General features: G+C 47.3%; 63 protein-coding genes (2 of these 63 running past the window's edge). 52 read left to right on the plus strand and 11 right to left on the minus strand.

All coding sequences use genetic code 11. The features are described from left to right. The 6 genes from ACLHR0_RS20495 to ACLHR0_RS20520 all read left to right on the plus strand — a co-directional run. Positions 1-749, plus strand: the 3' end of a protein-coding gene (locus ACLHR0_RS20495; protein WP_436489085.1) for an ice-binding family protein. 3724 nt of this gene lie to the left of the window's left edge; only the last 749 of its 4473 coding nucleotides appear in the window; the start codon falls outside the window, past its left edge; it ends in the stop codon at positions 747-749. A 771-nt stretch (positions 750-1520) separates the two neighbouring features. After that, positions 1521-2096: a hypothetical protein gene (locus ACLHR0_RS20500; RefSeq protein WP_436489087.1), complete on the plus strand. Its 576-nt coding sequence runs from the start codon at positions 1521-1523 to the stop codon at positions 2094-2096. A gap of 3 nt (positions 2097-2099) precedes the next feature. Next, positions 2100-2747 carry a hypothetical protein gene (locus ACLHR0_RS20505; protein WP_436489089.1) on the plus strand — a complete coding sequence of 216 codons (648 nt, stop codon included), beginning with the start codon at positions 2100-2102 and terminating at the stop codon, positions 2745-2747. After that, complete coding sequence (locus ACLHR0_RS20510) at positions 2726-3520, plus strand: sensor histidine kinase (protein ID WP_436489091.1); 795 nt, start codon at positions 2726-2728, stop codon at positions 3518-3520. Before ACLHR0_RS20505 ends, ACLHR0_RS20510 begins: the two co-directional genes overlap by 22 nt. 11 nt (positions 3521-3531) lie before the next feature. Further along, the gene (locus tag ACLHR0_RS20515) at positions 3532-4203 is read left to right on the plus strand and encodes a response regulator (RefSeq protein ID WP_436489093.1); all 672 of its coding nucleotides are present in this window, start codon (positions 3532-3534) and stop codon (positions 4201-4203) included. 282 nt (positions 4204-4485) lie between these two features. Continuing rightward, the gene (locus tag ACLHR0_RS20520; protein WP_436489095.1) at positions 4486-6618 is read left to right on the plus strand and encodes a hypothetical protein; all 2133 of its coding nucleotides are present in this window, start codon (positions 4486-4488) and stop codon (positions 6616-6618) included. A gap of 5 nt (positions 6619-6623) precedes the next feature. Here ACLHR0_RS20520 and ACLHR0_RS20525 read toward each other — a convergent pair whose 3' ends face one another. From ACLHR0_RS20525 to ACLHR0_RS20540, 4 genes are read right to left on the minus strand one after another with little or no spacing between them, the layout of a single operon-like run. Further along, a complete protein-coding gene (locus ACLHR0_RS20525; protein ID WP_436489097.1) occupies positions 6624-7673 on the minus strand; it encodes an FAD-binding oxidoreductase in 1050 nt (349 codons plus the stop codon). A 21-nt stretch (positions 7674-7694) separates the two neighbouring features. Next, a complete protein-coding gene (locus tag ACLHR0_RS20530; protein ID WP_436489099.1) occupies positions 7695-9125 on the minus strand; it encodes a hypothetical protein in 1431 nt (476 codons plus the stop codon). A 14-nt stretch (positions 9126-9139) separates the two neighbouring features. Beyond that, complete coding sequence (locus ACLHR0_RS20535; protein WP_436489100.1) at positions 9140-9979, minus strand: alpha/beta hydrolase; 840 nt, start codon at positions 9977-9979, stop codon at positions 9140-9142. Positions 9980-9989: 10 nt separating this feature from the next. Continuing rightward, positions 9990-11108: an alcohol dehydrogenase catalytic domain-containing protein gene (locus tag ACLHR0_RS20540; RefSeq protein WP_436489102.1), complete on the minus strand. Its 1119-nt coding sequence runs from the start codon at positions 11106-11108 to the stop codon at positions 9990-9992. A gap of 193 nt (positions 11109-11301) precedes the next feature. Between ACLHR0_RS20540 and ACLHR0_RS20545 the strand changes: the two genes are divergently transcribed. Then, entirely contained in the window at positions 11302-12174 is an 873-nt protein-coding gene (locus ACLHR0_RS20545; RefSeq protein ID WP_436489103.1) for an AraC family transcriptional regulator, read from the plus strand. Between the two features lie 15 nt (positions 12175-12189). Here ACLHR0_RS20545 and ACLHR0_RS20550 read toward each other — a convergent pair whose 3' ends face one another. Beyond that, positions 12190-14661 (minus strand): hypothetical protein, encoded by a 2472-nt coding sequence (locus tag ACLHR0_RS20550; protein WP_436489105.1) that lies wholly within the window; start codon positions 14659-14661, stop codon positions 12190-12192. A 245-nt stretch (positions 14662-14906) separates the two neighbouring features. On the opposite strand from ACLHR0_RS20550, the gene ACLHR0_RS20555 reads away from it, so the two are divergent. Beyond that, the gene (locus ACLHR0_RS20555) at positions 14907-15047 is read left to right on the plus strand and encodes a hypothetical protein (RefSeq protein WP_429050165.1); all 141 of its coding nucleotides are present in this window, start codon (positions 14907-14909) and stop codon (positions 15045-15047) included. Positions 15048-15101: 54 nt separating this feature from the next. Here the strand turns inward: ACLHR0_RS20555 and ACLHR0_RS20560 are convergent, their stop codons facing one another. Both ACLHR0_RS20560 and ACLHR0_RS20565 read right to left on the minus strand, forming a co-directional pair. Then, positions 15102-16649: a glycoside hydrolase family 43 protein gene (locus ACLHR0_RS20560; RefSeq protein WP_436489108.1), complete on the minus strand. Its 1548-nt coding sequence runs from the start codon at positions 16647-16649 to the stop codon at positions 15102-15104. A gap of 221 nt (positions 16650-16870) precedes the next feature. Continuing rightward, on the minus strand, positions 16871-17329 hold the full coding sequence (locus ACLHR0_RS20565) for a hypothetical protein (RefSeq protein ID WP_436489110.1): 459 nt from the start codon (positions 17327-17329) through the stop codon (positions 16871-16873). A gap of 223 nt (positions 17330-17552) precedes the next feature. Here ACLHR0_RS20565 and ACLHR0_RS20570 point away from each other — a divergent pair, with 223 nt between their 5' ends. The 8 genes from ACLHR0_RS20570 to ACLHR0_RS20605 all read left to right on the plus strand — a co-directional run bounded on the left by ACLHR0_RS20570 (position 17553) and on the right by ACLHR0_RS20605 (position 30893). After that, positions 17553-18326 (plus strand): SDR family NAD(P)-dependent oxidoreductase, encoded by a 774-nt coding sequence (locus ACLHR0_RS20570; RefSeq protein WP_436489111.1) that lies wholly within the window; start codon positions 17553-17555, stop codon positions 18324-18326. A 71-nt stretch (positions 18327-18397) separates the two neighbouring features. Further along, on the plus strand, positions 18398-19315 hold the full coding sequence (locus tag ACLHR0_RS20575; RefSeq protein ID WP_436489113.1) for an AraC family transcriptional regulator: 918 nt from the start codon (positions 18398-18400) through the stop codon (positions 19313-19315). Positions 19316-19462: 147 nt separating this feature from the next. Continuing rightward, a complete protein-coding gene (locus ACLHR0_RS20580) occupies positions 19463-20053 on the plus strand; it encodes an RNA polymerase sigma-70 factor (RefSeq protein ID WP_370907745.1) in 591 nt (196 codons plus the stop codon). Positions 20054-20149: 96 nt separating this feature from the next. Beyond that, the gene (locus ACLHR0_RS20585; RefSeq protein WP_436489116.1) at positions 20150-21139 is read left to right on the plus strand and encodes a FecR family protein; all 990 of its coding nucleotides are present in this window, start codon (positions 20150-20152) and stop codon (positions 21137-21139) included. A 173-nt stretch (positions 21140-21312) separates the two neighbouring features. Further along, entirely contained in the window at positions 21313-24711 is a 3399-nt protein-coding gene (locus ACLHR0_RS20590; RefSeq protein WP_429063416.1) for a SusC/RagA family TonB-linked outer membrane protein, read from the plus strand. Between the two features lie 12 nt (positions 24712-24723). Next, entirely contained in the window at positions 24724-26547 is a 1824-nt protein-coding gene (locus ACLHR0_RS20595; protein WP_436489118.1) for a RagB/SusD family nutrient uptake outer membrane protein, read from the plus strand. 162 nt (positions 26548-26709) lie between these two features. Beyond that, positions 26710-27648 carry an alpha/beta fold hydrolase gene (locus tag ACLHR0_RS20600; protein ID WP_436489120.1) on the plus strand — a complete coding sequence of 313 codons (939 nt, stop codon included), beginning with the start codon at positions 26710-26712 and terminating at the stop codon, positions 27646-27648. 197 nt (positions 27649-27845) lie between these two features. Next, on the plus strand, positions 27846-30893 hold the full coding sequence (locus ACLHR0_RS20605) for a sensor histidine kinase (RefSeq protein ID WP_436489122.1): 3048 nt from the start codon (positions 27846-27848) through the stop codon (positions 30891-30893). Here the strand turns inward: ACLHR0_RS20605 and ACLHR0_RS20610 are convergent. Continuing rightward, positions 30883-31524, minus strand: coding sequence for a response regulator (locus tag ACLHR0_RS20610; RefSeq protein ID WP_436489124.1), 642 nt, complete (start codon positions 31522-31524; stop codon positions 30883-30885). The genes ACLHR0_RS20605 and ACLHR0_RS20610 overlap by 11 nt on opposite strands. Before the next feature lie 863 nt (positions 31525-32387). Between ACLHR0_RS20610 and ACLHR0_RS20615 the strand changes: the two genes are divergently transcribed. From ACLHR0_RS20615 to ACLHR0_RS20705, 19 genes are all read left to right on the plus strand, one after another. After that, on the plus strand, positions 32388-58523 hold the full coding sequence (locus tag ACLHR0_RS20615; RefSeq protein ID WP_436489126.1) for a Calx-beta domain-containing protein: 26136 nt from the start codon (positions 32388-32390) through the stop codon (positions 58521-58523). A 37-nt stretch (positions 58524-58560) separates the two neighbouring features. Further along, positions 58561-59562, plus strand: coding sequence for a PorP/SprF family type IX secretion system membrane protein (locus ACLHR0_RS20620; protein ID WP_370907737.1), 1002 nt, complete (start codon positions 58561-58563; stop codon positions 59560-59562). An 18-nt stretch (positions 59563-59580) separates the two neighbouring features. Then, a complete protein-coding gene (locus tag ACLHR0_RS20625) occupies positions 59581-61386 on the plus strand; it encodes an OmpA family protein (protein ID WP_436489128.1) in 1806 nt (601 codons plus the stop codon). A 535-nt stretch (positions 61387-61921) separates the two neighbouring features. Next, the gene (locus tag ACLHR0_RS20630) at positions 61922-63373 is read left to right on the plus strand and encodes a hypothetical protein (RefSeq protein WP_436489129.1); all 1452 of its coding nucleotides are present in this window, start codon (positions 61922-61924) and stop codon (positions 63371-63373) included. Positions 63374-63507: 134 nt separating this feature from the next. Then, positions 63508-67920, plus strand: coding sequence for a DUF6443 domain-containing protein (locus ACLHR0_RS20635; protein WP_436489131.1), 4413 nt, complete (start codon positions 63508-63510; stop codon positions 67918-67920). Between the two features lie 3 nt (positions 67921-67923). Further along, positions 67924-68628, plus strand: coding sequence for a hypothetical protein (locus ACLHR0_RS20640; protein WP_436489133.1), 705 nt, complete (start codon positions 67924-67926; stop codon positions 68626-68628). Between the two features lie 145 nt (positions 68629-68773). Continuing rightward, positions 68774-72745 (plus strand): DUF5977 domain-containing protein, encoded by a 3972-nt coding sequence (locus ACLHR0_RS20645; protein ID WP_436489135.1) that lies wholly within the window; start codon positions 68774-68776, stop codon positions 72743-72745. A 117-nt stretch (positions 72746-72862) separates the two neighbouring features. Next, complete coding sequence (locus ACLHR0_RS20650; protein ID WP_436489137.1) at positions 72863-73834, plus strand: peptidoglycan DD-metalloendopeptidase family protein; 972 nt, start codon at positions 72863-72865, stop codon at positions 73832-73834. Positions 73835-73852: 18 nt separating this feature from the next. Continuing rightward, a complete protein-coding gene (locus ACLHR0_RS20655; protein WP_436489138.1) occupies positions 73853-74356 on the plus strand; it encodes a DinB family protein in 504 nt (167 codons plus the stop codon). A gap of 126 nt (positions 74357-74482) precedes the next feature. Further along, positions 74483-74974: a hypothetical protein gene (locus ACLHR0_RS20660; protein ID WP_436489140.1), complete on the plus strand. Its 492-nt coding sequence runs from the start codon at positions 74483-74485 to the stop codon at positions 74972-74974. A gap of 466 nt (positions 74975-75440) precedes the next feature. Beyond that, positions 75441-75959 (plus strand): hypothetical protein, encoded by a 519-nt coding sequence (locus ACLHR0_RS20665; protein ID WP_436489142.1) that lies wholly within the window; start codon positions 75441-75443, stop codon positions 75957-75959. Positions 75960-76126: 167 nt separating this feature from the next. Beyond that, positions 76127-76675, plus strand: coding sequence for an RNA polymerase sigma factor (locus tag ACLHR0_RS20670; protein WP_370907727.1), 549 nt, complete (start codon positions 76127-76129; stop codon positions 76673-76675). Between the two features lie 87 nt (positions 76676-76762). After that, positions 76763-77755, plus strand: coding sequence for a FecR family protein (locus ACLHR0_RS20675; protein ID WP_436489144.1), 993 nt, complete (start codon positions 76763-76765; stop codon positions 77753-77755). 27 nt (positions 77756-77782) lie between these two features. Then, positions 77783-81076: a carboxypeptidase regulatory-like domain-containing protein gene (locus ACLHR0_RS20680; RefSeq protein ID WP_436489146.1), complete on the plus strand. Its 3294-nt coding sequence runs from the start codon at positions 77783-77785 to the stop codon at positions 81074-81076. A 188-nt stretch (positions 81077-81264) separates the two neighbouring features. Beyond that, entirely contained in the window at positions 81265-82698 is a 1434-nt protein-coding gene (locus ACLHR0_RS20685) for a hypothetical protein (RefSeq protein ID WP_436489148.1), read from the plus strand. Positions 82699-82789: 91 nt separating this feature from the next. Continuing rightward, on the plus strand, positions 82790-84193 hold the full coding sequence (locus ACLHR0_RS20690) for a hypothetical protein (protein WP_436489150.1): 1404 nt from the start codon (positions 82790-82792) through the stop codon (positions 84191-84193). Positions 84194-84254: 61 nt separating this feature from the next. Continuing rightward, positions 84255-84998 (plus strand): hypothetical protein, encoded by a 744-nt coding sequence (locus tag ACLHR0_RS20695; RefSeq protein ID WP_436489152.1) that lies wholly within the window; start codon positions 84255-84257, stop codon positions 84996-84998. Next, on the plus strand, positions 84995-85990 hold the full coding sequence (locus ACLHR0_RS20700; protein ID WP_436489154.1) for a S41 family peptidase: 996 nt from the start codon (positions 84995-84997) through the stop codon (positions 85988-85990). The genes ACLHR0_RS20695 and ACLHR0_RS20700 overlap by 4 nt, the downstream gene beginning before the upstream one ends. An 84-nt stretch (positions 85991-86074) precedes the next feature. After that, the gene (locus tag ACLHR0_RS20705) at positions 86075-86848 is read left to right on the plus strand and encodes a hypothetical protein (RefSeq protein ID WP_429050117.1); all 774 of its coding nucleotides are present in this window, start codon (positions 86075-86077) and stop codon (positions 86846-86848) included. Here ACLHR0_RS20705 and ACLHR0_RS20710 read toward each other — a convergent pair. Together ACLHR0_RS20710 and ACLHR0_RS20715 are read right to left on the minus strand one after the other, a co-directional pair. After that, positions 86845-87645, minus strand: coding sequence for a helix-turn-helix domain-containing protein (locus ACLHR0_RS20710; RefSeq protein WP_436489156.1), 801 nt, complete (start codon positions 87643-87645; stop codon positions 86845-86847). The two genes, ACLHR0_RS20705 and ACLHR0_RS20710, sit on opposite strands and share 4 nt — an antisense overlap. A gap of 12 nt (positions 87646-87657) precedes the next feature. Beyond that, positions 87658-88500, minus strand: coding sequence for an SDR family NAD(P)-dependent oxidoreductase (locus tag ACLHR0_RS20715; protein WP_436489158.1), 843 nt, complete (start codon positions 88498-88500; stop codon positions 87658-87660). Between the two features lie 324 nt (positions 88501-88824). Between ACLHR0_RS20715 and ACLHR0_RS20720 the strand changes: the two genes are divergently transcribed. The 11 genes from ACLHR0_RS20720 to ACLHR0_RS20770 all read left to right on the plus strand — a co-directional run bounded on the left by ACLHR0_RS20720 (position 88825) and on the right by ACLHR0_RS20770 (position 104678). Further along, entirely contained in the window at positions 88825-89376 is a 552-nt protein-coding gene (locus ACLHR0_RS20720) for an RNA polymerase sigma-70 factor (RefSeq protein WP_370907717.1), read from the plus strand. Between the two features lie 48 nt (positions 89377-89424). After that, positions 89425-90534 (plus strand): FecR family protein, encoded by a 1110-nt coding sequence (locus ACLHR0_RS20725; RefSeq protein WP_429063430.1) that lies wholly within the window; start codon positions 89425-89427, stop codon positions 90532-90534. A 75-nt stretch (positions 90535-90609) separates the two neighbouring features. Then, complete coding sequence (locus tag ACLHR0_RS20730; protein ID WP_436489160.1) at positions 90610-94254, plus strand: SusC/RagA family TonB-linked outer membrane protein; 3645 nt, start codon at positions 90610-90612, stop codon at positions 94252-94254. 24 nt (positions 94255-94278) lie between these two features. After that, positions 94279-95769, plus strand: a complete 1491-nt coding sequence (locus ACLHR0_RS20735) for a RagB/SusD family nutrient uptake outer membrane protein (RefSeq protein WP_436489162.1) — start codon at positions 94279-94281, stop codon at positions 95767-95769. A 26-nt stretch (positions 95770-95795) separates the two neighbouring features. Further along, positions 95796-96608, plus strand: coding sequence for a hypothetical protein (locus tag ACLHR0_RS20740; RefSeq protein WP_436489164.1), 813 nt, complete (start codon positions 95796-95798; stop codon positions 96606-96608). Positions 96609-96651: 43 nt separating this feature from the next. Next, complete coding sequence (locus ACLHR0_RS20745) at positions 96652-98784, plus strand: carboxy terminal-processing peptidase (protein WP_436489166.1); 2133 nt, start codon at positions 96652-96654, stop codon at positions 98782-98784. Positions 98785-98852: 68 nt separating this feature from the next. After that, positions 98853-100010, plus strand: a complete 1158-nt coding sequence (locus ACLHR0_RS20750) for a redoxin family protein (RefSeq protein WP_436489168.1) — start codon at positions 98853-98855, stop codon at positions 100008-100010. Positions 100011-100111: 101 nt separating this feature from the next. Then, positions 100112-101089: a thioredoxin-like domain-containing protein gene (locus ACLHR0_RS20755; protein WP_436489170.1), complete on the plus strand. Its 978-nt coding sequence runs from the start codon at positions 100112-100114 to the stop codon at positions 101087-101089. Positions 101090-101096: 7 nt separating this feature from the next. After that, the gene (locus ACLHR0_RS20760; protein ID WP_436489172.1) at positions 101097-101561 is read left to right on the plus strand and encodes an LEA type 2 family protein; all 465 of its coding nucleotides are present in this window, start codon (positions 101097-101099) and stop codon (positions 101559-101561) included. Positions 101562-101706: 145 nt separating this feature from the next. Next, positions 101707-103578 (plus strand): glycosyl hydrolase family 28-related protein, encoded by a 1872-nt coding sequence (locus tag ACLHR0_RS20765; protein ID WP_436489174.1) that lies wholly within the window; start codon positions 101707-101709, stop codon positions 103576-103578. A 128-nt stretch (positions 103579-103706) separates the two neighbouring features. After that, positions 103707-104678 (plus strand): sugar phosphate isomerase/epimerase family protein, encoded by a 972-nt coding sequence (locus ACLHR0_RS20770; protein WP_436489176.1) that lies wholly within the window; start codon positions 103707-103709, stop codon positions 104676-104678. 7 nt (positions 104679-104685) lie between these two features. On the opposite strand, the gene ACLHR0_RS20775 is transcribed toward ACLHR0_RS20770, so the two are convergent. After that, positions 104686-105699, minus strand: a complete 1014-nt coding sequence (locus ACLHR0_RS20775) for a LacI family DNA-binding transcriptional regulator (RefSeq protein ID WP_436489178.1) — start codon at positions 105697-105699, stop codon at positions 104686-104688. Positions 105700-105874: 175 nt separating this feature from the next. Between ACLHR0_RS20775 and ACLHR0_RS20780 the strand changes: the two genes are divergently transcribed. The 6 genes in view from ACLHR0_RS20780 to ACLHR0_RS20805 are tightly spaced (at most 33 nt apart) and all read left to right on the plus strand, a layout consistent with a single transcriptional unit that may run on beyond the window. After that, positions 105875-106003: a hypothetical protein gene (locus tag ACLHR0_RS20780; protein WP_436489179.1), complete on the plus strand. Its 129-nt coding sequence runs from the start codon at positions 105875-105877 to the stop codon at positions 106001-106003. Positions 106004-106036: 33 nt separating this feature from the next. Then, complete coding sequence (locus ACLHR0_RS20785; RefSeq protein ID WP_436489181.1) at positions 106037-109204, plus strand: SusC/RagA family TonB-linked outer membrane protein; 3168 nt, start codon at positions 106037-106039, stop codon at positions 109202-109204. Between the two features lie 21 nt (positions 109205-109225). Next, positions 109226-110833, plus strand: a complete 1608-nt coding sequence (locus tag ACLHR0_RS20790; protein WP_436489183.1) for a RagB/SusD family nutrient uptake outer membrane protein — start codon at positions 109226-109228, stop codon at positions 110831-110833. A 23-nt stretch (positions 110834-110856) separates the two neighbouring features. Continuing rightward, entirely contained in the window at positions 110857-111747 is an 891-nt protein-coding gene (locus ACLHR0_RS20795) for a DUF5017 domain-containing protein (RefSeq protein WP_436489184.1), read from the plus strand. Between the two features lie 31 nt (positions 111748-111778). Further along, positions 111779-113497, plus strand: coding sequence for a sodium:solute symporter family protein (locus ACLHR0_RS20800; RefSeq protein ID WP_429065521.1), 1719 nt, complete (start codon positions 111779-111781; stop codon positions 113495-113497). A 12-nt stretch (positions 113498-113509) separates the two neighbouring features. Continuing rightward, positions 113510-115343, plus strand: the 5' portion of a protein-coding gene (locus ACLHR0_RS20805; protein ID WP_436489186.1) for a glycerophosphoryl diester phosphodiesterase. The gene runs 770 nt beyond the window's last position; 1834 of the gene's 2604 nt are visible here — the first part of the coding sequence; it begins with the start codon at positions 113510-113512; its stop codon lies off the right edge, out of view.

Consider the following 115343-nt stretch of genomic DNA (forward strand, 5'->3'; position numbering starts at 1 on the left):
ATAATGCGCGTGTCAATAACCTGGCGCCGGATTTCCACCGCGTGCCTGTGTTAACCGTGCCTTTAATCCGACTAACAGCCGGATACGCGGATGAAAGGACTGTTGTAGATCCGGTAGTTGTTTATTTTGATGCTGCTGCCCCGCGATTCTACGACAAAGAAATGGATGCGCTCAAACTCATGAATACAGATGCGCTGGTGCCAAATCTGTATATACGTTCTTCGGCTGCACCCGGAATCTCCATTTATGCGTGGCCCGGATTGAAAGACAGTACGGAGGTAATACCACTCGGACTTAAAACAGCACAACCGGGATGGATCACTTTTAATGCAGTGGATATAGAACGATTCCCTGCCGGCAGGCATATTTACCTTTACGACATGAAAACAGGCGTACGGCAGGATCTGCAACGCCAACCACAATACCGGCTGTACCTGGATGCCGGCGAATATGAATCAAGATTTTTTTTGGGATTCCAGGGAAAGCCTCCGGTTGATCCGGTATCTGCCGGTGGTACATTTTATGCATACAGTCTGGGTCGGATGTTATACGCAGTGATCGTTGAAATGTCCGTTGAAAAATATGAGGCGACCGTTACAAATTTAGCGGGGAAGATAGTCGTGCGCAGGCAGCTTTTCGGCAACGGACATCATGAGCTGGGATCGCAATTCAGCAACGGGATCTACATCGTAACCTTTTACACACGGCAACAAAAAGTGTTTACCCAGAAAGTATTTATTGGCAATTAATGTTTAGGCATATGATGCAATCGAACGACTGATTTGTACAAATTGCTGCGGAAAACTTATGATATTCTTGTGAACAAAAATTCTTATGAGTGGTAACGCGCTAAGTTTATAATGCCATTAGTTCTACATGTAATGTAAGTTCGATACTTTTGGCAACAAAAAATATGGCTTATACCATCGTTCCGAATCTTGCTGCTTTTGCACTCTAATTTAAGAGGTAACAGCGTAACTAGTCTGTTTTTCAGTCTATTAAAGTAGCGCCAACCCTAATAAAGTTAAGAATTAAAAAAGTCAACATGTTATATCGTTTTAAGTAGAGTAAAAAGTAAATACTCTCACGTAATTAAAACCTTGAAGAAGCTTCTTCTACAAGGTTCTTTGTTTATAGTGGTAAAGTTGTGAAAGATAAGTAAGGATAGAAAAGTGAGCGTTACGGTTAGCAATATAAATACTAAATTGTGCTAACCGTCACAGATCCCAAATGTTGTGCCGCGTCGCGTTTGACCAATGTTAAGCGATGTCAGGACAAGTGAAGTTGAAACAATTTTTGTTAAATTAGAACAAGTGATGTCTGACCAGACTTTTTAAAATTGCGCCTGACTAACAAGAAATCGGTATTTTTGAAAACAGACATTATTATCCGTTTTGATAAAAGATGCAGGTATTTATACCTGTTTTTGAGGTTCCCCGGGTATCAGCTACATTTTTTGTAATTACATTACAGCATCTTTGTCGTGCATTATCAACCAAATCCTATAAAACACACTTAAAATGAAGCAACACTTCTTTCCTATTATCCTGGTGCTGGGCCTCTCCACCGCAGGATGTAAAAATCAGCCATCCGCGGGTACAGCTAAACCAGGAACCGCCACCCGAAATGATTGCAACCAGATCACAGACAGTGTAGGCCGTGTACTGGTGAACCTCGTAACAGCCCGTCAGAGCATTCAATCATACGACAGCCTTTGCCGCATCCACTGGAAAGGCACTGCACCTGTAGAATCCTATACCATCCGTGCGGTAGACCTCCTGGCTGCCATGGGGCTGCCCCCGGAACTCGCCGATTCGTCTATATGCCGGTTCAAACACATCCGGGTATATCTTGGGTTTCAGGAAAAGGTAGGGTTCAAGTTGTACCTCGTACCGGTAGATAATGCCTGCCTGAAAGGGAAGGACCCCAGCAAATGGAACGCCGGGGTGGATGTTATACTCGACAAAGGTGCAAATCCCATTCTCGCAAATATTGATTCAACAGGAACAGCTGCTTACGACCAGTACGTACTGGACCTCAACGCCCCTTGTCCGAATACCTGCCCACAGCCAGGACCCCTTAAAGTATACCGCTGATATATGAACTTTTCAGAAACGATAATACTGTTATCACATGTACCCGTTTTACTCACTGTAGTATATGCTGCCGTGCACTACAGCAAATTGCCCCGTGAACTGAAAGTGTTCTCCTGGTTTATTTTTCTGTCGGGCGTGATACAATTCACTTCCCTGGCTTTCTGGTTCGTTAGCAAAAACAACATGCCGCTGCTGCACATATACGTAGCGGCAGGATTCCTTTGCCTGGCATGGTTCTATAATACCTTGCTCAATGGATTCATAGATGCAAGAATAATATGGTCCATCGCCATATTATTCTTGCTCTTTACAACCATTAACTCCTTGTTCATTCAGCCTGTTCATACTTTCAACTCTATCGCATTAACGGTAGAGGGCATTCTCATTGTGATCCTGGCATTGTTCACTTACCGGTTCTTTCTGAGTGATATTGTAAAAGAAACAAGCGGCCGGAATATCAGTAGTCTTAACTGGATCAATTCAGGATTGTTTATCTATTATTCTTCCAGCATACTGATATTTTATTTTGGCGCTGTTATCACTGCTTTCAGCAGGAACCTGAATTTGTACACCTGGATATTTCACTCATTCTTTTCCATTGTCATGTACACCTGTTTTTTTATCGGCCTATGGAAACGATCAAAGACCTGAGTTTTTTAAATGCATTGCTGCCACTGGCGGTTATTGTGTTCATCATCGGTATTGGGGTAGTGTTCCTGAACCTGCATTTTCAAAAGAATTTGTCTGTGCAGAAACTCAGGCAGGAGGCATTGAAGAGTAGCTACCAACAGGACCTGCTTCGCTCGAATATTCATGCGCAGGAAGAAGAGCGCAAACGTATTGCACAAGACCTGCACGATGAGCTAGGAGCGGTGATGTCTATTATGCGCATGCATCTCATGGTGCTCGAACAGCAAAGTGCTGATGACACAAAGCAATTACAGGCGCCCTTGCAGTATGTTCGTCAATTGTCGGAGACGGCGCTGGCAAGTGTGAGAAGTATCAGCCACCGCCTGATGCCGCCACAACTGGAGTCTTTCGGGTTGAAGGCCGCACTGGAGTCGGTAACGGAACAGATCAACCGGGCCGGTGAAATAAAGATCGAACTGGGTTGTGAAGCCCCCATGGACGACCTGCCCTGGCTGGTGAACCTCGGCCTGTTCCGCATCATCATGGAAATGATTAATAATACGCTCAAACACGCTGGTGCCAGATCGATAAGAATAGATCTTTTCCGGCACGGCCAGGAACTGGTTTGTTATTATACAGATGATGGGAGAGGACTGTCAGATGGTAATGCCAGCAAGGGCCTGGGTCTAAAGAGTATTGAAGGCCGGGTGAATTCGCTCGGTGGAAAACTGGAAATGGGCAACCAGGAATCAGGCGGATACTACGCCATTGTCCGATTAACATTACCTGCATAATACGTTACCATATGAAAAAAGAGATCAACATAGGATTAGTGGAAGACCAGGTGCTTTTCAGAGAGGGGATGAAAGCGATTATTAATACCTGGCAGGATATGAAGGTGATATTTGAATCTGCTGATGGTTACTCCGTGCCGGATAAATTACGTAAGGCGGCTGTTCTCCCGGATGTGATGTTGGTAGATCTTTCCCTGCCACCGGATGGCGACAAAGAATACAGCGGTCAGCACGTTACCCGGGAGCTCGCGGTTACCTATCCTGAAATGAAGATTCTTATCCTGTCGGTCCACGATGATGAGAATTTCATTAACCAGTTAATTCAATGCGGTGCACATGGTTACCTGGTGAAAGACAGTGCGCCACAGGAAGTACAGGAAGCCATCATTGCGGTGTACACTAAAGGATCTTACATCAATGAGCGCGCGTTAAAGGCCTTGCAGCTCAGAACGGTGAGAACTGTCAGGAGCAAGCCGCAGAACCTCTCCATCACCAAAAGAGAGGAAGAGATTTTGCAGTTGGTATGCAGACAATATACCGCAGAGGAGATTGCGCAGGAACTTTTTATCAGCGTAAAAACGGTGAACGGCCATCGGAATAACCTGCTGCAGAAAACAGGTTCACGGAATGTTACCGGTTTGGTGTTGTATGCCATCCGGAATAATATCGTGTCGTTGAAATAGTATTGTTATTTACGCTCGTGAGTCACCGCATCATCATATTCACCACAATCAGATCCTCAACTGCAAAAATAACAGCATATCTTGTCAAAATCCTGCTTGTTACACCATTATTAATTTTTAATCTTTACTGATTGTTCCGGAGAGAATAAAGTAACGATGATGAATAAAAAGATATTTTTTGTTTTGCTGGTAACGTTATATAGCTGTAGCCTGTACGCGCAGTGGGATTTTCGAACCAACTATTTTAAGATTCATATTGATAAGCGGGGCTTTATCACCAGTATGAAGAATATCACATTGAGGCCGTACCGGGAATTCAGCCCGGCAGATAAACCATCGCCGCTGATGCAGCTGTACGATGGCAAGCAATATTATGAACCGGTAAAGGCATACTACCAGCCATCGGATAAATTGATTTCACTAACTTATTCCAATGGGTCAATAGCGCAGGTGCGCCTCACGCAGCATGCGAAGTACCTGAAACTCACCTTGCTATCCTTATCTTCCAAAAACAATATTGAAGGCATTCAATGGGGGGCATATCATACAAATATCAACAACCTTTTAGGAGAGATCATTGGTGTTGCAAGAGATACCACGGCAGCCGTAAACTACGCGATAGGCATGCTGGCGCTGAATGACAACACCCTGGGAGGTACCATAGCAACTGTGGGAGACGCCGCGCCGTTTCAATATATCATTCATACACCGGATGCAAAGCGATTCCCATTGCCGGATACCCTGCATGAAGGTCAGGTATTTAGTTTGGGCGGAAATGGCATCAGCGATGTGGCGTTTTATGCGCACAAGGAGCCGTGGTACCGGATTATGTATGGTGATGCAGCAGAGGTAGATGAACAGGGACGTATTTCTGTTTCTTATCAATCCAGGGATCGCTCCCGCAAACGGGAAATTTTGTTTTCACTGATCCCGCATATGGCCGCAAATAAGCCCAATCACATTGAGGTGCAGCCATTAGCCGGTGTTGATTATATTGGTTCTTCCGTAGCCTTATGGGGCAGCCCGGATAGTACGGCACTCCTGGACGTGCTCCAGGGAATTGTTATATCGGAGAAATTACCTCATCCTGTCATTAATGGTAAGTGGATAAAAGACCCAGCCTCTTTTGTGCCGGACGCTCTTACCGACGGTGGTTTATACGACAGCATCATATCTTATACCGCCCGCCTGGGATTTAAGGCGATTAGTTTATACGACCAGGGATTTTTGAGACCAGACAGGGGAGCTAACGGATATATGGATGGTAGCAGATTTGAAAGGAAGCCGATAAAAATGACGGCCGGTAACAAATCGCACAAGGAATTTGCAGCATTGGCTGCCCGGCAGGGTATCCTGATCGGCAGAACACCTATCACCAATTCACTGGCCCCTGGCACCATGGATGCCAGTCCTTTTCCGAGCGACAGCCTGTGCTATCAGCAAAAGCGTTTGCTTATCCGCAAGCTTAGTCCTGGGGATACGGTTATCCTTGTAAATGATCCAAAATACATGGATGAAATTGCCAGTTGGGAGGGACATTGCGAAGACTTGAATATGATAAAGATCGGCAAAGAGCTGATACATTACCTGGGTGTATCGGATCAGCCGCCATACCGGTTGCTGAACGTGAAGCGTGGCTACTGGAATACAGTTCCGTTAAGCCATGAGGAAGGGGATATTGTTTACAAACTGCAGGTGACCGTTAATTACGGATATGACGGGGTGATCCCAAACATGCAACTGCAGGATGAGATAGCAAAGTATTATGGAGAGGTGTGTAAGATCAATGGTTTGGCTTACTATGATTTCGACGGACAGGAATTCCTGTTCAATAACGGGCATGGTTATTACTCCGCCAAAAGATTCTTCCGCAAAATGTTTGAACATGCCCGCACAGTTGGCGTGCCATATATCCGTTTTACCGGCGCCACGTTGTCGGAAGGCTCCTGGCATTACCAGAGCATCTGGAATGTTGGCGGAGGAAAAAACCTGTATGATGTTGATACCAGGGAGTGGGGGAGCACTACCAGCCAGGGAAAAGATCTGCGTGACGTAACATACGCCAATTTCTTCCCGGTGGGCATGGGCGGGAACTTTCCTATTACGGCCAAATCAACGGTGGAGCAGTACGAGCATATACAAGCCATTTCTGTGGGGCTGGGTACTACATATAGTATGCGGCTGAACCAGAAAGATGTGGAAAGTTGTCCGCAGAAAGATGCCATATTTCAGGTCATCCGGACCTGGGAGGATGCACGCGCTGCCAATGCATTTCCCCGCCAGGTAAAGATACTGCTGGCCGATCCGGCTAAAAGCTGGAAGCTGGAAGTTGGGAACGACAAAAATACCTGGAGATTGTATGAAGTTACCGGGGGAACCAAATCACAACCAATACAATTGAGAGCCAGGTTATAAAAAAATCAGGCATCCAGCACAAGGTGACTGGAAGGCACACAACTGCAGGGCAAACAGTTATCTTTGCCCGGTTGAACCATGGTAGGATGGATATATTTAATTTCGCCTCGCTGCAATTTTGTAAGGCAGGTTCCGCAATCTCCAAAGAGACAACCCGAGGAGATATCAATATCATTGGCCTCCGCAAATTCCAGGATAGACCGGTAGCGCTGATCCCAAAGTAGTTTTTTCCCTGATTTAATAAATTCTATCATCAATTCACTGGATTCCTGGTTGTTTTGTTCAGGAACTACGGTAATTGTGCCAAAGGACTCGGTATGAATATTTGACGCAGATACACCTGCCTTCTCCAGGGCTCCCGTGATGGATTGCATCATAGCTTCGGGGCCGCAGATATAATAGTCCATATGAATATCGGACAACAATGCAAACATTTTCTCTACTGTAATAAATCCTGTATAGTCGTAATGCAGCCCTTCAATACAGCCAGGGAGTACGTGGTTGTAAAAGGTATAGATGTTGAAATTAGCGGATGTTTTTTTCAGCTGAGATAGCTCTTCCAAAAAGCTGTGCTCATCTTGTTGATTAACGCCATAGAAAAAATAAACCTCTCTTTGGGGATTGACTTTGGCAATAGTTTTCAACATGCTGAGCAACGGCGTGATGCCAATACCTCCCGCAATGAGAACAAGCGGGAGCATCTCTTCTGCATTAATATAAAATTCCCCCGCCGGCCCTTTCGCTTCCAGGTAATCACCTTCCTTTACAATATCGAATATGTAGGAAGAGCATAAGCCCGCTCTTACAACACCCTGATCCAGGATGCGTTCTTTTTTAACAGAGATACGGTAATACCCGTTGTTATAGTGGTCGGAAAAACTATAGTACCGGAAAGCAGGTATCTCTTGCCCCGGAATATGGAATTTGAACATTAAATGCTGTCCCGGCCGGAAGACCGGAAGATCCGGCGAATTTACCGGCTTCATATACAGGGATACAACGTCCCTACTTTCAAACACTTTTTTAATAACTTCAAATTGCTTGTACGATGTCATACATATTGCCTTTAAATAATCTTAATCTGCGGCGACCTCCTGTCTGTCCGCACGTATGTCGCGATAATTCATATCATAGGCAAGCACTGTTGAATCTGGCTCGATGCCCCAATGCTGGCATGCCTTCTTATAAATATCCGGCCACCAGTTTTCATGTGCTGTTAAACCTGCTTCGAGAAATTTATCATAAGCATCCATTAATGCTTTGCTCCATGCTTTGTTGCCATATTCCATTGCCTCATTCTGTCCACCTAATTCCGGAACAATCCAATCCCTGCCTATTTTGGCATGTAACACTTCATCAGCCCAGTCATAATCCTGGATTAATTCGGTCAACCGGTTGGCGGTGGCTATCGCTACATCCCATTCATATTTTTTACCTGTTTTGGCCGGCATCAATCCCTGTTCAATAAAGTACAAAATGGAATGACGCTCCTTACTGGTCATTTTTGTATTCAACAGGTAAGACCAGGTGATATTAAAAGGAATAGTTTTCCAGTCGATATCCAGTGAAGTAAATCCGACTTCTCCCATCATGGCATGCCGGGCTTCATCCCATATCTGCCGGATCATATCTTTATAATAGTTCCAGGGCTTGTCCTTCGTTTCATATACGATACTGGACATCATTTCGGGAACATCTATTTCCCTCATTCGCTTGAAGTAAAGCATGATCGTTTTGGGAAGCGGTGGAAATTGCGGATCCAGTAAAAACGACTCGGCGTTTACCCGCATATTGTATACATCCTTAAAGCGTTCATCCCTCCTGGGTACAAGGGAGATTTCAGCGGGCTGTAATGAATACATCTTTTTGACCGGCTTTTCAATACAAGTCTGGGTGCCGTCAAGATCACCTATGGTTGCCAGACAGTCGGTTAATAAATTAATCCATTCACCGTATGCTTCCCTGGCGTTTTCATCGATAAGTGCACTCACCGCTTTTTGACCATATGCGTCAATATCTTTTATGTCTGCCAGCGCCTGGCGGCAGATCCTGAAAGTGGGATGATCAAAGAGCCGGTTGTTCTCCGCAATATGACGTTCCAGTCCGCGAACCAGCGAAGGGATGATAACACCATAAATTCCCCATACCAAAGCCTCCGTGGTGGGTGCATATTGGACTTCATCCAATAGGATATCCAGTGTTTCGTGAGGTGTTGTGTCCATGCCATATGGAGGTTGCCGCATCTCGCGTACCCTGTTGAAAAATGGTTCAACATGTTCTGCGAGGTAATGGGCATGTAATGAAAAAGCCATTTTCAATTCATAGATAGGCATAGCCGCTATGCGGCTGGTAAATATAAGACTGAGCCTCCTGGCCGTCCAATGATAGCGTTTCAGCCTGGCTACACTTTCGGTCACCGTTAGCCCTTTGGTAATGGCATCTTTCATTTCATGCAGTCCTACCAGTTCAGGCAGGCCCTTATAACCAATATAATTTTCTGCAAGCATGATGTTATCTGGTTTTATGGTTTAATTGAATTGTTATTATTCTTTGGCGCATACCTCAATTGTTGAGCGAAAAATTTAAGGGAGTTCCCAATATGCGCTGTCCAGTACGGCCACTCATGTCCACCCGGAAATTCATCATATACATGGGCAATGCCGGCTGCCTTGAGTTGCTGGTGCAATTGCCGGTTATATTCAATCAGCGGGTCACCGAGGCCACAATCAAACCGCATGGCCGGCAAATGGCACCGGTGTTGTTCTATTGTTTGAAAAACATGCTCATCGGCCGCGGATAATTGCCGGTAGTTCGATAGTTCTTCTTCTGCAAACAATGACATCTGTTCCAGGGATGTGATGGAAGAATGGCCGGACATACCCCGGAAAAGGCTGCCATTTTTAGCGCCAATACGTAAAGCACCAAAACCACCCATTGAAAGCCCGGTTATAAATAACGGGGATGCTTCGGTCACACCTGCAATCTTTTCAGACAGTGCAGCCACCACGTCCTCCGCAATCCATTTTTCAAAATCATACCCGTTATGCGGAAGATAAGCAGATCCGTCACCCCAAAGCCCATCGGAGGGCATGGCCAGTATCATGGGAGGGATTTCTCCGGAACGTATCATTTCCATTACCTGGAGATGCACCCCGGCACTATGCGTCCAGGCCCAGGCGCTGCCATAAACGCCATGCAGCAGTATTACAACCGGGAGTACCTCTGAAGCGCTGATACCCGGTGGCACAAATATGCAGATGTCACCACGTCCCCTCAAATGTTGTGATTTAACAGTCATGAACCGCAGGTTGGCTGATTCATATCGTGGGTCTGAAATTTCTATGGTTCTGAACTTTGACATGGTCATATCTTTAGCCGAGTATAATAACTCCTTTCGCATTTTTTCCCTGCAGCATATCCTGGAAAGCAGCTTCCAGGTTTTCTAAATCATATGTTTTCGTAATCATTTCTTCGAGTAGTAACTGACCACAGTCGTATAAGCCGATGAGCTTAGGGAAATCAATTTCCGGGCGGCATTTTCCGTAAAGTGGATTGATGTAGGTTTTATCCCATTCAAACAGGGTCATGTCGACGGTAATTGCCTGCTCAATACCACTGACCTGAACCGCGGTGCCTCCGTTGCGAATCATTGCCAATGGGGCAGCCCCTAACTCAGGGACAGCGGTACATTCAAATGCATAGTCTGCCCCCCGTCCATTCGTTAATGCTTTTACGGCTATGGAGGCCCGTAGCAGTCCTAAGTCCTCTTTACTCGCCGTAATCGTATGGGTGGCGCCAAAATTCACAGCCATGCTCAGTCTCTTTTCATTGATATCAATAGCAATAATTTTTGCTGCACCGGCTATTCTTGCCCCCTGAATCACACTCAGGCCAACACCACCTGTTCCCAATACCACCACTGACGTGCCTGGTTTTACTTTGGCCGCATTCACCACAGACCCGTAGCCGGTCATAACCCCACAGCCGATAATACTGGCCGCCTGGAAAGACATATCCCTGGAATAGTTTTTTACAATCGCGGAAGATTTCACCAGCGTGTATTCGGAAAAGGTGCCGAGGTTAAATGACCGCTCAATAGGGACTCCTTTCCAGGTTGTGCCGGCAGCATGTGCATGGCCGCCGGAATATACTTTGCCGCCGGCGGTTACGGGTGAATTGTTTTCACAGATATTCTGATTGCCCTCCAGGCACTGAAAACAATGACCGCAGGGAGTAGCCCAATTGAGCACCACAGCGTCTCCTGCCGCAATACCAGTAACCGCTGCACCGCATTTAACCACAATGCCCGCTCCTTCGTGGCCAATGACCATGGGCTTACCCCATTTCAGGGAATCATAGTCTGTATGACATATACCGGCGGCTTTTATTCTGACTACTACCTCATCAGCTTCCGGTTCATGAATTTCAATTTCATCAATCATTAAAGTGCCGTCCCCGTTTGTAAGTGCAGCTTTACATTTAATTGACATATTTGACTATTTATTAGTTTGATTACAATAAAAGAGGAGGCTACCCCAAAGCCCCAGGAACGTGAAAAGCATTTTAAAATGGTTTTAACAAAAATATCCTATCGTCCCCTTGATTTAAGTGCTGATTTTGATCAATTATTACCTTATTTTGTCATTGGCTACAGATATTTTTTTGTAAACCAAAGCACACGAAATGAAAGCACAGTTTGAGGCTATTGCCCAGCAGGAAACCACCTCCCTGAATTTCCATATCCAGGAAAAAAAGGAGTTTGATTACCCCTTTCATTATCATCCTGAATATGAATTGACCTATATACTTTCCAGTCGCGGGATGCGATACGTTGGCAACCATTTTGGCTATTTCCGGGAAGATGATTTTGTGCTTTTAGGGCCTCATCTGCCGCATTGCTGGAGGAATTCGGAAGATCAGCAGGATATGGCTTCTGCTATTGTGATACAATGGAACGAAGATTTATTGGGTAATGGATGGCTGGATAATAAAGAATTCAGATGGATTAAGAAATTGCACCAGCTGGCAAATAAAGGCATCAGGTTTCACGAAAATATTGCACAAGGCATAAAAGCAAGACTACTGAATATCGCGGCGATGCCGCCGTTTGAAAAACTGATATCGGTGCTGCAAATTCTCAATGATTTGGCCCAAACAGATCAATATGACCTTTTATGTGAGGATGGGTTTTCCTATAACCTGAATTATACAGAAAACGAGCGGATCAATACCGTTTATCAGTATGTAAGGTTGAATTATAGTAAGAAAATTACCCTGAAAGCTATTGCAGCAGAGGTAAATATGACCGAACAATATTTTTCCAGGTTTTTTAGTAAGGTGATGAAAAAAACCTTCTTCGCGTTTTTGAATGAATACCGGATTAATGTTGCCTGTAAATTGCTTATTGAAACAGATATGAATGCCAACCAGGTGGGGTATGCTGCAGGATATGAAAGTTTTCCTTTCTTTTACCGTCAGTTTAAGAAGTTTAAATCCTGCTCCCCACAAAAATACAGGGCCGAATTTCAGAAAACACCTCATCCATATATCCCGTAATAAATAATTGTTTTATCAGTGCCGTTTTTGAATCAGTTCAGGCTGGCCATTGGAACGGATTTCCAACTTCACATCTGCCCCGTTTTCACCTGAATATTTCCCGTCGAAAGTAATTTCATTCGCGCCACTGGATAAAACCGGCAGCGGTTTATTCAGATCTACGGTTTGCAGCAATTGCCATTGCCGGTTGTATACCTGTATTATTTTGCCATCACATTTCAGGAATTGGTTTCTCTTCAGGCTTACCGGCAATACCAATGCATCCTGGTGATTAATGCCTATTGATATCTGATCGAAAGTCACATCCGGATCAGACTCCTTGCTGGCAGCGAGTGTAATAATAAAAGACACCGGTTGGGAAGCCGCCGGGTTATTAAACGTGAATGTGGAAAAAACCGGTTCTCCGGGTTGTTTCATTTGTTGTGTATGTTTAAAATAGGCGTTATATACAGGAGTCAGCTTATATTGACTGCTTCCTGTCATCTCCAGGTGAAATTCGTGCTTTAAACTTCGCATCTGCTCTTTCTGCGCTTCGCTGAAAATATGCTCCATACGGGCTTGTTCCCAGGTGTTTATCAATCCCAGCAACTCGTCTTTCTTTCCGTGTTTCCGCAATGTTTCGAGGCTGGTAGCCAGTCCAAATCCTGCATTATACCCGGCGCCAAGGGCCAGCATCCATTCTATATCTTCCGGGGTGGTTTCTGGGCGCAGACTGAACCAGCCCAGCATGGAGGGCATCAGGTTGCGGCGGAAAAATTGCTGGTTCTTGAGGCGCAATTGCAACTGGCTTTCTCTGAAGCCGGCGTACCAGGGCTCACCCCAGTTCATCCTGGTGTAAATATGCCAGAAGTAGTGGCCGGGCATACTGGCATCATTGATCACTTTTCCTTTCAATTCGGGTGTCAGGTTATCGTACCAGGTTTTTGTAAACAACTGCTTCGCATACTGACCCATGCCGGAAGACCAGCAGCCTTCAAGTCCATCGAAAGATATCTGCATCAGGCCCGTTTCATTAAATAACCGTGCAAGGGTTTTCGCCATTTCTTCCTGCAGTGCATAATCGGTGAGAAATACTTTGTACGGATGATCCATCAGTTTACCAACAGTATCATTTGCGGAATGGGCCGCAGCATTGGTGCCAAAGGAGCCGCGCTGACAATCAAGCAGTTTCCAGGGAGCAGAGGTGGATACCGTTCCATAACGGATAATTTCATTGCCTATAACTACTGACTTTAGCGTATTGTTTTGAAACTGGTTGAAGTAAACCGGGTCACTGATCCCGATTTCTTTTGCATTGGCATCAATAGCTGCACTGAGCTGTGAATAACCTACTTTTGCCAACCGCGGGTCGGGTACCGGGGTTACATAAGGATCGTTGGTAGTAATGAAATTGGATAATGTATGGATACCTAGCCGCACTCCCTTCGCTTTTGCGGTTTCAACACACTGCTTCATAGTGGTCCAGTTCTCCGGAAATTCTTTCGCATGCAGCTTAAAATGCCCCCAGTTATCAAAAGGATCGCCATGATAGAGATAGCGAAGGCCCGCCTGTTTGGTAACCGCTATTGCTTCCTGCAGGTTATCGATGCCGAAATCCATGATCAGGTATGATTCAGAAGCGTGCAAAGCCTGTTTCCCCCATTCGCCATCCAGCAGCGGATGCGGTAATCCTTCTTTGAGTTCAATCTGCGAAATAGTGGGTAGCACATCAGCATTCGCAACTCCGAAAAGCGCGATCTTGCTGCCTGCAACACCGCCATCTTTGAACGCAGGGGCGAGGTAAGCGCTATGCCCCCAGTTTTCAATAACCCGGTCCTTGTCCCGGTTGCGGCAATACGCCTGCAATACAGCTCCATAATCAGTAGGACGGGCAACGTCTCCTCTGAATGACTGTTTGTTCATGTCATCTTCCTTTACATCCACCTTGTTGTGGCCTTCAAACACGTCATAGGATGGTTCAATATCGCTTTCTTCGTTCGGGTATCCTCCAAGTGTTTTTACATTCAACGCCTGGATGCCGATAGCAAACTCCTTGTTCCGTACTACGCCTACTACTTCGCCTACTGTATCTGCGATGGTAACGGGGTATGGTCCCCATAATATCAGCTCAATATTTTCAGAAGAAGTTAGTTGTGTCAGTTCAAAACTGATGTAACGATCGTTGCGCTGCACTTTTACTTTTGCTTCGACACCCGCCTGCGGATAAGATAATAACAGTTCTGATTTTTTTGCGTTCCAGGCACAACTCCCCGGGGCAAGAATATGGCCTTCTTTCTTTATGCTCATGAGCGCAGTCGCCTTATCTGCAAATATGAATTCCTTTTGCAGCGCAAGGCTCTTCATACTAGTCACCTTCCCGGAATTGTCCAGCTGGATACTCCACTGCTTCGTTTTGAAATTTACCTGTGCGGTAGCCGGCAAAACGACTAATCCTGCCAGAACAGCCAGGATTGGAACCAGGTGCTTGATGAGACTTCTCTTTTTCATTTCAATATTTTAGATGAGTGTAGGGAGCGCGTTTTTCATACCGGCCGCAAATTGTTCATTCTGCTTCTTGTATACTAATGTATTTTTATCATTTTTTGCCGTTTTATTTACTGGTGTTGGATTTTTTAAGGAAGATGAGATGTTTGAGGTATCCGGGATCTTACGGAAAACCGTAAGTATCCCGATTTATAGTCTGTTATATTAGCAAGATCTAAATAAAACTTCCAAATTTAAAAACGCTCACTATGGGAAAAATTGAAGCGATTAAACCAGGGCCAAAACCCAAGAAAGACAATGACGAATTAGATAAAAGAAGGAGAGTTACACCTGAAAAAAAGCCCGACTATCCTCCTTTAAAACCTCACAAGCACAAGCCCAGGGATTAATCACAGGGATTATAAGCGTGATACCATTGTATCGCGCTTATAATTTAATCCAGGTTACCGCCGGAACCAATTGATATCTACATGGCCGTCAGCCGCAAGTGTTGATGGATTGGTATTGAAATTAAATAATGCAAACCGGTTGGCCGTCCAATCGAGTCCCAGGCCCATTTTTAATTCGCTTCCAATAGGAAGAAAATCCTTACCATTAGTACTGTAGAAAAAAGTAGCAACAAAGCCTTTTTCTCTTGTAACGGATTTAAACCAAATTTTAGGCTGCTTCAAATTAATAACTGCTATAGTACTATCATTCATTGCCATAATAATTTCTTTTCTGCCTGCAGCTTGCCGGACGGCCACATAAGCATAGGGAACCTGGAATATACCCAAACCGGCGACGTCATTATCTTTCATTCCACTGATATCCATTTCTATTGTTCCTTCGGAATACGGACCTTCTACCCGCTGAGTCAAAGTGTTGATGGCATGAAACAGGGTGGAGGCTTTGCCCGCTTTTAAGCGGAGATACCCCGGTCGCTCAGTCAATGACCATTTACTATTATCAGGATTATGGTTCCATTGCCATTGCAATGCCAATGAAGTAGCGTCGAATTCATCAGAGCTGGCAGGAACAGTAATCGGGGAGGAGATTCCTGTAACTGGTTTGGGGAATATATCTACCCCTATCCCTTTGTTACCAAATATGGGCCAGCCATCTTCCCAGGTAACCGGTTCCAGGTTTGGCACACGCCCGATAGGACCACGATCCTGCATAATAATAGCCCACCAGGAGCCGTCTTTCAATTGTACCATACCACCCTGATGTAAGCCATTGCCGGGATAAGTATGATCATCCTGCATGATTACTTTCGCTTCATAAGGGCCATATATGCTGTCTGAGCGCAAACAAACCTCCCGTCCCCGCGTGCCACCAGTAGAACCAAGTATATAATATTTGTTATTGACTTTGTATAGATGCGATCCTTCAAGATATGGAAAAGCAGGATTGTCGTAGATCTTCCGCTGCGGAACTTTCACGGACTTCGCGTCACTATTTAGCGCTGTAATATAAAGTGCCTGCTGTCCATGCACAACATATACTTTGCCGTTATCATCAAAAAAAAGCCCCGGATCATACAGGTACTCATTGAATATTGTTCTTGTCCACGGGCCGTTTATATTTTTGGCAGTACAGATGGAAAAATGTCCTTCCTTCGTTTCCATCTTAGGTGTGCAGAATCCCACATAAAAGGTGCTGTCGTGATAGCGGATGGTAGCAGCCCAGGAGCCGCTCAGATACATATCACCTCCCTTCATGTCATAGCGGGGATCTTCCTCATACCTTGAAACGGCATAGCCTCCCATCTCCCAGTTTACTAAGTCCCGGGAAACCGCAATAGGGCAACCGGGTACATAATGCATACTGGTGGAAATGAAGTAGAATTTATCGTCCACCCGGATAATGTCAGGGTCGGGCCAGTCGCCCCACATGAGCGGATTAGTGAAATATCCATTGCCCAGATCCGGTGTCCAGCTTTTTGTAATTTGTGAGGAGGCGGTAGTGAAATACCATAGCAATGTAAATAATACTAAGATTTTTTTCATCGATCACTGTATTTGTTTTTCCGGTAATGTTATTCCCCGGTATTGCGTTCATGTTCACGGCGAAATTATATTAAAACAATCGATGTTCACGTGGAATTTATGACAGAGGCAGCCCCTGCAAAAATACCATTGGTAATGGTCAAATTAAGCGTTGTGTAAGAGAGCGGGTAATGCCGGGATTTCTTAACAGGTATAAGAATCAGCCATATTGCGCGGGCACTTTATCTATGTTTACTCATATTCATGACCCTTTCAATTCGTGGCCGGTTATATCGTTGAAGCAAAATAGGGTATAGATTGAATAATATATTCAGTACTAACAACCACAGCGACTTGAGGATTCCGAATTTAAATGCAACGAAAATATTAATCCCCAAAACTATCATCAAAATAATGATATGCCCTAATTCAGATTGTTTTGTCCGGTAATGCAGATGCATTAAAGCTTTGGTATTCTTTTCCACCGGGCTGGATTTTTTGTTTAGTTTTTCCCAGCCAATCCAAACCAATAATTTCCTGAAAACATTTATTCCAAGAGACTGATATATTTTCCCTCCCTGTTCCCATGGCTTTTCGGTATAGTAAGGGGAAGTAAGCGGGGCTTTCAATGTTTCCGTAAAGAAAAGCACGCAGCCCATCAACAGGAAATTAAGCGCCCAGGCAAATGCAAAACCTTGCATCCCAACGTAATAAATGAGGGCATAAGTACAGGTAATGGTGAGAATTACAATGAAAATTAAAATCAGGACTTTCCGCATTGATTACTATCGTTAAGATGATAAGTTGTTTCACAACGCACGAATATACGGAACTCTTTCATTTTGGTTATGGATATCCTTGATTCGGTTATCATTGAAAGATGATGATTCCTGAGTTTTGCATTGTTTATTAATCATCAATATTATGGAAAATCAAATCAGATCGTCAGCAAACAATCAACTTGTAGCACTTGTAACAGGCGCCAACCAGGGCGTTGGATTTCAGATCGCTAAAGCACTTGCTGCCAACGGCTATACCGTATATGTTGGCTCACGTAATCAAAGCAACGGAGAAAAAGCGGCGGCCGAAATTGGTGGCAATGCGTATGCTATTCAACTTGATGTTACCCTGAAGGCAACAATCGATGCAGCAGCAGAACGTATTGAAAAGGAACAGGGCCGCCTGGACCTGCTGGTTAACAATGCGGGCATATCTCATGCGGGAAAGCCGGGCAGGACGCTGGAGGAGATAATGGAAGATGGCCGTGCTACCACCGCTTCACTGGAAGAAATCCGCACCGTATGGGAAACCAATGTATTTGGCGTTATTGCTGTTAGTCAGGCCATGCTGCCTTTGCTCCGGAAGTCAGCGGCCGCACGCATCGTCAATGTATCCAGCGTATTGGGCTCTCTTACCTGGATCGCGGATCCCACTTGCTGGGCAAGGGATCATTTTAACGTTGTTTACGCTGCCTCCAAAACGGCTCTCAATGCGGTTACGCTGGCCTTTGCCATCGAACTGGAAAAGGAAAACATTAAAGTCAATGCAACAAGCCCCGGCTTTACAGCCACTGCATTGAATAACTTCCAGGGCACAGATTCCGTTGAAGTTGGCTCACGTGAACCGATACGCGTGGCACTTGACACCGATGGTCCAACCGCCAGCTTTACCGGTCCGGATGGCCCTTCGCCGTGGTAATTGCAGCACAGTAAAATTAATTAATGACCGGTGGCCGAAATAGTCACCGGTTAAAGTTATTATCTTTAATTATGAAAAATGAACAGCCCAAACTCCCTAAGCTGGACTCCATAGCGGAACTTCACCGCCAGCTGGGGCTTCCCGGTCCACGGCATCCTATCATCAGCTTATTGGATGCCACAAACGGTGAAATCGATATGAGCCGGCTTCCAGGCGGTTATATCTCGGGTTTCTATAAGATCTCCTTTATCACCGAACTGAAAGGAAAGTTCCGGTACGGTCAGGGCTATTATGATTTCGACGAAGGTAGTCTCTTATTCACTGCACCAAACCAGGTTGTAGGTGCTACAAACAATTACCAGGGTAATAAAAGTTATTCGCTGATCATCCATCCGGATTTCCTGCAAGGCTATCCATTGGCCACGAAGATCAAAAACTACGGCTTTTTCTCTTATGCTATCAACGAAGCGTTGCACCTTTCTGAGCAGGAGAAGTCGACTGTGCATGCTATTTATAACATTATCGGGGAAGAGCTGAACAGCAGGATCGATGAATTCAGCCATGAGGTAGTTATCGCCCAGATTGAGCTGCTGTTGAGCTATGCTAAACGATTTTATAATCGCCAGTTCCTTACGCGGAAAGTTGTTACAAATGATTTGCTCCAGCAACTGGAAGAACTGCTCAATACTTATTTTGAGCGGGACAAGCCCGCCAGTGATGGCATACCCACAGTTAAATACCTCTCTGAACAACTCAACTTTACACCGAATTATCTCAGCGATATGCTCCGGTCACTTACCGGCCTGAATGCGCAACAACATATTCATCAAAAACTCATCGAAAGGTCCAAGGAGCTGTTATCTACAACAAATCTCACCATCAGTGAAGTGGCCTATGAGTTAGGCTTTGAGCATCCTCAATCATTCAGCCGGTTATTCAAAATGAAAACGAAGCTGTCGCCGCTGGAGTTCCGGCAAACGTTTAATTAATAAGCGGCCGTATTTCAAGAAAAAACGCAAGGCGCAACGTGCATTTCTATGCAAACACGGGAAGGTATCCGCCCGGTTACCGGTATTGTATTTTAATATTATTATCATTATCTTGGATGAATTGTTTCAAAACACTTTTGTCAAGCCATGGGGGAGCCTGTAGAGGAAGGGCAAAAAGCCACCACGTTAGTACAGCCGGAAGTTACCGATCTGGAGCTGGTATTTAAAGAGTGCTATGCAGTTCTCCTGGCGTATGCCTGTAAATTCGTGTTGCGCGAAACCGCTGAAGACATCGTACAGGATGTTTTTGTACAAATACACCGGAAAAGTGCCTCTCTCCAATTAACCTCCAATATCAAAAGTTACCTGTTTCGTAGTATTCATAACAGTTGCCTGGATTATATTAAACACCAGGCAGTGCATCAGCGGTATGTGAATGCCGCCTTACCCGGTCTTACGGCCGCTGAACTGGACTATTTTAACCCGGACAGTCCCCGGCAAAGCCTCCTGGAGCAGGACAACCTGGAGGCCAGCGTGTGGCGGGCCATACAGGAATTGCCGCCTAAATGCCGGGAAGTGGTAACGCTCCGTTACCTGCAAGGGCTTAAAACCGGCGAAATCTCTGCTGTCATGGGTATCTCTTCCCGCACGGTAGAAACACAATTATATAAGGCGATTAAGCAACTCAGAGGAATCGTCAGGAAAGTGAACTACTTGTTTTCTTTTATTTTATTGTAGCCTGTAATCCCGGTCATCCCCTCTTTTCTCCTTTCTGAAAAAAAATTTAAAAAAAGAGTACGTAGAAATTATCTCCTTGTCGTCTAATTAAATGACATGTCACTACACCATAATACAAACGAATTGGATTATACGATCTTAATAAGGTTTATTGAAGGGAAGACAAGCCCTGAGGAAACTGAGGTAATAGTCGCCTGGCTGAAGGCTTCCCCGGGCAACCAGGCGTTGTATTTCCAGGTAAAAGACATCCTCGACCAGGAATTGGCGGCTAAAATTACGGCAGCCGATGCCGATCAAAGCTGGCAGCGGGTATTGGCGCAGTTGTCGGCAGCAGATCAGCCGGTGACAACTGTAAAGAAACTTAGCTGGCTGAAGTATGCCGCGGCAATCCTGCTGCTGATCCTGGCTGGAGGCGCAGGAGTTTACCTGTTTATGCATACCGGCTCCCGGCCCGCAGCCCTGGTAACACTGGTGCATAAAAAAGCATCGGTACAAATGGTGCTGCTGCCAGACAGTACCCGGATATGGGTAAAGCCCGGCGGACAGGTGAAGATGCGGGATATAAAAGAGGGAGACGGACGCGAAGTATGGCTGGAAGGCAGCGCTTATTTTGAAGTGGTGAAGAAAGCGCAAACACCATTCAGGGTGCATGTGCCAGGCATGACAGTAACGGTATTGGGAACTTCTTTCACCGTAAACGAAGATAAACAACACACGGCGGTAGTGGTAAACACAGGGCTGATCAAAGCAACCGCCTTTAACAGGGAATTACTGCTGCATCCCGGGGAAAGAGGGATGGTGGTCGACAGCCAGATACAGATGGATCATATCAACCCGCAGTTATATGCCGCCTGGAAAGATGGTGATTATAAATTTGAAAACACAACTATAGATGAAATAAAAGAACTATTGTACGCGAACTATGGATACCAGGTAGAAATATTACAACCAAAAAAATTCCGGGGCACCCGGATCAGCGGACGTGTGCTGATAACAGATGACATAAGTTTATGTAAGGCGCTGGGAGCTATGCTGGAAGCAGACGTGCGGAAAGATGGCCACCGGGTTATTATTCAACCAAAATAAGCATGGTGAAAGAGACTGTATCACCTCCGTTATCTGAACAGATACGTTTTTTATAACCATATTGAACAGGAACAAATTGAACAGCAACGACGTGTAGCACGGTAATCTCATTCCCATTTTAATGAAGTAGTTTTTTAAACCAATATGTAGTCTTTAACCAAAATTTTTCCGTTATGAAATTTGGATCTCTACGGCATTGCCTGAAGGGAGCGACTGGCCTGTGCCTTGTACTGAGTGCGATAACTTCGTCTCTGCGTGCACAGGATGCCATGGCCGGCATCCAGGAACAAACCCGGCAGGAACGCAGCAGATACAGCCCCTCCGATCCGGCCAGGTCGCAAATGATATTGCTGAAGGATGTGCTGGAAAAAATTTATACAAAATATCAGCTCAGGATTGCACTAAACGACAAGTATGCAAAAGATATTTATCTGTCTGACAAAGTATTAAAAATGGATGCCGAAAAGGTAGTGCCGTTTTTGCAGAAAATGTTGCAGGGGCATAGTCTTAAGCTGGATGCAATAGGCCCCTCACAGTATGTGATTACATCGGCGGAGAATCATGTTGCGGTGCGTAAACCGGTGGTGAAGCTGAAAGTATCCGGTACCGTAAAAGATAAACTGGGCGCCGCATTGGTAGGAGTAACCGTGAAAATCCTCGGCACACCAACGGGGACTACCACCAATGATAAAGGCTACTATGAACTGGATGTGGAACCCACCGATGTCCTTGAATTTTCTTACATCGGTTACCAGTCGCAGCAAATCCCCGTCAGGAATAAAGTAGATATCAACGTGGAAATGCTGGCCAAGGAAGGCGGATTGAATGAAGTAGTGGTGGTAGGGTTTGGTGCACAAAAGAAAATAAGCCTGGTAGGTGCGCAGTCTACCATCAAACCGGAAGAACTGAAGCTGCCGGTGAGAAGCCTGACGAATGCGTTGGGTGGCCGCCTGGCAGGGATTGTTGCGGTGCAAAGGAGCGGTGAGCCGGGCTATGACGGCTCTGATATCTGGATACGCGGTATCTCCACTTTTGGTTCCAGTCCGCGCGGTCCGCTCGTGATCGTAGATGGTGTGCCCGATCGTAGTATCAATGATCTTGACCCCGAAGATATCGCCAGTTTTACGGTGCTGAAAGATGCTTCCGCTACTGCCGTATATGGCACCCGTGGCGCCAACGGCGTTATCCTGGTAAATACCAAAACCGGTAAACCGGGAAAACCGCAAATCAACGTGGAACTCAACCAAGCCATCACAAAATTTACACAGCTGCCTGAGTTTGTGGACGCCCCCACCTTTATGAGATTGTATAACGAAGGTTTGGAGATGAGAGGAAGGACACCGCTTTACTCAGAAGAGCGGATACAACAACATGTTTCCGGTGAGGACCCGGATCTCTATCCCAATGTTGACTGGTTCAAAGTACTGTTTAATAAATGGGGACAAAGCAGAAGAGCGAACCTGAATGTACGCGGAGGATCCGAATTTGCTACCTATTATATTTCTGCCGGTTATTATTCAGAAGTGGGTTTGCTGAAACGCGATCGTGTGCAGTCCTATAATTCAGATATAAAACTGGATCGATACAATTTTACCACCAACGTAGATGCCAATATCACCAAAACAACCAAGCTTGAATTAGGCGTAAACGGTTTTATCATTAACAGTAACTATCCGGGTATTGGTACCGGCGCACTTTTTGACCTGGCTACACAGGTGCCACCTCACCTGATACCGCCGCAGTATTCCAATGGGGAGTGGCCTAAAATTCCGGGTGGCAGCTATCCCAGTCCATACCGTAACCTTACGCAATCCGGTTATGCTACAGAATACCGCAACACCATCCGTTCCAATATCAGGCTCCGGCAAAACTTCGATTTCATTCTTAAAGGGTTATCATTTACCAGCATGTTTGCTTTTGATGCTTATGGCTGGAATAATCTTAACCGGAAAAGAGAAGTACAAACCTACTATGCCACCGGGCGCGATTCGTTAGGAAATCTTCTTACAAAAATAGTAGACCCCGGGTCCAATGTACTGGGATTCGATGTATCAAGAGGTGGCAACCGCCGGTTTTATACGGAAACCGCGTTAAACTACGCCAACAAATTCGGTGACCACGATGTTTCCGGATTGCTGTTATATAATCAATCCGATTATATTGACGCCGATGCCGGTACCCTTATTTCCTCTATTCCCTACCGCATCAGGGGGCTGAGTGGAAGAGGTACTTATGGTTATAAGAACCGCTATTTCGCAGAAGTTAATTTCGGGTATAATGGTTCCGAGAACTTTACGCCTAATAAACGGTACGGTTTATTCCCTTCTTATGGCGTGGGCTGGGTAGTATCCAATGAAAGCTTTTTTGCCCCGGTAACTAATGTGATCAGCTATTTAAAACTCCGCTATACCTATGGTTTATCCGGGAACAGTAATACCGGATCACGGTTCCTGTTTCTCACCAGGATAAAGAGTGATGGCAATCTTGGCTATACTTTCGGCGTACCTGGCAACACCACCGGCTATGGCGGGTTGGAAGAAGACCAGATCGGTTCCGAGGTGAGCTGGGAAACAGGTAAACGGCAAAACCTGGGTATTGAAATAAAGGCGTTGCATGACGACCTGTCGCTGATTGTGGAATTATTTAAAGAGCGCAGAACAGGCATCCTGCTGCGGCAATATGATATCCCTTACGCTTCCGGTTATACTACCGATAATATCCCTTACAGGAATATAGGTATTACAGAGAATAAAGGAATTGATGTAACCCTCGATTATAATAAATCGTTTTCCGGTAACTATTGGGTTGGCTTCCGGGGAAATTTCAACTTCAATATCAATAAAGATGTGTATGACGGTTTACCACCATGGCAGTATCCCTGGCTGAACCGCACGGGCCATCCTATCGACCAGCGTTTTGGTTATGTAGCCCTTGGCTTGTTCACCGATTCCTCTGAGATTACGAGATCTCCCAAACAGGCCGGAGATGTGCGTCCCGGAGATATCAAATACAAAGACCTGAATGAAGACGGTATCATTAACAGCTATGACCAGCAGGCAATAGGTTATGGCTCAGTACCGCGTATTGTGTATGGCGTTAACTTCAGTGTGGGCGCAAAAGGATTTGACCTCAGCCTGTTCTTCCAGGGTGTGGCAATGGTAGATTTTATGTACAGCGGCGGTCATGCCACCAATCCTTTTTACGAAGGACCTACAATCGGTAACCTGTATACCGCAGTAAAAGACCGCTGGACACCCGAGAAAACCGATGGCCGGCCTTTCTATCCAAGAATGTCAACCCGCCAGGATATTACCACCAATTACTACGAAAGTACCTGGTGGCAGAAACGGGCGGACTATATCCGTTTAAAAAGTGCGGAACTGGGTTATACATTCAGCAGCAGTAATCTTCAGCGCTATGGATTGAAAAGTGTACGCACGTATGTGAACGGAACCAACCTGTTTACCATTTCGCCCTGGAAAATATGGGACCCGGAACTGGGCGATGGCAGGGGCACCGCTTATCCCAACATGACTTCCTTCAATTTTGGTATCCGCGCTAACTTCAAATAAAACAGCACCACTATGACGCATCATATCTTCCAAAAAAATATCCTTTTACTGGCGCTGCTGTTACTGTTTACAGCCGGTTGTAAGAAAGGATTCCTCAATACAGTACCGGATAATATCACCACGCTGAAAGATGTATTTACAAACAGGTCGATGACAGAACAATGGCTGGCGCGCATCTACAACCCGATGCCGGATATGTGGAACCAGCCTTACAGTATTCCGTGGACAGGCCAGTGCGACGAAGTAGACTATGCATGGGTACAACCCGGTATGAACTCAGGCGCCATCACTGCGGATAACGCCAATCCATCCTATTGGAACAGTTACTACCAGACCATCCGGCAGGCCGCCATCTTCCTGCAAAATGCAGATCAGAACAAGGAGATCCTCGCACAACCCGGTGGTGAACAGCTACTGAAGCAATATAAAGCAGAAGCCCGCTTTTTAAGAGCCTACTACTATTGGTTGCTCATGCGGCAATACGGACCGGTAGTGTTAATGGGAGAAGAACCCAAAGCCCCGGAAGACGATTTCCAGATACCAAGAAGTCCGTGGGATGACTGCGTAAACTATGTATTGTCAGAAATGGATAAAGCAATGCCGGATGTGCCGGTACTGCATATGAACCCTGTTGATCCTACACAGCCGGACGTTACACAAACAGGCCGCATCACAAAGCCCATTATCCTGGCGGTGAAGTCGCAGATATTGTTATATAGTGCCAGCCCCTTGTTCAATGGTAATACGGAGATGGGCAACTTTAAAAACCAGGATGGCGCCGCCTTGTTTAACGCCTCTTTCGACAAAGAGAAGTGGAAGAAGGCAGCCGATGCCGCTAAAGCAGTAATAGATCTTAACAGGTGGGAATTATATACCGTAGCAGATGCAGATCCGTTCCGGGCGGCGTTCCTTTCCTGCCGGAATTTATTCTTTGATGGCTGGCAAAAAGAAGCGATCTGGATCCGTACCAACTCTGATCATGTGGGGAACTGGGAACGGCATTGTTCTCCCAGGTGCGCTAACGGGTCCGGCTGGAACGGTATTGCCGTCACCCAGGAAATGGTGGACATTTTCCGTACGGCTGATGGCAAAGCTATTACAGATAACAGCAGCGGCTATACGGAAACCGGGTTTACCGATGCCGCTACCCCGTATTATGTAAGTGGTACCTCCAATATGTATCATGGAAGGGAACCCCGGTTTTATGTAGATGTTACTTTTAACGGATCAGTGATCCCGGTGGTTCCGGAAAACGGGCAATCAAGAGTGGAGTTTTTCTTTACCGGCAATTCCGGTAAAAACGGCGCCCCCAGGGATTGGCCCACTACAGGCTACACCGCCCGTAAAAATATTCACCCCAACACAGATTTCAGAAGCGGCCGTAGTTTTTCCCGCCCGGCGATGATGATCCGTCTTGGTGAAATTTACCTGAACTATGCAGAAGCCTTGAATGAATACGATCCGGGAAATCCTGATATCTTAAAATACCTTAACAAGATCCGTAACCGGGGTGGGCTGCCTGACCTGGTGGCCGGCGCCAGCCAGGCAGAGATGCGTAAGCAAATTCACCTGGAACGCCAGGTAGAACTGATGTTTGAAGGCCACCGTTATTGGGATGTACGCCGCTGGAAAGTGGCGAACACGCCGGATCAGCATCAGGGCGGGCAATTCCATGGTATGAACATTGAAAAAGGATCTTTCCTGTCTGATCCCGAATTTCATAAAAGGATTGTGGCCTTCACCAGGGCGCAATGGGATAACAAATTTTATTTTTATCCCGTACCACAAAGCGAAATTGACCGGAATAAAAAACTGGTACAGTTCCCTGGATATTAATGCAGCTAAGTGATGAACGTGTTTTAAAAGAGCTGGCTCCGTGAGCCAGCTCTCTTTTTTGCTGTCATCGGATGTCGCTTTTGGCTCCATGATTGTCGCATATCCCCTGCAGGTGAAAAAGTTGGGATGCCGAAATTTGTATCGTAAACAAAAACACACGGTATGAAGAAGAATATGATCACCCTTTTCCTGGTGGCTATGGCAGTGGCGGTAGCAACATCCTGTCAGCCTGGCCCGGAGAATCAGCAAAAGGTTCCGGCTAAGCCGGAAGACACGCTTGTTAACAAGACGGTGAAGCCGGCTGAAAGCGGCTACGCAGATGTGAACGGGCTGAAAATGTACTACGAAGTATATGGTGAAGGTAAACCTATTGTACTATTGCATGGATCTTATATGACCATACCTTTGAATTGGTCGCACATCATTCCCCTGTTGGCCGGCAACAGGAAAGTGATAGTGGCGGAAATGCAGGGTCATGGCCGCACAAGGGATATCCCGCGCGAACTTAGTTACGAAGCCATGGCTGACGATGTATCCAGGCTGCTCCGGCATCTCAAAACAGACAGCGCCGACATTTTGGGATATAGTATGGGAGGTGGCATCGCGTTCCAGTTCGCTATACGCCATCCTGAGCAACTACGCAGGCTCGTGGTGTTATCGGGTTCCTATACCCACGACGGATGGTGGCCGGATGTAGAAGCCATGTATGCTACCATCGACGCAAATATGTTCAAAGGCTCACCGATGCAAAAACAATACGACAGTCTTGGTAACGATCCGGCCCATTTCCCGGAATTCGTAAAGAAAGTCATCAGTATAGATCTGAAGCCTTACGACTGGTCGAAAGAAGTAAAAAACATAAAGGCGCCGCTATTCATGGCTATCGGCGATGCCGACGGTATACGGTATGAGCATGCACTGGCACTGTTTCGCGCCAAAGGCGGCGGAAAAATGGGAGACATACACGGGCTGCCTCAATCCCGTCTTGCCATCTTGCCGGGTACCACGCACATAGGGATGATGCAGCGCACCGATTGGCTGATACCCATGATCACTGATTTCCTGGATTCCGATCTGAATACGGCTCCTCCTACTTTTTAGAAATACGTGACTAACGTCGATATACATACGTAATCACCGGTGAGCAATTCGGTTGATTGTCTCCATCCGGCGACCTGAAGGGTGAAGTGCAACTAAATATTTTATATCTTTACCGGATATCCAAACAAAGCGCATTTTGCCGGTGATGTTGTATTGTGATATTGTATTGTCGTGTAGTCAGTGTTTTTATTGCCAAGATGAACCTTATCTTTTGTCTCAACCTGTTTTTATCCAACTTCATGCCGACCGGGCCCGTTGTTTCAATGGACACCACCGTGCATTACTTTGTCAGGCGCTTTACTGATGAAGATGGCTTGCCGCAAAACAGCGTGAAATTTATTGTGCCGGACAAGAACGGCTTTTTATGGCTGGCCACAGAAAACGGGTTAACCAGGTTTGATGGCAATTACTTTCTCAATTTCAGCAGCGATAACCTTCCTGGTTTGAAAAGCAGCAGGATGTCCAGGATCTATCCCAATGATACCGCTATAGCCGTAGAAACAGATATCGGGGAAATACTGACCGTTACAGAAAGTACGGTAAAGCATATAGGAAAGGAGCTGTTGGGATACAGGTATCAGCATTATGTTGAAAACAAAAATGAATACTATCCTATCAAGGGATTGCCCGATGATCAGGCAGTGCGTTTTGGAAAAGAGCGCCCTGTTGTGATACCACACGGTACAGACAGTTATTTTGCAGCCTATCACGATACGATCTCTTTTATAGAGCAAGGAAGACTCGGGTACCGGTTAACGCAGACCCGGTTGGAGGTGTCGCGTTTGTTTGTTTGCGATGGCAGGCTTTTATACCTTAACAGGGATGGGCACATAACAGGATGGGAGAAAGGACAGCCGGTACAAGTGCCGCTTATCGGGGATGTAGTAGCTGATCCTGCATTTAGTAAATGTAAAATGGAATTATACTGGAACCTGGCTGCGCACCAGGTTTTTCTTTATACCGATAAAAATTGTTATCAATTACAGGTAGAACCGGGAGTAGGCATACGTAGTGCGGTTGTGCTGCGGGATTTTGATTTTCACCGGAACTATATTTCTTCCATCTACTATGATCAGCGGGAAAGACGGGTTTTCCTCGGAAGCTCTACAAAGGGCCTCTATGTTTGTACCAGGCAGCAATTCAATGTACATAAATCGGATGCTTCAGGGGATGAAGTATTTTATGCACAGGTGGCGTCCCCCGGAAATATGGTGGTGACGCCATCGGGGCTTGCCTTTAACCAGTCAGGAGGATACAGTTGGCTGCCTTTGTCTTTCAACAGGGAAAGCGTGATGGAAAAATATACGTTGGCCCGTGATCAGCAGGGAAGGTATTGGGGAAGAAATGGGATGACATTGGTGGGCGTATCACCGGATTTCAGCCAGGTGCTGCACAAAATTGAATTGCCCTACCTCATCAGCCAGGTGTTCGCGGACCCGGAGGGGAATTTATGGGCAGGGGGAAAATTTCCGGGGCTATACTATATTAAAACGGCAGATCCGGCCGCGGCATTGCAGTTTCTTCCAGCCAAAGTAAATGAAGTTAGCTTTATAAAAAATGGTAAGCCGGGGATATTATGGGTAGGTACAGATAAGGGACTCTACAGGGTACATCTGCCATCCGGACGCACCGATACCATCAAAGGCCTGGAAGACGGACGTATAAGAAGTGTCTATATTCCTAAAGAAGGAGAAGTCTGGATCTCCACCTATAACCGGGGCGTTTTCCTTTACAGGAATGAGCGCCTGGTAGCCCTGCCGCAGGATCGCCAGCGGTATATGGCCACCACACATTGTATTACCGAAGATGAACAGGGTTATTTCTGGCTAACTACAAACAAAGGGTTATTCAGGATCCGGCGGCAGGATGCGCTCGATTTCGCTGACGGAAGGCAGCGCGACCTTTACTATTATTATTTCGGGAAGGAACAGGGTTTTAATACGAACGAGTTTAACGGCGGCTGTGAGCCATGTGCCTTAAAATATGACGACGGCGATATTTCTTTGCCCTCGCTGGATGGCCTGGTACAGTTCACGCCGTCTTCCATCAGGATGGAAATGCCGGATAAAGGCATATATGTCGATTGGGTGGAACATAACCTGAAACCAACAAAAGCATCAGAACAATTTAACCTGCCCAGTAATTTTCAAAGCTTCCGGCTACACATCAGCTCTCCCTATTTTGGTGATTCCAGGAACCTGCAGTTTTATTATTCGCTGGAGAAAGATGACTGGCCGGAAGAACAGATATGGTTGCCGGTGAACAGCGACAGAACCATCACTTTTTCCTCTTTGCCATCCGGGGATTATCGTATCCGTATCCGCAAACTGAAAGGGTTTGGAAGAGATCAGTATATCGAAAAGGTGCTCGTCATCAACGTACAGAAAGCTTTTTATGAAAGATTGTGGTTCGGGCTGGCGGTATTAACCATTCTGATCTGCCTGATAATTTTGTTGTATAAGATACGCATCAGGAGTATTGCCCGGAAAAACCGGTTGTTGGAACTAAAGGTAATGAGCCGCACCCGGGAGTTGGAAGAAATGATGACCATACTCCAGGAGTCCGATGAACAGCTGCGTAAACAGGGTTTTATGCATAAACGTTTGCTTGCTGCTATCACCCATGATATTAAAACACCGCTGAAGTTTTTGTTGAGGGTTAATAAAGAGGAACCATTATCCGGTGTGTTGCAGGAGAAGGAAATAAAAACGGTTACCTACGACAGTCTTTACCGCATGCATCACCTGGTGGATAACCTCATCCATTATATGCGGATCTCCTTCCTGACGGGCGCATTCTCTGAAGACACTGTTGACGTCCACCAACTGGTGGAAGAAAAGATGGAGATTTTCAATCCGGTATCCGCCTCAAAAGGAATACAGCTCATTAATCATATTTCGCCGGGCGTAACGGTGGTCGTGAATAAATTGTTGCTGGCCGTTATTCTACATAACCTGTTGGATAATGCCATAAAATATACCACCAGGGGCGTTGTAGAGTTAAGTGCAGAAAGAGGGGAGGGTGTTTTAATCATACATTTATCCGATACCGGCTATGGTATGCCGGCGGAAGTAAGGGACTGGATCAATCACATAGAAAATACCGGTCCGGTTCAGATTGGGGGCAGCGGCATAGGACTGATCCTCGTAAAGGAATTGCTGACGGTGATAAACGGGAGGCTGTTTGCCTATCCGGGTGTTAACGGAGGCACCAGGGTTTCCCTGCAACTTCCGCTTAATGACTAGTTACCTGGTACATCTGCGCTTTTTCAATCAGGGCGATTACATTTTTCACCCCTACTTTTTCAAAAATACGCGTTTTGTAGGTGCTGACGGTGGTCAGCTGTAAATGGAGCGTTTCCGCAATTTTTATGAGAGGGAGCCCTTTTGTTAGAAGGTTCATTACTTCAATTTCCCGGGGGGAAAGCACCGAAAAAGGGTTAGAGGAATGCTCCTGCTGCCCCGTAAATTTACCTATCAGCTGTTCCCTGACTGCCCTGCTGATATACTTTTCACCGCTAAGAATCGCATTGATGGCCACCCTGAATTCTTCATCCGGGGAGTTTTTTTCAATATAGCCATCTGCGCCGGCCTGGAGATAGTTAAGGGCATACAGTATTTCATCGTAGGCAGAAAAAACCAGTATTTTAATACCAGGTTGCCGGAGTTTCACGGCGTAAATCATTTGCCGGTTGTTTCCGCCAGGCATATTAATGTCCAGGATCAGGAGGTCGATATTTTGGGCTTCAATAAGGAATATGGCTTCATCAAATGTTTTAGCCTCTGTAACAAGCATGGCGCCCGGTAGCGAGCAAATAATCTGTTTCATGCCAAGTCTTACTATAGAGTGATCATCTGCTATTAGTACATTTTTCATTGCTGGTTTAGGTTAGGGCTCATAGGAGGTATTATTGTTTGCCGGCTCAAAATTAACATTTTTTTCTTCGTATATATATGACAGTGCCGTAATTTTTTATACTATATAACGTTAAGATAACTACTACAACAAAAGGGGGATGACTGCACTATATTTGAAAATCAGCCTGCGTAAGGACTTGATAAGAAAAGACTGGTAATTTAAAGTGTCGGTATGACACTAAAATGTGACGGCAGGGGCCTCATCCTTTCCATCAGAAAGGATTGAAAGAACATGGGCAAAAACCGGAACAGGTTCTACAGCCCGGATACTACAAAGGATTTTCATAGGATAGGGAATCAATAAAAGATGAGTGCAAAGCACTCCAACGGACAGTAGATTGCCCGGGAGCGCCATGGTACAGCGTTCCCGGGATTTTTTTTCAGGTAAAAGTGAAGCGCGTGTAGTGTAAATACTACAGGGGTATTGAACTATAGTGACAGCAGCGTATATATTGTTTATCTACTTTTGCTTTGAAGATTTGTTCCGTTGAGTCATGTGAACACTTCTCAGTTTTTCAGGACGTACTAACGATACCCGTATCCTTTTTTTTGTGATCTTAACATTACATTTCCTATGGAGAGCTTTACCCAATTTCCGCAACATGCGGTCCTTACATTTTGTGCTGGCACAAATCCCGTTGATTATTAAACCTGTGATGCTACATGTGTCTGACCAGTTCCGCCTGAAAATGGCTGTCTGCCGGTCTTAACAAGCAACCATATCTGAATACGAGCATGCAAAGGTTCCCCACGGAATCTTTCCCGGTCTGCTATGTTTAACATAGTGGTCAGGGTCCCTCATTACCCAAAGTTTATTGCATTATGTCCCTCTTCAATGTTCCGAATCCCGATTCAAGATTTTTCAGCAAAGGCTGTAAGCGTTTGTTGCTGGCTCTGTTTGGCATGATGGTGACCGTTGCCGCAACGGCCAACACCTTCCCCGTCACTAATACCAATGACGCGGGGCCTGGTTCGTTCAGACAAGCCATCCTGGATGCAAACGCAGCGGGCGCAGGGCCGCACGATATCGTGTTCAATGTGCACGGGCAGATTACGCTGACCTCTTCCATGCCTACCATTACGGCAAAGAAGCTGACCATCGACGGGCAGAATAAGATCACGCTGTATTCCACCGGTACCAATTCCGTGATTAATCCCTTTGTGATTAATGCGGACAGTGTGACCATCCGGAACTTTACGATACAGAACAATGGGGACATTAATGTGGACATTTTTCCGAACAGGACGGGTGTTACGATCGACAATATACGGTCGTTCAGCACGGTGGGTAACTTCCTGAATGCATTTATGAGGGTGCAGGGGGCGTCTACCGGTCTGACGGTGAAGAATATTTATTCCACGGATGTAGAGCCTGCCGGTTCCTCGTCACTACCGCCACATGTTGGGCGGGCTTTTTATTTTACAAACGGCATGCAGACCAACCTGGTGATGGACAATATCCAACTCAGCACGGCAGGGAACGTGCGCGGTGGCGAAGGTCTTGTGTTCAGGGATGCATCGGTAAACGGCCTTACGATCACCAATAGTAATGTCAGCGGCTTTCAGAATGCGATTATATTCGATAATACTGCCGGCGCTGTGGAAACTGCGAATAATGTGATGTTCAGAAATGTGGCCATAGATAGTTTGTGGAGTGGGGTGTCGCTGGGAATTTATTGCGATTTTGTTACGACTAACTTTGAAATCAACCGGACCACAATAGATATGAATGTGATAGGGCAGGATGATGATGGGGACTATGCGGTTCGTTTCGACAATACTACCAACAACGTCACACTGGACACCCTCAATATAAATGAAAATGATATCCACAATGTCTGGTTCAATGGTGCTGCCACCAATATTACGATCAATAAGGCACTGATGGAGAATCGTGTCCCCGGGCTATACGGGACGAATAGTTTTATCAGGTTTGAAAGCACGGTAAACGGTTTTAATTTAACTAACTCCGTATTGAAGGGAGATAAACTCGCCAATACGGATGATGCAGATGTCGGCGTTTTATTTGTAGGAGCTGCTACGGGAGTAGCGATCAGCAACGTTACTTTTGATGGCTTCCAGGCGGATGGTATAACTGTAAGCGCGGCGGCCACCAATTTCCAGGTGACCAATTCAAAGTTCACCAATAACGTGGATGGTATTGAGTTTGCCGCGAATGCTGCAAGAAGTAATGTAGATATCGTTAACTCATCTTTCTATAACCAGGGCCGTTCAGGCATTGTGGTAAACGGCGCCAACGCATTAACAGATGTGGACCTGGCAGGTGATACGGTGGTAAACAGCGCCAACCATGGTATCTGGTTTTACGGCGGCGCAGGCGTAACGGATGCACAGGTAACCGGTTGCGTGATCCATGATAATGGTGGCGCGGGTATTAATAATGACGCCCCCAATAAGGTAATCATCTCTAATAACTCCATTTATAATAATACCGGTTTCGGCATCGCATTGCCTGCCGGTAACTGTACGTATACGGCTGCCACCGGCAAAACGCCGGTATTGGTATCCTCCACCGCACAGGGGAGCGGGCAGTATCAGCTGCAGCTCAACATACCTAATATAACGGCCGGCGCACAATACACGGTAGATATTTATGCCAATGATCCCGCTACGAGCAAAACGAGCGGGCAATATTATGTTACCACTTTAACGGGAATAGCCGCAGGTACATCTACTCAAACAATTACTTACAATACAGGACCCGGCGCCACCGGCCTCGGTTTCTGGACCGCCACGCTGCGTATACCCGCCAACAATTGCGGTACATCGGAGTTTGGCAACAGTATCCCTATGACCTTCCAGGGACCCGCTTGTGTAAACAGCGGGATTCTTGCATGGTACCGGGCCGACCAGGCCGTGAATGGTACCGGCTGGGGCGATATCTCCGGAAATGCCAATCACATGCTGGTAACAGGTGACCCGGACAATACCACAGGCATGGTGAACTTTAATCCTGCCATTTATTATGATGGTAATGATGCGCACCGCGTACCCGCTTCGGCAGGCGTAACCGGCGCATACACCATGATGGGGATGGGCCTCGTGGAAGGCTCACAAACCGGCCGTGTATTTACCAGCACCACCGGTAATAAATTATTCGGCTGGCACGCTACAATGGAAAACCGGTTGTTCGTGGAAGCCTGGTTGAGTACCGGTAACGCAGTCACCGCAAAAGGCAAGCTCTATTCCTTTGAAAGAGGGGCCACCGGCGCCTATGAATTTAAAGGCAACGGCGCCCTGGTGAAAAACGGCACTACTTCCGATGCCAGTGTATGGACGCTGGATGTGGGCGGCTCTGCTTATGGGGAATTCTCAAAAGTACTGATTCCGGAAGTGTTCATCTACAACCGTGATCTTACTGCTGCGGAAGTGCAGCGCATAGAATCATACATGGCGTTGAAATACGGCATCACGCTCAACGCAGGTGCAACAGATTATATTACCAGCGATGGCACGGTACAAATGTGGACTGCTGCTTCCAACACCGGTTACGGTACGCGCATCACGGGCATTGGCCGCGATGATTGCAGCATGCTGAATCAGAAACAATCGCTGAACCAGGATACAGGTATTGTAACCATTGCTTTGGGAAATGCATTGACCCTTTCCAATGCTGCTAATACCAACACTTTCACACAGGACAAATCATTCCTGGTGTTTGGTGATAACAACGGCACTACCAACTACTTTACTGCGGTAACCAGCACAAACGCAACACAGCGTATGGGCCGCGTTTGGAAAGTGCAGAAAACTGCCAGCTGGGGTAATAGTCAGCAGGTAACCCTGAAACTGGACGGCGGTACAGAAAATAATTACCTCCTCATCAGCACAGACGCTGCTTTCGGTACGGTTAGCAAAGAGCTGAAACTGAGCAGCACAGGAACCGTCACCCTTTCCAGCGCAGACCTGGCCAACGGGGCTTTCTTTACCTTTGGTCAGCAGCAACGGTCTCCCGGTGGAGTAGCCACTAACCTGCAAACATGGGTGAAAGCAGATGCCGGTGCAACGGTGGTTGATGGTAATATTATTAAATGGGCCGATCAGGCGGTGCAGAGAGAATGGCCTTTGGCGCTTGCCAATGCACCCGTTAGCTGGCAGAAGAATACCATTAACTATAACCCCGGTATCAATTTCCTGGCGAATAACTATTTCAGCGTACCGAAATTCACTGAAAGTTATACAGCAGGAGAAATATTTTCTGTACAACTGTCTAACCTGCCAGCTACTTCTACAGCCGCCACCTTCCCGTTTGAATTTGGTGGCGACCCCACCGCGGCGGCCGGCCAGCCAATTTACGTGTATAACGGAAGTCACTATACGCACTTTGGTACTAACACCCGTCCCGGCTACGCGTTAACAGGCATCAATATACAGAAGCCCCATTTATTAAATAACTGGAGTGCTCCCGGCAGCTGGTCGCTGAATTTTGATGGCAAAACAATAGGCAGCAGCACTACCTTCCCGGTTAACTTCTCAAGGGGAACTGCGTTGAATACTGCTATCGGTGCAGGGCATTTCTCCAATTTCAATGGCCGCATTTCTGAAGTGATCTTTTACAACAGGCAGCTGAGCGCTACCGAGCGCGCGCAGGTAAACAGTTACCTGGCCCTGAAATATGGACTCACTTTGAAAACTGCTGCCGGCGCCATAACCGATTACCTTGGCAGTAATGGTACTACCCGCATGTGGACCGCCTCTAAAAATACTGGTTACGGCGAACGTATCACCGGTATCGGCAGGGACGATAACGGTACTTTGTTGCAGAAGCAAAGCTTGTCGCAGCTCGACGGCGCCAATGTAACCATCGCCGCAGGCAGTGATCTGACCGCCTCTAATGCCGATAATGTTACTAATATCGCCAACGATCTTTCCTTCTTTACTTTCAGCGATAACGGTCAGGCAGCTACGTATACCCAGGCGGTGAACGGCCTTGGCAATATTACGGTGCGCATGGCGCGGATCTATAAAACAGATCGCACCAACTGGGCGAAGAGTCCTATCACGCTGTCGCTCACAGGCGGTAACAATAACAACTACCTGTTGGTGAGTAACGATGAAACTTTCGGAGCGGGAGATAAGGCATATGTGCTGGATGCAAATGGTGAGGTAACCATCGATAGTGATTTGTTACCTGACGGCGCTTATTTCACTTTTGCGAATGCGCAGGTTGCTCCGGCAGGTATAGCCGCCGGCCTGGAAGTATGGGCAAGAGCAGATAGCGGAATCGTGGGTGGCAATAATGTTACACAATGGAAAGAACTAGGCCCGTCCGGCCGTGTATGGCCTAAAGTAAATGGAAATGCGGCGACATGGAGTCCTGCATCTTTCAACTTTAATCCTGGCGTAGGGCTTGCCGGCGCTACCTATTTCTCCGTGCCGCAATTTGCAAATACCTTTACTGCAGGTGAAATATTCTCGGTGCAGACATCTAATCTCGATAATAATGTAGCCACAACACATTATCCTTTTGAGTTTGGTGGAACATATGCCAGCACGCAGGCTGTATATACATGGAGTAACAGTAATCACTATACTTATTTTGGTACTGCTACTGCACGTAGGAATTTTGCTTACCCTGCATCAGTGAATGTGCGCAATGCGCATATGCTGAATATATGGAGCGCCACTAATGACTGGGCCGCCGGTATGGACGGCAAAGTGCTGGTCACAGCCAATGTCAACGCCGTGAGTTTTGCTTCAGTGCCTGTCGCTGATTACATCGGAGCCGGTCATAATTCCGTTTTTAACGGGAATATTCCTGAAGTGATCATGTATTCCCGCAAACTAAGCGCTGTAGAACGCCAGCAGGTGCAATCTTATATGGCACTGCGCTACGGTCTTACCTTGGGAATAGATGCACCGATGGATTACCTCGCCAGCGACGGCGCCACTAAAATGTGGCAGGCTTCCGTTGGCAGCGGCTTCACTAAACATATTACGGGTATAGGTCGCGACGACAGGGGCATGCTCTATCAGAAACAATCTGTGAGTGCAGACACTGGTATCGTTACCATTGCAGTCGGCGCCACCATTGCAGCTTCTAATAAAGACAATGCAACGGCTATCACCAACGATCTTTCCTTCTTCACCTTTGGCGATAACGCCGCTGCTACCACTTACCTGACACCGGTTACCGGTATCAGCGGTGTTAACAACCGCATGGCCCGCATCTTCAAAGCACAGAAAAATAACTGGGCCGATCAGAATATCACTTTCGAATTGGCTGGCGGCAATGCACGCACCTACCTGCTCGTGAGTGCTGATAATACTTTTGGCGCAGGAGATGCTGCCTATGTATTAAATGCCGACGGCGCCGTTACCGTTAACAGCAACCTGTTGCCTGACGGTAGCTACTTCACCTTCGCCAGGATGATCACCGGGCCGAATGGTGTAACAGATGGTATTGATCTCTGGCTGCGTGCAGATGACGGCATGTCTGGTGGCAACAAGTGGAGTGACTATAGTAACTATGGCAATGATGCTTTGCAGGGTGTAGTGGGCAGTCAGCCTATTACAGATGCCAAAGCCCTCAACTTCAACTACGGCCTCACGTTCGATGGTACAGACGACTTTTTGGATGTTACTACTACGCGGATAAATCCGGCCACAGCCACCGTTTTTGCAGTTGCCAGCGGTTCGGCGGGAGATCTTTTCAGTAGTGGAGCAGTAGGCGCAACTCATGGAATGGAATTCAGGCTGGTGGCAGGAAACAAGCTACAGTACCTGGAGAACGCCGCAGCAGTTGTAGCAGTAACTGGTGTTAACACCATCCAGCTTAATAAGCCTCATATTTTCAGCGCCACCCAGATAAACAATACTGCGAACGGTGTACGTGTGTTTGAAAACTACACGCTGGATAACCAGGGTACCATCAACTTAACGCCACTCACTGCTAATCTTATTTCAATAGGTTCCCGTAGCATGGCTGCCAGAGCCCTTTACTGGAATGGCAATATAGGAGAAGTGATCACCTATAACCGCGTGTTATCAGATGTGGAGCGCCAGTCGGTAGAATCTTACCTGGGTATAAAATATGGTATTACAATAGGCAACGGCGCCACTGATTACCTGGCTACCGATGGTTCAAAATACTGGACCGCCGATCCTGTTTATAAATCACGCATTACCGGTATAGGAAGAGATGATGCCACTTCACTGAATACCAAACAGTCACTCAGCGTAGACACCGGTTTTGTAACGCTCTCCCTGGGTAATAATATTGCTATTACCAACGAACAGAATACTAACACCATCACCAACGATAAATCTTTCTTTGTATTTGGAGATAACGGACAATCTGCCAGCTCTTATGGCACTGTTGTAAACGGAACAACGGCTACCCGCCGTATGGCCCGCATATGGAAGGTGGATAAAACCAACTGGACAGATCAGCCTATCACCCTGAAAGCGGATGCAAACGGAACGAACGTGTTCCTCCTGATCAGCACTGATCCTACTTTTGCTACCATCAACCAGGAACTGCCGCTGAATGCAAGTAAAACCATTACGCTCAACTCCAGCCTGATGACCGATGGTATCTACTTTACCTTCGGCGCTGCGGTTAAATATCCGGGTGGTGTAAACAGCGGTAACCTTATTTGGCTGCGCGCGGATCTGGGCACTTCTGCTAACGCAGACAGTACGCAGATCAGCAGCTGGAACGACTATAGCCCTAACGGGAACGACCTGTCACAGGCAACGCCTGCCAATCAGCCATTGTATTTCAACAGTGCTGCTAACAACATGAACTTTAACCCGGTGGTAAGGTTTAATGGCGCTCCTCATTCCATGACAGGTAAATCGTTCCTGAAGACTGGCACCTATACTGCTGCTAACGCCTTTTTTGCAGTTAATCAGACAACTGCTCTTAATGCCATTGTTTTCACTGAGCCTGCCGGCACCGGTACGCAGTTTACGCTGCATGCCACCTGGGGCGATAATGTTGTTTATTGGGATGCTCCTTATGTTAATAACCGTCTTAGCTACAACGCCGGAAATGTTAACAACCAAGTAGTTCTCTGGACTGCTACCGATGATATCAGTCTTGCTACCGGCAAGCAGGCCATTTATAAGAATGGTTTAAATGTGGCCACCGGTAACAATGCCAGTACTTTTACCGGTAACAACAGCCCCTTCCAGCTGGGTTGGAATGCCGCTAACTCCTACAATGGCCGTATGGGCGACCTGATCGTTTATACCAATGCGCTCACACCGGTAGAGCAGCAGCGCGTGAATACCTACATGGCCATCAAGTACGGTATTTCATTGAATAATGGCAACTCCAATTACCTGGCTACCAATGGCAGCACCATATGGGATGCCACTGCAAACAGCGCTTATAAAAATTATATCACCGGTATCGGCCGCGACGATGCGGAGGATCTTAACCAGAAGCAATCCCGGAATACCGCAGACGGCATACAACTGGCCATCGGCTTAAACAGCCTGGCTGAAACGAATACGGGAAATGCCAATGCATTTGCGGCGGACAAATCCTATATGGTATGGGGTGACAACGCCGGCAGCAGCCTCTTTAAAACTCCGCTTACAGGCCACCCTGTGGCTAACTACCGCATGGCGAGGGTATGGAGAGTGCAGGAAACCGGTACTGTTGGAAGCGTACAGGTGGCAGTGCCATACGATGCGTTGCCCAATGCCGCACAAACTTATCTCATCATCAGTAATGATGCTACCTTCGACGGAACGGACCAATTTATCCCTGTTACCGCAACTACCCTCAACGGCGTGAAACAGTATGCCGCCAATGTGGACCTGACCAATGGACAGTACTTCACTTACGGTGCATCTATCAAAGCGCCGGGTGGCGTGGTAGGAACCAGCTTATGGCTGCGCGCTGATGCAGGTACTTCCAGCACTACAGACAATACGGCTATCAGCGGCTGGACAGATTACGCATCAGAACTGAACAACGCAACACAAGTAACTACACCGGCCAGTCAGCCGTTGTATTTGAACAACGCAACAAGCAATGCCAACTTTAACCCGGTAGTGAAATTTGATGGTACAGACTATATGGGTCTGGACATCACCAAACTGCCGATTGGCACAAGCGCCAGAACATTCTTCGGTACTGGTAGCTTAGCTACCACCGCTGGTGGCAATAAATTTATTCTCGCATATGGCGCCGGCGCAACCAATGTAGGTTCCGGTCTGGCAGTCGTAGGTGGAAACGGAACAGCAGATTTTGTAGGATGGGCAAACGACGTGGTAAGCCCTGCAGGTAACTGGCAGGCAGGCGCATTTAATGAAATGGTGGGTGTATGGGCTGGTAACGGCGGCAACGCCTCCCTTTACAGCAAAATGAAATTGCTGGGCGGACCGGTAGCTAAGGCTTGGAATACAGGCAACGTTGACGCCGGAATAGGTTCCTGGCCGTGGGACAAAGCCCAGGCATGGAATGGTACCGTAGGAGATGTGATCGTATATCCGGTTGCGTTAACCGCTACTGAACGTCAACGCGTATCCACTTACCTGGCTATCAAGTACGGCTATACGATAGATCAGACTGCTGCTACTGATTACCTGGCTACCGACGGCACCACTAAAGTATGGGATGCCACCGGCAACGCCACCTATAAAAATAATATTACCGGTATCGGCCGGGATGATGCAGAAGGGCTTGTACAGAAACAATCCCGGAACATTAACGCAGGCTTCCAGCCCATAGTGGGCCTGGGCGGCATTGCTACCGACAATCTTTCTAATAGCAATACTTTCACAACAGATAAATCATACCTGGTTTGGGGCGACGATGGCGCCAGCACTTCATTTACCACTGCCATCACCGGCAACCCTGCTGTGAGCACCCGCATGGCGAGGATATGGAAAGTGCAGGAAACCGGTACCGTTGGTTCGGTGGCGCTTTCGATTCCGAAAGATCAACTGCCGTTAAGCGCCAACAGGCCTTACCTGGTAATAAGCAGTGATGCTACTTTTGACGGGGCAGACCAGTTTATACAGCTGTCTGACGCCGATCTGAACGGCGTTCCAAGCTATTCAACCTCACTTGATCTCACCAATGGCCAATACTTCACTTTCGCCAGCTTCGTCACTTCACCAGGCGGCGTGCCGGGTGAAATGCTGTGGGTGAAAGCAGATAAGGATGTACAGGCGAACGGAAGCAACCAGGTGGAACAATGGCTCAACCAGAGCGGTCCTATGGTAACCGAATTGCGTGCTGCACTGCCTGCCCATACTGACCCTATTACTGCATCGGCAGATATCGTTCAAGTTCCAAACGGCATCAACTTCAATCCGGCGATCGACTTCAGTGGTGCAGTAGGTAAATCCCTTAAAGGAAATGCCGGCATTAACTGGAATACATCGGCCAACCTGTCTATCTTCTCTGTAAATAAACCTGAAGCCGCTATCACGGCTGGCTTGGCTGGTATTTTCTCTACCAACGGAAGCTGGGTTACAACAGGATTTACAGGAAGGGGACTTCTTCTGCAACTCGCAGGTACTTATGGACTTGACGGCGCAGGATGCATTGTCGCACAATCCACTCCTGCTTATGCCGGACCAATCATCGCCAGGGGTGTTTATGTAAGCGCTGCCAATGCGCTGAACGGAACTACCTGGCTGAACGGCAAACAGGGGATCCTTGGCACCAACTGTGCACCGGGAGCAGATGGTCCGTTCTTTGAACTGGGCGGCCGTACAGGAGATGACGCTTCATTTGACAACAGGATCTTCAACGGTAAGATCCCTGAAGTGATCGTATATAAATCCGCGCTCACGCCAACACAGGCACAGCAGGTAGAATCCTACCTCGGTGTCAAATACGGTGTTACACTCGACCAGTCTGCCGCACAGAATTACCTGGCCACCGATGGCTCCGTGATCTGGAACGCCACTGCAAACAGTACTTATAAAAACAACATCTTTGGTATTGGGCGCGACGACGCAGAAGCGCTTGTACAGAAACAATCCCGCAGCGTGCACACCGGCTCTATCCTCACTGCCGGTATCCGCTCCATCGCCGCTACCAATGCAGACAATACCAACACTTTCGCAGCAGATAAAAGCTATCTCCTGCTCGGCAGCAACAGTCAGGCCCTCACGGTGAGCGGCACCGACCTGCCGGTAGGCAGCTGTATCGCTGAACGCCTCACCCAGGAATGGAAAACGCAGTTTACTAATTATGATATCAACACCCAGCCACTCAGCCTGCAGTTCAATCTGAACGGCATCACGGTGGCGGGTACAGCAGCAGAGGATTTCACCATCATGATCGACCAGGACGGCGACGGTAACTTCGCTACCGGTACAGTGACTGAAATCCCTGCCACCAGCTTCAACGGCGGTATTGTGAGCTTCGAAAATGTAAACGCTCTTACAAATGGCGTAGTGTTCACACTCATTACCAGTCATCCTGAACGCACCGCCAACCTGGTGCCGGATGCTACGGTAAGAACAGTAGCAGCTACCTGTATTGATAACGGTACACTTTATTTCATTGATCCTTCCGATCCTAACAAATACATTGCTTCCATTGCCCTGAACGGCAACACCATGGACGTTACCAAACTGTCTGCTGTGGTGGATGTGAACAGGGATATGAACGCAGCACTGGGCAAAAACAGCGGTACCGATTATGGTACACAGTTAATGCGCAGACTGGTACATATTAATTACACCGGTGCCAACCTGACACAGAACGGCGGTATTACACTCCGTCTCTTCTGGAATCCTGCGGAAAGAACCAATGCAGAAAATATGCTCTCTGGTACCCGCGGTGTAACAGGCACGCAACGGTGGACATGGTTCAAACACACCGGTGATTTTACCGCCACTCTCGCCGACCTGGCTCCTCAGGGATTGGCTAATATTACAGAGATCACCCCGTCCGGTACAGGTCAGCAGGATGGCGTGGAATACGTTGAATTCAGCGGTATTCAGAACTTCTCCACCTTTGGCGCTTTAACGGCTGTCAAAGAAGTGCTGACCATCACCAAAGGCCAGGACGGTACAGAAGGTACACAAAACGGTTCCTTTAATATCATCCTGCCTACATCCGTAACAGCTACGGAAGATATCACCGTGAATTATACCGTAACAGGTACCGCTGTTAACGGCACCGACTACACGTCGCTGACCGGCACCGTTACCTTCCCTGCGGGAAGTAACAGCGTAGCCTTGCCGGTAACAGTTACCGACGATAACATACTTGAAATAACAGAAGGGGTGACCGTTACGCTGAACAACGCCATTGGTGCTACCAGCGGCAGCGCTTATAATATCGCCAGCACACAGGCAGCAGCTTCTCTGAACATTGCCGATAACGACAGTAATGATCCTGCTAAAACCGTTGTAGGTGTAACCTGGGATAGTGATGCGAAAGAGCCGTCTACCAACGGCGCCTTTAATGTGAACCTGCCGGCTGGTGTTACCGCATCAGAAGATATTACCGTAAACTATAGCACGGGTGGTACTGCCACACCGGGCGCAGATTATGGTGTGCTGAGCGGATCAGTCATCATCCCTGCCGGCCAGAATGGAGCAGCAGTGCCGGTGATCGTAACCGACGACCAGCTCGTGGAAACCGCAGAAACAGTATTGTTAACGGTGACCGGCGGTACCTCCACCAACTTTACACTTACGCCAAATACAGCTGCCAGCAATGCTACCGTGAATGTAATAGACGATGAGAACACACCGGCCAACCTGGTACTGAGTATAACCAAAACTGCCGACGCGTCAGAACCTGCCGGTAATGGCAGCTTCACCATCAGTTTGCCAACAGGTATCCTGCCTACGCAGGACATCACCGTCAGCTATAACATAGGTGGTACAGCCACAGGTGGGTCTGATTATACCGCGCTTACAGGTACGGTTACCATCCCTGCCGGTCAGTCCAGTGTAACCCTGCCCGTTAGTGTAACGGACGACCAGGTAATTGAAAACACAGAAAACGTGCTTGTAACGCTCACGGGCGGTACCAGCACCGGCTTTACTTATACCGTAAGCACTACCAATGGCAGCGCTTCCGTTGATATCACTGATAATGATAACACCACTGTTAACCGTGTACTGAGCATCACTAAGAAAACGGATGCAGCAGAACCGGCTACCAACGGTGAATTCACCATCAGTTTGCCGGCTAATGTCACCGCATCTGAAGATATCACCATAGCCTATATACCTACCGGTACTGCCGCCAGTGGCACAGATTACACCGCCCTGGGAACAACTGTTCTGCTGCCTGCAGGACAAAATAGTGTCTCCTTACCGCTCACCGTTGCTGATGACCAGATTATTGAAAACACTGAAACTGTTATTGCAACGGTGACCGGCGGTACCAGCACCAGCTTTACATTTACAGCCAGCAGCACCAGCGGCAGCGCTACGGCAAACATCACAGATGATGACAATACCACCGCTAACCGCGTTTTAAGTGTCAGCAATGCAGGTGGTGATGCTTCCGAGCCAGCTACCAACGGCGCATTTAAAATCAGCCTGCCGGCCAATATTCTTTCTTCAGAACCTATTACGGTAACTTATACAACAAGTGGTACAGCTACCAGCGGTACTGATTATACAGCGCTTACCAATACGGTGGTAATACCCGCCGGACAGAACAGCGTGACAGTACCGGTTGTTGTTACAAACGATCCATTACTGGAAAGCACAGAAACGGTTATACTCACCCTGACCAGTGGAGCATCTACCAGCTTTGCATTCACGGCCAGCACTACCGATGGTAATGCTACCGTAAATATTCTGGATGATGATAACACACCGGGCAACCGCATACTGCGCATCACTAAAACCACCGATGGAGCAGAACCTGCTACCAACGCAGTGTTCAACATCAACCTGCCTGCGGGCGTTCTTCCTTCAGAAGACATTACTGTAAGTTATAGCATAGGAGGTACCGCCACCAGTGGTGCGGACTACCCGGCATTAAGCGGTACAGTAACCATTCCGGCAGGACAGAACGGTGTTGCGCTTCCGGTAAATGTGATCAACGACCAGGAAATTGAAAGTACAGAAACAGTAATAGCAACGCTCACGGGTGGAACCTCTGCCAACTTTACTTACACCGTTAGCGCCACAAATGGTAATGCTTCTGCAAATATTACCGATGATGATAACACGGCTATCAACCGTGTGCTGAGCATCAGCAATAGTGGTAACGCAGCAGAACCCGGTACTGCCGGTAGCTTCACGGTAAGCCTGCCTGCGGGAATCACTTCATCTCAACCAATTACAGTAGCTTATTCCCGGGCAGGAACGGCCGTTTCTGCCACCGATTATAACGCTATTGGTACGGTAACAATACCAGCTGGCCAGAATAGTGTAGCCGTACCGGTTACGGTTATCAATGATAATATCATTGAACCAACTGAAACAGTAATCATGACTGTCAACAGTGGAACAGGTGGCAGCTTCAGCTTTACGGCATCAGCAACAGCTAAAACTGCTACCGTAAATATTGCGGATGATGACGATACCCCGGCTAATCTCGTGGTAAGGGTACAGGCAGTTCGTGATGGAGCCGAGGGAGGGAACAGTATAAGATTCAATTTCGGCCTGGCTCCAGGTGTTAGCTGTTCTGAAGCAGTAACCATAAAATATACGATAGGGGGTACCGCAATATTAGGTACCGACTATAATGGGCTGTCTGCGGGACATTTCACCGGAACAGCTGTTATTTCCCCCGGAGGTGGCACTGCCACAGCGGGTACCATCGTGGACGATCAGATCATAGAGGGCACGGAAACAGTGGTGCTTACCATCACCAGCGCCTCTTCCGCCAGCTTTACCTTTACGCCCGATCCGGTTGAAGGTAGCGCTACGGCAAATATCATTGATAACGACGATACGCCGGCTAACCGTGAGCTCAGCATCACCAAAACCGGCGATGCAGCCGAACCGGCAACAAACAACACTTTCAAAATTAGTCTGCCAACAGGCGTAACAATCGCCCAGCCTGTTACCGTGAATTACACAGTGAGTGGAACCGCAACTGCAGGTACTGATTACGCTAACCTTAACGGTACGGCTACCATTCCTGCCGGTGCAAATAGTGTTACGCTGCCGGTGAATGTGATCGATGACAACCTCATTGAAAACAACGAAACCGTAGTGGTAACCATCACCGGTGGAACCGCGGGCAGTCTTACTTTCACTGCCAGTCCAACGGCTGGTGCGGAAACCATGAGCATTGCAGATAACGATAACACCACCACCAACCGGGTACTCAGTATCGTGAAACTGGCAGACCTCGAAGAACCTGCTGTTAACGGCGGCTTCAAGGTTAGCCTGCCTTCCACTATACTTTCATCTGAACCTGTAACAGTTAACTATACCGTTACCGGCACCGGCACCAACGGTACAGACTATGCCACATTAAGTGGCAGCGTTATCCTGCCGGCAGGTCAGAACAGCGTGGTGATTCCTGCAAACGTAACAGACGACCAGATTATAGAAGGTACAGAAACGCTGATTGCTACCATTACAAACGGCGCCAGCACCAGCTTTGCCTTCACAGCCAGCACTACCAACGGCAGTGCAACCGCTAACATCCTGGACGACGATAACATCGCGGCAAACCAGGTATTGAGCGTGGTGAACGGCGGCGATGCGTCAGAACCAGGCACCAATGGCTCCTTCACCATCAGCCTGCCTGCTACTTATACTTCAGCATTGCCAATTACGGTAAACTATACAGTAGCGGGTACCGCCGGAAGCGGTGTGGATTACACCGCGCTGACAGGCACGGTAACCCTGCCTGCCGGACAAAACAGCGTGTCTGTACCGGTAAGTGTGATCAACGACCAGCTCGTGGAAAACACGGAAACGGTAATACTGACCCTCACCGGCGGCGCCAGCACTGGCTTTACGTATACCGTTAGCACAACAAACAGTGATGCTACTGTAAATATTACAGATGATGAAAACGCACCGGCTAACCGTGTGCTGAGTGTTACCAACACCGGCAACGCGTCCGAACCAGGCACTAATGGAGAGTTCACTATTAGCCTGCCTGCCGGCATATTGCCGTCAGAAGACATCGACGTCACCTACACTATTGGCGGTACAGCCACAGGTGGCACCGATTATGCCGCGCTTACAGGCACTGCTACCATCCTCGCTGGCCAGAATAGTGTAACCGTTCCCGTAGTTGTTACTAATGACCAGATCATAGAAGGTACAGAAACAGTGATCCTTACTGTTAGCGGCGGTAGCAGCAGCGGCTTTACATATACCGCCAGTACTACCAATGGTAATGCTACCGTGAACGTGGCAGACGATGATAACACCGCTGCCAACCAGGTGCTCGCTGTTACCAAAACGGCGGATGCGGCAGAACCATCTACCAATGGCAGCTTCAAAGTAGCCCTGCCCACAGGTATCACCGCGGCCCGCGACATCCAGGTAACTTATACCATCGGCGCCGGTACCGCTACTCCTGGTACAGATTACCAGGCTATTACCGGTACCATTACCATACCTGCGGGTCAGAATAGTGTATCCGTTCCCGTGAATGTAATAGACAATACCGTGATTGAGCCGGATGAAACCGTGATCCTGAATATCACCGGAGGTACCGATACACAGTTTACTTATACCATTGCAAGTGGCGGCGGCACAGCTACTGTAACGATCACCGATAACGATCATGCAGCCAACAGCAACATTGTGCTGCTCACCAAAGTATCCGACGCCCTGGAAGGCGGTACGAATGGTCAGTACAGGATTTCCCTGCCACCGGGCGTTACCAGCTCTGAAGATGTGGTAGTGACCTTTGCTACCCCTATGGGAGGAACAGCCGGTAATACAATTGACTATAATTTGCTGGGACTGTCCGCCGGTAATATTGTGATACCGGCAGGCGCCAACGAAGTGTTCATAGATGTAGACGCCGGTAACGACGGTGTCATTGAGGGACCTGAAACAGTGGTGCTGACCCTTACCAGCGCAGCCTCCAGCAGTTATCCGTTTACGATAGACCCTGCAGGTAACGGCGCGGTAGTAAATATTATAGATGCCAATGCGGCCAGCAGCACACCGGTGCAGGTAATTACCGGCACCAATGCCGCAGAACCAGCCACCAACGGTAGCTTCACCGTGAAGCTGGCAGGTGTGGCCACTTCTGCATGGCCTGTTACAGTAGGATATACGGTATCAGGTACAGCGGTATCCGGTGTGGACTACCAGGCACTGGGCACAGTTGTGATCCCCGCCAATACCAATAGCGTAACGGTTAACCTCAATGTATTGGACGACCAGATCATTGAGCCTGTCGAAACAATGACGTTCACGCTCTTGTCGGGTAGCGCTACAGACGGTGGTGGTAACGCCTTTATCTTCCCGCCTGATCCGGCCAACGATGACATTACTGTGAACATCGCAGATGACGATGCCATTGCTGCCAACCAGGTACTGAAGGTGGTAAAAACCACTGATGCCGCAGAACCGGGTACCAATGGCGCCTATACGGTAAGCCTGCCTGCCGGTTATACTTCCGCAGCCAATATCACGCTGAACTATAACATCGCCGGTACCGCAACCCGTAATACCGACTATACAGTTAGTACCATTACCCTGCCGGCTTATACCAACAGCATCACTATACCGCTGAGAGTAATAGATGACAAGATCATTGAAAATACAGAAACAGCTATACTGAACCTTACAGGTGGTACAGATGGCAACTCATTCACATACTCTGCAGATGCAACCAGCAACAATGCAACGGTGAATATTGCAGATGATGATAATACCAACACGAATAAAGTACTGCTGGTAACCAACAGCGCTGATGGTGCAGAGCCGGCAACAGACGGAGAATTCACTATCAGTCTGCCTGCAAGCTATACTTCATCAGAAGACATCACCGTAAGCTATACCATAGCCGGTACGGCCACTGCGGGCAGCGATTATGCAGCCCTGTCCGGCACCGTGCAGATACCTGCTGGTCAGAACAGCGTGAAGATACCTGTAGATGTAACCGATGACCAGATCATAGAAGGTACAGAAACTGTAGCCCTTACGCTTACGGGTGGTGTGAGCACCAGCTTTAACTTTACGCCTGCAAGCGGCAACAGTACAGCTACCGTGAACATCGCTGATAACGACAACACCACGGCTAACCAGGTGATCAGCATTACGAAAACAACAGATGCTGCGGAACCGGCTACCAATGGCGCATTCACGATCAGCCTGCCTGGCAGTGTAACCTCCGCGCAACCGGTTACTGTAAACTATACGATTGCAGGTACCGCTGTGAACGGAACAGATTACACTACACTCTCCGGCTCCATTGTATTACCTGCCGGTCAGAATAGTGTGCCTTTACCGCTGACTGTTAAAGATGATAAGATTATAGAAGGAACTGAAACCGTAATAGCTACGGTTACAGGTGGCGCTTCACCGGCCTTTGTGTTCACTGCCAGCACTACCAGTGGTAATGCTACTGCAAATATCACAGACGATGATGGTGTGGCCGCCAACCTGGTACTGAGTGTAGCTAAAACAACAGATGCGGCTGAACCGGGTACTAACGGCTCGTTCCGTATCAGCCTGCCCGCAACTTATACCGCATCAGCGCCTGTTGTTGTAAATTATAACATCACAGGTACTGCCACTGCCGGTGGTGACTATACCGCCCTGAGTGGTACAGCAACCATACCAGCCGGACAAAACGGTGTATCCGTGCCCGTGAATGTAACAGACGACCAGGTTATTGAGAATACAGAAACGGTGATCATGACCCTTAGCGGTGGTACCTCCGGCAGCTTCACTTATACTGCCAGCACTACCAATGGTGATGCTACCCTGAACATTGCTGACGACGACAACACACCGGACAACCTGGTGCTGAGCGTGATCAGAACTTCAGATGCCGCAGAACCTTCTGCGAATGGTGAATTCAGAATTAGCCTGCCAACAGGTGTTACCGTTGCCGAAAATGTGACAGTGAACTATACCCTCACTGGTACGGCAGCGAATGGCACGGATTATACGAACCTTGGCGGCACAGTAGTGATCCCGGCTAACCAGAACAGTGTGGTGGTACCGCTGGTGGTAACCGATGACCAGATCATTGAAAGCACTGAAACTGCGATCATGACACTGAATAACGGCGCCAGCACAAACTTCAACTTCACGGCCAGCACTACCAGCGGTAATGCTTCCATGAATATTGACGACAACGACAATACGCCGACCGGTCTTGTACTGAACATCGTTAAAAACACAGACGGAGCAGAACCATCCACTAATGCGGCATTCACAATTAGTCTGCCTGCCGGATATACCGCTTCTGAGGACATTACGGTTAACTATACCGTAGCCGGTACTGCTACCAGCGGCGATGACTATGTGTCTCTCGGCACTTCTATTGTACTGCCTGCGGGTCAGAACAGTATCAGCCTGCCGGTAACCGTAACAGATGATAAGATCATAGAGAACACAGAAACGGTGGTGGTAACATTAACAGGTGGTAACAGCACCAACTTCAACCTGGTGGCAAGTGGCAGCAACGGCAGCGCTAGCGCAGACATTACAGACGACGAGGCCAGCACCCCGGCTAACCTGGTACTCGGTATCAGCAAAACTACGGATGCAGCTGAACCGGCCACCAACGGCGACTTCAGCATAAACCTGCCTACAGGTATCACCGCAGCGGAAGACATTACCGTGAATTACACCGTCGCAGGTACAGCTACCACCGGCGCTGATTACACTACCTTAAGCGGTACAGTAGTGATCCCGGCAGGTCAGAATGGTGTGTCTTTACCGGTAACTGTAGCAGACGATAAGATCATTGAGAACACAGAAACTGTGATAACAACCCTCGCAGGTGGGGCATCTGCCAGCTTTACCTTCACCGGTACCGGTAGCGCTACTGTGAATATTGCAGATGACGATAACGCACCGGCTAACCTGGTACTGGCGGTTGCCAAAACAGGAGACGCAGCTGAACCAGGTACCAGCGGTACCTTCAGTATCAGTTTGCCAGCAGGTTATACCGCGGCGGAAGATATCACTGTTACTTATACAACAGCAGGTACCGCAATCAGCGGCACAGACTATACCGCACTTTCTGGTACAGCAGTGATTCCTGCGGGACAAAACAGTGTGGCCGTTTCAGTGCCTGTAATAGACGATCAGCTGATTGAAAACACGGAAACCGTGATCATGACGCTTACCGGCGGTACTTCCACCAGTTTCACACTCACAGCCAGCACCACCAATGGTAACGCCACTGTGAATATTACAGACAACGACAACACGGCGGGCAATCGCGTACTGAGTGTGGTAAAAACAACCGACGCCGCAGAACCAGCTACCAATGGCGTGTTTACCATCAGCCTGCCGCTCGGTGTGGCAGCAGATGAAGACATTACCGTGAACTATACCACCAGTGGTACTGCAACCAGCGCAACAGATTATACAGCGCTGAGTGGCTCAGTAATTATTCCTGCCGGTCAGAATAGCGTAACGGTAACAGTGCCGATAATCGACGAAAAGGTGATTGAAACTACCGAAACCGTGATCCTCACGCTTACAGACGGTGCAAGCACCAGCTTCGCCTTCACTGCCAGCACTACCAGTGGTAATGCTACCGTGAATATTGCAGATGATGATAATATCCCGGCTAACCTGGTGATCGAAGTAACCAACCCTGTAAACGGTGCAGAACCAGCTACCAATGGCAGCTTTACAGTTGGATTGCCAACAGGATACACCGCATCTGAAGATATCACTGTGAGCTACACCATAGGCGGTACCGCTACAGGTGGCGCCGATTACGCTACCCTGGGTGGAACCGTGGTAATCCCTGCCGGTCAGAACAGCGTGCCGGTAACAGTAAATGTAACCGACGACAAGATCATAGAAAATACAGAAACAGTAATATTAACGGCTACGGGGGCTACTTCTACCAGCTTTACTCTCGTGGCAAGCAGCACCAGCGGAAATGCTACCGTGAATATCACAGATGACGATAACACGCCGGCTAACCTGGTACTGGGCGTAAGTAATGCAGGCGATGCAACTGAACCGTCTACAAACGGCAGCTTTAAGATCGGCTTGCCTGGCGGAGTAACCTCGGCCGAAGATATTACGGTGAATTATACCATCAGCGGTACAGCTACCAGCGGCACCGACTACAATACCCTTAGCGGTACCGTAGTAATCCCTGCCGGACAGGATAGTGTAAGCGTACCAGTGAGTGTGATCAATGACCTCATCATTGAAAACAATGAAACTGTGATCCTCACGCTTACAGGTGGTACAAGCACCAGCTTCACCTTCACTGCCAGCACTACCAATGGTAATGCTACGGTAAATATTAATGATGACGATAATACCGCTGCAAACCGCGTGCTGGCGGTAGCCAGAACCGCAGACGGCGCTGAACCAGGCACCAACGGTAACTTTAATGTAAGTCTGCCTGCCGGTATAACAGCCGCAGAAGACATCACCGTGAACTATGCCATTACAGGCACCGCGACGAATGGTACCGATTACGCAAACCTCACTGGTTCAGTAGTAATACCTGCCGGTCAGAATAGTGTAGCCGTACCAGTAACAGTCACCGACGATCAGATCATTGAAGGCACCGAAACGGTGATCATGACCCTGACCAACGGAGCGTCTGCCAGCTTTGCCTTCACGGCCAGCACTACCAGCGGCAATGCAACCGTAAACATTGCGGACGACGATAACACTGCTATTAACCGCGTACTGGTGGTAACCAACACAGGTGATGCTGCAGAACCAGGTACAAACGGCAGCTTTAATATCAGTTTGCCTGCAGGAATAACTTCGACTGAAGATATTGCCGTTGGCTATACCATCGCAGGTAGCGCTACTGCCGGTTCAGATTATACTGCCATCACCGGGGTGATCAACATCCCTGCCGGTCAGAACAGTGTAGCCGTACCAGTTACCGTAACAGATGACCAGGTGATTGAGCCTGTTGAAACCGTGCTGTTGACGCTCACCGGCGGAACATCTACCAACTTTACATTCACCGCAGGCGGCGCCACCGGCAATGCTACTGTGAACATTGCCGATAATGATAACACACCGGCTAACCGGACACTCACCGTGGTAAAAACTGCTGACGCATCAGAACCGTCTACAGCCGGCACATTCACGATCAGCCTGCCAACCGGTATTACTGCATCTGAAAATGTGACCGTAAATTATACCATCGGCGGTACCGCTACCGCAGGTACGGATTACAGCACGCTGAGCACTTCAGTAGTGATCCCTGCCGGTCAGAACAGCGTTACTGTGCAGGTACCGGTGATCGACGACAAGCTGATAGAAAATACAGAAACCGTGCTGATGACACTGAACGGCGGTTCTTCTGCCAGCTTTGCTTTCACCGGCACAGCCAGCGCCACTGTGAACATACTGGATGACGATAACACCGCGGCTAACCGTGTGATCCAGGTAACTGCTACTAAAAATGCTGCGGAACCAGGTACAGATGGCGAATTTACCATCGGCCTGCCTTCAGGCATTACTTCATCAGAAGCCATTACGGTAACCTATACTATCAATGGTACCGCCACCAGCGGATCAGATTATACCGCCCTCACCGGCACCGCGGTAATCCCTGCTGGTCAGAATAACGTTACCATACCGGTACCGGTGATCAATGACCTGATCCTGGAAAATACCGAGACGGTAGCAATGACCATCACAGGTGGTGCATCTACCAGCTTCACCTTCACCGGAGGCGGCGCCGCAACCGTGAACATCATAGATGATGAGAACACCGCAGCTAACCGTACACTCCGCATTGTGAAAACAGCTGATGGTGCAGAACCATCTACCAACGGCAGCTTCACGATCAGTCTCCCGGCGGGCATTATTACCTCCGAAGCCATTAATGTAAACTATACCATCGGCGGCACCGCCACCACCGGTACAGATTATGCGGCCATCACAGGAACCATCATCATCCCTGCCGGTCAGAATAGCGTGAGCGTACCGGTAACCGTGATCGACGACAAGCTGATTGAGAACACTGAAACCGTGATCATGACACTGAACGGCGGCACTTCTTCCAGCTTCACGTTCACCGGTACAGGTAATGCTACTGTGAATATTACGGACGATGAAAACACAGCGGGTAACCGTGTGCTGACAGTCACCAAAGTAACAGATGCAGCTGAACCAGCTACCAACGGCGGATTTAACATCAGCCTGCCTGCCGGCATCGCTTCATCTGAAGCTATCACCGTTAACTACACGATTAGTGGTACCGCTACCAGTGGTGCAGATTATAACGCCATCACCGGAACGATCACCATCCCTGCCGGTCAGAACAGCGTAAATGTACCGGTTACTGTAATGAACGACCAGGTAATAGAGAATACAGAAACGGTGATCCTGACATTGAACGGTGGTAACGCTGCCAGCTTTGTATTCACTGGTACAGGTAATGCTACCGTGAATATTACAGATGACGAGAACATACCGGCTAACCTGGTGCTCACCGCAACAAAAGCAACAGACGGCTCAGAACCAGCTACCAACGGCGGCTTTAACATCAGCCTGCCAGCCGGTATCACTTCTTCTGAAGATATCACCGTTAACTATACGATCAGCGGCACGGCTACCAGCGGTACAGATTATACCGCTATCACAGGAACCATCACCATCCCTGCAGGTCAGAACAGCGTGAGCGTACCGGTAACAGTAATAGATGATCAGCTGATAGAAAATACAGAAACCGTGATCATGACACTGAACGGCGGAACATCTGCCAGCTTCACCTTCACCGGCACCGGCAACGCCACCGTGAACATCACCGACGATGAAAGTGATCCGGCCAATAAAGTGCTGAGCGTAGTGAAAACTACCGACGCAGCAGAACCGGGCACTAATGGAGCGTTTACCATCAGCCTGCCTTCAGGTGTTGCTTCTTCTGAAGATGTTACTGTGAACTACACCATCACCGGTACTGCTGCCAGTGGTACAGATTATACCGCCCTCACCGGCACCGTAATTATCCCGGCAGGTCAGAACAGCGTGAGTGTACCGGTAACAGTACTGGATGATCAGTTGATTGAAAACACGGAAACCGTGATCATGACACTGAACGGCGGAACATCCACCAGCTTCACCTTCACCGGTACAGGTAATGCTACCGTGAATATTACAGATGATGAAAACATACCTGCAAACCTGGTACTGAACGTTGTGAAAACAACAGACGCAGCTGAGCCAGGCACTAACGGTGCGTTTGCGATCAGCCTGCCATCAGGCATCGCTTCTTCCGAAGATATCACCGTGAATTATACGATAAGTGGTACGGCTACCAGTGGGGCAGATTATACCGCCATCACCGGAACGATCACCATCCCGGCCGGCCAGAATAGTGTAGCCGTTCCCGTAACCGTGGCAGACGACCAGATCATAGAAGTAACTGAAACTGTGATCATGACGCTCAATGGCGGAACTTCCACCAGCTTCACCTTCACTGGTAACGGTAATGCTACTGTAAACATCACCGACGATGAAAGCAGCACACCAGCCAGCATGGCGCTGACCATCACCAAAGATACAGATGGCGCAGAACCAGCTACTAATGGCGGCTTTAAGGTGAGCCTGCCAGCAGGTATCACTTCATCTGAAGACATCACGGTGAATTATACCGTAACAGGTACTGCCACCGCCGGCGCAGATTATACCGCCCTCACCGGCACCGTGATCATCCCGGCAGGTCAGAACAGTGTAGCCGTTCCCGTGGTTGTTGCAGATGACCAGATCATAGAAGTAACAGAAACAGTAATAGCCACCCTCAACGGCGGTACTTCTGCTAACTTCACCTTCACCGGAAATGGTAACGCTACCGTAAATATCACCGATAATGAAAGCAGCACACCAGCCAGCCTGGCGCTGACTGTCGCTAAAGGTGCAGACGGTGCAGAACCTGCCACTAACGGCCACTTTGTTATCAGTCTCCCTGCTGGTATTACTTCATCAGAAGCTATCACAGTGAACTATACCATAGCCGGTACCGCTACGCCGAATGCAGATTACACCACCCTTACAGGTACGGTAGTGATCCCTGCCGGTCAGAACAGCGTGAATGTACCGGTAACCGTATCAGACGACCAGATCATAGAAGGTACAGAAACGGTGATCCTGACACTGAACGGTGGCACATCTGCCAACTTTACCCTCACAGGTACCGGTAGTGCTACCGTAAATATTACCGATGATGAAAGCAACCTGGTACTGAACGTCACCAAAAATGCAGATGGCGCAGAACCAGCTACCAACGGCGGCTTCACCATTGGTTTACCAGCCGGTGTTACCGCAGCTGTGGATATCACTGCCACTTACACCATTGCAGGTACGGCTAAAGGCGGCGCCGACTACACCACCCTCACCGGTACAGTAGTCATCCCGGCAGGTCAGAACAGCGTTGCCATACCGGTAACCGTAACCGACGACCAGCTGATTGAAGGAAATGAAACAGTGATCATCACAGTAGCCGGAGGCACCGCCAATGGCCTTGTGTTCTCACCGGGTACCAATAACACCGTTACCGTAAACATAGCAGATGATGATAACACGGGCCTGGACCTGGTTGTAAATGCTACCACACCAAATGCGGCAGAACCAGCTACACCAGGAGCGTTCACGATCAGCCTGGCAAGTGGCAAATTACCTGTGGAAGACATTACCGTTACCTACACAGTAACTGGTAGTGGCACAGCAGGCGCCGACTACACCGCCCTCACCGGCACCGCAGTAATTCCTGCAGGCCAGAGCAGCGTGATAGTACCGGTAAATGTAACAGACGACGATCTGATAGAACCAGCAGAAACAGTGGTGTTCACCATCACAGGTGGTAAGTCGGCCAGCATTAACTACACTGTAGGTACCAGCAGTACTGCCACTGTAAACATTGCAGACGACGATCACACTAACCTGAACCTGCTCGTTACCGCCAGCAAACCGGATGCTACTGAACCGAATGTCAACGGGGCGTTCACGATCAGCCTGGCCAGCGGCAAGCGCACAGCCGAACCGATCACTATACAATACATGATAGGTGGTACCGCTACACCGGATGCTGACTACACCGCCATTACCGGAACAATCACCATCCCGGCCGGCGCCAGCAGTGTAACCATACCGGTGAGTGTACTGGACGACAGTGAAGTAGAAACACCGGAAACAGTGGTGTTCATGCTCACCGGCGGACAATCAGCCAGCTACACCTTCACAAAAGGTGCTCCGGGCGACGCTACGGTTACGATCACCGACACCGATAAACTGGCGGGCGACCTGGTGGTTACCAAAGAAATCGTGACACCGGCAGTTGGTCCTTACCGCATGGGTCAGAACCTGACCTACCGCATCACTGTAAGGAATGCAGGTAATATCCCGGTAACCGCCGTGAAAGCAGAAGACCGCTTACCGGTACAACTGGATGTGCCTAGTCATACTTCCGCAGAAAGAGGAGAGGTAGTAGTAACGCCAGCCACTAAGCTGATAGAATGGAACATCGGCGACCTGGCAGTGGGAGCTTCCGTACAAATGACGCTGACAGCCCGCGTAATAGAAGGCGGACAGCTGATCAACGAAGCAACTGCTTACAGTACAAACATGCCGGACGCCGACAGTGCCAATAACGTAGGGGTATCTGCAGTAGGAATAGAAGGTTCAGACTTATCCTTCCCGAATGTGATCACGCCAAACGGCGATGGTAAGAACGAAAGGTTCATCATCGGCGGGCTGGAGAAATATCCGGGTTCATCGCTGTACATCTTCAACCGCTGGGGCGGACAGGTGTACCAGTCGAAGGATTACCGTAACGACTGGAACGGTGCTAACCTGAACGAAAGCACCTACTACTATATATTGGAAGTGAAGAAGGAGAGTGGAATCAAAAAGTATAAAGGCTGGATAACAATACTGCGGTAAAAGACAAAAATATTATCTGCTACAAAAAAAGTAAAAGATGCAAACAGTACTCAGAGCAGGAATAATGGTGATGCTGCTGGCGATAGGAATGCGTGGAGCAGCGCAACAGAACATACAGTTCAGCCAATACGTGTTCAACGGGTTAAGCGTTAACCCTGCCTATGCAGGCTATAAAGAAGACCTGTATGTGAATGCCGTATACCGCCATCAATGGGCCGGTTTCCCCGGCGCGCCCCGTACGGGCGGCGTGTCGATAGACGGGGTGACGCCGGCCAGTGATAACAAGGTGGGGCTGGGACTGCAGATGTTGTTTGATAAACTCGGTCCGCAGGATGCCTTGTCGCTTTACGGTTCTTACTCCTACCGGATTCCGCTGGATGATGAGGATACGCGCCGGCTTTGCTTCGGGCTGGGAGGAGGCGTTACCCAGTACTCTATCGACGGTTCGGCCCTGCAATACATCGATAACGATGATGCCGCCCTTCCGTTGGGAAAGAAAAGTGTATGGGTACCGGACGCCCGCTTCGGGGTTTATTATTACACACCGCGCTTTTATGCAGGCGCCTCCATCATGGACCTGTTTTCGCTCTATACCGATGCAACCCGCTACAGCTGGAAAGGAAACAACTATTCTACGATCCGCAAAACACAGCACCTGTATGTTACCACGGGTGCTATGTTTCCGCTGGGCGACAACCTCCAGCTGAAGCCTTCGATCCTGATCAAGGAAGATTTTAAAGGACCTACCAACGTAGACATTAATGCTTTCCTGCTGATTGGTGAAAAGCTGTGGACGGGCGTCTCTTATCGCACCGGTGTAGGCGTGTGGAACAAAACCAACCTCCAGAAGGACCTGAGTGAGCTGGACGCAGCCAGCGTGATGGTGGAATTCTACGCTACAGAAACGCTGCGCATCGGGTACTCCTACGACCTCAGTATTAATAAAATGGCAGGTTACCAGGGAGGATCGCATGAAATATCACTAGGCTTCTTAATTCCTTCGAAAAATTTCACTGTAAAGAATCCCAGGTATTTTTAACCATAGTTTACTACCCGTATGATACGTCGCACTATAATTACCATCCCGCTGTTTCTTATTGCCTTCAACCTGTACAGCCAGGAGCAGAAAAGCATGTCGCAAATGGCTGAAGCAGCCTATGCACGGCAGGAGTATGCAGAGGCAGGAGCGCTTTATAACAGGATTGCCCGCAGCAAGGGAAGTAAGATGCCGGTAGATCAGCTGATGAAGATGGCCCATAGCTACCAGGAGATCGGCTACTTTAAGGAAGCTTCGGATGTATACAAGGAAATCACGGAGCGGGCCGACCGGCCTTCGTCTGCCTATTTTGCATATGGCGAAGCGCTCCGGCAACTGGAGCAATATGATGCCGCAAAGCAGCAGTATGCGTTGTTCACCACCTCCAATGCAGATAGTCTTAAACTAAAAGAGATTGCACTGCAGGGTTGCGACAGCGCCGTTGTATGGCTTAAACAGGCAGCGCCTATACAGTTAAAGCCGGTGAAAGAGCTGAACACACAAGGCTCCGACCTGGTAACCGGCGTGGTACAGAAAGGTTTACTGCTGATGTCAAACGGGTACCGCTCTATGGCACTGAATAACGGGTCGCAGGCAAAACCTCCGATCGATAAACGCACGGAACAACCTTACTATAAAGCATACGTTTACCAGCAATATGCCGGCGGCAACCACGACATGTTCCTGGAGGAACTGGCGCCTGCACTACTGGCCAAATACGATTATCATATTGGCCCGGTGTGTTTGAACACCACAGAAGACACGCTCTATGCCACCATCAACATACAGGGCAAAGGGGTTCCCGTTACCGGTAAAGGACTGGTAAATGGTGTTCGCCAGTTGCAGATCTATCAATCTGTAAAAAAGAATGGCAAATGGGAAGCACCGGTACTGATGCCCGGCATCAATGTAACGGGATATTCTTCCAGTCACGCGGTATTAAGCACCGGTGGCGATATATTGTATTTCGTGTCTGACCGCCCGGGCGGTCAAGGACAAACAGATATCTGGTACGCCGAAAAACAGGCAGACGGTTCCTGGGGCGCGCCGGTCAACTGTGGCAGCCAGATAAATACCGTGGCAGCAGAAACCTTCCCCACCGTTAACGAAGACGGCATTCTTTATTTCTCCAGCAGGGGATATGCAGGAATGGGTGGTTATGACATTTACCGCATAAAAGGCGGCAAATCCAGCTGGGAAATACCGGAGAACATGAAAGTACCTTTCAACTCCGGCGCAGACGATTTAGGGCTTATTTTGAAACGTAACGGCTATGAAGGTTACCTGGCTTCGAACAAACCAGGCAGCATGGGCAAAGATGATATCTATTATTTCTCAGACGCCGAATATTTTACCAGGATCAACCGCAGGGAAAACCCGCCGGTGATAACAGATCATACGGCCCCTCCTGTAACTGGCGACCAGCCTGGTGGAGGAAAGAAAGGACATACGCCGGAAGAAGAAGAGGATAGAAAGAAGCTGGAAGAACTGAAGTTCTTCTATGATTATAACAGCGCATCACTGCTCAGCGAGTCCCGCAGGATCCTGGACCAGGTAGCGGCGGTGCTGAAACGTCACCCCGACTGGAAGATCGTAATTGCATCTTTTGCTGATAACCGTGGCTCTGACCAATATAACACTGATTTGTCGGCCTTACGTTGTTATGCGGTAATAGATTACCTCGTTAATAAAGGGATCGATTCCAAACGCCTCTACTACACCAATAACGGGGAGAACAATCCTGTGAACGGCTGTAAGGATGGTGTACCATGTAAGGAAGAAGACTATAAGCAGAACAGGCGCACCGAACTGCGGATCAAATGGTAGCACTTCGCTGAACTTATACCATACAAAAAAGCCTTCAAATCATTTCGGTTTGAAGGCTTTTTTGTAGGATATTTTGTCGGCAGGCAGGTACCGGGGTCCTTTCAGGTAATAAAGTTCCGGATAGCACTACCCTTGCGTATAAACAGATTTTCCCTGATCTGCAGCATCTTGATAACTATTGCAGGAAATCCTTGGGCAAGGTGTTGTAAATATGAAAAATTAATCTTTCATTTGTTGTGTTATGAGGGAATTTGTACCGTAGCAAGTGTTATCCCTGATATTCCCCGATCATAACAAACGTGTCCTGAACCTTTGTCTGAAGCCTTCTGCAGTTTTCAATTCGTTTTTTTGAAGTTTGGAATTTAGATTGGAAAAAATATCGGAATTTTTTTAATCGTCAGTTAAACACTTATAATGATTACAATATTTACTGGTACTTGATTGTATGGTTATTGTAGATGTCGTTTGCCCTATATAAAAAGTTTAGTCGTCCCACAACGATTAAACCATATTTTACCCTTTACCCACTCCCGTTATGATGATACGGATAAAATGGTTATTGATTTTATTATGGGGGCTCCCTGCCTATAGCCAAAGGGTGGACACTGTTGCTGCATTCCCGCAGAAAACCCACCATCGCATAGCTAAAACTATTGAAGGGCAAGGGGACATGTCTGACAGGCTAAAGCGCCGGCAACTGAAGCTGATCGCAAAACTGCAGCTAATGGAAGGCAAAGCCGGCCGGCGGTTAAAAGAAGTGGATACCATCGCAGCTATGACCTACCTGCAACAAACAAAGGACGCCTATGCAACCCTGCTGGGAAAATTGAATGGTACAAAAGAAGAAGGGCAGAGCCCATATATTCCGCGTCTGGATTCTCTTCATTGCCTGGTAAACTTTTTAGGTGCCACAGCGGATGGAAAAGATCATTTAAATAAAGCCTTAAAAAGTATAGACGGGCTAAAAGCCGACTGGCTAAGGGGAGAACGTGTAAAAAGTTTCCTGGCAGAAAGGGCTGCGATGTTAAATAGTTTACGGGAGAAATTCCCGCAGCTAAAGGGCATCAAAGGCGCCGCGGCGAAGTACTCAAAGGAGCTTTTCTATTATAAGCGCCGCCTCGATCAATGGAAAGAGGAACTGAATACCCCCGCAGACTGGGAAGCTACGGCCTTGAAGGCACTTGGCAAAGTTCCGGTATTCCAGCAATTTTTACGGGAAAACAGTCAGTTGTCATCCTTGTTTGGTATGCAGTCCAACGGGGGCCCGAATGTAGCGGCAGTAACTGTAAACGGGATGCAAACACGCGCTACTGTGCAAACATTATTACAACAGCGGCTTGGCCCCGCGGCCGGAAACCTGGAACAGCAGCTGGCCAGTCAGGCAGTGGCGCAAGGCACAGGCTTCACAGATATCCGGAATAAAATAACCTCACTGAGGTCAGCAGGAATGTCCGGTGATGAAGCATCTGCAATGCCTGCCTTTAAAAAAAATGATCAGCGTATAAAACCCTTTCTCAAAAGACTGGAATATGGATTTGATCTGCAAACCGGCAAGCGTAGTGCTTATCAGTTTCCGGCCAGCAATGACCTGGCTGTTTCACTGGGGTACCGGTTGAACGACCGTCTGGTTACAGGTATTGGCGTGGCCTATAAATTTAGTATGGGCGAAGCATGGAACAAAATAAACTTCACTCATGATGGGATCGGCTTGCGCAGCTACCTGGACTGGAAGCTTGCGGCGCCCGGCAAAGGGAAGACCGCATTGTTGGGTAATCTCTGGATCAGCGGTGGTATTGAACAAAACTATTGGTCACGTTTTGAGAACATAGCGGAACTGAGAAGTCTCGCCTGGCAAACATCAGGTTTGATAGGAGTAGCTAAAAAGATCCAATACCAGAAGAAGACGGCGAAACTGCAGCTGCTGTGGGATTTTCTACAGCCTGCCGGAAATCGCGCAGTTGTATTCCGGTGGGGATACAACTTCTGACAGGAATCATAAAGATCAAAAAGCAGGAACACATCACTGAACGCTATATCGCCCATACCGATTTGAAATTAATAAAAGTTGTATTGATGAACGTATTCAAAACATGCCTCGGCCTTCTGACCGGATTATTAATAATGATCCCCACAAAAGAAGCGCTGGCACAAGCACCCGCCCCCTATACCGTACAGGATGGGAATACTATTTATACTGTCACGGCAACTTCTCCCCAAACGAATCCCACTATTCTGAATACGCTTCCGCTGAGAGATGCCAAAGTCGCAACGCAGTATATCGACGGCCTTGGCCGGCCATTTGAATTGGTGCAGAAGAAAGCGTCTCTCATCACGGACCCTGCCAGTCCGCTGTCTTCCACCACAGCCGTAGACTTGGTGACCGCCAGAACATATGACGTGTATGGAAGAGAAGTATATTCCTTTTTGCCTTTTGCTGCCAATAATACGAACGGCAATACTTCTGTTTCCGATGGAAACTTCAAAAAAAATCCATTTGAACAGCAGGCCATCTTTTCCCAGGCAATGTACCCGGGAGAAACCTATTTTTATGGTAAAACGAATTTTGAAGCATCTCCCCTGAGCCGCACTACGGAGGTGTATGCGCCAGGGAATAACTGGGTTGGTACAGAATCTGCCACAAAGAAAAATATAACCACCAGGTACCTGGTAAATACAGTGACCGATGCCGTCAGATACTGGACCGTAACAATAGCGCCGGTGGGAGGACTAAGCACATACGCCACTTCAACTACATATCCTCCGGGAACCTTATTCAAAACGATCCGGATAAATGAACATGGCAAGCAGGTTATTGAATTCAAAGACAAAGAAGGTAAAGTAGTGCTGAAAAAAGTGCAGCTTACGGCATCCGATGCGGGAACGGGAAGTGGTCATGCCGGTTGGCTGAACACCTATTACATCTATGATGATTTTAAAATGCTGCGCTGCGTTATACAACCCAAGGGGGTAGAACTGATCTCTCCCAACTGGTTACTGACGGATGTTACCATATTGGCAGAACAGTGCTTCCGGTATGAATACGATGCAAAGAGGCGACAGATAATAAAAAAGATGCCCGGCGCAGGCGCGCAATACCTGGTATATGACAGTCGCGATAGGTTGGTGCTCCGGCAGGATGCCATCCTGGGAAGCGGGAAATGGGAATATTTCCAGTACGACAGCCGCAACAGGCCGGTTGCCAGCGGTATCTGGACCACCGCTACTACTTTTGCAGCTCACATTACCGCAGCCGCGCTCATCCCGGGTGGAACCGCTGCTAATTATCCCGCGGCAGGAACCTCCGGCCTCGAAGAGCTAAGCAGCACCTTTTACGATAACTACGATTTTCTGACCGCCACCGCTTACGCCGGGCATGGATTGAATACAGGTTTCTTTACAGGAGATAACAGTTATTTTTCTGCAGCCAGCAATACCGCCTGGCCCTATCCGCAGGCCGTAACTTCAACAACCGCCACACAGGGAATGATTACCGGGGGAAGGGTAAAAGTACTTGGAACCGCTACCTGGCTTTATACGGCTACCTACTATGATAACGATGGAAGAACCATACAGGTGCAAAGTAAGAATGTGACCGGCGGCCTTGATATAGCGACTACCCAATATACATTTAACAATCAGCCGTTGATCACTGTACAACGGCAGGTAATCGCCGGCGCCGGTGCGCAAACCACTATTGTGTTAACTAAACTCACCTACGACGATCTGAGCAGACTTGTAAAAGTGGAGAAGGCTATCAGCAATACCACCGTGAATAGCGGGGCCATGACAGCCTACAAAACTATTTCGGAAATGGCCTACGATGCGCTGGGGCAAATAAAAAGTAAAAAGATAGGCATACAGCCAGGTGCATCCACACCACTGGAAACGCAGCAGTCAACGTATAACATCAGGGGGTGGCTGTTGGGCGTAAACAGGGAATTTACCAACCCGGCCACACCATCAACACCAGGATCAGGTAACTGGTTTGGCTTTGACCTGGGATACGATAAGCTTACAAACGCATCCGCCCGGAATTACCTGGGCCAACAATTAAACGGTAACATCAGCGGAACCGTCTGGCGGTCAGTAGGAGATGGCATTCCCCGGAAATATGATTTCAGCTACGATCCCCTCAGCCGCCTGCTGTCGGCCGGCTTTGAGCAGCGAAACAGCGATGGCGCCTGGAACAACAGCCTGGTCAATTATACCGTTAAAATGGGAAGCACCGGTGCAGACCCCGCTACCGCCTACGACGCCAACGGAAATATTCTCCGCATGCAACAATGGGGACTAAAATTAAATGCCAGCAGTCAGCTCGACGACCTGTCTTATACCTATCTTCCCAATACAAACCGTATACAGGCAGTTACAGACGTATTTAACGATAATACAAGCACGCTGGGTGATTTTAAATACAATGCGGCTACCAAAACTACCACAGACTATACGTACGACGGCAACGGTAATCTTACCATCGATAAAAATAAAGGGATTACCAGCGCCATCTCTTACAATCATCTCAACCTCCCGGCTGCAATACCGGTAGCAGGAAAAGGAACCATCACTTATACCTACGACGCCTCCGGAAATAAATGGAAGAAAAGTGTGACAGAAGGCAGCACCATTACCAATACCTACTATATAAATGGAGCAGTATATGAGCAGAAAGGAACAGGCCCGCTGGTGCTGCAATCCATGGGTCATGAAGAAGGCCGCATCCGTAATACTATTCCCACAGGTGGAACCACCCTGGCATTTGATTATTTTCTGAAAGATCATCTGGGAAATGTGCGGATGGTACTTACGGAAGAAGTGAAACGGATTAATTATCCGATAGCAGGCATGGAAAACGTAACCGACAAGAATAACCTGGCGGATCCCAATAACTATATACCCTATTATTCCAACACGGATTATACCGTAACGTCTTCCGTGCGTGAATTGAAATCAAACACTTCAAATCCTCCCGCCAACGGCACTACGAATCCGAATAACTACTGGACCAAGCTAAGCAGTGTGGCCGGCGACCGGAAAGTTGGTCCCGGAATATTACTGAAAGTAATGGCCGGCGATAAAATTGAACTCCGTTGTGATATGTGGTGGCGGGGATCTGCCACCGGCGCAACGCAGCAAAGTCCGCTGGCAGATATTTTATCTATCCTCGCAACCACCATTACAAGCGGACCAGGAGCCGGTAAAATAACTTTGCCACAAACAGGTACCAACGGCAGCTTTTTCAACCCGGCGGTCACCGGATTTATGAGTAACAGCAACCCGGCGCAAACCACAAAGCCTAAAGCATACCTGAACTGGATTTTCCTCAATGAACAGTTTGCCTATACCAGCACCAATGGCAGCGGTGCTGAACCGCTGGGCGCCGCCGATGCCTATAAAACCTATACAAGGCTCGACGCGAACGGAAATGCCATTCCGGTATTGCAGAGCGGATATGTTTATATTTATACCAGCAACGAAAGCAATATTGCCGCGTTCTTTGATAACCTGGCAGTGAACCATATCCAGGGGCCATTGATAGAAGAAACGCATTATTATCCGTTTGGGTTGACAATGGCAGGGATATCTTCAGAGGCACTTAAAGGATCAGCTTATCCGGAGAACAGGATGAAGTACAACGGGAAGGAGTTGCAGAATAAAGAATTTACAGATGGTTCGGGGCTGGAGTGGTATGACTATGGCGCGAGGATGTATGATGCGCAGATAGGGCGGTGGCATGTATTGGATCCTGATGCAGATAAGATGGTTAATTATTCTCCCTATAACTATACGCTCAATAATCCGGTACGACTTATTGATCCTGATGGCAGAAGCCCCGAGGATATTGTGTTTTTTGATAAAACAGGGAAGGAGATCCATAGAATACAATCAAATACCCAGTATAGAACATTCGTACAAACAGGAGAATTGACATTTGGTAATTTTGTGTCAGGGAAGACATTTACGGAAGCACCAATGCCTAATGTAATAACATCAAGAGAAGAAAGCAGTACAACAGCTCCCAAATATCAAAAGTATGACTATGCAATAGCCGCCGAGACATTCCTTTTTAATAAGAATAAGGAAAACGGGATAGTTCCGACATATACAAACGGGACTACTCTTGGCGATCCATCATCTGTTCCGGATCTGGATCCTACACTGGTAAAAGCTATGATTATGCAGGAAACCGTAATGGGAACCTATGATGGAAACAAGAAGGACAATAATGATGCAACCACAGACATTATGCAATCAAATGTATACTACAGTGCAAAATCTAATGACTGGAGTGATTCCAAGACTCAATTTGGCTTAGAAAAAGGGAAAGGTGTTTCCGATGCAACACAGAGTGTGAAAGCAGGTATAGGTATTTTATATCAGAAAGGCCTCAAAGGTGCTGACGGCAAAAAATGGACTGGTGGAATAGATTGGGGAGAAGCAGTAAGGCGGTACAATGGTGGTGGAGTAGATAACTACAAAGAAAAAGTTTTTAAGATGAAAATGGATTCAAAAGAACCTAATCCTTCAAATTATTAAACTATGAGAAACAGCATATGTATTTATATATTTTTGATAGTGTATTTGTCGTTAGGATGTAATAATAAAGTCAATAACCCGGATAAAGGTGCCGCCGTTAGTATGAAAGGAGGTGATAGTAATATGTTGAACAGTACTGATAGTTTTAAAATAGATGCTATTGAGTTTGTTAAACAGGATAAAATTGTTGACACTATTGATTTAAAGAGCATGTCTAAAAGAATAACCTGTTCCAATGATTATACTGCATTAAAAGAGGAGGAAATTGTAGACGAATTCAGATTTTTCGAAACTCAGATTCTTTGTTTTAATTATAAGGGAGATATAAGGGGGGGGCTTAGTGATTCTTCCTTTGTAACAGCGTTTTATAAAAAAACAGTGAATGAGAACGAGGAGTATTTTCAGGTTGAGCAATTACGATTTTTAAAAATTGATTCTATGGAAGTTGCTGGTTACGGAGATTGTATAATAGCATCATTTGAATATTTGAATCCGTCTTCAGCTAATCAGGATAAACCTACTGTAATGTTTAACACTGAAAGGAATGAAGCAGTTGTCTGGAACTTTAGCGATTGGGGCATAAGAAAAGGTATGATTGAACTGGATTTTAAGGTTAGAGGAGGAAAGCACACTTTATATAAAGTTGAATATGATGATAAGATCAGGAACTTTATCCCTACTTGCTATAAGATAATAGCATCAAAGTAATATATCACAACAAATCCTGAATATCTATAAAAGAATTTTCCTTATGCCTGGCTGTCATAAACTAATCAGATCCTGCTATGCCCTTATTGTATGCGGGATCTTCTATCCGCACATCGTATCCTCACAGAATACGGCCTTTGATGAAATGCGAAAAATTCCGATTACTTCTCCGGATGTCGCGTCGCTGACTAAGGCAGCAGAGTTTCCCGTTACCTATTTCAATGGCAGGCCGGAAGTATCTATTCCCCTTTACACCATCCGTACGGGCGATCTGGAGTTTCCTATCAGTTTGAGCTACAACGGAGGCGGCATCAGGGTGTCTGAAGAGGCCAGTTGGGTAGGCCTGGGGTGGACGTTAAATGTGGGAGGAGTTATTTCCAGGCAGATAAAAGGAGCGGATGATGATCTGGTGTCTAACGGAACGTTTAAGCAATATTATCCGGACGCACTGGGAAATACCTATCAGGCCGGCGCCCAGGCGCGGAATTTTATGTTACAATTTAACCTGCTATATAAAGCTAACGGCCAGGCTTATACGAAGCCGGAGCTTTGCCCTTTCCTTTGTCCTGGAGATATTGATGGTGAGCCGGATCTGTATGTTTACAATTTCGGGAAATATACAGGTAAATTCACCGGGTTTTCTACTGCTGAAGTGGTGGATGTCAGTGGCAACAATGTCCGGTTTGAAAAATCAGGCGGTGGAATTATCGCCACCGATCCGGAGGGTTTCCGGTACGAATTTATGGCGATAGAAATGTCGATGACGGCGGCCGGGCCTACTAAAACGGCTTACTATCTCACAAAAATCACCAGTCCGGCTAATCGTATTCTTACGCTGAAATATAAAACGTTCCGCGAGTACGTTTATCCTGCAACGGGCGCCGGCCATAGCACGGATTATACCGGTATTTCCAGTGCATTCACCAACGTGGACTATGTAACTCAAATGCCCGACCTCACTGAAGAGTATATCCAATACCAGGCTGTTTCCATGCGGGGGCCAATGGGCATGCCCACCAATGTCGGCTTGAACAGCACTTTCAGCACCTCTACCATCAGAACGCTTTTCCTGGATAGTATCCTTTTTGAAAATGGCGCCGTGCAGTTTATACCAGACAGCCGGAAAGATTTATTTGGCGTAAAGCTGAATGGGATCACTGTTTTTAATAAAGCCGGTAGCGCTGTGATGACAGCCGGGTTTGACTATGATTATTTCACCGCCCGGCCCGGGAACGAATCGTATACTACCGCGAGCACCCGGCCGGGAATAAAATTGCCGTATGATGAGTCTTACCGGCGGAAAAGATTAAAGTTGAAAGGTGTAACGGTAAAGGGAGAAGTATATAAATGTTATTATTACGAAGGCGCCGACGGATTTACATTACCCTACAAAAGTTCCTTTGAACAGGATTATTGGGGATATTATAACGGGGCAGCTTCAAATACCACACTGGTACCGGATTTTAAGCGATATAATTTCCTGGCTGCCATTCCGCAGGTACTAAGGAGCTGGATAGGCGCTAACCGCGACGCAAAATTTCCACAGGCACAGGAAGGGATGCTGAAGAAAATCATGTATCCTACCAAAGGGTTGGCGGAGTTTGAATACGGCCTTCATGAATTTAACAATGCACCAGCAGATATCATTGTTAACTATAACAACGTGGGCGCATTAAATACCACAACAGGCGTTACTACCACCACGGTGGACATAGCAGCGAATTGTTATGTGGATATAACCGTGAACCTGTTCTGTAATCAGCCTGCAGACGCAAATCCAACAGGCACAGGTTGGGACTGTTCCTGCATATTCCCGCCGTGTAGCCCCGTTAATATGCAAAATGCGATGTGGGTAACGATAGAAAGAGTAGACCCGGCCACCGGTGCGGTGAGCCCCACGGAATGGGAATATGATTTTTCCAAAGATATCGTAAGGAATCAAAGCGGCAATTTTGTATTAACCAATCAATACTTTACAGCCGGCAGATATAAGTTGACGGCTAACTACCCCGACAATAAAGTGGGCGCGCCGGGGCAAAAAATGGCCTATATCTCCCTTAAAATTCCGGTTACTACAAATGTGGCTCCCTACGGAATAGGTGGCGGGCTGCGTTTAACTTCCAGCAGTAGGTTTGATCCGGTAAGTAAAATCACATCGAAGAAATTGTATGCTTACGAACAGGGCATGATGATGCATTTTCCTACTTATTACAGTGGCCTGAAAAACCAACAGACGGATGTATTGACCGGCACAGACACTGAAGTAATAGATGAGTATATCACGCACACACTTTATGCTAATCCGCGCCAACCGTACACGTTTTCCGCGAACGGAAGTCATGTTGGGTATGGTAAAATAAAAGAAAATTTTACAGGAGAAGCATTGGGCAGAACAGAATATCTGTACAACGTGATCCCGGATAAATATCCGCATTTGTCGAACCTTGATCTTATTCCCGGCACTCCTCCTATCCCCAGCCTGGAAAATGGGTTCCTGAAAACAGTGAACTTCTACGATAATGCTAACAGGTTAGTGAAATCAGTATCCAACACGGCAGTGGTAAAAAAGACCCAAACCTTTTGGGCTTTCAAACAACGTAAGCAAATGAATTCACAAACGGTTAATACAGCAAACTTTGACATGTACCTGCACTTGTCTTTTTATCCTATCCAGACAGGCAAGCTGCTCACAGCCACCAGTACGGAAACGATGTACGATAATGTGAATACGCCCGGTATCACCACCAGCAAAATTTTTGAGTATAACGACCGCGCTTTTCTTCAATCGGAACAACTGACCCGCAGCGATGGAACACCGGTTGTTAAACACTACCGGTATCCCGGCGATTTTACGGCGACTACCGGTTGGATTGGAGAGTTAAAGACCCGCAATATGATCAGTATGCCCATTGAAGCGGTGACCCAGGTAAATGGTAAACTGGTGGAAGGAACCTATAAAACATTTGCGCTGCATGATAATATTGTAACCCCCAATGAGGTATTTGCTGCGGAAACATTAACCCCGGCAACGGTGGCCTTTATTGCGCCTTCCGGCACATTGCCGGCCGAATATAAATCCGCCGGACAACTGGACTATGATGCAAAAGGAAACCTCAATTATTCCAAATCAAATAACAATATCAGCATAGGCTATAAATGGGGCTACAATAAGATGTACCCGGTAGCAGAATGTAAAAATGCAGTTCCTTCGCAGTTTTATTATGAAGATTTTGAGGGGAACGGCCCGCTTGTCTCCAATACCAGCACGGCACACACGGGAAAAGGCGGTTACAACGGATCCATTGCGCTTGCCAGCCAGTTTTCAGCCACCACAGCAGGCAGAACTTACCGCCTTTCTTATTTCAAACAGAATGGAACTGTCTGGGAACATATAGATCAACCATATACCGGGCAGTCTTTATCGGGCGTAGTGGATGATATCCGCATCTATCCGCAGGACGGAGAAATGACCACCTACACTTATTTGCCATTGGTAGGAATCAGCAGCATTATTACGCCCTCCGGTAATACTTCTTTTTATAGCTACGACGCGTATAACAGGTTATCCATGATCCGCGACCAGGATGGTTATGTGATGAAAACCTTCAACTACGCCTATTCCGCTACTTTAGGTCAGGATAATTCTACCACCTATCCCAATGTAGCCATTACGCAAAACTTTTATAAGCAGTGTACCACCGGTGAGGGATCGCTGGTGCCCTATACTGTTCCGGCAGGAAAATATACAGCAGGATCCCCTGAAGAAGCAAATGCCCTGGCTCAGGCGGAAATCGATTTGCAGGGGCAGGCAAATGCCAATACCAATGGAACCTGCGATGTTGGACTGGCCATTACAAGTATTGTAAACGGGCCTGGAACTACGTTTACCGTCAACTTTACCTGTCCTCCCGGTATGAACTTCTTTATCAATCTTTTTGCTAAAGATCCTGTTACCGGAAGGCCATACAACGATAGGCCATTCGTTGTTCCGCTGGGCTCTACCAGCTTTACAGGCGACATCGCAAAGGGTAAAACATGGATATTCTCTATCACCGCAGGAGGAACTAATTTTCCATCCGGGATAAGCTCGGCAAACGTCAGCTTTACTTTTCCATAATCACGTAAATAATAAAAGAGGGGCAGCCAGGGTATCCGTGGCTGCCCCTCTTTTATTATTTACGCCAATGTGTAATATTTTGAATACTTTCAGCAACTAATAGTGCAAACGCTGAAAATGAAACTACAATCCATCCTGACAATACTGCTGTCCTTAACTTTTGGCGCCGCCTTTTCTCAAGCAGAAAGCCCGGGAAGCAGGTATATATCGGCAAAGTTTGAAAAGTATTACAACAACGGTCAGTTTGATAGCATTTTTGCTACATTTTCTGAACAAACAAAAACCGCTTTGCCGTTAGATAAGACAAAAGCATTTCTCACCAATTTGAAAAGCAACTACGGGAATATCATAAAGCGTACATTTTTGGAATACCAGTCTTCATTTGCCGTATACAAAACAGCGTTTGATAAAGGTGTCATTCTTCTTAACATTTCAGCCGACAAGGATAGCACTATCAACGGGTTATATGCAAAGCCATATGTGCCGGATACATTGCCGGTATTGCCGCGGAATATCACTGCCATGCACCTGCCTTTTAAAGGGGAATGGACGGTGTTCTGGGGCGGGGATACAAAAGAATTAAACTATCACGTAGCGGTTAAATTCCAGAAGAATGCATTTGATATTGTAATTAATAACCAGGAGGGAAAGAGTTTTAAAACCAATGGGAAAACAAATGAGGACTACTATGCATTTGGACAACCCATCATTGCGCCATGTGATGGAGAAGTAGTTTTAGCAGTAGATGGGGTTAAAGATAATGTGCCGGGAGAGCTAAATCCCATGTTTGTTTCAGGCAATACTGTTTTGCTGAAAACCAAAAACAAAGAGTATGTTTTCTTTGCACACTTTAAGCAGCATTCAATTAAGGTAAAACAAGGCGATGTAATAAAACAAGGGCAATTGATAGGACTATGCGGTAACTCCGGAAATTCCTCTGAGCCTCATTTGCATTTTCACCTTCAGAATGTGGAGAACACCAACCAGGCAACCGGTGTAAAATGCTATTTTGAAAAGCTCAACGTAAACGGCGTTGTAAAAACAGATTATTCACCCATTAAGGGTGATAAGATAAGCGAAACCAGGTAATCTATAAAAGTAGCTCTTATGGATTCTTCATTAAAAATAACATTGTGGCATCAGTTCGGAGCATCTATTGACATGCTCGAAAATGCGTTAACTTTTTGCCCGGATGAACTATGGGATACCCCTGCTAAGTTCTGGTATATCGGGTATCATACCTTGTTTTTCCTGGATTTTTATTTGTCTGATGAAACACCGATGGAAAAGGACTTTTTACCACCGGAGCCATTTACGTTATCTGAATTTGGCACCGGGATGCCGGAACGGGTGTATGATAAAACGGAGTTGCTGACATACCTCCGGTTTGGGCGTGAGAAGTTACGGGGTCTGCTGACAAGGTTAACTGCTGAAGATATTTTGACGAAGCGGTTTGTTAGTGAGTACAAGGATTATAGTATATTGGAAATACTAATTTACAATATGCGCCATGTGCAGCACCATACCGCGCAACTGAACCTGTTATTGCGCCAGGAGGTGAAAGATGCACCGGATTGGGTATCCGCAACAAAAGCAGATTTAGCACTTTAAAGCAGCAGCGATTATAAATTAATATACCTGGCAATCAGGATGGTAAAATACTTGTTTCCAGGTATTGCCGGGGGTATTCAACCAGCATAACTTTGCGGTATTAATTAACCCAATACACGCAAAGAGATGAAAAGGACAACACGGATTTTTTTTAGTTTGTGCCTGGTAATGATGGCAGGTTTGGCATTTACAGGCTGCGGCGGTAAAGACGATCCTGCACCCGATAATAAAAAAGCAACCTTTAAATTTACTATTACCGTAGCAGGCGCTGATGATAAGGATCAGGTGGATGTTCGCGTATCCGCAGGGAATCATGATGCCAGCCAGTACGGATCACCTGTTTGGAAAATAAATGGGGTTACCCAGGGAAATGAAAATGTGATGATACTCGATATTGATAATTTTGTAGGAGGCGTAAAAACATATGTAGTTGAAACCGTTAAGCCGTTTAATTTTAGCGGATTAAGTGTAGGTGTCGTGAATAACGCCCAGGTTCCCGGCGCGGTAACGATCAGTTATAAGGCCGAAGTAGATGGCAAGGTGGAAACGAATGTGCAAAATGTGGCGACTGCTGCCAGTCAATCTTATAATAAAGAATATACTTACGTAGCAAAATAATTTTTCATTGCGGTTAACGTCAATAAATCCAGGGAACGCTTTACAGGGCGTTCCTTTTTTTTGTGACAAACCGGGGGGTTACTTCTTGGATACTTCTCCGATACTTCTCCGATACTTAGGAGTCGTGTATATGTTATACTCCCCATATACTCCCCATATAGTCCCCCTGTACTCCCCCTATAGTCCCCATACTGTTCCGATACTGTTCCCATACTCTCACCATACTCTCATGATACACTCCCCATACATTCCCCATACACTATGACCGTTTCCGGGTCGCCCGATTCCGGCATAATCCGGCAAAAAGCGGCAAAAGCGGCATATTTGTTTTTTTCTGTTCCCTTCTGTGAATATTTTTGTGTTGTACTTCCTGGCGTAACTGATCCTTTGCAATTTTTCGGGTGTGGGATAACTTTTTTATATTTATAACAAGCAACAGGTTAATCAAAACTAAAAGAAATTAAACATGAAGCGGCATATTTTTATTATAATTTTTTTGATGGTAAGCCTGGTTTCCTGTAAATCGAAGAAGGCAACGGAATTCAGAGAAGCAATTGCTCAAAAGGAGAGGACTGCATTCCAGATTTTGGTAGGCAAAGGAGGCCCCGAGGAAGAGAAGTTGATATGCCTGGTAAATAACGATTTCAGTGGAGCCCTGCGTGCGGTAGATAAACAGGAACAGGCATTTGACAGTATCATCCGGGAGATAATCGCATTGCCGGCAGAAGGGATCAGCGAAGGAGCTGCATTAAAAACAGCTGCCATAAACTATTACATGTCCGTAAAAGATTTGCAGGTATTTGACCGCAGGATAATTGCAACACAACAAGCCATGCACCAAACCAATGCAGACTCGATAGAGAATGCGCAGGACAAACTATTATTGCTGCAAAAAGAAAAACTGACGATGTCCGGGGTAAGGAATGAAAAAAGGACAGCGCTCCAGGAAGCCATCGGGAGATTCAATAAAGCAAACGATTTATAAGCGCCTGTAATCCAGGTGAAAAGGCCATTGTACCCAGGTGAACAGATTCATGAAAACCCGCGCTGTGTCCGGAATATGGCCATTGTTAACATTATTTTAATATTACTTTCATTTCAACATAACCCCTCCGTACTATGTTTGCATACATCTTCTAAACACAGAAAAATGTGAGAACGTTTTCGGAAAAGACCCTAATCTCGCTGCTCAAAAACCAAAATATCCCTGCATTTAATGAGCTCTATTCTCGTTATTGTAAAGAGCTTTATGATGCCGCCTATAAAAGACTCCTTTCTAAAGATGATGTGCAAGACATTATCCAGGATATTTTTATTTCTATCTGGAACAATGCAGAAAACCTCGACGAAAACCTGTCACTCCGGCCATATCTGTTCAAGTCGCTCAAGTACAAGGTGATAGACGCCATTTATAAGAATAAAAGTAATGCACACTTATCCTTAACTGATATCGGCGAAATTGATTTTATAAAGGAGAGCCATGATCCCCTGCTCGCCAAAGAACTTGAAACGTTCTTAAATAATGAGATTGATAATTTGCCGGTGAAAATGAAACAGGTTTTCCTGCTGAGCAGGAAACATTACCTCCCCAATGATGAAATTGCCAAACAACTCTCTATATCTTCCCAAACTGTTAAAAACCAGATCTCTATGGCACTCAAAAGATTGAGGGAGTCGCTGGAAAATGCTAATATTCTCTGATCCGCACATTAAGGAATTGTTATCTCGCACCTGCCTTATGGTACTTCACCCCGTTTAAAGAGAAGTATATAGCATAAAGGCAAACTTGTGGATCTAAACGAAAAAAAAATCAGGGAGCTGCTAGGTCAGTATTTGAATGGTACACTATCGCCAGAGGAGAGCGAACAGGTAGAGGCCTGGTATTCATCTTATGATATCAGCCATCCTGCTTCACCAGCATTTTCTACTGAAAAGGAAGAGGAAGAAGCGCATCGGGCTATTTTAAAAGGTATTCATGGTAAAATAAAATCCCAGCCGCAAAGAACACCGGTAAGAAGGATGGGCAACATGATAAAAATAGCAGCGGCAGTAGGACTTGTTTTGATTTCAGCAGGACTCACTTTTTTTCTTAGCAAACCAGGTGGTAAACAACAACTGGCTGCTGTTATAGATTCGGCTGCCATGAATACGATTGAAGTGGCCGAAGGTAAAATGAAGCTGGTGGAGCTGTCGGACGGTACTAAAATATGGTTGAATGCAGCCACGAAATTCAGTTACCCGAAACAGTTTTCAGAGAAAACAAGAGAAGTTACCCTGCTGGAAGGTGAAGCTTTCTTTGATGTGGCGCATGAAACTAACCGGCCGTTTATTGTGCACAGCAAGGGCTTGAGCACACAGGTGCTGGGCACCTCTTTTAATATTGACGCCTATAATTTCTCTAAATGTGTGAGAATATCAGTGGCCACCGGTAAGGTTGGCGTGAACCGTGGCAAGGAAGTGATTGGTTTTTTAACCCCTAACGAAGAGATTCAATATAAACTGCTGTTGAATAAATCTATCAAATCCACCAGCGATGGAAAAGCGGTAAGCTCCTGGCGGACAGGCATTATTGTGCTTGATTATGTTGACTTTGAGAGCCTTCAGGCCATTCTCTTTAATAACTATAACTACGTATTGAAAACAGGCAAACGGGATTTAAATCATCTTCATTTTTCGGCAACCATCAAAAAAACAGACCGTATTGAAGATGTGATGAAACTCCTGAGCTCCATCAATAAGACCAAGTTTTCTATTACCGACAAGACAATCGTAATGTATTAATAACCCGGTGTAATCCTGTTTAAACGAATGAAAATAACTGTAGCATCTTTAGAGCGATTTTTACGTATTTCCGTATTGTGTTTCCTTTACATTCTCAATGCCGGCATTCTGCTTGGCGCAGCGGATGTGAGGGCACAGAAACTTTCCGATACCAAACTGACGGTTAATTTTGAGCACCAGAAATTAACGACTGGCATTGAGAAACTGAAAGAATTAACCGGTTTATATTTTGCATATAATAAAGATCTTTTTAAAGAAACCCGCATTGCCGCCATGTCGTTCAGGGATACGCCGCTGGATGTAATATTGAACAGGATGCTGGAGAAAACAGATTTTTCTTACCAGGTTGTTAATAACAATATTCTTATCAGCTTAGATAATAATAAACGGAATCAGCGTGCGGAACCAGGACGTGTATCGGGCAAGGTAACAGATGGGAAAACCGGTGAAGCCATTCCGGGTGTAACCATCATCGCTTCAGGAGGCTCCTCATACGGCAGTACAGATATCCAGGGAAACTATGTGCTGAAACTGCAGCCCGGACAATATAAGCTGGAGTTCAGGTACATCGGTTACCAGGCGAAGGTGATCACAGAGGTGATGGTAAAAGAAAATGGAACCACTTCTTTAGATATTGTTTTGCAACAAACCTCCCAGCGGCTGAAAGATGTGGTAATCACCAGCTCGTATCGCCGGGAATCGCAATCAGCATTGTATGCCCTTCAGAAAAGAAGTACGGCCATCACCGATGGGATTTCTGCAGAGCTGATACGCAGAACACCCGACAGGAATGCAGGAGATGCGATTAAGCGGGTAACAGGAGTAAGTGTGCTCGATGGGAAATATGCGGTGGTAAGGGGACTTGCAGACCGCTACAATTATACGCTGTTAAACGGAGGGCTGCTTCCCAGCACGGAGCCCGACAGGCGCACTTTCAGCCTGGACCTGATTCCTGCGCTGGCTGTGGAAAGCATTGTAGTAACAAAAACAGCGACCGCAGATTTGCCCGGTGAATTTGCCGGTGGCGTGGTACAGGTGAACACGAAAGATTTTCCGGATAAGGATTTTATTACACTGTCGCTCGGAACCGGCTTTTATGACGGGCAAACAGGGAAAGCATTTTTCAAGGACCGCAATGGCGCACGTGACTGGATAGGCTTTGATGATGGTAAACGCGCGGTCCCCGATGAATTTAAAATGAAAGCCAGCGAGTTGGCCCAGCTCTATCCGGAAGAAAGGTTCCGGATCAGCAATGCGCTGAGCAAAGGCTGGGAGCCGGTAAGCAGCGGGAAAGCAGAGCCCATACAACAGGTACAGATTGGCTATGGCAAAACCTTTAACTTCAAAAATGATACGAAGTTTGGCATCGTAGCGTTGGCAAATTACCGCAAAGACCAAACCATAGACCAGGTGGAACGGTATGATCTTGCACGGTATAGTAAATACGAGGGCACTGCCGGCCCGGGAGACACGGTGAAGTTTATGCGGTCCTATTTTAATGAAGAAGCCTACCGGTACCTGGTAAATACGGGAGCTTTGTTGAACATCACCTACCAGTTTGGAAAGAACAAGATAGGCATTAAAAGCATGTTTAACCAGGACTTTGAAACAGTAACCACCATCAAAAATGGCGAGAAAACATTAGGAGAAGGAATTGGCGATATTGTAAACAGCAGGGTAGTGGATATGCATCCTACACAGAAAACCTTGCTGGGTGCGCAACTCCAGGGTGAGCACCGGTTAGGGATAGAAGCACCGGTTACATTTACCTGGAATGTTTCTTATAACAAAATCAGGAAGTATGAGCCCAACCAGGTGCGGTTAGGTTATGTAAACCTGTACCGCGCAGATACGGTGAGATATAAAGACCAGGATTACTTTGTACCGGAATTTGGTTCTGTTGAAAATTCAAGTAAACTGTATTCCGATTTAAAGGAGGATGCTTACAATATCAATTTTGCAGTATCCACTCCGTTTAAGGTGGCAGGGCAACCGCAGATTATCAAAGCAGGCGCTTTTACACAATTCCGGAAGCGGGAATATATCACCTATAATCTTGGGTATTTTGATGCCGCCCGCGGCTTAACCACCGGCAATGATACACAAGGGTTCCCAAGTGATTCTGCTGTCAATTTCGGACAGCCAATCGATAAAATACTCAGCCCTGAAAACTTCAGGCCCGGCGGATTGGTAGCGGTAAATTATGAGTTGCCTGCAAACCAATACACCGGCGGGGCTAACCTGGCATCTGCTTTTGTAAACGTGGAGAGCCAGCTGCTCGACAATCTTAAACTGATCTATGGCGCAAGGGTAGAGTTTTATGCCATGAGCCTGAGCACGAACAAGGAGCTGAACCGCAAATTACCGGGAAGCGGTGGAACAGGAGATGACCAGGCGCCTATAGATTATATCCGTTATAATACGGATGTATTGCCCTCGGCGACCATCATTTACAGCCCGGTTACTTCGATGAACGTACGGGCGGCCTATTCAAAAACACTGACAAGGCCCGAGTTCCGGGAAATAAGCCCTTATAACTACTTTGATTTTGTAAGCGGGTATATGACCATCGGTAACCCGGAGCTTAACAGGGGAACCATACAGAATCTCGACTTCCGGGTAGAATGGTTTCCTTCCGCCGCTGAAATTATTTCGGCATCTATATTCAAAAAGAATTTGCATGATCCGGTGGAACTTACCACGCAGGCAACAACATCCACAACGAGGTTTGTACGCACGTACAGGAATGTGGATGAGGCATTGGTATGGGGACTTGAATTTGAGCTGCGTAAAAGCCTCTATTTTGGAACCGGTCCTGAATGGCTCCGTAACATTATCATCTTTGGTAATTATTCCCGGATACATTCCAAAATAATGGGAGAAACCGCAGGCTCCGGATTGGAGGTTACACAGAAATTGCGGGAGCGGCCATTAATGGGGCAGTCGCCTTATCTGCTCAATGCAGGGTTGCTTGTTAACGCATTTAAAAATACTTTCAGCTTTTCAGCAGCAATTAATCGTACCGGCCGGCGCATTGTTGTTGTTGGAACTACCGCTGAAGACAGGTCTGAAATCGGGGCCTATCCTGATATATATGAAAACCCTCGTAACCAGCTGGATATACAACTTTCGCAAAAGCTTTTGAAACAACGACTGGAACTCAGGTTGAACGCAGCCAATTTGCTGAACGACAGGTACATACAATACCAGGATTTTGATTTGAACGGCAAGTATTCAGGGAACACCTTTGACGGAACAACTTTTTCAAGGAAATCATTCAGTAATTACACATTCACAATTTCTTACAATTTTAAAAAGTAGCACGGAGAAAGAAAACGGTTTTTTGATGTGTGCGCGCACAAGCAGGTAAAGCCGTAATTGATTTTTGTACTGCAAACAACGGCAATTGCTAAACACAGTTGCTGGTGGGCATGCCTTGTCTTAACCCTTGTAAAGGCGCTGATGTCCATTTTATGAAACCCACTTTATCATTAAAAATTTCAACAAAAATGAAAACGATCAGTAAACTGTTAACTATCGCAGCCCTGACGGCATCTTTTGCAGCGTGCAAAAAAGACGGAAACATTGAACGTGACGTAGTATCCGGCCCAGATCCCAACGTTGACACCATTAAAGGAAATGTTGTAGGTACTGTAAATTTACTCGCAACCAAAACTTACATTTTAAAAGGCCTGGTAACCGTAAAAAGCGGAGCGATCCTGAATATTCCAGCCGGAACAACCATCAAAGGTTATGATGTAGCTGGAGAAAAAGGCGTACTGTTAGTAGCCAAAGGCGGTAAATTAAACGCAAACGGTACATTGAACAACCCGGTTATTTTTACCTCTATTAAAGCTACTCCTACCAACGGCGATTGGGGTGGTATCATTATTCTCGGCCAGGCGCCAACCAATAAACCAGCGACAACTTTCATCGAAGGTATTCCTAACACATCAGATGCCCAGTATGGTGGTACAACGCCTGCAGATAACAGCGGTACTATCACTTACACACGTATTGAGTATGCTGGTGGTGTTTTCCAGGGTGCACTCGGAAATAACAATGAAGTAAATGGTCTGACTTTAGGCGGCGTTGGTTCCGGTACTGTGATTAATCACGTACAGGTAAGCTATAGCGGCGATGATTCCTTTGAGTTCTTTGGTGGTACAGTAAACCCTACCCACCTGATCTCTTATCGTGCAATTGATGATGACTTTGATTTTGATTTCGGCTACAGTGGCAGATTACAGTTCCTGGTTGCTTTACGCGATCCTGAAGTTAATGACCAGTCTAAGTCTAATGGTATCGAATGTGATAACGACAATACCGGCGTAGCTACTAACGTACCACGCACACATCCGATCATTTCTAACTTAACCGTACTGGGTAACAACGGTGTGGCTGATTCTAACCCTGATTTCCCTGTAACTTCAGCCACTGGTGTTGACGGATCATTCCAGGCTGGTGCGCATTTCCGCAGAAATACCGGCTTGTCTGTACGTAACTCCATTTTCCTGGGCTTCCCGGCTGCTGGTTTACTGGTTGACGGAAACGTTACTGCAGATTCCCTGACTAACGGTGCGTCAGAATTCAGGAAGAACTTCGTTCATTCCAATACTTCAGGAAAAGCCTTTGCAGTTGCTTCAGGAACTACTTCCTACACAGATGCAACTTTAAAGACCTTCCTGACAAACGCTACCAATGCAAATGTTGAACTGGCTGCTGCGAGCGGCGCTGGCCTGGTTAATCCGTTTAACCTGAGCAGCGTTAACTCCACTCAGTTCTTCCTCACTTCCGGTGCTGCTCCTGCTACAGGTGCTGATTTCACCGGTGCATTCTCAACTGGATTCAGTTCAGTTACTTACCGTGGTGCATTCCCTGTTTCAGGTGGTGCAAACTGGGCGACTGTAAGATCAGGTTCTCTCGGATGGACAAGATTCTAAGCAATTTTCAGAACATTTAATGATGGTGAGATTGGCATATCATGCCAGTCTCACCTTTGTAATATACCACCGTCAAAATAATATAAGCCAAATGAACAGAAACTATTGCCTGCCGATGATGCTCAGTGCCTTTCTATCCATTTGTTTGTTGTCATGTAAGAAGGATGATAATAAGTTAGAAACCCAAAAGCCAGTCGTGGCCCTGCCGGAAAAAATCGACGCAAACCGCACCCTGAAAAGCGATACCATTTACACCTTTGCGGTATCCGTGAATGTAACAAACAATGCCGTGCTCACTATTGAGCCGGGCACCGTTATTAAAAGCAGGAGCGTAGCAGCTGGCGCCGGAAGATCCGGTTATATTGCTATAGAAAGAGGTTCGAAAATTATGGCCGAAGGCACTGCGGAGAAGCCGATCGTATTTACTTCCGGCACACCTTCCGGGTTCCAGCAACACGGTGATTGGGGTGGACTGTATATTTTTGGCAAAGCGCCTGTCAGCGCTTATGATGAAAATACCGGCGGGGCCGGTACAGAAATGACCCTGACCGGGTTAGGCGCGCTTTTACCTTCCGGCGGCGGAAATGATCCCAGGGATAATTCCGGTGTGCTCAGGTATGTGCGTATCGAATTTGCAGGAGTGGGATCTGCCGAATCATACGGACTGGCCTGTGTTGGCGTAGGGTCAGGCACCACCATTGAAAATGTGCAAACCAGCTATACACAAACTTCAGGGTTTGGCTTCTTCGGTGGAACCGTGAATGCAAAGAACCTGGTGGCATTTAATAACCGGCTGGCTGGATTTGTTTATTCAAATGGCTATACCGGCATGCAGCAGTTTATAGTGAGCTATAAACATCCTTATTTTGCTGCCCCCGGACCTTTTATCAGCACCTGCGATGCATTATTGGTACTGAACGATACCAAGGGGTACCCGGTAGCGCCGGATACACGCCCGGTATTGTCAAACGTTACCGCTGTTGGCCCGTATAACAATCCTGGTTACAATAGCGCTTTACCCTGGAACGCCGCCTTAAATGTAAGTTATAGCGGGGCGTTTGTTTTGAGAAATTCTATTTTGATGGGAATGCCAAAAGGCGGGATTAAATTCAGCGACGATATCGCCGCACAACGGTTAATAGACGGCACCTCCGAATTTTCCACCAACCTGGTGCATAGTAATATTTCCGCAGATGCTTTTACCGTAGATCCCGGGGCTGTTTATTCAATAGATGCAGCCGGTGTTACGGATTACGCGGTAAATCATCATAACAAAATGTACGTTAAACCGGAAGAAATCGGCCTTACCAACCCTTTCAAATTTGCGCTGCCAGAACTATTGCCCACCACCGGTGCGGCAGCTTTAACGGGCGCCGATTTCAGCGGGGAGCCTTTCCAGGGATTCTTTAAAAAGGTAACTTATGTAGGCGCTTTCGGAACTGAAAACTGGATGCAAAACTGGACAGATTTTTATCCTTTTACCATTAAATATTAAGGCAATCAACAGCTGTTTGAACATACCGGGTCGTAAAATGGGCTTTTGTTTTTGCCTTTTCATGATATTATGGTGCCATCGCAGCCCGGCGCAGCAGATGGTATCAATGGGCGTGTTTTTATCCAGGCAAACGGTGAAAGACGCCGGGATGTCTGCCCTTGTTTACCAGGGAACATATCCCGGTATGGCCGCCAGTTTTTCGCATACCGGCCGGGTAACACAGGAAGTGGGCGCCCGTGGGGCATGGGGGAAATTATATGCCAACAAAGGATCTGGCGCCATGCGATCAAAAGTTTTCGGGTTAGATTACAATATTTTATTTACGCTGGGAAAGACAGACAGAACCCGGTTTGAATTTGGCGCTGCCCTGGATAATTATCTCCATCTGAGGGAACAGCTGCATTACGTAAACAATCGTGATTACTATGAGTTTATCAGTTCCATTGGCCCCACTGCCCGGTACAGCTATGTATTTTCATGGCGTGATAAACAGGCCGGCAAAAACTGGGAACTAAGCACCCGCATCTTTTGCCCGGTGGCTGCTGCGCTTTCCACAGCGTACTCGGCATACGAAGGACAAACCGGTTTGCATACGCCCTCATTGCGGACCATTACCCGGGATATTAAGCTGACAAGCTGGAACAAGCTTAACCGGTTTTACTGGAACACCGGCATAAAGGTGAAGATGTGTAAAAGCAGGGGCCTGTCTTTGCACTATCAATGGGAGTACTACCGGATTAAAGAGGTGAGCGGGGTACAATCAGCTATGCATAGTTTAACCATCAACTACATTTTTTTATTATGAGGAATGTTGTCAGCATATGCATGGTGATGATGCTATTTATCGTTTCCTGTGAAAAGGCGATTATAAAAGAAGACAAGCAAAACCCTGTTGCTGTTTTTGAAAGCCTCTGGCATGCGATGGATACCAGGTATGCACTGTTCAGCTATAAGAAAGTGGATTGGAAAGAAGCCTACCGGAAATACCGGCCGATGGTATCTGACAAAACCAGCACCGGGGAATTGTTTGATATTTGCACAGCTATGCTTGATCAGCTGATGGATGGCCATGTGGCCCTTATCAACGGGGAGCAGAAGCACACTTACACCGGTTATTACAATTCATATCCCCACAATTTTAATTTCGGCCTGTTAAAGGAAAAGTACCTGCCGGGAATTAACTACCAGGGTACATTGGCGTATACTTTCATAGAACAGTTTGGATATCTGCACATTCCGTCCTTTGGGGAGGAATTGACATTAGCGGATATCGACCGGGTGTTTGAGAAATTGGCAGATGTAGAAGGGCTGATCATTGATGTGAGGGATAATGGGGGCGGCGGTTCTTTAAAAGTAGACAGGATCGTGGAGAAGTTGCTGCCGGAAAAGATGTTGCTGAAGTATGATATTTATAAGCGCGGACCGGGCCATGATGACTTCCTTCCGCCGGAGGCCAAATACCTGGCGCCCAGGCATCCTGTTTTGGCAGGCAAGCCATTGTTGATATTGACAAACAGGAGATGTTTCAGTTCGTGCAATGATTTTGTGCTGTATATGTCGGAATTACCAAACGCTGTTATAATCGGAGATCAAACAGGCGGTGGAAGCGGTACCCCGTTTGATTATGAGCTGCCCAATGGCTGGGTGCTGAAATACGCTGCTTCTATGGCTGTTTCTGTTGAAGGAACGAATATAGAAGGAGGGATTGCCCCGGATCATTTTGTATCCAATAGTTTGGATGATGAAAGTAACGGGAGGGATGCCATTTTTAAATTTGCATTGGAACACCTGCAATAGTTTATCTTAAATATTAGAAATGCCTTCTTATATTACAAGTTGAAAATTATTGTTTATCCCAAAAAAGGGTGTTTACCGGAATCTATGTTGATCATCTTATTGCGTATAACCAGCTATGGCTGGGCGGCCATAGCGATTGTAGTATTGTCTGTACTGTTAGCGGTTAAAATATTAAAACGAAACAACCCGGGCGGCAAACCTGGCTGCATGGGGATAGGTTATGTTTCGCTGGTGGTATTTTGCCTGCTTAGTCTCTCTGCCACGCTTGCGGGTGTATTGGGCGACTTTGTGGTGAATGCGTTTACCCTGCCGCGGTATAAAGCGAAGGTGGTCAGTTTTTCCTCTTATGTATCGAAGGACAGTAAAAATAAAAACACTATCATGTATCGCTCCACGGTAGCCTTCACAACGAAAGACGGCACACCGGTGGAAATGGAAACCGATGTATCCTCCTCCGGCAAACCGGATATCGGCGAGGTGATTACCGTGGGCTATGAACCCGGTATGTCTGCCGCCGGCGAGTTCTCCACAAGTAAATACCTGTTAATGAGTGGAGCGGCTGTTATGTTACTGGTAATGGGATATTTTGCAATAGGAGGTATTTTATATGCAATGGGCTGGCGGATGGCCTCTTTCTTTAATTCCGGGATGATCCTGCTGCTGTATTTCATCATACCTTTGGCCATGCTGTTTATGTTAGGCGGCATGGGATACGCGGTAGTGCAGTATTTCATGGGACTCCGGCCCGATATGCCGGTATGGGCGGTGGTAGTATGTACTTTTTTCTGCCTGGTGTTATCTGCCGGGATGCTGGGGTATTTCCGGATGCTTACGGACAGGCGGGCACGCACCCGTTAAATTTTTGTGGGGGCTGCCCCGAATTGCTTCTTGAAAGCAAATGAAAAATGCGAGAGGTCCTCGAAGCCAAGGTCCAGGTAAATATCGGAAGGCGTTTTACCTTTTTCTTTAATAAGATAATAGGCTTCCTGTAATCTCCGCTGCTGCAGCCAGCGGCTGGGGGTTGAATGAAACAGCTTTTCGAAATCGCGCTTGAAAGTAGCCAGGCTCCTGCCGGTCAGGTAAGCAAACCGGTTAAGGTCCACGTTAAAATGAAAATTCTTATTCATAAAAGCTTCGAGATCTATTTTCCCCGGCTCACTGAAATCGAATAATATATCTTTCATGCCGGGATTTACTTTTAACAACAGCAGCACTGCTTCTCTTAATTTCAACGTAACCAGCGCGGCATCATCTTCCCCGTTCAGTTGCATGTAGGGCGGCAGTGAATTAAAATAGTTTTTATACAAAGGATGGGGTTCCAGGGCAATGACAGCGTTGCCTTTCACCTGCTTTTCGGCTTTATACCCCGCTTCCATACTAAACTCACGCAGGAAGGGCTGATCGAAGTGAACGGAAAACGATTTAAACTCGCCGCCTTCGGGCGGTAGCTTGTTGAACTTCATCAGCCGGTTCCGCCTGCCGAGTCTGACATCACCGGGTTTAAAAATATATGCTTTGTTGCCATCATTCATGATCATTGTTCCCGACACCTGGTAGCTGAATACATAGTCCGGTATAAACTGTTCTCCCTCCCGGGTACTGGTGGTGTAGCAGGAATACGCGATAGGGGATGGTCGTTTATTGAGTGAAGGCATTATTCAATTGTATTAATCCGTTTGTGTAAAATTCGCTGCATCTGTAGAGACGCTTACCGGCAGCCACTTTTCCATTTCCTCATTTCTTTCCGCATTGGCTTCCCTTATCCGGTATATGGCATCGCTTCCAAGTACCAGGTGTACCGGGGGCGCAGGATGCTTAACCAGGTTAATGATTGCTTCTGCGGCTTTGTCAGGCGTGCCTGCGGGGCTAAAGTTACTATTTTTAAACAGTGTTATCCGGGTGCCCACTGTCTTTTCATAGCCCGCTATCTCCTGCGCGCAGGGCAAAGAGGCCGTCATGCCGGTGCGGAAACCGCCCGGTTCAATACTTGTCACCAGTATGCCCAATGGTCTTACCTCTTTAGCCAGGGCTTCGCTGAAACCGCTCAATCCAAACTTCGCGGCCTGGTAAATGGTGAGGCCGGGGCTGCCCACCCTGCCGCCTACGGAGCTGATTTGCAGTATCCTGCCCGAACCTTGCCGGCGCATATATGGCAACACTGCACGGGTGATGGCGATAGGTGCATACAGGTTCGTTTCCAGCTGGCTGAGTACCTGCTCATCGCTGTAGGCCTCAGCGGCGCCTAAGATGCCGGCGCCTGCGTTATTGACCAGCACATCTATCCGGCCAAAATGTTGAATGGTATTTTCAATGGCGGCGATGATCTGTGCGTTGTTGGTAACGTCCAGCTGCAGCGGATATATATTGCCGGGATACTTTGTTGCAAGATCTTTTAACAGGCCGGGACGCCGGGCGGTGGCTGCTACCAGGTCGCCACCCGCCAGTACAGCTGCTGTAAGACTCCTTCCCAATCCGCGGGAGCTGCCTGTAATAAACCAAACGCTGGACATAATTTTAGTTTTATCAAAGGTCGGATTAACCGGGTAAGACCGGTTTGCTGAAACGTGCAAACTGCTTTGTTAAAAAGTTCAGATTAATAAATACAGACGCTCCTGTTGATGGCCGGGATTACATCCCCGAAAAAAATTTTCCTCCTGCTTCACCCTTTTTCACTTTTCTGTTGCCTATGATGATAGTGGTGATTTAAATGAGGCAGCCGGCCGTTGGTTATCTGCAAAAAACAGCAACAGCATAATGCGGGACAACAGATGATGGAAATAAATCCGGATTTTATTATACTTTGTGCGGATAACAATGAAGTTACAAAGTGGTTTATGTACCAACCAAAATCAGGTGAAGTAGTTTCTTTCGAAGAACAGTTCAAACTTCACTACACCTTCCTGTGCACTGCCGCGTACTATGTGGTGGAAGATGAGGACGCGGCCAGGGATATTGTGCAGGATTTTTTCCTTTATTGCTGGAGTAAGCGGCATGTCATCCGTATTACCCACGATTTTAAGAGTTATGCCGTTCGCGCCATCCGCAACGCTTCACTGAACTATTTAAAGAAATCAGGCAAAACGTCGCTGGAGGAAATAGCCGTCATTGAAAACATGACGCAGCATTTTCCGCTGGAAGACAATGAAGCGGAAGCAGACCGCAATGCAGCGCTGTGGGCGGCTGTAGCCCGGCTGCCGGAGCAGCGCCGCCGGATATTCCTGCTAAGCAACCGGGATGGACTGAAATATAAGGATATCGCCGAAACGCTCGGTATCTCCATTAATACGGTGAAAACGCAGATAAAACTGGCACTGCAGTTTTTACGGAAAGAATGCCGGTGGATGAATATTTTCATCGCTTTCCTTTTTTTCTTAAAAAATAACTGACAGGCCTTCACCCTTTTTTCATAATTGTTTGCCCTTATTACCGAAGTTATGAATGAAAAAGATAAAGAAATAGACTGGGATAAGCTGCTGGACCTGATGGATGGGAACAGAACGGGGGAATCCCTGACGGAGGAAGAGCTGGCAATGCTGGCTGCAGCCAAAGAGATGCAGTCGAGACTGGGCGCGGAAAAATTCCCGGAAGAAGAGGGATGGCAGAGTTTTGTACAGGCCAGGGACCGCAGGCAGGCCCGCCGTTTCACACTGGTGAAGCTGGCCGCTGCAGCAATATTGGTATTGGCCATAGGGGCAGCATTATGGACATTCCTGCCCAGGCAGCACACGCCGCAGCTGGCCAACGAAATGCCCGTGGGCAAGGTGCGCCTCAAGTTATCCAACGGTCATGAAATAACGCTTGGCGGCGACACACAGGTCATTCAAAACAACGGCATCGCCGCTATCAAAGCAGGTCAGTCGTCATTGGTATACGATGCCGGCGCCGATCGTGCAGTAGTAACGGCGATGGATACACTGGAAGTGCCCCGCGGCTTACAATTCACCCTCCGGCTGGCCGACAGCACCAGGGTATGGCTCAACGCCGGTTCCCGGCTGATCTATCCTGCTGCCTTTAACGGCCCGTCACGGGAAGTGTATGTGCAGGGAGAAGCCTACTTCGATGTGGCCGCCGATATAGAACGCCCATTCCTGGTACATACAGGCAAAATGACCATGAAAGTACTGGGTACTGCCTTTAACGTAAACACCTACGGACCGGGTATACAAACCACTTTAAGCAGCGGAAAGCTGCTGGTCACCGCCGGCCAGGAGCATACCATACTGGCGCCCGATGAGCAGGCCGTTTATAATGATAAAAATGGTTCGCTGCAAAAAAGGACCGTAGAAGCAAGGGTGTTCACCGCCTGGATGGAAGGCGATCTCTTTTTTGAAGATGCCACGCTGCTGGATATTACCGGCTACCTGGCCCGGAATTATGATTACGTTTTTGTTTTTGAAGATCCAACGCTCGAGAAAATAAGTTTTACTTTAGATATGCGCCGCCCGGCGGTTTTACAGGATGTACTGAACCAGATCAGCCATAGCATGGGTAATTTAAGGTTCCGGGTGGAAGGCAAAACAGTGCACATCATGAAACGTCAATAGTTAAGAATATCAACCGGAGTCAATCAGATTGCCAGTAGCCACCGGTTACTGCTTAAACCATAATACCAAACCAGAATGAGAAATTTATTGGGCTTGTCCTTCGCCTGGAAGGAAGCGCGGCGCTATGTCATGCGGTTACCTTACCAGTTGTTGCTTTTGCTGCTTCTTACCGGCAATGGGGCGTTGGCGCAGGATAGTATACAACAGGAAATATTATCGAGAAAGATTTCTTACGAGGCCAATAAATCATCTTTAAGCAAAGTGCTGAAGGATCTGCGTACGAAGATGCATATACGCTTTACCTATAACAGTGAGCTAATCCGGCGTCAGCCACCGGTTACGGTGAAAGTAAATGCGGTTTCACTGGAATCGTTACTCAAAAAACTGTTGCTTAATACCGGCCTGCAATTTATGGTGGAGATGGGCGGGATCATTATCTACGAACAGGAGGTGTCTGCAGAAAAGGCAACCAGCCAGTCGGTGATCCTCAGGGGAAGGGTAACCGACCCCCAGGGCTCGCCTTTGGCAGGGGTGAGCATTAAAGGACTTACCTCAAAAGAAATGACCGTAACACAGCCCGACGGGATGTTTATGCTGGTTGCCCGGGAGCAGGAACAGGTAAGCCTCTCCCTGGTAGGAATGAAAACGCTGCTGTACAAAGTGAAGTTTTCAGACGACCCGTTGATCCCTTTTAAAATGGATACCATTGCCCGGGAAATCCAGGAAGTTGTGGTGAACGGGTATCAGAAAATAGATCCCCGTTTAGCCACGGGCTCCGTATTAAAACTGAATGCAGCCGATATCTTACAGCCCGGTCAGCCATCTGTAGACAGGATGCTGCAGGGCAAAGTGCCGGGACTAATGATAATCAACACCTCCGGTGGCGTGAATGCAAAGCCTACTATGCGTATCCGCGGTACCTCCACCTTAATTGGCAACGCTGCCCCGCTGTGGGTGATCGACGGTATGATACGCCCCGACCCGGTTAATATCTCCTCCGCACTATTGAATAATGTACTCAGCGGTCCTTCCCAATCCAACTATGAACTGATGGGAAACGCCATCAGTGGTTTGAACCCCTATGATATTGAAAGCATCACATTTTTAAGAGATGCCGCCGCTACTTCTATTTATGGTACCCGCGCGGCTAACGGCGTAATCGTGGTAACCACTAAAAGAGGAAAGGCGGGTCCCGTGGAAGTAACCTACAATTCAAATATATCTTTCCAGGCGCGTCCTTCCTACAACCAGCTGAACCTCATGAATTCGAAGGAACGGGTGGCTTTCTCAAAATCACTGATAGAAGATGGCGTGGTCTTTAACGGAAGTGAAAGTGGTTTCGAAGAACGTTTTTCGTATGAAGGATTATTAAGACAGTTATATGCCAGGCAAATTACGGAAGCGGAATTCCGGGCGGGGGTAGGCACTATTGAAACCCGGAATACGGATTGGTTTAAGGTGTTGTTCAGGAACCAGATGAGCATGCAGCATGCGCTCAGCATGAGTGGCGGCGCGGGTAAAACCACCTATTACGCTTCCCTGAGCTATGGCGGCTTTAACGGCGCAGCGAAAGAGGATGGCAAGAAAACGTATTCAGCGAATGTAAGTGTGCGCACGCAGATTGGTAAACGGTTGAACCTGGACCTGTCGATGCAAAGCAATTATATAAAATCCACGGGGTATTACCAGTCGGTAAACCCGTTGACCTACGCGTTGCAAACAAGCCGTATTTACAGCCCGGACGATTTTTACCCGGTGCGCACGCCGAGCAACCTGAGGGTTAATGAGCCCGTACAGTTAGTATGGCCACCGTATGTTTATAACATACAAAATGAAATCAGTCACTCGGAAAACAACAGCAGCACACATTCTTCCAGCCTGAATTTATCGTTGGATTATAAGATCAGGAAGGGATTGTTTTTTCGCCATTCTTCCAACGTTATTGTGAGTGGAGCCGATGGGTTAACCGCAGCCGATGAGCAAACATATGCTATTGCGGTTGAACGCGGATGGAGCGCGGAGGTGGTGCCTACACAGGAGATGATGCTGACGGCGCTGCCCACAGGAGGCATGGCCTATATGATGAACCAGAAGAGCATGTCGCTCGGAATGCGGAACAGTATAGATTACAATACAGGCGTACGGAAGGATCGCGACCAGTTTAATTTTACGTTGGGTAACGAGGTGAGAAGTGAAACTGCCAATGGCCTTACATCCAGGGAACCGGGGTACTTTCCGGGCAGGGGAAAGTCATTCTTTCCGACTGTAATGGGCAGGAAATTATATAGTTCAGAAACAATCAACGAAGCTATCGACAACTCCGTTTCCTATTACAGTACGGCCGCTTATAGCATGATGAACCGCTATGTATTGAGCGGTACCATCCGGACGGATGGCTCCAACAGGTTTGGACAGTATTCCAACTCCAGGTTCTTACCTAATTACAGTATTGCTGCCCGCTGGAATGCTTCTTCAGAAAACTGGTTTCCCGTAAGCTCCCTGATCAGCGACTGGCAGGTGAGAGGTTCGTATGGCACGCAGGGAAATGTGGTGAGCGCAGTGGGTCCTAACCTGGTAGCCACTTATTCCCCCGTTGTGGGAGAAACAAGTCCCATTACCGGTAAACCTTACCTGCACATAAAAACCATGCCTTACCCGGAGTTGCGCTGGGAAAAAACCCACCAGTGGAACCTGGGCACCCAGGTAGCCATGTTCAATAGCCGCCTGCGGGTGAATGTTGATTATTACTCGAAGAAAACAACGGATGTACTGGACATGATAAAGATTCCTTTTGAATATGGTATGGATGTGATGTACAGGAACGGAAGCGAGTTATATAACCAGGGATGGGAAGCGATGATCAATGTAGATGCCATCAGATCGCGGAACACATCGCTCTCCTTTACGTTGACTACCAGCAGGAACAGCAACCGGGTATCTGACGAAATTATTCCCAACGACTACAATTCCTTTTTTAATGGCAGCGGACATTTACGCGGAAAACCCGTGAGTGGTTTCTACTCTTATATTTATAATGGTCTGAATCATAACAGCGGTTTGCCGATGTTCAGGAATTTAGATCTCAAGGAAAAGACCAATAACCCGGATGATTTCCTGGTGTATTCCGGCCAACTTCAACCTTCTTTCACCGGGAGTATTCAGCCGGTGTTCCGGTACAAATCCTTTTCAGCGGTGATGTTGTTTTACGTGAGTATTGGCAGCAGCAAACGGCTCAATGATCCTTTCCCGCGTACAAATGCACTGAATGGGGTGCCGGCGCCATTTACCAATCTCAGCAAAGATTATTTGAACCGCTGGCGTAAACCGGGTGACGAATTACATACAGATATTCCTGTAGTGATGGATCTTTTAGCCACCCGGGACTGGCTTATAGTACCATACAAAGTGATCAGTAACGGTTCCGCTGGAAACTCCGGACAAACATCGGTGGATCCGTTCCAGGCTTATAATATGTCTGATCTGAGGACAGTCAGTAACAACTATGTGCGATGCAGCAATCTAAATCTTACCTACACCATTCCTGCTGTTAAGCTGAGGGGAAGCGGGATTAAGAATTTAAGCGTTGGCGCGGCAGTAAATAATGTTTTTACGGTTGCCAATAGGAAACTGAAAGGGCAGGACCCTGAAATTGATGGCATCGGCACCACTGCATTGCCGCTTACCCGGCAATATGCTTTCAGTCTGAACGCTACTTTTTAATGTAACTAATTTCAATAATACAGCATGAAGAAATCGTTGCTTGTAATCATAGGCGCCTTGTGTTTAGTGTCCTGTAAGAAATTCCTGCAGGAATATTCTCCAACAGATGTAATACCTAAATCTACCCATGATTTCGGGGAAATATTATATTATGATGGATATCCTACCGCTTCCACATTGCTGCAGCCCTGGATGGTATTCCTGGATGACGACACCCAGGGCTATACAGGACCACTCATGGCCCACTCAAATGCGCCACTCCTGCCGGCGCCCATCTTTCAGTGGCAACCAGACATGGAGCCCGCCACTGCCGCTACCGGTAATGCCATCAATTTCAATACCTGGAGTACCTATTACAAGTTGCTGCTGGGCGTAAATGTAGCGCTTCAGTATATGGATAATTCAACCGGCCTGCAGGCCGACAAAGACCAGTTTAAAGGAGAAGCCTATACATTACGGGCATTCTATCACTTTATGCTGGTGAATATTTATGCAAAACCCTATAATGATTCCCTCACTATACCCGATAAAAGCCCGGGTGTGCCCATCAGGAAAACCGCCGACCTCTCGGATGCTTTTCTCCGCAGGAACACCGTGAAAGAGGTATACAACCAGATCGTGAGTGATCTCGACAGCGGTATCTATTTGCTGGATAAATACAAAGTTAACCGTGAATACTACCGGGTTTCCCATGTAGCTGCGCATCTGCTGGCCAGCAGGGTTTTCCTTTATATGGAAGACTGGGACAAAGCGATCAGTCATGCCGACGAAGTGCTGCGTTATCACCCGCAGTTAATGGACCTGAACACCTGGGGAGGGATGCCGGATACAGAAAATAAAATGCTGATAGGACCGTCTAATATTGAAAGTATCTGGAACTATGGACAGGGAGAGGAGCAGTTACCAAACACTTATTCAGAGGCATATGATATTTCGTACGACCTGGTGAACTGTTTTGAAGAGAATGACCTGCGCAGGCAAACAGGATTTTACATCAATCCGGAATTTATGAAAGAATTCCTGACGCCCGATTTTTCACAGATGAAGAATGTGCCATCCGTTTCGGGGCATTCTGCCGAATTAACCAATTCGTGGAGAAGTTCCGAAGCTTACCTGAACCGTGCAGAAGCCTACATCCAGAAATACAGGAAAACAGGCGATGGTAACGCCGCCGCACAGGCACTGGTAAGCCTGAATACCTTGCGCGCCAATAGAATTGACCGGGCTTCTTTCACCCCCTGGATCGTAAAACCGGGAGATGTATTGCTGCAAATGTGCAGAACAGAACGTCGCCGGGAACTATACCGCGAAGAAGCACATCGCTGGTTTGACCTGAGACGCTACGGCATGCCATCGATCAAACACATCTTTACACCCAACCAGGTAACGGTGCAGGTGTTCCGGTTGCCGGCACGCGACCCGCAGTATATAATGCCGATACCCACCGATGTACTATCAAGGAACCCGGCACTGACACAAAATCCCTTATTCGCAGGTAAGCGTTTACCGGAATAATTTCTTTCAACTGTAAATAATCATATATGAGATTATATTTCCTGATAGTGCTGTTAGTGGGAATAGCCTGTAATAAAGAGGCGGCATTAACACCGGATCCTGTCCAGCCCTTATATACGCTCCCACAGGGTAATCATGAGTATGATGATACGATAGTGGCCTGGTATAAAAAATACAACACTTTTGTCCTGTATAAATTTACACAGCTGGATTATGCTTATAACTACTCCGATAAGAAAACAGATAGTGCCTTTAATGCTAATCCCGCTTATGTAGCATCCACATTACAGTATATAAGAGAAGAATTACTGGACGTATACCCGGAGGCTTTTTTAAAGACCACGCTCCCTTACAAAATTTTACTTGCCTCCTATATCGGCGCAGGGAATACCCGTTCAGCAACCGGATTTTCTGCCACCAGCAGTATGCTGGCTATTGGCTGGGCCGATAGTACGCTGTGGCAAAAAACACCGGCAGAACGCAAGCAGATGCGTGGCTGGCTGCACCGAAGCTATATGGAACGCGTTGTTCGGACAGACGGCACTATTGTTCCTGATGCATTCAAAGCCCTGGCGCCGCCTTCCTACGGACAGGTACCGCCTGCCAGGCTCCTGGCAGAAGGCATCGTGGAGCCATACAACAACCAGCTGAATGTGGCCACTGATTTCCTGGCATTTATTCAATTGATTACCAGTCATACCAAAGATGAACTGGAAGCGGGCGTACTGCGCAGCCAGGTGGATGAAAAGGGATTGATAAGAAAGAAATACGATGTTGTTGTCAGCACATTTCTCAACAGATACCAGGTAGATCTCCAGGCGATCGGCAACAGGCCATAACCTGTACGGAGCCGTTAATATTCTTCGCATTAATATTTTTTGTATGAAAACATTGAAAGGAGCGCAACTCCTGCTATCAGGCGTGTTGGCCATTGCCGGCTTTACGGTTAAAGCCCAAACGCCCGCTGCTAACGCTACGCAGCCGTCGTACCACAGCGCCGTTATCACTGCTGCTATCAATAAGGTCACGAAAAAACATTACCATCCAAGGCCAATTGACGACGCCTACTCCGCGGCAGTATGGAACCGGTTCCTGCACACCCTGGACCCTAACAGTAACCTGTTCCTCCAGGAAGATGTGGCTGCCCTTGCGGTGTATAAAACGCAGGTCGACGATCAGCTGAACACAGGCGCTACCACTTTTTTTGATGCCGCCTACGCGATATATGAGAAACGCGCTAATGAAGCCAGCCAGCTTTGCCAGCAGATCCTGGCTACCCCCTTCGATCTGAAAAAGAAAGAAACAGTAATGGCCTTCAGGAAAGATCTTCCCTTTTGCACCAGTAAACAAACGCGCGAAGAACTGTGGCGCAAGCTCTTGAAATATTACACCCTGCGGCATTATATGGAGATGAGCGCCGCCAGTGGCGACACCGCCAAACACCTCGCAGCTGCCGACCCGGCACTGGAAGCCAAAGCCCGGGAAAAAGTACGCAAATGGTACAGCGATTATTTCCGTCAGACGACCGGGCAACGCGGAGCGGAAGACAAATTTGCGCAGTATGTAAGTGCCGCCATGTTTGAAATTGATCCGCATACTACCTATGCGGCACCACAGGACCGGTTCATGAATGAACAGCTGAATAAACGTTACTTCGGACTAGGCATAGAGCTGGGCGTAAAAGAATCCGATTACTATATCAAAAGATTATTGCCAGGTGGTACCGCTTACCGCAGCGGGCAGGTAAAAGAGAACGACAATATCATCGCCGTTGCCGACAGCAAAGGAGAGATGCTGCCGGTGAACGGGCTTCCCGCCAACGAAGTAGCCGGCTTGATCCGCGGTGAAAAGGGAACCTCCGTTACCATGCGCTTGCAACAGCCAGGTGAAAAAGAAAGAACGGTGACCGTAAAAAGAGATGAAGTAATTGACCTGGAAAACAGGGCGAAAAGCGCCGTGATTGAAAAGAATGGAAAACGTTTTGGATATATCTTCCTGCCCCTCTTTTACATGGATCCTTCCGGTACCAAAATAAACGGCTCTGCCAACGATGTAGCCAGGGAAGTAGAAAAGCTCAAGGAACAGGAAGTAGATGGCATTGTAGTGGATCTGCGCGGCAATGGCGGTGGCTCCCTCGATGAAGTTGTCACCATGGGCTATTGCTTTGTGCCCTCCGGACCTATTACCTGGCTCCGCGGAAAAGACAGTATCCGGATGTATTCCTCTCCGGCAGTGGAACCATTGTATGATGGGCCGCTCACCGTATTGGTAGATGAAGGCAGCGCCTCTGCGTCTGAAATATTTGCCGCCGCTATGCAGGATCGTGGCCGCGGGCTTATTGTAGGCACTTCCTCTTCTTTTGGAAAAGGCACTGCCCAGGTGAATATCACCATCGGTAAAATGGGTGATGCTGCGAAAGGCATTGCCGATGTAAACTATGGCACCATGCGGGTTACCACGGAGAAGTTTTACCGCATTAACGGATCATCCACACAGCTGCAGGGCGTAATCCCTGATGTTGTACTGCAGGATAGAATGAGTTCGCAATCCGTAATGGAAAAAGATTTTTCGTCTGCCCTCGTATGCGATACCGTCGGACTGCCTCCTTATCAGCGGCTTACCTTTGGGTTTGATTATCAGAAAGTAGTGCAGCAGGCACGCTTGCGGGTTCAGCAGCATCCTTCCTTTGCCACTATCGCAGCCAACACCCGCCAGTTAAAAGCATTGCAGGAGCAACCCACACCGCTGGAACTGTTGTCGTTTGGAGCAGTTTATAAGCAAACATCCGGATGTGAGAAGAATATACAACAGGCGAAAGAATTGAAAGGCAGGGAAGTACTGACCGTATTGCCATCGATGCTGAGGAACATCAATCCGGCCATGCAAAAGAATGAGGCCGTTAATACTGCTTCTTACAAAGAATGGCTGGAGAAACTGGGGAAAGATGTTTACCTCGCTGAAACAGTATCGGTGCTGGAAGATATGCTGACTAACCCGGCCTCGCCGAAAAAATGATAATTAATTAACAACAGGCTTCACCCGTTTTGCGGTAATGATTGCCTAATACTTAAACGCACTTAATCATGATGAGAAAACTGTTTGCATTCACTTTTTGCATGGGAAGCTTTGCTGCGTATGCGCAGGAGGATGTGGCCATCATTACGGCCAAACTGGATAAATCCCCGAATGATACCTTAGTGAACCTGTACGAGCCCTATTCCGGTGATACCGCCACCGCCGTCATTAAGAATCACCAGTTCAGGCTAACGATGCCGATAGCCAAAGGAGGAAGCGTATATATTATGCAGATAGGCAGTAATCCGGAACTGGGAGGCGCATTGGTGTACCTGGAGAAAGGGAAAATGAACATCAAAGGAAAAGGCGGATATTTTAACGACGCCACTTTTTCCGGCGATTCCTGGGTAAAGGAATGGCAGGAAGTAATGGAAATGACTTCCCCGGAGAAAGGCGATGGTAAGCTGTTTGCGGAGCTGGAGCAAAAATACCATAAAGCGATGGAAATAGGAGATGAGGATGCAGCGGAAGCCTACAATAAACAGGGCTCCGAAGTGGAGCAGCGGATGAAGGATACACTCCGGAAGTGGATATTGGCCCATCCGAATTCGGGCGTTACCGGTTATATTATCACGGTATATTTTAGTAAGAATACGAAAGAAATGGAGGCGCTTTATGATGGTCTTGGTGAACATGCAAAAGCTTCCAGGATACTGCAACGCTGGAAAAATCCAGGTAAAGTAGATCCATCTCCCCTCTCTTTAAAGATGAATGAAGAAGGAGAAGTACCCGGTAAACCTGGCCAGGTGAAGATCGGCGACGCTGCGCCGGCTTTCAGTATCCCTGATGTAAACGGCAAAGTGGTGTCGCTGGGAGATTTTAAAGGTAAGTATGTACTGGTGGATTTCTGGGCCAGCTGGTGTGGTCCCTGCAAACCACAGATCCCTTACCTGAAAGCGGCGAATGACAAATTCAAAGATAAGAACTTCGTAATGGTGGGCATCTCACTGGATTCCAAAAAAGAAGCCTGGGTAAAAGCCATGGAAAAACATGAACTGAACTGGCTCAATCTCTCCAGTCTCAAAGGTTGGGGCGACACCGCCGCAGCGGCTTATGGCGCCGGCTACATTCCTTCCAACGTATTGATCGGACCAGATGGGAAAATTATTGCCAGGGATCTCTATGGCGAGGCATTGGATAAAAAATTAATGGAAACAATCAAATAGGTTGTTTGCGGTAATACCTCAGCATAACTTCCGCCAGGGCAACGGCACACTACCGCTGTGCTGTTGCCCTTTTTTGTTTACATAAAAAAGATATCAACTTTATGCGTCCTGTCATTAAAATAATCATCTTCCTGCTGCTGCCTTTATACAGCCTGGCAGAAGAAGGGTTTGTAATCAAAGGAAAAGTAACGGGCATCATCAGCGGATACGTGGCCATTCTTGAACATGTGGATGAAGCCGGGAAGCCGGCAGTGCTGCCACCAAGGGTTCGTATCATCAACGGAGAGTTTACTTTTTCCGGTAAGCTGGATCACCCCGAATTGATACAGCTTAAAGTGAGCACAAAAACAGTGCAGCTGTTCCTGGAAAACACTACCTATACAGTTGAATCCAGCCTCGACTCACTGACCGGCAGTTCTTTTAAAGGCGGCCGGATGAACGACCAGTTTTATGCGTATCAGCAGCATAGTAAGCCACAAATGGAATATGTGAAAGATAACCCCGAACTGGAACTCTCGGCCTGGCTTGCCCTGAGAAACGCATCCACAGCTGATAAAGCGGAGCAAGGGTATGCGCTCCTGGCTCCCGCCGGCAGAAGCACCTGGCATGGAAAAGCATTGCTGGCAAAGATTGAATCATTTAAACGTACCGGCGCCGGCGCAGCATTGCCGGAATTAAAACTGACGGATCCTGATGGTCATGCGTTTTCCATCAAAGACATGGCAGGAAAAGTAGTGGTACTCGATTTCTGGGCATCCTGGTGTGCTCCCTGCCGTGCTTACATTCCGCAGATGCGCAATCATTATAACAAGTTTAAGGAGAAGGGAGTCGTATTTGTTGCAGTGTCTGTTGACGACGACAAAGCCAAATGGCTGACCGCTGTGAACGAAACTAAAATGGAGTGGCTGCAGGGGCTTACAGAAGGCGGCTTTAAAGCAGGTATAGGTGTGCAACAGAATTTTAATATCACCTCCATACCACATGTGGTGATAGTGGGAAAAGACGGAAAGATTGCCCAATCACTGGACTTTTATAAAAAAGACCAGCTGGAAAAAGAATTGGATAAACTGGTGCAATAACAAGAATATGATCATCAAAAAATTACCACTGTTGCTGGCAATTGCTGCCGCGATATTTTTCTCCGGGTGTACAGCATTTAAAACACCTGAACCACGGCTTCCGAAAAAACTGGCTGTCAGGGTTTTCAATATCACGCCGCAACAGGCGGCATTGAAAATAGAAGGGATCTACTATAATCCTAACAGTTTCGGATTCACGTTTAAAGGCGGCGACCTGGACCTGATGCTGGATACTTTCCTGTTGGGGCATGTGCACATCGATACCCTGATAAATGTGCCGGCAAATGCGTTGTTCACCATCCCCGTAACAGTGAAACCGGATTTTAATAAACTGGGTCAAACGGGCATTAACCTGGAGGACTCTGTGCATATTTCCTTCAAGGGTACCATGAAAGGCGGTGTGGGCTGGTTCTCCAAAACAATCAGCATTGCGTATGATGGCCGGCATTACCTGGACCTGATCATGAACTGATGCTATCTAAGGCGTTTCAGCTTCGCAGCAATTACTGATAAAAGCCGGCTTTTTTTTGCAACCTCCGTAAAACGGACACGCATGTTCAATGCGTAGCCATGGAATAACTTCATTTCATCGATTTTTATCCATTAAAATGTTAATTATGAAGTTTAATTCCATGGTTGATTTGCGGGCAGATGTAACTGCACTTAATCCAAATGATCTGATCCATCTACTTGGCTATTATTCACCCGGAGATGGTGGTGGTGGCGATTTTTACTGGGATGCCACCAGCACAGATACTGATAACGGCGGATCGGTTATTAAGAGAACAGCCATAGCGGTTGGCCGGTTTAAAGCCATCCTGAATGATGTTATTAATGTAAAGCGTTTTGGCGCAAAAGGCGTTGGCGGGACCGACGACGATACCCAGGCAATAGCCAATGCGTTGGCAGCATGTGTTGCCACGGGTATACATGTATTGTATTTGCCCCAGGGCGAGTATGCAACCACGCAGGATATTGCGCTTACGCAGGACCATCAGATCATTAAGGGAGAGTCGCGTGATGGCTCTGTGATTATATTGAACAATGGAGCTAAAGTAACGACCAACAATACCCAATACGCACAGCTGTTTAACTTTACGATTAAAGCACCGGGAGGTACCGGTTGTGTGAACGGCTTGTTACTGAATAGTTCACCCAATACGCTGGTGGAAGATGTTTATGTAAGCGGATATTATACAGAGTGTGGTATCCGCGTTGGCGAAGCATGTTATAGCACGAGGTTCGTCCGCTGTTGGACGAACCAAATACAAACAGGTGATGGCTGGTGGTTCCGCAATGAAGGAAATAACAGCATTCAGCTGCAAAGTTGTTATATCCTGAATACAAAAGCCGGATGTGGTATTTCCATCTCCCAGGCTAATAACATGGTGATCGACGCGCCGCAATTAGAGGCGAATAAAGAAGGTCATATCCAGTTCTACGCGGCGGAAGGAGTGCCCGGTGCAATAAGAAGCCTGGTTATAAATGATCTTTATTCAGAACAGTCTTGTACGCCTAATAAACCCACCTTTACTATTAAACACGTAAGTGGTGTGATGAACATCCGTGGGTTATACGTCAATGGCGGCTATGTCAATGGATTCACAATGCCCTATTTTGCGGACTTTACCGGCATCATTAGCGGGTCCGGAACGGCAGGCGTCTCCTGTCACAACGTGAATATCCAGAACATAACAGCAGCGGGATATAATATAGATACCTCCGTAAGGGGATATATTACCGGTCCGGCTCCACTGAACGATCTCACGGAATGCTGCCCATTGGTGGTTACGCTGCCAGGTAATGCCGCAAGTGTATCTGTAGTCAGGAACAGGAGCATCGGCATCGCGGAACCTATGCAGCCGTTATTATTGGGCCCATACAATCCTACCCTGGCACAAGCCGGAGGATTATGGTATGATGCCATACAGGATAACCTGCGTTTTAAAGATACCAAAGGTGAATATATTCTGGGAGCACGTAGCCTGTATATACCACCCGTTATCGGCACAATTCCCGATCTCTCAAAGATAAAACAGGACTATTTTATTCCATTGAACGCTGTCAATGCGGCCATTACTATTCCTTTACCGGCGGCTTCCACTGTTCCTGCGGGCCTGACAATCACCATCAAGAAAATTGATGCCAGTGCGAATCCTGTTACCATCACCTCCACCAGTTTGATGGACGGCGCGGGCTCCAGAACACTCACCGCGCAGTATGAAGCAATCACGGTAATGTCTGATGGCAGTTCAATATACCGGGTGGTTTCCGGCGTGAATGCCAATACGAATGTATTCAATAATACCTCTGTGGCTAAAACAGCCATTACCAATACCTTTCTCAATACTAATTACCCGGCCGCTGCATATCCCGCCGGATCTTTGGTAATATTTACCAACCTGTCTGACGCGGTCACCAACACCGCCGAATGTAGAAGACTTACTCCTACTACATGGTCAATAAATGCAACAGCCGGTAAGCTGTAGCAAGTCTGCATAAAGGAGAATGCCTGTTCAAGGCAGCCTCCTTTATGCAGAACCTTGTTCATGCCGTTGCCCGCTTATATTTTCGCAGCAGATTTGCAGTTCCAGAATGGAATGTATATTTTAACGCTATGCTAAAAGCTTCGGACACAATGATTGACCTTTCCTTTAATCGCAGAACAGCCTTAAAAGCGCTCAGCTTATCAGCCGGCGCTGCATTGCTGAAATTACCGGCATCAGCAAAGGGGCCTGTTGAAAAGCCTTCGCCTGCTTTTAAGTATTCACTGAACATGAGTACCATCCGGGGGCAGAAATTAGGTTTTGTTAAAGAACTGGAAACGGCGTCCAAAGCAGGGTTTAGCTCGGTGGAGATATGGATAGATACTTTTCAGGGGTATTTGCAGCAAGGGGGCTCGGTAACGGAAGCCAGAAGGATCATTCATGATTTAGGCATTGAAGTGGAGAATGCGATTGGATTTGCCAAATGGATTGTGGATGATGAAGCCACCCGCAAAGCGGGGCTGGAACAGCTGCAGCGCGAAATGGAGCAGCTGGCGCAAATTGGCTGTAAGCGGATAGCGGCGCCGCCAATGGGCGCTAACGGCAGCAATGCCCCGTTAATTGACCTGAACGTGGTAACGGAAAGATATCTTACTATCCTTGAAATGGGCAAGAACACCGGTGTAATGCCCATCCTTGAAATGTGGGGCGGATCTCCCAATCTAAAAAAAATAAGCCAGGTGCTGTATGTGATCACAGAAAGCGGCCATAAAGATGCCCGCGTGCTGATGGATACCTTTCATATTTTCAAAGGTGGTTCAAACCCCGACAGCATGGCGTTTGTAGGTAAGGATGCCGTGGATATTTTCCATATAAACGACTACCCGGCGGGGATCACGCCAGGTAAAATTTCTGAGCCGGATCGTATTTACCCGGGAGATGGCATTGCACCGCTGAAGCAGATGCTGCAACATATTAAGCACCCCGGGAAACCGGTGATTATTTCACTGGAGGTTTTTAACAACAATTATTATCAGCAGGATGCTTTACTGGTAGCGAAAACCGGCCTGGCGAAAATGAAAGCGGCGACGGAGGGGATATAAGGAAATCTTAACTGGATTCCCGCACAATCAGTTCCGTTTTCAACACCCTGATAATACTCTTCCATTCCGATACATCACGGCTGATCTGGTCTATGAGCAGCTGTGCGGCAGTGCCGCCAATTTCCTTTACCGGCTGCGACACCGTGGTTAAAGAAGGATGAATAAGCCCCGATGCAAAGTCGTTACTGAATCCCACCACCGCAATATCTTCCGGCACCCGCAAACCTCTTTTCTTCACCACCTGTATAATCTCAATGGCAGTAGGATCGCTGATCGCAAAAATCGCATCCGGCGGATGAGGAAGGTTTAAAAGATGATTCACATAAATATGCACCTTATCGAGGTTCAGGTCATACGGAATTACCAGGTCATCATCCAGCTCAATATTGTTTTTTCTTAAAGCAGCCTTATAGCCGTTCAGTCTTTTTTCACTTATTTTGAGAGAAGGTGGGCCGGATAAATGTGCAATCCTTCTCCTGCCTCTTTCAATCAAATGATTCACCGCACGGAATGCGCCGTCATAGTCGTCAACAATTACTTTGGGCACATCCATTTCATCGCATACCCGGTTGAAAAATACGATGGGAATCCCCTTGCGCTGGAATATCTTTAAATGATCAAAGTTCTTTGTTTCTTTAGTGATCGATACCAATACACCATCTACCTGGTTGGCCAGCATCACTTTGGTGTTGGCTACTTCCGTTTCATAAGTTTCGTTGGATTGACAAATGACGGTATTATAGCCGGCCTTGCTGGCCACTTCCTGCGCGCCGATGGTAATATTTGGGAAATAAGAACTGGTAAATTCCGGAACGATGATCCCGATAGTATTTGTTTTCCGGGTAACCAGGCTGATCGCCAGCATGTTACGCTGGTAGTCGAGTTTTTCCGCCAGGTCCAGCACCGCCTGCCTTGTTACTGCGTTCACGCTGGGGTGCCCTGTTAAAGCCCGCGATACGGTTGATTTAGAAAGATTAAGCTCCTTCGCAATGTCAACAATGGTGATCTGGTGTCGCTTCATCAGGTTTTTTTCTTGTAAAGAAACATAATTATATCAAAAATGGGAACATTCCCAATTTATGGGAATGTTCCCAATGGCAAAATCATCATTTTTTTTACCATCGGGTAACAGTTAGTTATAATCTTTGGACACATAAATTCTCACGATATGAAAGAACTGTTGCTCTCAACCTCTTTTGCACCAACCGTGCCTGTACCTGTCGCCTTATGCCAATCATCCGCATTACACCTGTTACACGATTACATGGAGTAACTTCCTGCGCCCGGTAATTGAACCGGCACTCGATAAAATAAAAATGAATTAAACAGATTTTAATCTAAAAAACACGTTTGGGGGTATGCATAAAAATGGTTTCTTATCAGCAGGGTATTTATTGCCCCTGCTATTTATCATCTTCCCTGCTACGGATGTAGCAGCACAGCAGCCTGCCACGGGGTCTGCTGATAAAATATCAGTTACCGGAAAAGTAACAGAAGCCGCAGGCACCGGCCTGGTAGGGGTAACGGTCCGCGTGAAAAATGACAAAACCTCCGCCATCACTAATGAAGACGGGATCTATCACATCTCCGCCAATAACGCACCCGGCGCCACACTCGTATTCAGCTATGTAGGATTTCTGAGCAGGGAAGTAAAACTAACCAGTGGAAGAAGCGTATATAACATCGTGCTGGAACCTTCCATAAAGGGTTTGAACGATGTGGTAGTAATCGGTTATGGAACTGTAAAAAGAAAAGATGTCACCGGATCAGTAGGCGAATTTAAAATAGCCGACCTGGCAAAAGCACCGGTACCTTCCTTCGAAGAAGCCCTGGGTGGCCGCGTGGCAGGTGTACAGGTATCTGCCAGCGATGGTCAGCCCGGATCCGCTTTGAACATCGTTATCCGCGGCAACAACTCCGTAACCCAGGAAAACTCCCCATTGTACGTGGTAGACGGATTCCCGATGGAAAATCCGTCCAACAACATTTTCAATCCTGAAGAAATAGCCTCCATCGAAGTACTGAAGGATGCCTCGGCAACAGCCATTTATGGCGCCAGGGGCGCCAACGGCGTTATCCTTATCACCACCAAAAAAGGGAAGGCCGGCGCGCCAACCGTTACCTATCAAACCTGGATGGGCTTACAGGAAAATATTAAGAAACAGGAGATGATGAGCCCCTACGAATTTGTGAAATACCAACTGGAACAAAATTCAGCTTTTTACACGCCCATCTATCTCGGCGAAGATAAAACACTCGACGACTATAAGAACGTAAAAGGAATCGACTGGCAGGATCAAATCTTCAGAAAAGCATTTATGCAAAATCACAGCCTCTCCCTGAGAGGTGGTAACGATAAAACAACCTACTCCCTTTCCGGCTCGCTGCTGGACCAGAACGGTATCATCATTAATAGCGGCTTTAAACGGTACCAGGGAAGGGCAGTGGTGGATCAGCGGCTGAATGATAAAGTGAAAGCCGGCATCAACGTTAACTATACAGCTACCAAAACATATGGCGCTGTAGCTTCGCCAACACCCAATGGTCCAACCTCCAGCCTGATGTACAGCGTTTGGGGCTACCGGCCGGTAACCGGCGACTCCGCCAGCGACGCCTCTCTCATCGATCAGCCCTTTGATCCGGATGTGGACCCGCTGAATGAATACCGCATGAACCCGATCATTTCTACCAGGAATGAATATAACCCGCTGTTCAATAATACCCTTATCACCAACGCGTATGTGGAATACCAACCTGCAAAATATTTTACATTAAGAGTGGCCGGTGGTATTACCAAAGAAGCACAACGGAAAGAAATATTCAATAATTCCAATACCCGCCTCGGAAATCCCAAGAGCAGTGTACTGGGCATCAATGGCTCGGTAAGCAATCTGGAAAGAACCAACTGGCTCAATGAAAACACACTCACCTACGCCAGGGTGATCAACAAAGATCATAACCTGAATGTATTGGGTGGTTTCACCATGCAGAAGTCAGCCTTTTATAGTTATGGTTTCTCCGCCAGCCAGGTGCCAAACGAATCGCTGGGTATGAGCGGCCTGGACGAAGGGACTATCAATACCGCGCCCACGGCAAAATCATCTAATGCGTTGATGTCTTTCCTTGGCCGTGTTAACTACGGCTATAAATCACGCTACCTGCTTACACTGTCGTTCCGCGCAGATGGCTCTTCCAAGTTTCCTGTTAACAACCGCTGGGCCTATTTCCCTTCCGGCGCCGTGGCGTGGAGGATCATCGAAGAATCTTTCATGAAAAATTTATCTTTCCTGTCGGATGCCAAAATACGGGCAGGATTCGGTACCACCGGGAATAACCGGGTGGGCGATTTTGCCTATCTCACTTCCCTGCAGCTGTTCCCTTACTCTGGTTACAGCTTTGGTAACTCGCCTGCGCAGGGTACTATTCCCAGCAACCTGGGATATCCTAAACTGAAATGGGAAACCACCGCGCAAACAGATATCGGGGTAGACCTGGGATTCCTGAAAAACAGGATCACGTTTACCGCCGATTATTATAAGAAGAATACAAAAGACCTGTTGTTAAATGCAACGTTGGCGCCCTCTTTGGGTTACCTGAGCGGTATCCGGAATATCGGTAAAGTGTCTAACGAAGGGTTGGAATTTTCTGTGAACAGTATGAATGTGCAACATAAAAAATTCACCTGGTCTACCAGTTTCAATATTTCATTCAACCGCAATAAAGTAATACAGCTGAACGAAGGTGAACCCAGTTACGCTTCCCGCATCACCTGGGGTAATTTTAACAACGCTTATCCGTATATCGCTATACCGGGACATCCGATCGCATCGTTTTATGGGTTTATTTTTGATGGCGTCTACCAGTACAGCGACTTTGATCAATCCAACGGTACCTATGTGCTGAAAGATAAAGTGCCGAATAATGGGAATCCAAGAAGCAGCATCCAACCGGGTTACATCAAGTTTAAAGATATCAACGGCGACGGACAGGTAGATAACAGCGATCTCACCATCATCGGTAATCCTAATCCTATACATACCGGTGGGATCTCCAATAATTTTACGTACAAAAACTTCGACCTGAACGTATTTTTCCAGTGGAGCTATGGCAACGATATCCTGAATGCCAACCGCATAGAATTTGAAAATGGCGATGTCACCAGGTCTTTCCTGAATATGTTCGCCAGTTATGCCGATCGCTGGACACCGGAAAATCAAAACAACAAATTGTATAAAGTAGGCGGACAGGGACCACTGGTATATTCTTCCCGCACTATTGAAGATGGCTCTTATCTGCGTCTCAAAACGGTGGCACTGGGGTATAATTTACCGGCGCCGCTGCTGAAACAGGCCAGGATAAAAGCACTGCGGGTGTATGCTTCCGCGCAAAATCTTATTACCTGGACCAATTATTCAGGACTCGATCCTGAAGTTTCTGTAAGGCAATCGGCTTTAACACCGGGCTTCGACTGGTCGGCGTATCCGAAGGCAAGAACCATCACTTTCGGACTGGATGTGACCTTTTAACGAAACTAAAAAGCTGCGATTATGAAATCAAACAATATCAGATTATCTCCCGTTAGAAAAATAACAAAGCTCTTCCTGCTGTGCATCCTGGCCGGCAGTACCTTCAGCGCCTGTAACAAATTCCTGGATACAAAGCCGGAAGATTTCGTAACACCGGAAAATTATTTTAACACAGAGGCTGATCTCGAAAGAGCCCTGAACGGCGTATACAACAGGCTGATAGATAACTTCGGAAGGATGTATTCACGTGGACTGTACAGCTTCCTGGCCATCAGCGATGATTTTTTCTACAAGAATATTACCGTGAATAATTTAAAGGTGATGGATTTTGACGCCGGTCAGCTGGATGTAGGCAAACTCTGGGAAGTTGCCTACCAGGGCATCGACCGCGCCAACCTGTTACTCGAAAATGTAGACAAGCCAAAGATGGATGAAAAAAAGCGGGCAGCTATTAAAGGGCAGGCGCTTTTTCTGAGAGCTTACTATTATTTTATCCTGGTAGATAATTTCGGCGGCGTGCCCCTGAAATTGTCGTCTACCCAATCGCCTGTAGAAGTCGCGCTGCCCCGCTCTTCCGTGGCGGATGTGTATGCGGCGATCCTCAATGATATGAAAGCGGCGGAGCCGCTGGTGAACGATATCAGCACCTACACCAATAATGAAAGGGTAACCACCACCACCGTGCAGGCCATACTGGCAAAGGTGTACCTCACAATGGCCGGGGAGCCGCTGAAAGATGTATCAAAATATGCCGACGCATTAACTTATGTGGACAAAGTGATCGCCTCCGGTAAGCACTCCCTGAATCCCGATTACAGCGCCATCTTCATCAATCACTCCAAAGATATTAACGAGCCGAAAGAATGCCTTTGGGAAATAGGTATGTATGGCAACCAGCAGGGTTCCACCCAGCTGGCAGGCGGCATAGGTATTGAAAACGGCGTGGAATCACCGGATGATAACGTTGGTTATTCAAATGGGCCGGTACACCCCAGCGCGAGGTTGTTCAACCTGTATGATGCCGCCGATAAGCGGAGGGACTGGAGCATTGCACCGTACAAATATTCCCTCGTGAATGGCGTTGTTACCAAAGTGGCTTATACCGCTACGCAGATATATGACCGCACCGCCGGCAAATGGCGCCGTGAATACGAAACGCAGACACCTAAAAACAGGTCGTATAATTCTACCAACTTCCCGGTGATCCGTTATGCAGATGTACTGCTGATGAAAGCCGAAGCGGAGAATGCGGTGAACGGGCCGGTAGCAGCAGCTTATGAAGCTATTAATATGGTAAGAAGAAGGGGCTACGGCAAACCTCCGGCAACGCCGGATGCCACCGTTGACCTGCCGGCCGGTTTAGGGAAAGACGCATTCCTCGAAGCACTGCAGGATGAACGGGCGCGGGAACTTAGCTTTGAAGGGGCACGCAAGCACGACCTGATCCGCTGGGGGTTATTCCTGTCTAAAATGCAATCGCTGGCGGCTGAAGTAGCAGCAACAGCGCCCTCCGCATGGAAATATTCAGGGAACGCGGCAAAGAATACAACAGCCAGGAACGTGCTGCTGCCTATTCCTACTACAGAAACCACCATTAATCACCTGGCAGAACAGAACAAAGGTTGGTAACGCCGCGCTAAAAAGTATTTAATATGCGAAATTCATTATACCTGTTGATCATTGTTATTATATTTATCTCCTGTGCAAAGGAGAAAGTAGTCACACCGTCGCTGGAAATAACTACTTCTTCACTTACTTATAAAGCAGGAGATACCGTTACCTTTAACTTTACCGGCAACCCGGATAATATTACTTTCTATTCCGGCGAACCCGGCCACAACTATGCGTTCAGAGACCGTACCACCGCAGAAAATGATCTGCAGATAAATTTCAAGACATGGGTACAATTTGGGATGATCTATAAAAATCTGCAGTTGTTGGTGTCTAACAACTATTCCGGTGTAGCCGATACCACCAATGTAAGGGCCGCTACCTGGACAGATATTTCTGACCGAGCCGTTTTTTCCACCGGGCAGGACAATACACCGTCAGGGACTATCAGCCTGAAAGATTTTGCAGACCCGAAAAATACGGCTGCCCGCATTTACGTTGCTTTTAAATACACGGACTATAAAAAAACACAGGGACAAAACCGCTGGGTAGTCCGGACCTTTGAAGCCAACAACATTTCAGCAGATGGTGTAGTATCGCCGGTGGCGGTACTATCCAGCGGAGGATGGAAAGCATTCGATTTTAAAAACCCGGCATCCGTGTGGACGGTTACTACCGCGCAGCTGTTGATGTTTGGCGGTGATAAGAATGCGGATGATAATGAAGACTGGGTAATTACCAAAGGGCTGGATCCTTTTTATATTAAGCCGGATGCGGGTGTTGCACTGAAAAATATCAGTACCGTACTGCCTTCGTATAAATATGTTTACACTAAACCGGGTACTTACAAAGTAGTATTTGATGCGTCCGCGGTACGTTATAATGGAGAAAAAAGAATAACAAAAGAACTTACTTTAACTATCACCCCATAGCTGAAAAGCGGGGGTTAAACGGAAACATTTGATGAACACTGTAATCGATACGTCAGTCATTATTGTATTTTCCTTATTTATTATGCTGGTGGGTTTTTCCTTTTCCAGGACAGGAAGAAACCTCAAGTCGTTTTTTGCCGCAGGCGAATCAGTGCCCTGGTTCATTGGGGGGCTCTCACTTTTCATGAGCTTCTTTTCTGCAGGCACGTTCGTGGCATGGGGATCTATCGCCTATAAATACGGATGGGTAGCCATTACCATACAATGGACCATGTGTATCGGCGGACTCGTAACAGGATTATATCTGGCGCCCCGGTGGAAGGCTACCGGCAACCTTACCGCGGCGGAGTTTATCCGCGAACGCCTGGGGGTAGATGTGCAGAAGATCTATATCTACATCTTTATGGTGGTATCGTTACTGATCAAAGGTTCTGTGCTGTATTCTGTGGCCAGGCTGGTAAGCGCTTCACTGGGACTGCCACTGATGCCGTCTACCGTGGTGCTGGGCCTGTTCATGATTGCTTATACCGCCGTTGGCGGACTGTGGGCAGTAATGGTAACAGATATATTGCAGTTCGTAATCCTCACGGCGGCTATATTGATTATTATCCCCCTGGCCTTTGATGCCGCCGGCGGTGTGCAGCACTTCCTGCACTTTTCACCCGAAGGTTTTTTCAGCGTAGTGAACGGGGAATATACCTGGGGCTTTATCCTGGCCTTTGCATTGTACCACGTTTTTTATATCGGCGGCAACTGGACGTTTGTGCAACGCTATACCAGCGTGGATGTTCCCAGGTCTGCATCCAAGGTGGCGTATCTTTTCGCAGGACTGTATATCATCAGCCCCGTGCTATGGATGCTGCCGCCCATGTTATATAAAAGTATCAACCCCGGTTTGCAGGGACTGGAAACAGAAAATGCCTACCTGATGATGTGCCAGCATGTATTGCCGGCCGGCCTTATGGGACTCATTCTTACGGGCATGTACTTCTCTACGTCCGCATCTGCCAATACCGCGCTGAACGTGGTGTCGGCCGTTTTTACGAATGACATCTACAAAGGTTCCATCAACCCAAAAGCATCTGATAAAAAACTGATGAGTGTTGCACGCATATCCTCCTGGTTCTTCGGACTTGGTATGATATGCATCGCCTTAATTGTGCCTTATATCGGCGGCATCGTTGAATTTACACTGAGCATAGGCGCTGTAACCGGTGGCCCGTTGCTGGCGCCACCTATATGGGCGCTGTTTTCAAAACGGCTAACAGGAAAGGCTACACTATATATCACGGGTATCAGCCTGGCTACCAATCTTGTATTTAAGATTATCCTTCCACTGGCGTATGGCACCGGTTTAAGCCGCGCCAACGAAATGCTGCTGGGTGTAGGATTGCCCTTTGTAATGCTGGCGCTGTACGAAGCATACGCTTATTATAGAGGACTCACCAGCAATGAATATATACAGCTCAAAGCACTGAGAACACAACGCAGGGAAACCGTTCGCGAAATAGATGAGAAAGAAGAACTGGAGATAAGAAAGCAAAACAAATTCGGCCTGAAAGTAATCGCTTTTTCGCTTTCATTTATTGCATTGCTGTTATTCGGACTGTGTTTCTTTTCCGGGAAAAGCGCTACGCTGGTAGCTGGTATTGCCACGGTGATCCTGTTAACAGCAGCCATTCCGCTACGGGCATCCCGCAAGGTGAAAGTAGACCCGGTAATCTCACCGTCAGCACATTTGGTAAATTAAAAAGCAGATCCTTTGAGAGAAATATTATCAGCCGGTATCTTATACTATGCAGTGTGCGTTTGCTGTATACCTGCACCGGCACAGCAACAAACCGCATTGGCCAACAACGCGCTGCGGCTTTCCTGGACCAGCAAAAACGGGGAATGGCATATTAAAGAGGTGGCCGTTCACGGGCAATCCCTGCCGCATACCAGTGGCGAATACACCCTGCTGTATACGAAAGAGAAGCCCGGAAATACACCCATCACATTATACGATAAGTCGGGTAAGAAGAGCAGTTTCCTGGAGCCGCAATACAAATACATTGTTCCTTTATGGGAAGCAGCCCTGAAACCCGTTCCCATGAATACTGCCGGCGAGGCCATCTATTTCTATCCTTCTTCCGTTAAAAAAAATAACGGGGAGCTGGTCTTCACGGGGGAAAATAATAAGGCTACGGTTACTTCCTCCTGGCGACTGGATGAAGTCTTTAAAACAGATATCCTGGTGGAAATATCATTGCAGGCAAAGGAAGACGGCTACTATTCCCTGGCAACACCCACGCTGGCTACTGTTCCGGAAAATGAACTGGCCTGGGGAGGCATACCGGGATACTTTCAAAGTAATGCGGTGGAGAAAGATATTATAAAAGCATACGCCTATATGCAGGGCATCCCCGATAAACCGGTGATTGTCCGCGAGAGAACGGCGGCCACCTTGTCGCCTTTCATCCAAACCAAAAACAACCTCACGCTGGCGGTAATACCCACCCCCGGTACCGGAAGGGATCCCTGGGAAGATGACACGAATACGCAGAGTGACTGGCTCCTTGGTCTTTCCCTTATGAACAGGAAGGCATCGCTTACGCCTACACTCTATCACCCGGTGCTGGGAGAAAAAGGCTCCCTCCTGAAAAGAGGAGAGAAGGTGACTTTTTCTTTCAGGTACTCGCTGCAGAAGGCCGGCTGGTATACGGTGTTCAAGCACGCCGTGAACGATATTTACCATTTCAACGATTTCCTGGCGCTGAAAAAGACGCGACAATCACTCACCAGCCGCATCTTATCCATGCATAAATATGTAGTGAATAATAAGACATCATTATGGAACATCGAAAATTATAAAGGGATCGATATCGGCGCACAATCTTACCTGGGGGGTGTGTATGGATCGGAAAAAGATGCCATGAAGAATTCCGATTATGGCGCTATGTGGATGCTGGCCGGCATCACCGGCGACAGCGTACTGCAGCAAACGCGCCTGCCTTATGCCCGCAACTTTAAATTACAGCAACAGGATAATACGCCCGGCTTTTTCCACGGCGCCGCAGCAGGACAATATTATCTCACAAAAAGTAAAAGATTTACAGAAGAATGGGGACCGTATGTAGAACCCATTGGTCTCACCTATTACATGATGATGGACATGGGTAATGTCCTGCTGTTTAATCCACGCGATACGGTATTAAAGCAAGAACTGCAATCTGCAGCCGATAGGTTGCTCGCCTGGATGGCGCCCGAAGGGAAATGGGCGGTGGCTTACGACCATGCTTCGCAAAAGGAAATGTTTACGGAAGTGGAGGACCTGCGTCCTACTTTTTACGGGCTGATAGTAGCCTGGAAAATATTGAAAGATAAAAAATACCTTGATGCGGCTAAACGTGGCGCCGACTGGTTCATCCGGAATGCCACCGCGAAAGGACATTTCCTCGGCGTTTGCGGCGATGCCCGTTTTGCGCCGGATTTTGCAACCGGGCAAAGCGCCCAGGCACTGCTGGATCTTTACGATATCACAAAAGATCGCAAGTATTTGCAGGCCGCCGTGCGCACCGCGCAATTGTACACGACTTCTATTTATACTCACCCTG

The organism is Chitinophaga sp. ARDCPP14 (assembly GCF_051362515.1).
In the GTDB taxonomy this organism is placed as follows: Bacteria; Bacteroidota; Bacteroidia; order Chitinophagales; family Chitinophagaceae; genus Chitinophaga.

Bases quoted from the DNA above. Each gene is read 5' to 3' on its own strand.
- ACLHR0_RS20500 (WP_436489087.1), top strand. From the start codon at position 1,521: ATGAAGCAACACTTCTTTCCTATTATCCTGGTGCTGGGCCTCTCCACC.
- ACLHR0_RS20505 (WP_436489089.1), top strand. From the start codon at position 2,100: ATGAACTTTTCAGAAACGATAATACTGTTATCACATGTACCCGTTTTA.
- ACLHR0_RS20510 (WP_436489091.1), top strand. From the start codon at position 2,726: ATGGAAACGATCAAAGACCTGAGTTTTTTAAATGCATTGCTGCCACTG.
- ACLHR0_RS20515 (WP_436489093.1), top strand. From the start codon at position 3,532: ATGAAAAAAGAGATCAACATAGGATTAGTGGAAGACCAGGTGCTTTTC.
- ACLHR0_RS20520 (WP_436489095.1), top strand. From the start codon at position 4,486: ATGAAGAATATCACATTGAGGCCGTACCGGGAATTCAGCCCGGCAGAT.
- ACLHR0_RS20525 (WP_436489097.1), bottom strand. From the start codon at position 7,673: ATGACATCGTACAAGCAATTTGAAGTTATTAAAAAAGTGTTTGAAAGT.
- ACLHR0_RS20530 (WP_436489099.1), bottom strand. From the start codon at position 9,125: ATGCTTGCAGAAAATTATATTGGTTATAAGGGCCTGCCTGAACTGGTA.
- ACLHR0_RS20535 (WP_436489100.1), bottom strand. From the start codon at position 9,979: ATGTCAAAGTTCAGAACCATAGAAATTTCAGACCCACGATATGAATCA.
- ACLHR0_RS20540 (WP_436489102.1), bottom strand. From the start codon at position 11,108: ATGTCAATTAAATGTAAAGCTGCACTTACAAACGGGGACGGCACTTTA.
- ACLHR0_RS20545 (WP_436489103.1), top strand. From the start codon at position 11,302: ATGAAAGCACAGTTTGAGGCTATTGCCCAGCAGGAAACCACCTCCCTG.
- ACLHR0_RS20550 (WP_436489105.1), bottom strand. From the start codon at position 14,661: ATGAAAAAGAGAAGTCTCATCAAGCACCTGGTTCCAATCCTGGCTGTT.
- ACLHR0_RS20555 (WP_429050165.1), top strand. From the start codon at position 14,907: ATGGGAAAAATTGAAGCGATTAAACCAGGGCCAAAACCCAAGAAAGAC.
- ACLHR0_RS20560 (WP_436489108.1), bottom strand. From the start codon at position 16,649: ATGAAAAAAATCTTAGTATTATTTACATTGCTATGGTATTTCACTACC.
- ACLHR0_RS20565 (WP_436489110.1), bottom strand. From the start codon at position 17,329: ATGCAAGGTTTTGCATTTGCCTGGGCGCTTAATTTCCTGTTGATGGGC.
- ACLHR0_RS20570 (WP_436489111.1), top strand. From the start codon at position 17,553: ATGGAAAATCAAATCAGATCGTCAGCAAACAATCAACTTGTAGCACTT.
- ACLHR0_RS20575 (WP_436489113.1), top strand. From the start codon at position 18,398: ATGAAAAATGAACAGCCCAAACTCCCTAAGCTGGACTCCATAGCGGAA.
- ACLHR0_RS20580 (WP_370907745.1), top strand. From the start codon at position 19,463: ATGGGGGAGCCTGTAGAGGAAGGGCAAAAAGCCACCACGTTAGTACAG.
- ACLHR0_RS20585 (WP_436489116.1), top strand. From the start codon at position 20,150: ATGTCACTACACCATAATACAAACGAATTGGATTATACGATCTTAATA.
- ACLHR0_RS20590 (WP_429063416.1), top strand. From the start codon at position 21,313: ATGAAATTTGGATCTCTACGGCATTGCCTGAAGGGAGCGACTGGCCTG.
- ACLHR0_RS20595 (WP_436489118.1), top strand. From the start codon at position 24,724: ATGACGCATCATATCTTCCAAAAAAATATCCTTTTACTGGCGCTGCTG.
- ACLHR0_RS20600 (WP_436489120.1), top strand. From the start codon at position 26,710: ATGAAGAAGAATATGATCACCCTTTTCCTGGTGGCTATGGCAGTGGCG.
- ACLHR0_RS20605 (WP_436489122.1), top strand. From the start codon at position 27,846: ATGAACCTTATCTTTTGTCTCAACCTGTTTTTATCCAACTTCATGCCG.
- ACLHR0_RS20610 (WP_436489124.1), bottom strand. From the start codon at position 31,524: ATGAAAAATGTACTAATAGCAGATGATCACTCTATAGTAAGACTTGGC.
- ACLHR0_RS20615 (WP_436489126.1), top strand. From the start codon at position 32,388: ATGTCCCTCTTCAATGTTCCGAATCCCGATTCAAGATTTTTCAGCAAA.
- ACLHR0_RS20620 (WP_370907737.1), top strand. From the start codon at position 58,561: ATGCAAACAGTACTCAGAGCAGGAATAATGGTGATGCTGCTGGCGATA.
- ACLHR0_RS20625 (WP_436489128.1), top strand. From the start codon at position 59,581: ATGATACGTCGCACTATAATTACCATCCCGCTGTTTCTTATTGCCTTC.
- ACLHR0_RS20630 (WP_436489129.1), top strand. From the start codon at position 61,922: ATGATGATACGGATAAAATGGTTATTGATTTTATTATGGGGGCTCCCT.
- ACLHR0_RS20635 (WP_436489131.1), top strand. From the start codon at position 63,508: ATGATCCCCACAAAAGAAGCGCTGGCACAAGCACCCGCCCCCTATACC.
- ACLHR0_RS20640 (WP_436489133.1), top strand. From the start codon at position 67,924: ATGAGAAACAGCATATGTATTTATATATTTTTGATAGTGTATTTGTCG.
- ACLHR0_RS20645 (WP_436489135.1), top strand. From the start codon at position 68,774: ATGCGAAAAATTCCGATTACTTCTCCGGATGTCGCGTCGCTGACTAAG.
- ACLHR0_RS20650 (WP_436489137.1), top strand. From the start codon at position 72,863: ATGAAACTACAATCCATCCTGACAATACTGCTGTCCTTAACTTTTGGC.
- ACLHR0_RS20655 (WP_436489138.1), top strand. From the start codon at position 73,853: ATGGATTCTTCATTAAAAATAACATTGTGGCATCAGTTCGGAGCATCT.
- ACLHR0_RS20660 (WP_436489140.1), top strand. From the start codon at position 74,483: ATGAAAAGGACAACACGGATTTTTTTTAGTTTGTGCCTGGTAATGATG.
- ACLHR0_RS20665 (WP_436489142.1), top strand. From the start codon at position 75,441: ATGAAGCGGCATATTTTTATTATAATTTTTTTGATGGTAAGCCTGGTT.
- ACLHR0_RS20680 (WP_436489146.1), top strand. From the start codon at position 77,783: ATGAAAATAACTGTAGCATCTTTAGAGCGATTTTTACGTATTTCCGTA.
- ACLHR0_RS20685 (WP_436489148.1), top strand. From the start codon at position 81,265: ATGAAAACGATCAGTAAACTGTTAACTATCGCAGCCCTGACGGCATCT.
- ACLHR0_RS20690 (WP_436489150.1), top strand. From the start codon at position 82,790: ATGAACAGAAACTATTGCCTGCCGATGATGCTCAGTGCCTTTCTATCC.
- ACLHR0_RS20695 (WP_436489152.1), top strand. From the start codon at position 84,255: ATGATATTATGGTGCCATCGCAGCCCGGCGCAGCAGATGGTATCAATG.
- ACLHR0_RS20700 (WP_436489154.1), top strand. From the start codon at position 84,995: ATGAGGAATGTTGTCAGCATATGCATGGTGATGATGCTATTTATCGTT.
- ACLHR0_RS20705 (WP_429050117.1), top strand. From the start codon at position 86,075: ATGTTGATCATCTTATTGCGTATAACCAGCTATGGCTGGGCGGCCATA.
- ACLHR0_RS20710 (WP_436489156.1), bottom strand. From the start codon at position 87,645: ATGCCTTCACTCAATAAACGACCATCCCCTATCGCGTATTCCTGCTAC.
- ACLHR0_RS20715 (WP_436489158.1), bottom strand. From the start codon at position 88,500: ATGTCCAGCGTTTGGTTTATTACAGGCAGCTCCCGCGGATTGGGAAGG.
- ACLHR0_RS20720 (WP_370907717.1), top strand. From the start codon at position 88,825: ATGTACCAACCAAAATCAGGTGAAGTAGTTTCTTTCGAAGAACAGTTC.
- ACLHR0_RS20725 (WP_429063430.1), top strand. From the start codon at position 89,425: ATGAATGAAAAAGATAAAGAAATAGACTGGGATAAGCTGCTGGACCTG.
- ACLHR0_RS20730 (WP_436489160.1), top strand. From the start codon at position 90,610: ATGAGAAATTTATTGGGCTTGTCCTTCGCCTGGAAGGAAGCGCGGCGC.
- ACLHR0_RS20735 (WP_436489162.1), top strand. From the start codon at position 94,279: ATGAAGAAATCGTTGCTTGTAATCATAGGCGCCTTGTGTTTAGTGTCC.
- ACLHR0_RS20740 (WP_436489164.1), top strand. From the start codon at position 95,796: ATGAGATTATATTTCCTGATAGTGCTGTTAGTGGGAATAGCCTGTAAT.
- ACLHR0_RS20745 (WP_436489166.1), top strand. From the start codon at position 96,652: ATGAAAACATTGAAAGGAGCGCAACTCCTGCTATCAGGCGTGTTGGCC.
- ACLHR0_RS20750 (WP_436489168.1), top strand. From the start codon at position 98,853: ATGATGAGAAAACTGTTTGCATTCACTTTTTGCATGGGAAGCTTTGCT.
- ACLHR0_RS20755 (WP_436489170.1), top strand. From the start codon at position 100,112: ATGCGTCCTGTCATTAAAATAATCATCTTCCTGCTGCTGCCTTTATAC.
- ACLHR0_RS20760 (WP_436489172.1), top strand. From the start codon at position 101,097: ATGATCATCAAAAAATTACCACTGTTGCTGGCAATTGCTGCCGCGATA.
- ACLHR0_RS20765 (WP_436489174.1), top strand. From the start codon at position 101,707: ATGAAGTTTAATTCCATGGTTGATTTGCGGGCAGATGTAACTGCACTT.
- ACLHR0_RS20770 (WP_436489176.1), top strand. From the start codon at position 103,707: ATGCTAAAAGCTTCGGACACAATGATTGACCTTTCCTTTAATCGCAGA.
- ACLHR0_RS20775 (WP_436489178.1), bottom strand. From the start codon at position 105,699: ATGAAGCGACACCAGATCACCATTGTTGACATTGCGAAGGAGCTTAAT.
- ACLHR0_RS20785 (WP_436489181.1), top strand. From the start codon at position 106,037: ATGCATAAAAATGGTTTCTTATCAGCAGGGTATTTATTGCCCCTGCTA.
- ACLHR0_RS20790 (WP_436489183.1), top strand. From the start codon at position 109,226: ATGAAATCAAACAATATCAGATTATCTCCCGTTAGAAAAATAACAAAG.
- ACLHR0_RS20795 (WP_436489184.1), top strand. From the start codon at position 110,857: ATGCGAAATTCATTATACCTGTTGATCATTGTTATTATATTTATCTCC.
- ACLHR0_RS20800 (WP_429065521.1), top strand. From the start codon at position 111,779: ATGAACACTGTAATCGATACGTCAGTCATTATTGTATTTTCCTTATTT.